Origin of the sequence: Paenibacillus curdlanolyticus YK9 (assembly GCF_000179615.1) — a bacterium.
Lineage (GTDB): Bacteria > Bacillota > Bacilli > Paenibacillales > Paenibacillaceae > Paenibacillus_T > Paenibacillus_T curdlanolyticus.
This window is the reverse complement of the sequence record NZ_AEDD01000003.1, coordinates 172,721-253,841: the sequence shown is the minus strand read 5'-3', so window position 1 is coordinate 253,841 and position 81,121 is coordinate 172,721. Positions and strand designations below refer to the sequence as shown.

At 53.2% G+C, this 81,121-nt stretch carries 84 protein-coding genes (1 of these 84 only partly in view); 61 read left to right on the top strand and 23 right to left on the bottom strand.

What is annotated here, in order from left to right; all coding sequences use genetic code 11:
* From PAECUDRAFT_RS26780 to PAECUDRAFT_RS06940, 9 genes are all read left to right on the top strand, one after another.
* The coding region (locus PAECUDRAFT_RS26780; protein WP_040711805.1) for an ABC transporter permease subunit at window positions 1-353 on the top strand (353 nt) is incomplete at its 5' end.
* Between the two features lie 41 nt (window positions 354-394).
* Window positions 395-1,315 (top strand): carbohydrate ABC transporter permease, encoded by a 921-nt coding sequence (locus PAECUDRAFT_RS06975; protein ID WP_006037425.1) that lies wholly within the window; start codon window positions 395-397, stop codon window positions 1,313-1,315.
* Window positions 1,316-1,384: 69 nt separating this feature from the next.
* Window positions 1,385-2,944, top strand: coding sequence for an ABC transporter substrate-binding protein (locus PAECUDRAFT_RS06970; RefSeq protein WP_006037424.1), 1,560 nt, complete (start codon window positions 1,385-1,387; stop codon window positions 2,942-2,944).
* A 267-nt stretch (window positions 2,945-3,211) separates the two neighbouring features.
* Window positions 3,212-3,499, top strand: coding sequence for a LiaF transmembrane domain-containing protein (locus PAECUDRAFT_RS06965; protein ID WP_006037423.1), 288 nt, complete (start codon window positions 3,212-3,214; stop codon window positions 3,497-3,499).
* A gap of 44 nt (window positions 3,500-3,543) precedes the next feature.
* Window positions 3,544-4,224 (top strand): PspA/IM30 family protein, encoded by a 681-nt coding sequence (locus PAECUDRAFT_RS06960; protein ID WP_006037422.1) that lies wholly within the window; start codon window positions 3,544-3,546, stop codon window positions 4,222-4,224.
* Window positions 4,221-4,718 carry a PspC domain-containing protein gene (locus PAECUDRAFT_RS06955; RefSeq protein ID WP_006037421.1) on the top strand — a complete coding sequence of 166 codons (498 nt, stop codon included), beginning with the start codon at window positions 4,221-4,223 and terminating at the stop codon, window positions 4,716-4,718. The genes PAECUDRAFT_RS06960 and PAECUDRAFT_RS06955 overlap by 4 nt, the downstream gene beginning before the upstream one ends.
* 2 nt (window positions 4,719-4,720) lie before the next feature.
* A complete protein-coding gene (locus PAECUDRAFT_RS06950; protein ID WP_006037420.1) occupies window positions 4,721-5,407 on the top strand; it encodes a PspA/IM30 family protein in 687 nt (228 codons plus the stop codon).
* Window positions 5,408-5,524: 117 nt separating this feature from the next.
* Window positions 5,525-6,511, top strand: coding sequence for a sensor histidine kinase (locus tag PAECUDRAFT_RS06945; protein WP_006037419.1), 987 nt, complete (start codon window positions 5,525-5,527; stop codon window positions 6,509-6,511).
* A gap of 14 nt (window positions 6,512-6,525) precedes the next feature.
* Complete coding sequence (locus PAECUDRAFT_RS06940) at window positions 6,526-7,209, top strand: response regulator (protein ID WP_006037418.1); 684 nt, start codon at window positions 6,526-6,528, stop codon at window positions 7,207-7,209.
* On the opposite strand, the gene mobB is transcribed toward PAECUDRAFT_RS06940, so the two are convergent.
* Window positions 7,206-7,751 carry a molybdopterin-guanine dinucleotide biosynthesis protein B gene (mobB, locus tag PAECUDRAFT_RS06935; protein ID WP_006037417.1) on the bottom strand — a complete coding sequence of 182 codons (546 nt, stop codon included), beginning with the start codon at window positions 7,749-7,751 and terminating at the stop codon, window positions 7,206-7,208. The genes PAECUDRAFT_RS06940 and mobB overlap by 4 nt on opposite strands.
* A 135-nt stretch (window positions 7,752-7,886) precedes the next feature.
* Between mobB and PAECUDRAFT_RS06930 the strand changes: the two genes are divergently transcribed.
* On the top strand, window positions 7,887-9,326 hold the full coding sequence (locus tag PAECUDRAFT_RS06930) for a molybdopterin molybdotransferase MoeA (protein WP_006037416.1): 1,440 nt from the start codon (window positions 7,887-7,889) through the stop codon (window positions 9,324-9,326).
* 8 nt (window positions 9,327-9,334) lie between these two features.
* Here the strand turns inward: PAECUDRAFT_RS06930 and PAECUDRAFT_RS06925 are convergent, their stop codons facing one another.
* Both PAECUDRAFT_RS06925 and PAECUDRAFT_RS06920 read right to left on the bottom strand, forming a co-directional pair.
* Window positions 9,335-10,009: a hypothetical protein gene (locus tag PAECUDRAFT_RS06925; protein WP_006037415.1), complete on the bottom strand. Its 675-nt coding sequence runs from the start codon at window positions 10,007-10,009 to the stop codon at window positions 9,335-9,337.
* A gap of 137 nt (window positions 10,010-10,146) precedes the next feature.
* Entirely contained in the window at window positions 10,147-10,536 is a 390-nt protein-coding gene (locus PAECUDRAFT_RS06920) for a hypothetical protein (RefSeq protein ID WP_006037414.1), read from the bottom strand.
* Window positions 10,537-10,647: 111 nt separating this feature from the next.
* On the opposite strand from PAECUDRAFT_RS06920, the gene PAECUDRAFT_RS06915 reads away from it, so the two are divergent.
* From PAECUDRAFT_RS06915 to PAECUDRAFT_RS06880, 8 genes are all read left to right on the top strand, one after another.
* Window positions 10,648-11,550 (top strand): YwmB family TATA-box binding protein, encoded by a 903-nt coding sequence (locus tag PAECUDRAFT_RS06915; RefSeq protein ID WP_006037413.1) that lies wholly within the window; start codon window positions 10,648-10,650, stop codon window positions 11,548-11,550.
* Between the two features lie 151 nt (window positions 11,551-11,701).
* A complete protein-coding gene (zwf, locus tag PAECUDRAFT_RS06910) occupies window positions 11,702-13,261 on the top strand; it encodes a glucose-6-phosphate dehydrogenase (protein ID WP_006037412.1) in 1,560 nt (519 codons plus the stop codon).
* Between the two features lie 174 nt (window positions 13,262-13,435).
* Window positions 13,436-14,068, top strand: coding sequence for a cyclase family protein (locus PAECUDRAFT_RS06905; protein WP_006037411.1), 633 nt, complete (start codon window positions 13,436-13,438; stop codon window positions 14,066-14,068).
* A 71-nt stretch (window positions 14,069-14,139) separates the two neighbouring features.
* On the top strand, window positions 14,140-15,723 hold the full coding sequence (locus PAECUDRAFT_RS06900; RefSeq protein WP_006037410.1) for a peptide chain release factor 3: 1,584 nt from the start codon (window positions 14,140-14,142) through the stop codon (window positions 15,721-15,723).
* A gap of 174 nt (window positions 15,724-15,897) precedes the next feature.
* On the top strand, window positions 15,898-16,932 hold the full coding sequence (locus PAECUDRAFT_RS06895) for a LacI family DNA-binding transcriptional regulator (RefSeq protein ID WP_006037409.1): 1,035 nt from the start codon (window positions 15,898-15,900) through the stop codon (window positions 16,930-16,932).
* A gap of 53 nt (window positions 16,933-16,985) precedes the next feature.
* The gene (locus tag PAECUDRAFT_RS06890) at window positions 16,986-18,149 is read left to right on the top strand and encodes a Gfo/Idh/MocA family protein (RefSeq protein ID WP_006037408.1); all 1,164 of its coding nucleotides are present in this window, start codon (window positions 16,986-16,988) and stop codon (window positions 18,147-18,149) included.
* A 43-nt stretch (window positions 18,150-18,192) separates the two neighbouring features.
* Window positions 18,193-18,819: a ThuA domain-containing protein gene (locus PAECUDRAFT_RS06885; protein ID WP_006037407.1), complete on the top strand. Its 627-nt coding sequence runs from the start codon at window positions 18,193-18,195 to the stop codon at window positions 18,817-18,819.
* Between the two features lie 39 nt (window positions 18,820-18,858).
* Entirely contained in the window at window positions 18,859-19,944 is a 1,086-nt protein-coding gene (locus PAECUDRAFT_RS06880) for a Gfo/Idh/MocA family protein (RefSeq protein ID WP_006037406.1), read from the top strand.
* 38 nt (window positions 19,945-19,982) lie between these two features.
* Here PAECUDRAFT_RS06880 and PAECUDRAFT_RS06875 read toward each other — a convergent pair whose 3' ends face one another.
* Window positions 19,983-20,168: a hypothetical protein gene (locus PAECUDRAFT_RS06875; protein ID WP_040711802.1), complete on the bottom strand. Its 186-nt coding sequence runs from the start codon at window positions 20,166-20,168 to the stop codon at window positions 19,983-19,985.
* Window positions 20,169-20,273: 105 nt separating this feature from the next.
* On the bottom strand, window positions 20,274-20,519 hold the full coding sequence (gene sspI, locus PAECUDRAFT_RS06870) for a small acid-soluble spore protein SspI (protein WP_006037404.1): 246 nt from the start codon (window positions 20,517-20,519) through the stop codon (window positions 20,274-20,276).
* Here sspI and PAECUDRAFT_RS06865 point away from each other — a divergent pair.
* Both PAECUDRAFT_RS06865 and PAECUDRAFT_RS06860 read left to right on the top strand, forming a co-directional pair.
* Window positions 20,443-21,342 (top strand): potassium channel family protein, encoded by a 900-nt coding sequence (locus PAECUDRAFT_RS06865; RefSeq protein ID WP_324603660.1) that lies wholly within the window; start codon window positions 20,443-20,445, stop codon window positions 21,340-21,342. The two genes, sspI and PAECUDRAFT_RS06865, sit on opposite strands and share 77 nt — an antisense overlap.
* Window positions 21,343-21,367: 25 nt before the next feature.
* A complete protein-coding gene (locus tag PAECUDRAFT_RS06860; protein WP_006037402.1) occupies window positions 21,368-22,162 on the top strand; it encodes a TrmH family RNA methyltransferase in 795 nt (264 codons plus the stop codon).
* 74 nt (window positions 22,163-22,236) lie between these two features.
* Here the strand turns inward: PAECUDRAFT_RS06860 and PAECUDRAFT_RS06855 are convergent, their stop codons facing one another.
* Entirely contained in the window at window positions 22,237-22,812 is a 576-nt protein-coding gene (locus PAECUDRAFT_RS06855; protein WP_006037401.1) for a dihydrofolate reductase family protein, read from the bottom strand.
* 603 nt (window positions 22,813-23,415) lie between these two features.
* Here PAECUDRAFT_RS06855 and PAECUDRAFT_RS26620 point away from each other — a divergent pair.
* The 5 genes from PAECUDRAFT_RS26620 to PAECUDRAFT_RS26085 all read left to right on the top strand — a co-directional run bounded on the left by PAECUDRAFT_RS26620 (window position 23,416) and on the right by PAECUDRAFT_RS26085 (window position 27,900).
* Window positions 23,416-25,539, top strand: coding sequence for a cellulase family glycosylhydrolase (locus PAECUDRAFT_RS26620; RefSeq protein ID WP_006037399.1), 2,124 nt, complete (start codon window positions 23,416-23,418; stop codon window positions 25,537-25,539).
* A 181-nt stretch (window positions 25,540-25,720) separates the two neighbouring features.
* On the top strand, window positions 25,721-26,533 hold the full coding sequence (locus tag PAECUDRAFT_RS06840; protein WP_040711800.1) for a DUF2262 domain-containing protein: 813 nt from the start codon (window positions 25,721-25,723) through the stop codon (window positions 26,531-26,533).
* Between the two features lie 62 nt (window positions 26,534-26,595).
* Window positions 26,596-26,952, top strand: coding sequence for a VOC family protein (locus tag PAECUDRAFT_RS06835; RefSeq protein ID WP_006037397.1), 357 nt, complete (start codon window positions 26,596-26,598; stop codon window positions 26,950-26,952).
* 5 nt (window positions 26,953-26,957) lie between these two features.
* On the top strand, window positions 26,958-27,662 hold the full coding sequence (locus PAECUDRAFT_RS06830; protein WP_006037396.1) for an AAA family ATPase: 705 nt from the start codon (window positions 26,958-26,960) through the stop codon (window positions 27,660-27,662).
* Window positions 27,663-27,729: 67 nt separating this feature from the next.
* Window positions 27,730-27,900, top strand: coding sequence for a hypothetical protein (locus PAECUDRAFT_RS26085; RefSeq protein ID WP_006037395.1), 171 nt, complete (start codon window positions 27,730-27,732; stop codon window positions 27,898-27,900).
* 141 nt (window positions 27,901-28,041) lie between these two features.
* Here the strand turns inward: PAECUDRAFT_RS26085 and PAECUDRAFT_RS06825 are convergent, their stop codons facing one another.
* Complete coding sequence (locus tag PAECUDRAFT_RS06825) at window positions 28,042-28,599, bottom strand: guanylate kinase (protein ID WP_006037394.1); 558 nt, start codon at window positions 28,597-28,599, stop codon at window positions 28,042-28,044.
* A gap of 211 nt (window positions 28,600-28,810) precedes the next feature.
* Here PAECUDRAFT_RS06825 and yunB point away from each other — a divergent pair, with 211 nt between their 5' ends.
* Complete coding sequence (yunB, locus tag PAECUDRAFT_RS06820; RefSeq protein WP_006037393.1) at window positions 28,811-29,830, top strand: sporulation protein YunB; 1,020 nt, start codon at window positions 28,811-28,813, stop codon at window positions 29,828-29,830.
* A gap of 173 nt (window positions 29,831-30,003) precedes the next feature.
* On the opposite strand, the gene PAECUDRAFT_RS06815 is transcribed toward yunB, so the two are convergent.
* Window positions 30,004-31,122 carry a M23 family metallopeptidase gene (locus PAECUDRAFT_RS06815; RefSeq protein ID WP_040711799.1) on the bottom strand — a complete coding sequence of 373 codons (1,119 nt, stop codon included), beginning with the start codon at window positions 31,120-31,122 and terminating at the stop codon, window positions 30,004-30,006.
* A 152-nt stretch (window positions 31,123-31,274) separates the two neighbouring features.
* Here PAECUDRAFT_RS06815 and lipA point away from each other — a divergent pair, with 152 nt between their 5' ends.
* Window positions 31,275-32,156 (top strand): lipoyl synthase, encoded by an 882-nt coding sequence (gene lipA / locus PAECUDRAFT_RS06810; RefSeq protein ID WP_006037391.1) that lies wholly within the window; start codon window positions 31,275-31,277, stop codon window positions 32,154-32,156.
* Window positions 32,157-32,183: 27 nt separating this feature from the next.
* Complete coding sequence (locus PAECUDRAFT_RS25200; RefSeq protein WP_006037390.1) at window positions 32,184-33,305, top strand: YutD-like domain-containing protein; 1,122 nt, start codon at window positions 32,184-32,186, stop codon at window positions 33,303-33,305.
* 95 nt (window positions 33,306-33,400) lie between these two features.
* Here PAECUDRAFT_RS25200 and PAECUDRAFT_RS06800 read toward each other — a convergent pair whose 3' ends face one another.
* Both PAECUDRAFT_RS06800 and ylbJ read right to left on the bottom strand, forming a co-directional pair.
* The gene (locus PAECUDRAFT_RS06800) at window positions 33,401-34,201 is read right to left on the bottom strand and encodes an NAD kinase (protein WP_040711865.1); all 801 of its coding nucleotides are present in this window, start codon (window positions 34,199-34,201) and stop codon (window positions 33,401-33,403) included.
* A 124-nt stretch (window positions 34,202-34,325) separates the two neighbouring features.
* Entirely contained in the window at window positions 34,326-35,384 is a 1,059-nt protein-coding gene (ylbJ, locus tag PAECUDRAFT_RS06795) for a sporulation integral membrane protein YlbJ (RefSeq protein ID WP_006037388.1), read from the bottom strand.
* A 528-nt stretch (window positions 35,385-35,912) separates the two neighbouring features.
* Here ylbJ and PAECUDRAFT_RS06790 point away from each other — a divergent pair.
* The gene (locus PAECUDRAFT_RS06790; protein ID WP_006037386.1) at window positions 35,913-36,296 is read left to right on the top strand and encodes a globin domain-containing protein; all 384 of its coding nucleotides are present in this window, start codon (window positions 35,913-35,915) and stop codon (window positions 36,294-36,296) included.
* Window positions 36,297-36,344: 48 nt separating this feature from the next.
* Entirely contained in the window at window positions 36,345-37,025 is a 681-nt protein-coding gene (locus PAECUDRAFT_RS06785) for a DUF2225 domain-containing protein (protein WP_006037385.1), read from the top strand.
* A 101-nt stretch (window positions 37,026-37,126) separates the two neighbouring features.
* Here PAECUDRAFT_RS06785 and PAECUDRAFT_RS06780 read toward each other — a convergent pair whose 3' ends face one another.
* Both PAECUDRAFT_RS06780 and PAECUDRAFT_RS25195 read right to left on the bottom strand, forming a co-directional pair.
* The gene (locus PAECUDRAFT_RS06780; RefSeq protein WP_006037384.1) at window positions 37,127-37,360 is read right to left on the bottom strand and encodes a hypothetical protein; all 234 of its coding nucleotides are present in this window, start codon (window positions 37,358-37,360) and stop codon (window positions 37,127-37,129) included.
* Window positions 37,357-37,530 carry a YycC family protein gene (locus PAECUDRAFT_RS25195; RefSeq protein ID WP_006037383.1) on the bottom strand — a complete coding sequence of 58 codons (174 nt, stop codon included), beginning with the start codon at window positions 37,528-37,530 and terminating at the stop codon, window positions 37,357-37,359. The genes PAECUDRAFT_RS06780 and PAECUDRAFT_RS25195 overlap by 4 nt, the downstream gene beginning before the upstream one ends.
* 187 nt (window positions 37,531-37,717) lie before the next feature.
* Here PAECUDRAFT_RS25195 and PAECUDRAFT_RS06775 point away from each other — a divergent pair, with 187 nt between their 5' ends.
* The 15 genes from PAECUDRAFT_RS06775 to PAECUDRAFT_RS06705 all read left to right on the top strand — a co-directional run bounded on the left by PAECUDRAFT_RS06775 (window position 37,718) and on the right by PAECUDRAFT_RS06705 (window position 53,906).
* Window positions 37,718-39,544 carry a M3 family oligoendopeptidase gene (locus tag PAECUDRAFT_RS06775; protein ID WP_006037382.1) on the top strand — a complete coding sequence of 609 codons (1,827 nt, stop codon included), beginning with the start codon at window positions 37,718-37,720 and terminating at the stop codon, window positions 39,542-39,544.
* A gap of 274 nt (window positions 39,545-39,818) precedes the next feature.
* Window positions 39,819-40,430: a helix-turn-helix transcriptional regulator gene (locus tag PAECUDRAFT_RS06770; RefSeq protein WP_006037381.1), complete on the top strand. Its 612-nt coding sequence runs from the start codon at window positions 39,819-39,821 to the stop codon at window positions 40,428-40,430.
* Between the two features lie 16 nt (window positions 40,431-40,446).
* On the top strand, window positions 40,447-41,271 hold the full coding sequence (locus PAECUDRAFT_RS06765; protein ID WP_006037380.1) for a pyruvate, water dikinase regulatory protein: 825 nt from the start codon (window positions 40,447-40,449) through the stop codon (window positions 41,269-41,271).
* Window positions 41,272-41,307: 36 nt separating this feature from the next.
* Window positions 41,308-42,270, top strand: a complete 963-nt coding sequence (glpX, locus tag PAECUDRAFT_RS06760) for a class II fructose-bisphosphatase (protein WP_006037379.1) — start codon at window positions 41,308-41,310, stop codon at window positions 42,268-42,270.
* A 60-nt stretch (window positions 42,271-42,330) separates the two neighbouring features.
* Complete coding sequence (ndk, locus tag PAECUDRAFT_RS06755) at window positions 42,331-42,735, top strand: nucleoside-diphosphate kinase (RefSeq protein WP_006037378.1); 405 nt, start codon at window positions 42,331-42,333, stop codon at window positions 42,733-42,735.
* 550 nt (window positions 42,736-43,285) lie between these two features.
* On the top strand, window positions 43,286-44,482 hold the full coding sequence (locus PAECUDRAFT_RS06750; RefSeq protein WP_006037377.1) for a P-loop NTPase family protein: 1,197 nt from the start codon (window positions 43,286-43,288) through the stop codon (window positions 44,480-44,482).
* A complete protein-coding gene (locus PAECUDRAFT_RS06745) occupies window positions 44,482-45,741 on the top strand; it encodes a CpaF family protein (protein WP_040711862.1) in 1,260 nt (419 codons plus the stop codon). Before PAECUDRAFT_RS06750 ends, PAECUDRAFT_RS06745 begins: the two co-directional genes overlap by 1 nt.
* Window positions 45,725-46,549, top strand: coding sequence for a type II secretion system F family protein (locus tag PAECUDRAFT_RS06740; RefSeq protein ID WP_006037375.1), 825 nt, complete (start codon window positions 45,725-45,727; stop codon window positions 46,547-46,549). Before PAECUDRAFT_RS06745 ends, PAECUDRAFT_RS06740 begins: the two co-directional genes overlap by 17 nt.
* Window positions 46,550-46,574: 25 nt before the next feature.
* Window positions 46,575-47,495 (top strand): type II secretion system F family protein, encoded by a 921-nt coding sequence (locus PAECUDRAFT_RS06735; RefSeq protein WP_040711798.1) that lies wholly within the window; start codon window positions 46,575-46,577, stop codon window positions 47,493-47,495.
* A gap of 24 nt (window positions 47,496-47,519) precedes the next feature.
* Window positions 47,520-47,729, top strand: a complete 210-nt coding sequence (locus PAECUDRAFT_RS06730) for a Flp1 family type IVb pilin (RefSeq protein WP_006037373.1) — start codon at window positions 47,520-47,522, stop codon at window positions 47,727-47,729.
* Entirely contained in the window at window positions 47,698-48,429 is a 732-nt protein-coding gene (locus PAECUDRAFT_RS06725) for a TadE/TadG family type IV pilus assembly protein (protein ID WP_006037372.1), read from the top strand. Before PAECUDRAFT_RS06730 ends, PAECUDRAFT_RS06725 begins: the two co-directional genes overlap by 32 nt.
* A 16-nt stretch (window positions 48,430-48,445) precedes the next feature.
* Window positions 48,446-50,797, top strand: coding sequence for a hypothetical protein (locus tag PAECUDRAFT_RS06720; RefSeq protein WP_006037371.1), 2,352 nt, complete (start codon window positions 48,446-48,448; stop codon window positions 50,795-50,797).
* A complete protein-coding gene (locus PAECUDRAFT_RS06715; RefSeq protein WP_006037370.1) occupies window positions 50,754-51,770 on the top strand; it encodes a TadE/TadG family type IV pilus assembly protein in 1,017 nt (338 codons plus the stop codon). Before PAECUDRAFT_RS06720 ends, PAECUDRAFT_RS06715 begins: the two co-directional genes overlap by 44 nt.
* A gap of 33 nt (window positions 51,771-51,803) precedes the next feature.
* Window positions 51,804-52,283, top strand: coding sequence for an A24 family peptidase (locus tag PAECUDRAFT_RS06710; protein ID WP_006037369.1), 480 nt, complete (start codon window positions 51,804-51,806; stop codon window positions 52,281-52,283).
* 33 nt (window positions 52,284-52,316) lie between these two features.
* Entirely contained in the window at window positions 52,317-53,906 is a 1,590-nt protein-coding gene (locus tag PAECUDRAFT_RS06705; protein WP_006037368.1) for a DUF6382 domain-containing protein, read from the top strand.
* 6 nt (window positions 53,907-53,912) lie between these two features.
* Here PAECUDRAFT_RS06705 and PAECUDRAFT_RS06700 read toward each other — a convergent pair whose 3' ends face one another.
* The 3 genes from PAECUDRAFT_RS06700 to PAECUDRAFT_RS06690 form a co-directional block, all read right to left on the bottom strand.
* On the bottom strand, window positions 53,913-54,809 hold the full coding sequence (locus tag PAECUDRAFT_RS06700; RefSeq protein ID WP_006037367.1) for a TIGR01777 family oxidoreductase: 897 nt from the start codon (window positions 54,807-54,809) through the stop codon (window positions 53,913-53,915).
* Window positions 54,810-54,856: 47 nt separating this feature from the next.
* Entirely contained in the window at window positions 54,857-55,432 is a 576-nt protein-coding gene (locus tag PAECUDRAFT_RS06695) for a hypothetical protein (protein ID WP_006037366.1), read from the bottom strand.
* Between the two features lie 63 nt (window positions 55,433-55,495).
* On the bottom strand, window positions 55,496-55,930 hold the full coding sequence (locus PAECUDRAFT_RS06690; protein WP_006037365.1) for a DUF2621 domain-containing protein: 435 nt from the start codon (window positions 55,928-55,930) through the stop codon (window positions 55,496-55,498).
* 99 nt (window positions 55,931-56,029) lie between these two features.
* Here PAECUDRAFT_RS06690 and PAECUDRAFT_RS06685 point away from each other — a divergent pair, with 99 nt between their 5' ends.
* Window positions 56,030-57,157: a deoxyribonuclease IV gene (locus PAECUDRAFT_RS06685; RefSeq protein WP_006037364.1), complete on the top strand. Its 1,128-nt coding sequence runs from the start codon at window positions 56,030-56,032 to the stop codon at window positions 57,155-57,157.
* Between the two features lie 35 nt (window positions 57,158-57,192).
* Window positions 57,193-58,092, top strand: a complete 900-nt coding sequence (purU, locus tag PAECUDRAFT_RS06680) for a formyltetrahydrofolate deformylase (RefSeq protein WP_006037363.1) — start codon at window positions 57,193-57,195, stop codon at window positions 58,090-58,092.
* 59 nt (window positions 58,093-58,151) lie between these two features.
* On the opposite strand, the gene PAECUDRAFT_RS06675 is transcribed toward purU, so the two are convergent.
* The 5 genes from PAECUDRAFT_RS06675 to bioA are packed head-to-tail and all read right to left on the bottom strand — an operon-like array spanning window position 58,152 to window position 63,158.
* Entirely contained in the window at window positions 58,152-59,051 is a 900-nt protein-coding gene (locus PAECUDRAFT_RS06675; protein WP_006037362.1) for a methyltransferase, read from the bottom strand.
* Window positions 59,038-59,799, bottom strand: a complete 762-nt coding sequence (locus tag PAECUDRAFT_RS06670) for an alpha/beta fold hydrolase (RefSeq protein WP_006037361.1) — start codon at window positions 59,797-59,799, stop codon at window positions 59,038-59,040. Before PAECUDRAFT_RS06670 ends, PAECUDRAFT_RS06675 begins: the two co-directional genes overlap by 14 nt.
* Window positions 59,792-60,982 carry an 8-amino-7-oxononanoate synthase gene (gene bioF, locus PAECUDRAFT_RS06665; RefSeq protein ID WP_006037360.1) on the bottom strand — a complete coding sequence of 397 codons (1,191 nt, stop codon included), beginning with the start codon at window positions 60,980-60,982 and terminating at the stop codon, window positions 59,792-59,794. Before bioF ends, PAECUDRAFT_RS06670 begins: the two co-directional genes overlap by 8 nt.
* Entirely contained in the window at window positions 60,979-61,788 is an 810-nt protein-coding gene (bioD, locus tag PAECUDRAFT_RS06660; RefSeq protein WP_407636289.1) for a dethiobiotin synthase, read from the bottom strand. The genes bioF and bioD overlap by 4 nt, the downstream gene beginning before the upstream one ends.
* Window positions 61,776-63,158 carry an adenosylmethionine--8-amino-7-oxononanoate transaminase gene (gene bioA / locus PAECUDRAFT_RS06655; RefSeq protein WP_006037358.1) on the bottom strand — a complete coding sequence of 461 codons (1,383 nt, stop codon included), beginning with the start codon at window positions 63,156-63,158 and terminating at the stop codon, window positions 61,776-61,778. Before bioA ends, bioD begins: the two co-directional genes overlap by 13 nt.
* 315 nt (window positions 63,159-63,473) lie before the next feature.
* On the opposite strand from bioA, the gene tkt reads away from it, so the two are divergent.
* Complete coding sequence (gene tkt, locus PAECUDRAFT_RS06650) at window positions 63,474-65,492, top strand: transketolase (RefSeq protein ID WP_006037357.1); 2,019 nt, start codon at window positions 63,474-63,476, stop codon at window positions 65,490-65,492.
* Between the two features lie 119 nt (window positions 65,493-65,611).
* Complete coding sequence (gene ppnP / locus PAECUDRAFT_RS06645) at window positions 65,612-65,929, top strand: pyrimidine/purine nucleoside phosphorylase (protein WP_006037356.1); 318 nt, start codon at window positions 65,612-65,614, stop codon at window positions 65,927-65,929.
* Between the two features lie 76 nt (window positions 65,930-66,005).
* On the opposite strand, the gene PAECUDRAFT_RS06640 is transcribed toward ppnP, so the two are convergent.
* Window positions 66,006-66,896 (bottom strand): NAD(P)-dependent oxidoreductase, encoded by an 891-nt coding sequence (locus tag PAECUDRAFT_RS06640; RefSeq protein ID WP_006037355.1) that lies wholly within the window; start codon window positions 66,894-66,896, stop codon window positions 66,006-66,008.
* 100 nt (window positions 66,897-66,996) lie between these two features.
* Here PAECUDRAFT_RS06640 and PAECUDRAFT_RS06635 point away from each other — a divergent pair, with 100 nt between their 5' ends.
* The 10 genes from PAECUDRAFT_RS06635 (at window position 66,997) to PAECUDRAFT_RS06590 (ending at window position 76,708) form a co-directional block, all read left to right on the top strand.
* Window positions 66,997-68,346: a glucose-6-phosphate isomerase gene (locus tag PAECUDRAFT_RS06635; protein ID WP_006037354.1), complete on the top strand. Its 1,350-nt coding sequence runs from the start codon at window positions 66,997-66,999 to the stop codon at window positions 68,344-68,346.
* Entirely contained in the window at window positions 68,346-68,978 is a 633-nt protein-coding gene (locus tag PAECUDRAFT_RS06630; RefSeq protein WP_006037353.1) for a YigZ family protein, read from the top strand. The genes PAECUDRAFT_RS06635 and PAECUDRAFT_RS06630 overlap by 1 nt, the downstream gene beginning before the upstream one ends.
* Window positions 68,979-69,266: 288 nt before the next feature.
* The gene (gene cysT / locus PAECUDRAFT_RS06625; protein ID WP_006037352.1) at window positions 69,267-70,079 is read left to right on the top strand and encodes a sulfate ABC transporter permease subunit CysT; all 813 of its coding nucleotides are present in this window, start codon (window positions 69,267-69,269) and stop codon (window positions 70,077-70,079) included.
* A complete protein-coding gene (locus PAECUDRAFT_RS06620) occupies window positions 70,079-70,876 on the top strand; it encodes a sulfate ABC transporter permease subunit (RefSeq protein ID WP_006037351.1) in 798 nt (265 codons plus the stop codon). Before cysT ends, PAECUDRAFT_RS06620 begins: the two co-directional genes overlap by 1 nt.
* A 3-nt stretch (window positions 70,877-70,879) precedes the next feature.
* On the top strand, window positions 70,880-71,944 hold the full coding sequence (locus PAECUDRAFT_RS06615) for a sulfate/molybdate ABC transporter ATP-binding protein (protein ID WP_006037350.1): 1,065 nt from the start codon (window positions 70,880-70,882) through the stop codon (window positions 71,942-71,944).
* A gap of 30 nt (window positions 71,945-71,974) precedes the next feature.
* Window positions 71,975-73,057, top strand: a complete 1,083-nt coding sequence (locus tag PAECUDRAFT_RS06610; RefSeq protein WP_006037349.1) for a sulfate ABC transporter substrate-binding protein — start codon at window positions 71,975-71,977, stop codon at window positions 73,055-73,057.
* Window positions 73,058-73,211: 154 nt separating this feature from the next.
* Window positions 73,212-73,724: a hypothetical protein gene (locus PAECUDRAFT_RS06605; protein ID WP_006037348.1), complete on the top strand. Its 513-nt coding sequence runs from the start codon at window positions 73,212-73,214 to the stop codon at window positions 73,722-73,724.
* Window positions 73,721-73,912 (top strand): hypothetical protein, encoded by a 192-nt coding sequence (locus PAECUDRAFT_RS06600; protein WP_006037347.1) that lies wholly within the window; start codon window positions 73,721-73,723, stop codon window positions 73,910-73,912. The genes PAECUDRAFT_RS06605 and PAECUDRAFT_RS06600 overlap by 4 nt, the downstream gene beginning before the upstream one ends.
* An 11-nt stretch (window positions 73,913-73,923) precedes the next feature.
* Window positions 73,924-74,151: a DUF2642 domain-containing protein gene (locus tag PAECUDRAFT_RS06595; protein ID WP_006037346.1), complete on the top strand. Its 228-nt coding sequence runs from the start codon at window positions 73,924-73,926 to the stop codon at window positions 74,149-74,151.
* Between the two features lie 88 nt (window positions 74,152-74,239).
* Window positions 74,240-76,708, top strand: coding sequence for an ATP-dependent DNA helicase (locus PAECUDRAFT_RS06590; protein ID WP_006037345.1), 2,469 nt, complete (start codon window positions 74,240-74,242; stop codon window positions 76,706-76,708).
* Between the two features lie 57 nt (window positions 76,709-76,765).
* Here PAECUDRAFT_RS06590 and PAECUDRAFT_RS06585 read toward each other — a convergent pair whose 3' ends face one another.
* Window positions 76,766-77,569 carry a Cof-type HAD-IIB family hydrolase gene (locus tag PAECUDRAFT_RS06585; RefSeq protein ID WP_006037344.1) on the bottom strand — a complete coding sequence of 268 codons (804 nt, stop codon included), beginning with the start codon at window positions 77,567-77,569 and terminating at the stop codon, window positions 76,766-76,768.
* A gap of 201 nt (window positions 77,570-77,770) precedes the next feature.
* On the opposite strand from PAECUDRAFT_RS06585, the gene PAECUDRAFT_RS06580 reads away from it, so the two are divergent.
* The gene (locus tag PAECUDRAFT_RS06580; RefSeq protein WP_199558734.1) at window positions 77,771-78,769 is read left to right on the top strand and encodes a Gfo/Idh/MocA family protein; all 999 of its coding nucleotides are present in this window, start codon (window positions 77,771-77,773) and stop codon (window positions 78,767-78,769) included.
* Complete coding sequence (locus tag PAECUDRAFT_RS06575; protein ID WP_006037342.1) at window positions 78,766-80,202, top strand: S41 family peptidase; 1,437 nt, start codon at window positions 78,766-78,768, stop codon at window positions 80,200-80,202. Before PAECUDRAFT_RS06580 ends, PAECUDRAFT_RS06575 begins: the two co-directional genes overlap by 4 nt.
* Window positions 80,203-80,649: 447 nt before the next feature.
* Here the strand turns inward: PAECUDRAFT_RS06575 and PAECUDRAFT_RS06570 are convergent, their stop codons facing one another.
* Window positions 80,650-81,121 carry the 3' end of an LTA synthase family protein gene (locus PAECUDRAFT_RS06570; protein WP_006037341.1) on the bottom strand. It continues 1,379 nt past the right edge of the window, so 472 of the gene's 1,851 nt are visible here — the last part of the coding sequence; the start codon falls outside the window, past its right edge; its stop codon occupies window positions 80,650-80,652.

Genomic DNA, 81,121 nt, shown 5'->3' with positions numbered 1-81,121 from the left:
TTGATGATGAGTACTACGAGGCTGCAACGATTGACGGGGCGAACAAATGGCAGCAGATTTTGAAAATTACCATTCCGCTGCTTATTCCGATCATGATCATCATGACGCTTCTGCAAATCGGCCGCATCTTCTATGCAGATTTCGGTTTGTTCTATCAGGTTCCCAAAGAATCGGGACCGCTGTTCCCCGTTACGAACGTTGTGGACACGTACGTCTACCGAACGTTCTTGGCGATGGGCGACTCAGGGTTATCGTCCGCAGCGGGGCTATATCAGTCAGTGGTCGGGTTTGTCCTCGTGTTTTTATCCAATTGGTTTGTACGGAAAGTAGATAAGGACAGCGCATTGTTCTAATGGGTAGACGATAGGAGCATTATTTCTTGGGAGGTAGCACCATGGAATCGTCAGTGGAAAGATCGCCATCGCGGCCAGTGAATTCTTTGAATCCAGTCGGTGACTGGACGATCAAAATCGTTTTCTTTCTTTATTCCGCACTTTGTATTTTCCCTTTGCTGCTCATTATTATGGTGTCGCTTTCCAACGAGCAGGACGTCATTCGGGACGGGTACAAATTCATTCCGATGCACTTTGACCTAAGCGCTTATAAGTTCGTGTTCGAGGATTGGCATAACATCGTGCGCTCCTATGGCGTGTCGCTGTTCGTGACCGTAGTCGGCACCGCATTGAGCTTGATTACGATGGCTCTGTATGCGTACCCGATCAGTCGTCCTGATTTTCCGCAGCGCAAGTTTTTCACCTTCTTCGTCTTCTTCACGATGCTGTTCAACGGCGGACTTGTGCCTTGGTACCTCGTGTATGTAAGAATGCTTCATTTGAAAGACAGTATTTGGGCGCTTATTCTGCCGCTGCTTGTATCCGCCTTCTTCGTCCTCATCATTCGCACCTTCTTCCAGACGACGATACCGGGGGCCATTATAGAATCTGCCAAAATCGATGGCGCGGGCGAATTGTACATCTTCTTCCGAATCGTCCTGCCGTTATCGATGCCGGTGCTCGCTACTGTCGCTCTGTTCAGTACCTTGAACTACTGGAATGATTGGTTCCTAAGCTTGGTGTTCATCACCAAAGAGGATAACGTCAGCCTGCAGTATCTCATGTATAAGACGTTAACGAACATCCAGTTCATGCTGAGCCACAGCGACGCTATAAGCACGATTGGCGGCGCCGCCAAATTCCCGAGCGAAACCGTCCGAATGGCGATGGCAGTTATCGGCGTCGGTCCGATCATTTTCGCTTATCCATTTTTCCAAAAGTACTTCGTTAAAGGTTTAACGGTCGGTGCAGTAAAAGGGTAGTGTGAGAGGGGCTGTTACCGGTTATCGCCGGTGTAGCATATAAAAAATGACTTTGGGAGGTCAATTGAAATGATGAAGGCGACAAAGAGTGCGTCAATGCTGCTCATGCTTGCGTTATCTTCAACGCTTGTCCTGTCAGCATGCGGCAATAGCGAGCCGGACAAAACAGAAGAGCCGGTTTCGACTACGGACAAGACGGAAACGACCGCAACCGATACGAACAAGGAATCAGAGCCTGCCAAGTCAGATTTGAAGGAATACAAACTTACAATGGTGTATCCCGGCGGCACCCAGCAGGATGAAGCGAAAATCGAGGACGAGATCAATAAATATTTGAAGGATAAAATCAATGCAACGATCGACCTTCAGCCAATTGATTGGACGGCTTGGGAGGATAAAGTGAATCTAATGATCGCTTCGCGCGATCCGGTCGACATTTATTTCACGGCACAATGGACCAAATATGCGGTAAACGTCGGCAAGGGCGCGTTTCTTGATCTAGGGCCATTATTGAAGGATTATGGGCAAGATATCGTAAAAACGCTTGATCCAGTCTTCTTGGAAGGCTCCAAAATCAATGGCGTGAATTATGGTGTCCCAACCAATAAAGAACTTGCTGCGCAAGGCGGTATCGTCTATCGCAAGGATATCGCAGATGAGCTAAGCATCGATATGAGCAAGGTGAAGTCGATTCAAGACCTGGATGCTGTATTCGCGACCGTGAAGGCTAAGAAGCCGGAGATGACGCCGCTGTATCTGTTGAAAGGCGAGAACTTCGACGCGCACTATTTCGGAAACTTTGACGCGCTTGGCGATACGTCAGTGCCGGGCATTTTGCTTAAGGATGCAACGGATACTACGATTAAAGCGAACTATGATACGCAGCGTTATGTGGATACGCTGAAGCTGACGCGCGACTTCTTCGTGAAGGGCTACATTAACAGCGACGCAGCAACGACGACGACAATGAACAAGGATGCGCTCAAAGCTGGCAATGTATTCGCCATGACAGCAGCACTGAAGCCTGGCAAGGCAAAGGAATTGGAAACAGAGCTCGGCTTGGTCGGCAAGCTTGGCCAAATCGAATTGAATGAGAAAACGGTATCGACAAGTGAGACCTCCGGGTCGATGCTTGCAATCTCGACCACATCGGGCGACCCTGCTCGCGCTATGATGTTTATTAATCTGCTTCATTCTGATAAATACCTGAACAACCTGATCAACTTCGGGATTGAAGGCCAGCATTATACGAAAAACGGTGAGATCATTACGCCTACCGACAACACGAAAAACTATGCGCCAGGCGCAGCGTGGATGTTTGGCAACCAGTTCTTGAACTATGTTTGGAATTCCGAGGACCCAGACAAATGGGAGCAGTTCCGCAAGTTTAACGAAGGACCTAAAGTATCCCCGGGGCTTGGCTTTGTATTCGATAGCGAGAAAGTGAAAGCAGAGGTAGGTGCGATCGTCAATATTGACCGCCAATACCAGACCGCTTTGGAAACAGGCTCCGTCGATGTCGATAAAGTGCTGCCCGAGTATAAGGACAAATTGCTTAAGGCAGGCGTGGACAAGATTTTGATTGAAAAACAAGCGCAATTTGATAAGTACATTTCGGAAAAGAAGTAACCGCTAGCCCGCTTACGATGTAGTCTTGCAATTCCCCTCACTCGATATTGCCCCTTCCACACCGGAAGGGGATTTTTTTGTCCAAAGCAAGGAGTCAAATGAAGCCTGACAGTGGTCGTAGCTGCGTTCCGTCCATGGGTTGGCTAGTGCCCCGACCTAGGTCCAGTCCGAAAAACGGCCGTGAGTCTGTTTTGGATAATCGCGATTCCACCTAGAATAAGGACATAAGGTTAACGCAGACAAATACGAAAGGCGGTGTTAAACGATATGAACATTCAATCCAAAAAAGGTCTTGTACTAATCGCGATCGGCGCGGTCATTGCGCTCCCGATTATCGGCTTCAGCATTGGCTGGGTACTCAAGCTTCTATTCCCGTTCATTCTCGTCGGTCTTGGGGTGGTTGGCTGGCGGAACGGCAATCGAATCTTCGGCGGCCTATTGATCGGCTTTGGTGGTCTGATGGTCCTCGGCAAGTTCCATACGCTGATCATGCTGATCATCGCGATCGCGCTTGTCGCTTATGGCGTGTCACTAGTAAAAGGCAGAAGATCTTAACCGTTAGAGTCATAGAATACAAAGTATGAGGAGGGCGGAAACCGATGAGTATTATCCGACGTGTTCGTGACATTACGGTCGCGACGCTAAACGAACGATTAGAGAAAGCAGAAGATCCTGTTCGACTCATTGATCAGTTTCTCTGGTCGACGCGAGAAGAAATCATTCAATGCGAGAAGCTTTACCAGCAATACGCGGAGCATGGGCAGCATTTGAAAGTACAATGGCTGCAAGCCGAGCAGTTGATGGAGAAGCGGGAACAGCAAGCGATGACGGCGCTTCGAGCAGGCGAAGAGCATCTGGCGCGCATCGCGCTGCAAGAGAAGCAATCAGCCGAAGAACGCGCAACACAATACCGAGAGCTCCATGAACAGTCAAGCCAGAGCGTGCTTGAGCTGGAAGAGCAGCTGCGCGAACTTAGAAGTGAGTATCAATCGGTTTATGACAAACGTGAATATTACGCAGCACGGATGGAATCCTTGCGACTCCAGCAGCGCATGAATGCGCGGTATGGCGGCCAAGGACAGGAACCAAGCAGCATGTTCCGCCGTTTGGAAGACCGCATTAATGATATGGAGCTCGAAGCCAAGAGTCTGCGCGATCTTCGCCGGATAGGGGGCGAGCTTCTGTCAGAAGCAGGACAGAAAGTGCAATCAGTAGTAGAGCGCGAGCTGGAGCAGCTTAAGCGCAAGCTTGAAAAAGAAGGGTGGTCGTCCTCGTCATGAGTAAGATGTACCGATCGTATCGGGACAAGAAGCTGTTTGGTCTCTGTGGAGGCCTCGCGGAATGGATGGGTGTCGACGCGACGCTAATTCGGATCTTGATGATCGTGTTGGCTGTTTTCTCAGGCGGGGTAGTCATTCCGATCTACATTCTTGCAGCCTTCGTTGTTCCAAGGGATCCGTATTACGGAAACCCTAACTATAATCCATATGGCGGTTATGGCAACAATTCAGGTCAAGGCAACCGTAATTACTATGGCAATGGCTTCGGCCAACAGCCAGGCAACAATGGCTTTAATGGCGCGCCATTCGGCGGTCCTCAAGGCCATCAAGCGGGTGGACAGTATTCGAATCCTCCGCAGCAGCCGCCATACGGCAGCGCACAACCGTCGTCTCAGCTGGATTCTATGATGGAAGATTTGGAGCGTAAAGCGCTCCGCAAGGAATTAGATGAACTGAAAGCCAAACTAGCGAAGTATGAGAAGGGAGAGTTTTAAATATGGGTATCTTTAAACGTATGAAGGATTTGACGAAGGCGTCGGTTAATGAGTTGTTGGATAAAGTGGAAGATCCGGTTATTATGCTGAATCAGTATTTGCGCGACATGGAAGAGGAAATTCGTCAAGCGGAGGTAACGGTAGCGAAGCAATTGACGAACGAACGCCGCATGAAGCAGCGTTTGGAGGAAGCGGTACGTACGGCTGCAGGACTCGAGCCAAAAGCAGAAGCAGCGCTTCGTGCAGGTTACGAGGACCAAGCCCGCAAGCTGCTGGAAGAGAAAATCGTATTCGAGCAGAAGGTGTCGGAATATACGGAGCTTCACGCTGGAGCGAAAGCGCAAGCTGACGAATTGATGCAGCAGCTGCACAGCATGAAGGAAGAGTTCTACCAGCTTCGCAACAAGCGTAATGAATTGGCGGCTCGTGCGCAGTTAGCTAAAGCGAAGAAGCAAATGGCTCAATTGAGCGTATCGCATCAATCGATTGACAGCAGCAGCGCAGCACGCGGCTTCAACCGGATGGAAGAGAAGATTATTCAACTGGAGGCCGAGGCTGACGTGCTCCGTACGCCTTACGCCTTCAGCAGCGCGCCTGTCGGTACGACAGTCGATCTGGAGAAGAAAATGAAGGTTGATGCTCAACTCGAAGCGTTGAAAAGCAAAATGAGCAACAGCGCAGCAGAGTAAGCTTTAAGAGAACATAAGGCAAGAGGGCGGACCGCGTGAAGCGGTACCGCTCTTCTCCTTGTTAACATTAGGAAGTGTCGGCTATGATAAGAGTAATTACTAAAGGAGCATATGATCATGTCCGAAAAGAAGCAGGATGACGCAGCGAAGTCGCGCAATAGAAAAAGCCAAATCGCCGAGACGGTCATCTGGCTCTTAATTGTATTCGGACTATTGCTCATTGTTCTTCAAGGCATCGGGTATCTTGAAGTATTTGCATTGCAAGGCCGCGCGGCGATTGTTGCCCTTGCGGTTATCGCCGCGGCCCTTGCAGCAGCAGCGCTGAATAGCTACTGGCAGGGCATTCGGCTGAAGGAGGCGCTGCAGCGATTGGCCGATCGGCAGCGGCGGCGTCCGACCAACGTGACCTTCGACAGAGTCGAGGATGGCGAGCGCGTGTCTGGCAGCGATGAAGAGGACGAGGTTTGGGAAGAGAAAGTAAAGTTTTCCGCGGTTATTGAAGAGCGCCAACGGCTTGCCCGCGAGCTCCACGACGCTGTGAGCCAGCAGTTGTTCGCGATTTCGATGACGGCTACGGCTGTTGGCCGTACGATCGAGAAGGACTGGGAGCGGGCGAAGCGGCAAGTGGAGCTGATTGAGGAAATGGCAGCCGTAGCTCAATCGGAGATGCGCGCGCTGCTGCTGCATTTGCGCCCCGTACATCTGGATGGCAAAAACCTAGGCGAAGCCTTGCAGGTGCTCGTTGGAGAGCTGCAGCAGAAGACTGCGATGGCGATAAATTTTGTTGTTGAAGGCGAGATGACGCTGGATACGCAATCGGAGGATCATTTGTTCCGCATTGCGCAGGAAGCGATCTCGAATACGTTACGACACTCCAAGGCACAGGCGATGACGATTCGGCTAGCGGGATTCGGAAGGCAAGTTAGGCTGACCTTCATCGATGATGGCGTCGGCTTCGAGGTCGAGGAACGCAAGCATTCCTCTTACGGGTTGTTGACAATGGAGGAACGTGTCCATGAGATGGGCGGCTCGCTCGAGATCGAGAGCAGCTTAGGCGGGGGCACGACAATCGATATTTGGATTCCGGCAAGAACGGTGGAATAAGGAGAGGAAGAGAGATGGAATCGTTGGAGCAAAGAGAACAGATGGACGTTGGGCAGTCGATCAAGGTGCTGTTGGTTGATGACCATGAGATGGTGAGAATTGGGCTGGCAGCCGTATTGGATACTGAGGATGGGATCGAGGTTGTAGGCGAAGCAAGCAACGGGATGGATGGCATCCGACTCGCGCAAGCTTATAAGCCGGATGTTGTGCTGATGGATCTCGTGATGGAAGGCATGGATGGTGTCGAGACGACGAGAAAAATATTAGAACTTTTCCCGGATTGCAAAGTAATCGTCCTTACAAGCTATCTCGACGACAGCAAGCTATATCCGGTTATCGAGGCAGGCGCATTTAGCTATTTGCTCAAAACGTCGCGTGCTAACGAGATTGCCGATGCAATTCGGGCAGCAGCGCGCGGTCAATCGGTGCTGGAATCGCAAGTAGCTGCGAAGATGATGAATCGCTTCCGTCAGCCTCAGCAGACGACGGCTAAAGCGCATGAGCAGCTGACGGAGCGGGAGATGGATGTATTAAAGCTGGTTGCGCAAGGGAAATCGAATCAGGAGATTGCAGACGACTTGTTCATCGGGATCAAGACGGTGAAATTCCATGTCACGAACATTTTTTCCAAATTAGGCGTGGATGATCGTACGCAAGCTGCGATTTATGCGCATAAACAAGGGCTGGCCGATACCTAGTCTAACGCTAGCCTTCGGCTGTGCGCTTGTTGAATCAGCCGATACATAGGTTCGATGTCATTGAGCGCAAAGACAGGCTGCTTAGCGCGGAACGATTGTTGTCGAGCGCTCACAGCGTCAAGCATGTCCGGCCAGGCGATGATGGCAATCGGCTTGTGAAGCGTTCGGACCAAATCGATGTCTTGCTCGCTTTTGACGAGAATGAATTTAGGGTAGTTAGCTGTCTTGAAGCCTTCAACGAGCACGAAGTCGACATGTCCCCAAGCTTGAATTAATTGCTCTAGCGGCGTTTCACGCTTCTGTAATATGGCGGTTTGATGCGGAGACGTAATGATCGTAAGATCGGCTCCGGCTTGCTGATGGCGCCAAGTGTCGGTTCCTTCTTTGTCCATCTCAAAATCGTGCGCGTCATGCTTCATTGTCGCAACGGTATATCCGCCTTGCTTCAGTAACTCCGTTAACCGGCAGACGACCGTCGTCTTGCCGGTATTTTTGTATCCGACAATCTGGATCACGGTAGGGTCATTAGTTGGTTCAGGCATCGATAGAATCCTCCTGTTCTACCCCAAATTGTAGCATTATGACCTGCTGCATGAAAGTGGAAGCTTCGGCGGTGGAGGGAGAAGGCGGCATTTGATACAATAGCAATAAGTGGATGAGGGAGCGGGGATACGAGGATGAAGGAAAGCGGGGAAAGCAAAATGCCGACGAAGAGCGAGGAACAACAGGGCGAGCGTATTGGACGATTTCGACGGAAAGCGATAAAGGTTACTGTGGCGCAGTCGGCTATTCTTGAAACAGCCCGGTCCTACCAGGCGGAAATGCCGGTGCAAGTGATCCCGCTGTATCGGTGCGGGGGCCGTTATGCAGCTGAGCGGCTGGCGGCGACTAGCGATTGGCCGCCTTTTGCGCGGTCGGGCGTGGACGGCTTCGCGGTCCGTTCGGCGGATGTGGAATTAGCGACCGCTGAAAAGCCCGTTTCCCTGCGGTTGATCGACTCCGTGGCAGCTGGGGATAGGGCAGTGAAGGCTGTGCTGCCGGGTACAGCTATTCGTATTATGACGGGAGCTATGGTTCCGCCTGAGGCGGATGCTGTCGTTATGCTGGAGCAGACAGAGGATGCGGAAGCAGGCGCGAGCCGCGGGCTGTGGAAAGGGAATAAGGCATCGAACGGCGGCGGCGCGCGTGAGACTGTGATAAGCGTGCAGGTGAAGCATGCGATTCAGCAGGGCCAGAATATAGCCCAGCCTGGCGAGGAGCTGCAGACAGGAGCCGCGTTGACGGAGCCGGGCATGCTGCTTCGTCCGGGACATATTGCGCTGTTGGGTACTTTCGGTTACAGCAGCGTGCCTGTTTTTGCTCGTCCGCGCGTTGGAATTTTCGCTACGGGAAGCGAGTTGCTCGCCGTAGATGAACGGTTAGAGCCCGGGCGCATTCGCGATAGCAATAGCGCAATGCTTGCGGCGATGGTGGAGCAAAGCGGCGGCGAAGCGGTGCTGATGGGGCGGCTGCCGGATGAGCTGGGAGCCGTGCGAAGCGCATTGGCGGAAGCAGCGGACAAAGTGGACATGATCGTAACGACAGGCGGCGTATCGGTAGGGGATTATGACGTTATGGCTATGCTGCTGCGCGGGCTGTCGCGGCGGAGCTTCGAGACGGGCGGAAAGCGCGAGTCGAGCCTTGATTGCATTGCGGCGCTTGGTCAAGATCAGCTATTGTTCGACCGCGTAGCGATGCGGCCTGGCAGCCCGACGTCTGCAGCTCGATTTGGAGGAAAGCTCCTTTTTGCATTATCGGGCAATCCGGGCGCATGTTTTGTCGGCTTTGAGCTGTTTGTCCGCCCTGCGATGCTGGCATTGCAAGGCGCAAGCCATGCGCTGCCAACCGTTGTGCAGGCGGAATTGGTGGCAGGCTTTGAGAAGGGGAGTCCGCATGATCGTTATGTAAGAGCGAGGTTGTTGGAGCGGGAAGGCCGCCGATTCGCCGAACCGCTTGGCTTTGTAAAGTCGAGCATGATGGCGTCCATTCCTGCTGCAGAAGGGCTTGTCCTGATTCCTTCCGGCTCTAAAGGCGCGCCAGCGGGCCAATTGGTGGATGTGTTATTGTTGCCGTCCTAATGGGAAGCTTACCCTTGCCATTGTAACAGCAGCCCGGTATTACGCCTCGGTCGGCTATAGGGTGTATAGGTATAGGCCACAGGATCGAAGATGTGACGCAATTTGCTCGTTTCAATAAGCGAGGCGGCAGGCGAACGCATGATACGAGTGATTACATCGCGTATTGCGACAGCGGCGCCATCAGGCTCGAACAGGAGACGTACAAGGTTCGACTGCATTTGCGAACGGGATCGAGTATGCTTGGTCCAAGCGGAGTCGAACGTTAACTGAGCGGGGGATCCTTCCAAAATAAGACTAAGCGGATTCTGCTCGATGAAGGCCGTCATCGGTTTCAAGAGGACGAGCCGCCAAGCTGCAAGCAGCGCTTCATGCTCGTCGAAAGCGAGCAAGCAATCGTTATAGCTTACTCTAAAAGCTGCAAGGAACCCGGCGGCATTCGGGTGATGATTGTGGAATGGAGCGCCGTTGTCGATCAATGCCCTAAGCTTTGCCAGACGTTGCATGAGGGCTGTAATGGCCTGTGCCGCATCATCCGCTGCTTCTCGTTGGCGGCTCTCATTGAGGTTCGTCAAAGCTTGCGGATCGTGCTCGTCACGGAGCGGGTAATCGACATACTTGCGGGAACGCTGTACAGGTTGAACGGGACGGGTTTTATCCGAGCGTTGCGGCGGTGAAATCCACATCTATATCGCCTCCTCGCGAATACAATACAGGAAATATCCCGCAGAAGGTGGCGATTGGTGTCGGCCAGCGCAAACGAAATCGTTGATTCTGTCAGGCCCGCGCTGCGCTGGCAAACGACCGATCGAGCAAGCCGTCATTACAGCAGCAAAAACAGGAACGCTATGAGCGAGAGATCGATTGCAAACGCTGTTCCCCAAGGATTGTAGCCGTAGCCGCCGCCGTATCCGTAATCGTCGTAGCCGTAGTCCTTCGTTTGAACTTGCTGCTGCTCCTCTTGCGCGTATGCTTTTTTGTTTTTCTTATGCTGTTTTCCTTTTTTGTTTTTGGCCAGCTCGGAAGAATCATGATGATCCAGATAAGCATTCGGGCCGGAGTGATGGCTCGGATCGCCGTTTAACATGACGCGGCCTCCGCGGCAGTTCGAGAGAACGCCGACATGGCGTTTGCCATCCTTCGTGACGATACACACCGGTAAACCGCAAAAACGCGACACATGATCTTCATGTAAAGGAAATATCGGTTCCATTCGTGACGCACCTCCTCGTTTCTAAGCCCATATTATGCAGGCGCAGGCAACTGTGCATGGTCAATAACCCAGAGATTCGGGTCAAATATCGGGAAAAAGGGGTTGAAGGCTGTGAACGAATCCGTGACGCATTCGCACCAGCGAAGGGGCGCTGGCACTAGCAGGAGAACCCCGCGAAAGCCTAAGCTGGTTCCAATCCTGTTGGCCGCTGCCGCGCTCCTTGCAGGAGCGATCGTGATTACGGCACAGCGGCCCTTCGAGGCGCATGATAAAGGCTCTGCCGTTCATGACCTTGTTTATATTTGGGGACTGACAGCCGTCTTTGCTTCTCAACAAGATAATGGCGAAGATTCTGCGGAAATCGATCAACGGCGGTGGAATATCCGATACGACGTTGAGCAGTTGGATGATGGACAAGCCTTGCGTGTGGCGAGTTTGCTAGGACTTCAAAAGTTGAGACATGGCGAGCAAGAGGAGGAGCAATCGGGACTGGTTGCTTTTGACGGCACGATGCTAGTGGATGATGATATTCCGTCTGCCCATGGGAGAAGCGTTACAGTGTCGATGACGGTTGATCCGGATAAGAGCCGGTTTAACGGCGCAATATTGGTCGTTAAGCCCGAGGCTGGAATGACGCAAGAGGGACTTGCTGACGCTGCACAGCGTGTCGAGAATGCGCTGCATGAAACAGGGCGGGCGTTTATGTATAGTTTTCGGGTAGCAGGTTCAGTTCCAATGAATACGATGCGAGTATCAGATGAGAACGAACTGCTGAAGGCGCAGTTTGTAGCGCTTACGGAGCAGGCAAAAGCTAAGCTTATCGAATCCTATATTGATGATACAGGGCGAACAATTAGCGAAACGTGGCGATCGCCATACCTAGCGGCCACCGTACTAACCAAGGACAAAAAAGCGAATTTACAGCTGTCCAGGCATCAGAATGATGCAGCTCAGACGATCGATTGGATCGTAGGCGTGCCGATCATTACGGGAGATTATGCGCAATCAGAGTAGACGGGCTAGGGGAATGATTACCTTTCCTTAGGGGGACCATCAGTTTTTTTTATGAGGCGTCGAATGGCGAATTACCCCTGAATATGCTACACTACAAGTACGTGATAGGTGTTGAGAATAGAGAAAAAAACCAAAGGGAAGAATGAGGACCATGACGACAACCACTGTAAATTTTGAGCAACAAGCCGCCGAAGGCGCGGTATACTACTTGTTTGGTGCGACTGGCGACCTTGCAAAACGCAAGCTGTTCCCAGCGTTGTTTAGCTTATATAAGGAAGGCAAACTGGCGGAAAACTTCGCCGTTGTCGGCCTTGCTCGCCGTCCGCGGACGAATGACCAATTCCGTTCGGACGTTTATGAGTCGATCGTAGAGTTTTGTCGTTACAAGGCAGATGACACGGCGCTTTGGAATAAATTTGCAGAGCACTTCGTCTACATGCCGCTTGATATTAACAACGTCGACGGATTCCGTGAACTGAACCAATTGTCCAGCGAATTGGACAAGAAATTCGACATCGCAGGCAACCGTCTGTTCTACTTGGCGCTTGCGCCTGATCTGTTTGGACCGGTTTCTTTCAACCTCCGCGATGGCGGTCTGCTCGGCTCCGATGGCTGGAAACGCCTCGTGATCGAGAAGCCATTCGGCTACGATCTGGAATCGGCTCGCAAGCTGAACGCGCAGCTTAGTCAAGTGTTCAAGGAAGAAGAAATCTATCGCATCGACCATTACCTCGGCAAAGAAATGGTTCAAAACATCGAGGTAGTTCGTTTCGCGAATGCATTCTTCGAGCCGCTGTGGAACAACAAACATATCGCTAACGTGCAAATCACGCTGTCGGAAACGGTTGGCGTTGAGGACCGCGGCGGCTATTATGATAAATCAGGCGCGCTTCGCGACATGATGCAAAACCACATGCTGCAAATGCTGACGATGATTGCGATGGAGCCGCCTAGCCGCCTTCAACCGGAAGACATCCGCGATGAGAAGGTCAAAGTCCTTCGTTCGCTTCGCCCTTACAGATCGAGCGAAGAAGTTCGCGCTAGCGTTGTACGCGCGCAATACTCGGAAGGAGCTGCAAGCACGAAATCGCTGCCAGGTTACCGCCAAGAGGACTCCGTTAACCCTGAGTCTGTTACGGAAACGTACTTCGGCGCACGCGTATACGTGGATAACTTCCGCTGGGCTGGCGTACCGTTCTATATCCGGACAGGCAAACGCATGCCGGTAAAAACGACGGAAGTCGTCATTGAATTTAAAAATGTGCCTGAAAACGTTCTGTTCGGCTCGCGCGAAGACGTAGGTCCTAACCTGCTCGTCATCCGCGTTAACCCGATGGAAGGCATGTACATCAAATTCAACGCGAAGCGTCCTGGCTCGGATCGCGAGATCCAACCGGTAGCTATGGAATTCTGCCAGTCTTGCCAAGTCGGCATCAACACGCCAGAAGCTTATGAGCGCCTCATCTATGATGCTGCTCGCGGCGATTCCACTCGTTTCACGCGTTGGGACGAAGTTGCACAAGCTTGGACGTTCGTCGACCCGATTGCAAAAGCATGGAAAGAAAGCGACAGCGATCTTGCTTTCTACCCAGCTGGCTCATGGGGACCAGAACCTATGGATCGCATCATCGAAGAGGATGGCTTCCACTGGTGGCCGGTTAACGGACAAGAGGAAGACAACGTGGTTTGGATTTCGGGCAGCCGTAAGTAACACGCAATGCAGGGCTTCTCATTCCGTAATCATTTGATTATTATAGGTTGAATTTTGGCCGGTCGACAGGATCATTTTGTCGGCCGGCCTTCGGACTGTTTTCAGAACAACATGCGCTGTCGAGACTAGAGGAAGCCATATATGTGAAAGCAAGACGGCCGAAAGGGAGACTGTATGTTCAAAATCTACGATATTTCGATGACCATTCAGCAGGATATGCAGGTGTGGAACAACGCGGACAACAATCGGCCAGTCTTCGAGAACGTATCCAACTATGAGACGGGCGAAGTTTATGATTCGAAGATGACGCTCGGCGTACACTGCGGTACGCATGTGGATGCGCCGCTGCATATGTTGGAGGATGGCGCTACGATCGAGTCGATTGGCTTAGAGGAGCTCGTAGGGCATGCGCGTGTATTGGATCTGACTGCGGTCGAGGATTCCATTACGAAAGCTGATCTTGAGAAATTTGGCATTCAGAAGGGCGAATGGATTTTATTAAAGACACGAAATTCGTTTAACGAAAGCAATACCTTCGATACCGGTTTTGTTTATGTGAACGAGGAAGCGGCCCGATATTTGGTCGAGCTAGGCATTTGGGGAGTTGGGGTCGACGGCCTTGGGATTGAACGCTCTCAGCGTGAATACCCGACCCATCGCCAGCTGTTCCGCAACAATATTATTATCGTAGAAGGACTGCGATTGAAAAATGTGCCGCCGGGCACGTATTTTCTTGTCGTCGCGCCATTGAAGCTTACAGGGCTCGAGGCTGCTCCGGCTCGGGCTATATTGATCGGCGGCGTGTAACGCGGCAGCTTCGGTCAGCAATAGAGCGTTACCCCTACGGAAACTAACAGGGAAAACGAAAGGACGTAGTTATGAGCGTATCTCTAAGGGACGAAATTCAAAAAGAGGTTGACAAGCGGCGTACGTTCGCTATTATTTCTCACCCGGATGCCGGGAAAACAACGCTGACCGAGAAGCTGCTGCTGTTCGGCGGCGCCATCCGCGAGGCTGGCTCGGTTAAAGCGCGTAAAGCTAGCCGCCACGCGACATCTGACTGGATGGAAATCGAGAAGCAGCGGGGGATTTCGGTTACGTCCTCTGTTATGCAATTTGACTATAACGGACATCGCGTTAACATATTGGACACGCCTGGTCACCAAGACTTCAGTGAGGATACGTACCGCACGCTGACTGCAGCGGACAGCGCGGTTATGCTCATCGACGTCGCGAAAGGCGTCGAGCCGCAAACGATCAAGCTGTTCCAGGTATGCAGCAAACGCGGCATTCCGATCTTCACCTTCATCAACAAGCTTGACCGTGAAGGTCAAAGCCCGTTCGATCTGATGGAAGAGATCGAGCGCGTGCTCGGCATTCGCTCGGTGCCAATGAACTGGCCGATCGGCATGGGACGCGACCTGTGCGGCGTGTATGACCGAATGAAGAATCAGGTCGAGCTGTTCAACGGTAAAGACCATTCTACGATTGAAGTTCGTAAAGTAGAGGACTATAACGACCCGATCATTCGCGAGATGGCGGGCGATTACATGACCGATCAGCTGATTGCAGATTTAGAGCTGCTTGACGTTGCAGGCGACCAGTTCGACTTTGAGAAAGTGAGCAGAGGCGAGCTGACTCCTGTATTTTTCGGCAGCGCGGTCAACAACTTCGGCGTGCAGACGTTCCTTGAGAACTTCTTGCAGCTTGCTCCTAAGCCAACTTCACGTGAAAGCTCGGTTGGCACGATTGAACCGACGAATGAGAAGTTCACGGGCTATGTGTTCAAAATCCAAGCGAACATGAATCCCGCGCACCGCGACCGGATCGCGTTCCTTCGCATCTGCTCGGGTCGATTCGACCGGGGAATGAGCGTTAAGCATGTGCGTGCAGGCAAAGATATTAAGCTGTCCCAGCCTCAGCAGTTTCTTGCACAGGACCGTGATATCGTGGAGTCCGCTTACCCGGGCGATATTATCGGTTTGTTCGATCCAGGCATTTTCCGCATCGGAGATTCGTTGGCGCAAGGCGGAAGCCTCGAATTCAACGAGCTGCCGACGTTCTCGCCGGAAATTTTCGCCAAAGTGACAGTTAAGAACGCGCTCAAGCATAAGCAGTATCAGAAGGGGATCGATCAGCTGACGGAGGAAGGCACCATTCAGGTGTTCCGGACGACCAGCTTTGAAGAGACGATTCTTGGGGTAGTCGGACAGCTGCAGTTCGAGGTGTTCGAGTATCGGATGCGTGCAGAGTACGGCGTAGAAATTCAGCTGCATCGGCAGACGTATCAGTTCGCTCGCTGGATTGTCGACGACAAGATCGATCCGTCCAAGTTCCGCATTAACTCGACGCTCGTGAAAGACAAGAAGGACAATTATGTCGTCTTATTCGAAAATGAATATGCGATGCGCACAGCGATGGAAAAAAATCCGACCGCAAAGTTTTTGGAGACGGCGCCCTAAGCGCGGTTGAGTCCGTTTGAAATAACAGAAAACAGCGAGCTTTCCCTTATCCATGAGTAGGGGAGCTCGCTGTTTTTGTGTTTATGGCGATGCGAGGGGTTGACATGAAACCGTTCTCGTGACAAAATGTACGCGTGTACATTAAACGAATGCCCATCAAGGGAGACGAATAAATTGAGACAACAAGTAGCTAAGCTGGCGGGGGTTTCAGAGGCGACGGTATCTCGCGTGCTGAATGGCGTTGGACCCGTGAAGGAGGAGACGAAGCAGCGCGTGCTGGCGGCTGCCGCTGAGCTTGGTTATGTGCCAAGCGCGTTAGCGCAGCGGTTCGCAAGGAAGAAGAGCGGTAATCTAGGCGTTGTCCTGCCGTATGTGCCGAAAGTTCCGCTGTTCTCGACTTATTATTTTTCCGAGATGCTTGGCGGAATTGGCGAAGAAGCGCAAGCGCAGGGGTATGATCTGCTCATGTTGTTCCGCAAGCCTGAGCAGCCTCGCGATTATACGGCGCTTTTCCAAGCGCATAAGGTAGATGCCCTGATTATACTCGGTGCTAGAGATACAGCGCTTGACCGAGGGGCGTTGGAGGAGCTTGAGCGCAGCGGCCACCCGTTCTGCGTGTTGAACCAGCGTTACGCTGCACGGGGCAATGAGCCGCCGTTCATGACGGTCGATGCCGATCACTGGTCAGGAAGTCGAGCTGCGGTGCGTCATTTGGTCGATATCGGCTGTTCGAGGATTGTGTTCATTAACGGACCCGCACAGTACTCGAATAGTCTTGATCGAAGAGCTGGCTATGATCGGGTTTTAGCGGAAAGCGGATTAGAGCTGCGCGAGGAGCTTGTGCTAGCAGGCAATTATAGCCGGACAAGCGGTTACGCTTTGACGGATCAGCTTGAAGCATTGATTCGAGCAGGCGATGCAGATGCCATATTCGCTGCGAATGACCGAATGGCAATCGGTGCGATGCAAGGGCTTCGCGAACGCGGCTTGGAGGCGGGACGCGACTATGCGCTATGCGGCTATGACGATGCAGATGCGGCCAGGATGGCTAGCCCGCAGCTGACGAGCGTAACCGTTCCTTTTCATGAAATGGGGCAAATCGCGGCTCGCAGACTGCTTCAGCAAGATGGGGAGCCGAAGATATCAGCAGCGTCGACGATTCTCCCTGTTCAATTGGTCATAAGGGAGTCCTCGCGTTCGCGCCAATGAGCAGGCCAAGCGGGATTGGAACGAACCATCATTTGATAGGAGTGGATCGTTGTATGGAACAGGTGCGAGTTGGGATGGTTGGCTACAAATTTATGGGGAAAGCGCATAGCAACGCATACCGCGCAACGCCGATGTTTTTCCCGAATACGGCTAAGCCGGTCATGCAAGCGATTTGCGGTCGCGACCCGCAGGGGCTGGAGCAGGCGAGAAGCCAGTTCGGATGGCTGTCGTCAGAGACGGACTGGCGGAATCTCGTCGCTCGCGATGATATCGATCTGATCGATATTAACGCGCCGAGCGACGCGCATAAAGAGATCGCGCTGGCTGCCGCAGCCGCTGGCAAGCACATTTTCTGCGAGAAGCCGCTTGCGCTGACGCTTGAGGATTCAAGAGAGATGCTGGCTGCTGCTGAAGAAGCAGGCATTACGCATATGGTCGGATTCAACTATCGGTTCGCTCCGGCTGTGAAGCTGGCGAAAAAGCTGATTGAGGAAGGCCGGTTGGGCAAAATTTATCACTTCCGAGCGTGGTTCCTTCAGGACTGGATCATCGATCCGTCGTTCCCGCTCGTATGGCGTTTGCAGAAGGAGATTGCCGGTTCCGGCTCGCATGGCGATTTAGGTGCCCATTTGATCGACCTTGGACGCCATCTCGTTGGCGAATTCGCCGAAGTGATCGGCATGAGCGAGACATTCGTTAAGCAGCGTCCTCTACCGTCCGCGATGACGGGATTAAGCGCCAAAGGCGATCTTAACGCACCGCTGGGCGACGTAACCGTAGACGATGCGACGCTGTTCATGACGCGATTCGCGAATGGCGCGCTAGGCAGCTTTGAAGCTACACGGTTCGCAACAGGACATCGCTGCACGAATGCCTTCGAAATTAACGGCAGCAAAGGCAGCGTGAAGTTCGACTTCGAGCGGCTGAACGAGCTGCAGGTGTATTTCACAGATGATGCGGAGGATGTACAGGGCTTCCGGCGCGTGCTGGCGACAGATGCGGCTCATGCTTATATGGATGCCTGGTGGCCGGCGGGCCATACGATCGGCTACGAGCATACGTTCACGCATGAAGTGGTTGAGCTTATGGATGCCATTAAGGAAGGCCGCCAGCCAGTTCCGAACTTCGTGGATGGCGTGAAGTGCCAAGAGGTGTTGGAGGCGGTCGAGCGTTCCGTTGCAGAACGACGTTGGGTATCCATCTCCGAGATGGCGTAAGATCGATTGGCTTGCTATTCAGGACAGAGGAGAGGGTTCAGCTATGAAGAAGGCATTAATCGTATGGGGCGGTTGGGACGGCCACCAGCCTCAGCAGGTTGCAGATCTTTTCGCGGATGTGCTGCGCAAAGAGCAGTTCGAAGTCATTGTATCCGATACGCTTGAAACGTTCGCGGATGAGGAGCTGGTGAAGTCGCTCGATCTGATCGTGCCGGTCTGGACGATGGGCAAGATTGAGAAAAACCAGCTTGATCCGGTGCTTCGCGCCGTTGAAGCAGGCTGCGGCATCGCTGGCTGCCATGGCGGCATGGGCGATTCCTTCCGCAACGAGGTCGAGTTTCAGCACATGGTGGGCGGCCAATGGGTGGCGCATCCGGGCAATGACGGCGTGAATTATATGGTGAACATGACGATTCCGGGCGACCCGCTTACGGAAGGAATCGGCGATTTTGAAGTATGCTCCGAGCAATATTATATGCATGTAGACCCGGCGATTAAAGTGCACGCGACGACGGATTTTGGCGCTGTGAAGATGCCGGTCGTATGGACGAAAAATTGGGGAGAAGGCAACGTCTATTACTGCTCTTTAGGCCATCAAGCGGACATCGTGGCGATGCCGCAGACGCTTGAGCTGATGCGACGCGGATTTTTGTGGGCAGCGCGCGGATAAGAACGAATCCATTATGGGAAGCTTAGGAGGATCATGAGCATGGCAAAAGCACGGATCGGCATTATTGGATGCGGTAATATTAGCAATATTTATTTGACGAATTTATGCCGTTCGGAGGATGTTGAAGTAGCGGCATGCGCGGATGCGGATCTGGAGCGGGCAAAGGAACGGGCAGCGCAGCATGGCGTCAGCAAAGCATGCTCGGTTGAGGAGCTTCTGGCGGATCCGAGCATCGACATTGTCGTGAACCTGACAATCCCGCAGGCGCATGCCGAGATTAGCCTTCGAGCATTGGAGGCGGGCAAGCATGTGTACGGCGAGAAGCCGCTTGCCGTTACGATGGAGGAAGGCGTTCACGTATTGGCGGCTGCCGCAGCGCGCGGGCTTCGCGTTGCTTGCGCTCCGGAGACGTTCCTCGGAGGAGGCATTCAAACTTGCCGTAAGATCATTGATGAAGGCGCAATCGGCCAGCCAGTCGCAGCTTCCGGCTTCATGATGTCCCGCGGCCACGAAAATTGGCATCCCGATCCGGCCTTCTATTATCAGGTGGGCGGCGGCCCGATGTTCGATATGGGCCCGTATTATTTGACCGCGTTGGTTACCTTGCTCGGACCGATCCGCCGTGTAACAGGCTCAGCTGTAATTACCCATCCCGAACGAACCATTACGAGCCAGCCGAAACATGGGCAAAAGATTGCCGTGGAGACGCCGACGCATATCGCGGGCGTTCTGGATTTTGCTTCTGGCGCGGTAGCTACGCTCGTTACCAGCTTCGATATCGCTGCGGACACTAAGTTGCCGAACATCGAAATTTATGGTACGGCGGGCTCGCTTCGCGTTCCGGATCCGAACGGCTTCGGGGGCGAGGTTCAGTTGCGAAAAGCGGGCTCATCCGAATGGACCAGCATTCCATTGACGCATGGCTTCACGGATAATAACCGCGGAATCGGCGTTATCGATATGGCGAAAGCAATCGCTGAGGATCGCCCGCATCGCGCCGAAGGCAAGATGGCTTACCATGTGCTGGAAGCGATGCACGGCTTCCACATTGCATCCAGCGAAGGTCAGCATTATACGATGAAAAGCGAATGCAACCGTCCGGAGCCAATGCCTACGCTTGATTAAATTGAAAAAGAACGGGAGGATGACCATTTTCGAATGGTTTATCCTCCCGTTCGTCTTTCCGATTGTCGTTTGCGTGAGACAGGCGGCGGCGGCTCTTCCTTCTCATTGCGTGCCTTAAGCAAAGCAACCAGAGCGAGAATGTCGCCGACGATCGTTGCTACAGCTGCCCATAAGGCAATATCGTCCGCAGACAAATTGTCGGGTATTTCCACTTGTTGTGCCATTATGCCGAACCCCTTCTCGGTGGCCATTATCGATGATAACAGCCTATGCGGAGAATAGGTATTTGGCATGGGCGAGTAGCCCTATCATTCGTTTCGTTTACACGTTTAAGAGTGGCCTAAGCCGGATTCCGGAGCTCCACTGTCGGTGTGCAGGTGCTGATGCAAGGAGTTGACCATACGCGATTGATCGCTTGCCGAGCTATCCTGCCAAATCATTTCGAACAGCACGCCAAGGCCTGGCAATGCCCGCTCGTCGCTTCCGATGGAGTCTTGAATGATGTCGGTCAGTTCTTCATTCGACTTATCTTTCACCCGGGTGATGATCGCTTGCCGCAAATCGATCGTATTCAAGCTGCATTCCTCCATTCCATTAGTTGCGTCAATTAATATGCGCAGTTTCGTGCTTTTTCACGCGAGGGGACTAGTGGCAGCGGGGCATCGAAGGGGAAGCTTGTGGTATAATACGGTCAAGTCAATTTCACGTACCAGCGTACTAGGGGGAACAGCCATGACCAAGAAGCAATATGCCGTGATCGGAATGGGGCGCTTTGGTTCAAGCGTAGCCCAAACACTGACGAAGCTCGGATACGATGTTCTAGCCATCGATGCCAGCGAGCAGCGTATACAGGAGGCGTGCAATGTCGTGACCCACGCGGTTTCCGCGGATTGTACGGATGAAGAGGCGGTTCGAGCGCTGGGCATTCGCAATTTTGACGTGGTCGTCGTGGCGATTGGCCAGGACATTCAAGCGAGCATTTTGACTACGCTTATTTTGAAAGATCTCGGCGTGCCCAAAATTATCGTCAAAGCGCAAAGCGAGCTCCACGGCAAAGTATTGAAAAAAATCGGAGCGGACAAAGTCGTATACCCTGAGCGCGATATGGGCATGCGGGTCGCGCATCATTTGATCTCGCCGAATATCGTCGATTTTATCGAGCTGTCGGATGATTATAGCATTCTTGAAATAAAAGCACCGGAGCAAATGGTCGGACAAACCTTAAAGCAGCTTGATGTCCGCGCAAAGTATCGATGTAATGTCATGGCGATCAAAACGAATGGACAGATGAATATCTCGCCATACGCAGATGATCGGATCGGTAGGGAAGATGTGCTCGTTATCGTAGGCAAAAACGAGGATTTGGCTGCGTTCGAGCTTGCATTCGCCGAAAACTAAAAACGGTTAAAAGGACGGATAAACGTTGTCGGATTTGGAAGTCACTTCAGTACAAAACGCTCGCGCCAAAGGGTGGGCGTCTCTGCTTGACAAAAAACACCGCGACCGCAGCGGGCAGTTTCTGGTGGAAGGCATTCATCTTGTGAAGGAAGCGCTCGAATGCGGCGCCCAAGTAGAAACGATCGTATACGACGGGGAGCGGGGCTTGCCGCTTGAGCTGCAGCAGCTTCCTGCGCTAATCGCGTTTCCAGAGCTGCTTGTTAGCGCTTCGACGGTAGTCATGGCGAAATGCACGGGCACGGATTCACCGCCTCCCGTATTCGCGGTTGTTGCGAAGCCCGTCGTGGAGGAAACCGCATTATTCCGCGAGCAGTCGCTCGTTGTCGTATTGGATGGCGTGCGTGATCCAGGCAATGTCGGCACGATTATTAGAAGCGCGGATGCAGTCGGTGCTGATGCGGTTGTTCTTGGACGCGGTTGCGTCGATCTATACAACCCGAAGACGGTTCGTTCGACAATGGGCTCGCTCTTCCATTTGCCAGTCATTGAGGCGGATCTTCTAGAGCTGCTGCCGAAGGCGCAGGAACGCGGGATTCGTTTGGCGGCAACGAGCTTGCAGTCTGCTGTTAGCTGCTATGACTGCGATTGGACGAGTGCGACTTGGCTGTTGATGGGCAGTGAGTCCGACGGGCTGTCCCCAGAGGTGTTGGAGCTTGCCGATCAATCGGTTATAATTCCGATTCGCGGGCGCGCGGAATCGCTGAACGTCGCGATGGCGGCGACGGTTATTTTGTATGAGGCGTTGCGGCAGCGGGGATAGAAGCGACACGCATCAAAACAGAAACTCCTTAGTTGATAAGGAGTTTCTGTTTTTTTATAGCTAGGAGAAAAAGGTCATCTAACCGTCTGGTAAACGAGGCCGATTGCTCCCGAATCAAATGTCTTGTTTTCGATAAGTTTGAGATTGATCTTCTCTTTGAGACCTTGGAACAACGGCAGCCCGCTGCCGAGTAGGACGGGAGAAACCGTCATTTTATACTCATCGATTAAATCAAGCTGCATAAGGTAGTGGGCGAGCCTAGGGCTGCCGAGGATGACGATATCCTTGCCTGACTGCTGTTTGAGATGCTTGATCTCTTCCTCGATATTTTCTTTCACCAGCCTGGAATTGTTCCATTCGACTTTTTCCAGCGTCGTTGAAAAAACGATTTTGGCTGTCTTTTCGATCCACTCCGCATGATCCCGTTCATGGTGCGAAGCTGCTGGGTCCGAAGGCACAGATGGCCAGTAGCTGTGCATCATTTGATAAGTTCCACGTCCCCAAACGACAGTATCGGCCGTACTCAAAATCTCCTTCGCGTGTTTCTCCAATTCCGCATTGTAGGCAACCCAGCCAATGTCCATTGCACCGTTCGGCCCTTCTACAAAACCGTCAAGCGAAGCGTGCAGAAATAAAACGAGTTTTCTCATATTCGTTTCTCCTCTAATTTCGAATTTATTTTGCTCGATTTGTTGGTTCGTAAACCCGCGTTTCATCCTGCTGTTACGGTCAGTATAAAACATTACGTAGCGTAAGGTTCAAGTGGTAATCCTTTGCCTTGTTAACCAGAGAATAATAACGATTCGAACTGGTTTGTTATCATAACAAACGTGATAATATTGGGTCTCGTCTTATATTTTTTGACATAGGATGGGGGTTGTTATCTATGGTCTAAGGAGGAGGGTAGTACTAGTTACCCACATGAATAAAAGTGAAAAGGAATATGGGCAATGAAAGATCTTGTTATCATATTTGTTATTTTGTTATATATTATGTTGACATTTAAACTAACAAAATGTAAATTTGGATTTAGCGATTCGAATAACCCTGCAGCTGACTTCAACGAGCTTTTTAACGGGGACTACGAATCCAATTTTATTAACTTAAACGCTTCTGAAAGCTGCGGGACAGCAGGGAACGTATTTTAAACTAAAAAGACAGCGCTTTCATTTGTGTTGGAGGAAAGGAGTGATGCTTACTTCCCGGTTTGATTCGAGAAAAGGAACGATTTTAATTAAAAATGGAGGTTGCGTATGAGAAAGATTTTAGCGTGCTTGATTATGTTTAGTATGTTGGTGAGCGGTATAGCAGTGCCAGCAAAAACAAGTGCAGCAGCAACCAATGCAGCACTGAACAAACCAGCATCTGCTAGCTCCATCGAGGACTCGGGCAAAACGGCAGCGATGGCTTTTGATGGGAACGCTTCAACGAGATGGTCCTCGACTTATGCCGATCCGCAATGGATTAGCGTCGACCTAGGCTCGGCAGTGGACATTACTGGCGTCATGCTGAACTGGGAAGTGGCTTACGGCAAAGCGTATCAAATCCAGACCTCGCTCGATAACAGCAGCTGGAGTACGGTATATTCCACCACAACCGGTGATGGCGGCATCGATAACATTTCCTTCAGCACGCAAAAAGCGAGATATGTAAAAATGTACGGTACGCAGAGGGGAACCAGTTACGGATATTCGCTGTGGGATTTTGAAGTTTATGCAGTAGGCAGCACGAATGAACCAGCGCCTATCACATCTGGCTCCGTCTATAAGCTGACAGCGCAGCATAGCGGCAAAGCGCTCGACGTTGCTGGCGGCGCAGTGAACGACGGCGCGAATGTACAGCAATGGAGCGACAACGGCAGCGACGAGCAAAAGTGGAAGGTCATTTCCGTTGGAGATGGCTATTATAAACTGATCTCGCAAAAATCCGGCAAAGCGCTGGAGGTAGCCGGCTTTGCTACGAATGACGGCGCTAACGTCCAACAGTGGACGGATACCGGCCAGTCCAATCAGAAATGGAAAATCGTCGATGCAGGCAGCGGTTATTATAAGCTGATTGCACAGCATAGCGGCAAAGCGCTCGACGTTGTTGGCGGCGCATCGAATGACGGCGCGAATGTGCAGCAATGGACGGATAACGGAAACAGCCAGCAAAAGTGGAAGTTCACTGAAGTAACAGTCGTGCAAGACACGACAGCGCCAACAGCGCCGACCAATCTTGCAAGCCCTTCCAAAACAGCTTCGACCGTAAACCTGACATGGTCGGCATCCACGGATAACGTAGCCGTAACGGGGTACGACGTATACCGGGGAGCGACGCTGGCAGGCACGACCACATCGACAAGTTATACGGCAACGGGCTTGACGGCAAACACGGCATACAGCTTCACGGTTAAAGCGAAGGATGCAGCAGGCAATGTGTCGTCAGCAAGCAGCGCGTTAAGCGTAACGACGAGCACGCAGCCAACGACGGCCGCAGGATTTTACATTAACGGAACGAAGCTCTATGACGCCAACGGCAATCCTTTCGTTATGCGAGGCATCAATCACGCTTATACGTGGTACAAAGGCCAAGAGGAAACGGCGTTCCCTGCCATTGCTAGAACAGGAGCGAACACGATCAGGATCGTGCTTTCGGACGGCCAACAATGGTCGAAGGACAGCCTAGCTACGATCCAGAAGCTAATCACGCTAGCAGAGCAAAATAAAATGGTTGCAATCGTGGAGGTTCACGACGGCACGGGCTCGGACAGCGCAGCTGTTTTGGACAATATCGCAAACTACTGGATCGAAATGAAGAGCGCGCTCATCGGCAAAGAGAGCACCGTCATTCTGAACATTGCCAATGAATGGTACGGCACATGGAATGGCGCAGGCTGGGCGGCGGGCTACAAATCCGTTATTCCGAAGCTGAGAAACGCAGGCATCAAAAACACGATTATGGTCGACGGCGCAGGCTGGGGCCAATACCCGCAATCGATCGTCGATTACGGTACGGAAGTGTTTAACGCGGACCCGCTGAAAAACACGATGTTCTCGATTCACATGTACGAATACGCTGGGGGCAATGCGGCTACTGTAAAATCGAATATCGACAACGTACTAGCTAAAAACTTGGCGCTTGTAATCGGCGAGTTCGGCATCAAGCATACGAACGGCGACGTCGATGAAGCAACGATTATGAGCTACAGCGAGCAGAAGGGCGTAGGCTACCTTGGCTGGTCGTGGAAGGGCAACGGCTCGGGGCTTGAATATCTCGATATGTCGAACGACTGGGCGGGAACGAGCTATACAGAGCAAGGCAATGCGATTATAAACGGAGCGAATGGCATAAAAGCAACGTCCAAAATCGCTACCGTATTTGGAAGCAGCAACTGAAGCGCCATCGGCGCCTGCCAACAAAACTGTTCGCGCAGGAAAGCTGAGCAATACGAACTTTATAGTTAATTTCTAATCGACATGAAGAAACTACTCTCTGTTAAAATGGAAGCTAGTTCATCCACTTTTGGCAGAAAGAGTAGTTTCTTTTTGTTTCGACAGAGTAACGGGGGGATAAGATGTGAGTAGGGAAAGTGAAAGGATCAGATTGGAAGAGAGATTTTTTGAAGAGAGATTTTCAGAAGAAGTTATCGAAATCGCCGCTATAACTGGAACGACAGGGACTAGGGCTGGCAGGGCAGAGGGGAATATTTTGATGCATGCCCATATTGATCTAATCGCGTGGAAAGGCTTATCGCCGACTGAACCCGTGAATCATAATAAAGTATTCCGGCTTGCATGGCTGGTCGATGATGAGCAATGGCAGATGTCCAAAGACATTCTTCAGCCGAATCGTGTTGTGCGATTGCATGTCCGTAAGGGTCAGATGGTTATGATGCTTATTAAGGTCCTCGATTCCGAATATAAGGATAACGAACTCGAAGCCATATTGGAAGCTTCTTCGAAACCTGCTTTTTATTATGACGAGGTGCTGGGTGAATTCAAACTCTATAGGGTAGTGAACTGGTTTGAAAAAACGATCGCGTGGGCTGGAGAAGAAGGGCAACTAAGTTTCTACAGGGACGAGGAAGAGAAAATGAAGTCTGCCTTGCAGGCTGCCTATATTCTTTTTGGAGATCAAGAGAAGTGGAGCCGTAAAATACGGGCGTTTGCAGCACAGGAGCTTGTATCTGCGGTTAACGATTTGTTTGAAGAAGGAGAAGAGATCACCGAAGAGACATTTATGAAGCTTATGGTTTTTAGTAGTATTCTTATTCAACCGGACGGCGGATTTGAAATGTACTTCTCGGATGGAGACATGTTTTACGGACATAGCATCATAGTATCTGGCAATGTAAACGGAACGATAGAATCGGCAGTGGTTGCAGGGTAGCTTAACTTAGCGGAACAAACACGCGCGAGGCGTACAATCCGCTTATGACTTGGAGGTTTGAAATGAAGGTCAAACGAATCGTCGCCAATGTAAATACGAAGGATATCACGGCAGCTAAACGCTTCTATCAGGATGTGCTCGGCCTTGATCTAGTGATGGATCACGGTTGGATTAGAACGTATGGCTTAAACGAGGAGATGAGCATTCAAATTAGTTTCGCCTCACAGGGCGGTTCAGAAACGCCTACGCCTGATCTATCGATAGAAGTCGATGATGTCGACGCTGCATTAGAGGGCATGAAGAGAGCTGGATTTTCGATTGAATACGGGCCTGTTGATGAGCCTTGGGGCGTTCGGCGATTCTATGTTCGCGACCCGTTTGGTAAGCTTATCAACATTCTTGCTCATGAATTGAGTTGAAAAACATGTTCTTGCGCAGCCTTGAAATCATAAACCGGCCGGATGCGAACAGCTACCCTTTTAATATTCCTGTCCTGCAGAGCCTGAAATCGCTAACGTTTACGAAGAACGTGACGTGCTTAGTAGGGGAGAATGGATCGGGGAAGTCGACGCTGCTGGAGGCAATTGCTTACCAATGCGGATTTAATACGGCAGGCGGCGGTCGAAATAATCACTATGAAGTGAACGCTTCGCGGTCAAGCTTGGGGGAGCATCTGCGCCTATCGTGGCTCCCTAAGGTTACGAACGGCTTCTTCTTACGTGCGGAAACGTTCTATGACTTCGCTTCTTATTTGGATACGATGCCGGAGAGCTTACCGCATTACGGAGGGCGATCCCTGCATGAACAGTCGCACGGGGAAGCCTTTCTTTCCTTATTCCAACATCGCTTCGGAAGAAAAGCGATTTACCTGCTGGATGAGCCGGAGGCCGCGCTCTCCCCAGCTAGACAGCTTGCACTTTTGCGGATCATCAAAGATTTGGAGCGCGACGCGCAATTTATTATCGTAACGCATTCGCCGATCATACTAGGCTTTCCTGACGCTCAGATCTTAAGCTTCGATGAAGAGCAGGTGCAGGAAATCCGATACGAAGAGACGCTGCACTATATCGTAACAAAGCGCTTTCTAGAAAATCGTACGAAAGTGCTGGACGAGTTATTTCGCGATTAACGTATAGAACCGCTTCGTGCAGTGAAAGATGGGAGGGATGCTAAAATTAGAAAGGAGCGAAACAAGAATGGATGCTACATTGGGAGCGGATGAGGTTCTGCAGCTCATTCGTAAACTCCAATCTAATGGAGGCGCAGTCAACAAGAAGCAAGTGAAGCAGCATCATCCCGAGCTGATGAGGAACGCTTTATTTTATTTTCCGAGCTGGGAGCATGCGTTGAAAAACGCGGAGATTTAAACAAACGAACAGGACAACGCTGAAGCACTCGCAACAAAAGATGCAGCCTTGTACCGACTACCTATATGCGGCAATGAACAAGGGCGAAGGAGGACCATCAGCGGTCCGAACCTTCGCCCTTTTTTCTTATGCCGCAGCAGACTACAAATGGGACTGTATCGCTTCGCGGATACGCGCCAGCGTACGAAGCAGATCGGTATTCTCGATCACATGCTCGCACTGCTTGCGGTATACGACTTCTTCGCTATACGTAACGAGATAACGATCGACGACCTCGAAGGACATGCCTTTCGCCTCCAGCCGCTCTCTTACCGTCATTTTGTCTACATAGATAAAAATTCGAATAGCGGAATTGCCGTAACGCTGCTTCAGTGCTTCTGCGCCTTCAGGATTGACGATGACATAGGCGTTCCGCTTTTCTTGAAGAGGACGCTCCAAATCGTTGCGCAGAATGCCGTATTGCTCGTGGCCGATAACGGCGGTTTCAATAAATTCGCCATTATGCTGCTTGGCTTCAAACGCTTCGCGCGAGAGGAACCGGTAGTCACGGTCGGGCGTTCCGCGTTCTGGCGCACGCGGCGGCCGTGTTGTGCAGGATTGAATGGAATACAGACCGAGCTCTTGGCCAATCCGATGGCCAATCGTTTTGCGCCCTGAGCCTCCTGTACCCGTGAAGATGAATAGAAACGGACCCGCCATAGTGATCTCTCCCTCCGCAAAGGCTCTGTCAATTCGGAATTTTCAGACCTATTGCATACAGAATATTTCGACAGAGCTTAACCGATTCCTTTTTTTCAGCTTGCGTTCGTAAATTCAAATCGGACAAAACGTCTTCTGATTTGCCGAGCTCGGGCATATGCTGATACGGAATGTGACGAGTATTGCGTGTCAAGCAGAGAGGGGGAGGACAATGGCGAGATGGGGACGCCGTTGGCTATGGAGCGGCCGAATTCGAACCGTTCGATTTCAGCCAAGCGGGAGGCTGCGTCCATCGAAGCCCGTCAGACCGTATCGGAGCAAAAGCACGTTGTTCGGGGGGGCGAGCCGGCCTGCCCCAAGACCGAAGCGCTGGACCAGCGGCGGTGCAAAGCGCGTGCCGACGCTCGGAAGCGGGCGGCCAACGGGCTTTCGGATGCGCAAAAGGACGGTCGCTCTTATCCTGCTTGTATTATTCATACTGTCAGGCACCCTAACAGCATCGTATGTCGATCGGCATTTGGGCCCTCCGCTCATGAATGTAGCGATGCTGCGCGTGAAGCAAGTGGCGACGCAGGCGATAAACAAGTCGATCTCCGAGCAGGTGGCGAGCAAGTCTGACTTCGATAAGCTGGTCGATTGGAAGATGAACAAGGACGGCAAAATTTCAGGCTTTATGCTCAATTATGCGGAGCATATGCGCATTACGAGCGAGACCATCAACACGGTGCAGAAGACATTGGATGAGATCGGCGCTATCCCTGAGCATGTGCCGCTCGGGCAAGCGCTGGGCAGTACGTTTATTTCCTCATATGGACCGCGCATTCCGGTAAAATTCGAGCCTGTCGGCAGTGTGAAGGTCGATCTGAATACGCGGCAGCAGGATGCGGGCATTAATATGATTTTGGTTGAGGTATATATTCGAATTGAGGCTGAGGTTGCGATCATTATCCCGTTTGATACAAAGCCTGAGGTCGTGACGACAGATATTCCCATCTCTTACTTGCTCGTCGTCGGCGATGTGCCGATGTACTACTACGACAACAAAGGCCGTCCTGTAGGCGATTCGGCCGCAGACGCGCCTAATATTGCGCTTCCGGGCGTAGGCACGGGCAACGGAGCCCAGATAGGAGCCGATGCATCGAAGCAAGAGGGCGCCGAAGCTCCTACGGACGATTCGTCGATCAGCACTGGCGGAGGCATAGAGGAGCAGGCAGAAGACGAAGCCCAATAAGAGGTTTGATTCGCAAATGAAGCACTTGTCCAGCCGCGCTGTACAGGTGCTTTTATTTATTGCTGCGGCGGTAGGGCAATCGGAATGGCTTTCATAGCATAACAATAAGCGGTAGAGTAAGGACCTTGCAGCAAATGCAACAAGATGTTCCGTTCTACCGCCGTTTATTTGCGCTACTGTTTGGATCGACCGGCTTTTTTTGCGGCACGCAGGCGATGGCGCTCGTCGATCTCCCATTTGCGAAGCAAGGGGTACGGGTCGAACGCCCACTCAAGCAAGCCGCGGTCGCGATATACGCCATAGTGCAGATGCGGAGGGAATTTGCCGGATGTGCCAGGCTTCCCGTAACCGGAGCTTCCGACCCACCCGATAACCTGCCCCGGTGTAACGATGTCCCCGCGCTGCAGCGTCTTGTCATAACCGGACAGATGTGCGTAATAGTGATAATAATTGTTAAGGTCCCGAATGCCTAAACGCCAGCCGCCATAAGGATTCCAGCCTTTGACCTCGACGATGCCGAAGCATGTGCTTCGTGCGGGAACGCCGTGATTGGCGAAAATGTCGGTTCCCTCATGAATGCGATAGCCGCCCCAGCTTCGCCCCGTTCCCCAAGTGCTGCGGTAGGAGAAATGGCTGCTGACCGGAACAGGGAAGGAGTGCTGGAACAGATCGAGCTTCCCGAATTTTTCGTAAATCGTCGAGAATTGCACGATTCGCTGTACCGCTCGAGAGCTGTGGTAATAGTCCCATAAGCCAATAGAGAAGTCCTCTTCGGAAGGGCCGTATTTCAACAAATGCGATGCGGCGGCATAAAGCAGGTCCGTATCATTCATTCGATCCGCAAGGCCATCGCCGTCGCCATCTTTCCCTTTACCGCCGAACCACCGGATCGATTCGGGCGACGTATCGAGCTTGTTCGGATTCAGCACGCCTGTCCATTCCTCTTCAGACAGATAGATGCCGACGAACTGCCCCAGCTGAGGGCGCGCTTTTGGCCTGGCCCGTGAAATCGTTCGCTCATATTGATCGATAGCGGCGATCCGGTACCAAGGAATCGTCGTAGCTAAGCTTAGTCGGTCATACAGTTCTTTTCGCGCTTTAAAAATTTCCGCGTCCGTTAACGTCTGTGTCTCTGGCGGCTTCTCGCCATTGGCGGGAAGGGAAGCGTTAGGCTTGTCGCTCCATCGCGCATCGACTGAAATAGCTGCCGCCGCATCGACACTTGGGGCCGCTGCAGCGACTGCAGTCACCAGGGCCGCCGCGCGCAGGACGTTGCGAATGGCGTATCGCATAGTGTGAGCTGCCACCTCCAACTCGTATTTAACCTCATAATGCAGCCGGTTCAAGCCCGGTAATCCTTGTCGATATCGTTTGCAAATCATTGGTTTTTATGCGAAACGTGCTATAATGTAACGGAGAAGACCGTAGAAAGCAGGGAATCTTCATGGCAAAAAGCAAATCTCCGGAGAAAAAGCCGGAATGGCTCAAAATAAAATTAGCAACAGATTGTAATTATGCTGAAATTAAGGATATGATGCGCTCGAAAACGCTGCATACCGTATGCGAAGAAGCGCGTTGTCCTAACATATATGAATGTTGGGCGAATCGCACAGCGACATTCATGATTCTTGGAGATATTTGCACGCGTGCATGCCGCTTCTGTGCAGTTAAGACAGGGCTTCCAACGGAGCTCGATCTGGCAGAGCCAGAACGCGTGGCGGATGCTGCGGAACAGATGGGGCTTCGCCACTGCGTGGTAACCTCTGTTGCGCGCGACGACCTTGCTGACGGCGGAGCGATGATTTTCGCCGAGACGATCAAGGCGATTCGCAAGCGTTTGCCGCTGTGCAGCATAGAGGTATTGATTCCAGACTTTTTAGGAAATCCGGATTCGCTGAAGATTGTAATGGACGCAAAGCCGGACATTCTAAACCATAACATCGAGACGGTAAAACGTTTATCGAACCGCGTGCGGGCACGGGCGAAGTACGACCGCTCGATCGAGCTCCTGCGGCGGGCGAAGGAAATGCAGCCAAGCATCCCAACCAAATCAAGCATCATGCTCGGCTTGGGCGAGACTTTGGAAGAAGTGGTGCAGGCGATGGACGATTTGCGTGCAGTCGATTGCAACATTTTAACGCTTGGGCAATACCTTCAACCTTCATCGGGCCATATCGCGATTGAACGTTATGTGCACCCGGACGAGTTTAAGCAGCTAAAAGAAGAAGGCATGAAGCGCGGCTTCAGCCACGTCGAATCAGGCCCGCTTGTACGCAGCTCCTATCATGCGCATGAGCAGGTGCAGTCTGCGCAGGCAGCGACGTAGGGCGAAGGTGACCTTCTAGTAGAAGGAGTGGGGACCATTCTTATCGGCGGCAAACGTTATGAACTAATCGTAGATCATAAGAACGGCTGGAATCCGGCTGCGTTCCGAGACCGCTATAGCGACGTGCTTGAGCGGTACGATTACATTATAGGGGACTGGGGCTACAACCAACTCCGGCTTAAAGGCTTTTTCAAAGACAATCATCCCAAGGGCAGCAAAGACAGCTACATCTCGGGACTGGTTGATTACATTAATGAGTATTGCAATTTTGGATGCGCTTATTTCGTCATCCATCGTCCCGAGAATGCCGAAGGCGCGCCAGAGGGATCGACCGAGCAGGATCTGCTGACCATGCCGATCGTTTCGCCGGAGCAAGGCAGTGAAGAAGGCGCGGTCGCAATGACGGCTGACGGAGAGCCGATTATTTTGCGAGAGCATATTCGTAAGCCCCATCCATCGCGGAACAAGGAGCAGGCTGGCCGCTCGGAGCAGCCTGGCGGCAAAGATGGCGGCCGAGGCGATAAAGCGAGCGCTCCGCGCAAGGAAGGGCGAAGCGGGGGCGGCAGCCGGCCTGAGCAGCGCGAGGGCGCTGACAAGCGCGGCAGTGAGCAAACGCGAAGCGGCGAGCGTCGCGGCGGCAGTGAGCAAGCGCGAGGCGGCGAGCGCCGCGGTGGCAGTGAGCAAGCGCGAGGCGGCGAGCGCCGCAGCCAAGGCGAGCAGCAAGCGCGCGGCAGCGGAGCAGAGCGCCGCGGAGCTGGCGAGCAGCCGCGCGATGGCGGCGCGGAGCGCAGAAGCGAGCAGCGCGGCGAGAGCCGTGGAGCTGGCGAGCAGCCGCGCGGAGCGAGCGAGCGACGCAGCGGCGGCGCAGGCGAGCCCCATGCGGGCAGTGGCGAGCGACGCGGCGGCGAGCAGCAGGCGCGCGTCAATAGCGCAGAGCGACGTGGCGCAAGCGAACAGCAGCGCGAGGGCGGCGATGAGAGCAGCGGCGAGAGCCGTCGCCCGAAATTTAAGCATCGCAAAGGGCAGAAGCGGTTGCCGATGCCTCCGCGCGAACAGACAGTTGCGGCAACTTCCGAAGCCGCGCTTGGCTTAAATGAGCGGAAGCCGACTCGGGAGCAGCCGAATCGCAACAATAAAGAGAACGAATAGCGCAGGCATTGTGCGCGCACCTATAACGAAAAGCCGTCCGGGCAGACACCGGACGGCTTTTTTGAGCTTTTATTTTAATCTATGGTCAGTCGTGGCTACTGCTGGTGATCGTAACCAATAAAGGCCTCGCGCACACGATTCCAGAAGGTGAACGGGCGATAACGCGCGAAGCTAATCTTATGGTCAGAGACGGCGCAGCGAATCGCACGGATGTCATCGCGCAGTATGCTGATATGGTCGATAGCTAGCGTGATCCGCTGTTTCTTGCTGGAGATGATATCAACATGGTGATGCTTCGGCAGCAGCACGGAAGAGCCGAGCGTACGGTATACGCGGTTGTTGATCGAAGCGATCTCTGCCATCTGGATCGATTCCATCGAAGGATGGACGATTGCGCCGCCTAAGCTTTTGTTATAAGCGGTACTGCCTGAAGGCGTAGAAATGACGATGCCGTCTCCGCGGAACATTTCGAACAGCTCGTCGTTTATGTTGATTTGGGCAACGAGCGTGCCGTCGACGCCTTTGAGCGTAAATTCATTCAAAGCCGTAAAGCAGGTTTTGTCGTTCGCGGTTTCCAATTCGATCTTGGCGAGCGGATAGCTGACGATTCTCGGTTCGTTCTCTGCCATAAGCGCGACCAGTTCTTCGAGCTCATCCGCTTTCCAGTCCGCATAAAACCCAAGATGACCGGTATGCACGCCGACGAATGAGATATCGTCAATCCGCTCCACGAACTTATGGTACGCCTGAAGCAGTGTTCCGTCGCCTCCGATAGAGATTACGAAATTAGGGCGAGCGTCGTTCCGAATCATGCCGCGTTCTCCTGCAAGCAGATGGAATTTGGCTGCCAGCGAACGGGACAACTCGTCTCCCCGATCAATTACCGTATAATTCAAATGCAACTAACTCCCTCCGTACAAATCCAATTCGTTGCTATGATCATATCGAAAAAAAGGCGCCATGACAACGGTCGGCTGCAAGTCAGCTGCCGATTAGGTTGCCATAACGCGAATGGAGCATTTAATGAGGCCCTAGCCAGTCCCATAGCGCGAATACGAGCGCTACGGCTAGCAGGCTGTGCAATGCTCTGGCGAGCAGGAAAGGACGATAGCGCATGTCGGATTGACTGAGTAAACTGGCGATTTGGGCATGGACGGATAGGCCGGCCCAAGAGAGCACCCAAACAGCGATTGCTGCCTGATAAAGCAGCCCTGTGCCCGCCTCGCCAGCAGCGCGCGCGCCGAGCGTTACCTCGAACAAGCCGAAGACGACCGCATCCGTGAGCTGCTTCGGCAAGCCTATGAGGTTGAACAAGCTGTTCAACATATTGGACAGCAGATGAAGCAGCGCCGATTGATTTAACATTTCCATAATCGTAGAGAAAAAGACGACCAATCCGCCAATGACAATCATTAGCCGGATTGACGATTGGATCGCATCCTGCAGCAGCTTCCCGAACGCTCGTCCATCCTGCTCTCGCGCAGCGTGCATAGCCAGGAAGGCCGATTTCATTCGGCTTTCCATTTGTGAAGGAAGGCCAGGGGAAGGCGTACCGGGATCGCTTCGATCATGAAAGCGCATGAGAATGCCCACGATAAGGCCGCTGCAATAATGGGCTGCGGCGAGCAGCGGAGCGATTGCAACGTTATGAAAAAATCCGACGGATACAGCTCCAATCAGAAAGATTGGATCCGACGTTGTCGTAAAGGCGACGAGCCGTTCACCCTCCGCTCGGGTGACCAGCTTCTGCTCTCGCAGCTGAGCGGTGAGCTTGGCCCCGACGGGATAGCCAGATATGTAGCCCATTGCGACGACAAAGCCGCCTGCCCCAGGTAAACGAAATAGAGGGCGCATCAGCGGATCCAGCAACTTTCCAAGAAAATGGACGATGCCAAAACCGAGCATGAGCTCGGATAGGACTAAGAAGGGGAACAAGGCGGGAAAAAGCACCTCCCACCAGACGATTAAGCCTCTTGAAGAGGCATGAAGCGCTTCTGATGGAAATAGCATTAACAATATGCATAGTCCAATCGTCGCCCAAGCGACGACGGCGTCTGGCCGCAGCAAAGCTTTTAGCATCGCAGCAAGCCCCCTCCTTTGCTTCCGCATGCAGATGGACGAATGTCTGGCAATGCCTGTCCTTTCCGCTTCCTGATCCATATGCGGAAGGGCGGGAAAATATGATTAAAATATTCCAAAATTTTCTTAGAAAACGCTTGCAAAAAACAGTGTTATTCTCCACCGGATGTGTTACAATGAGGGTAATCCAGAATGCTTGGAGGGATGAATATGATGAGTATTATCGCTGGAATCCTTGTATGCGCTTTCGTCTATGTCATCCGCGAGTCCTTGTTGGCTCCCGGGGAAGAGGATTACGAAAGCTAGGACACATTTCACACTTGCCAAATGCCCGCGGCTGCGGGCATTTTTTTGTGCATTCTGGAAGATCGGCATTCCATTTCTTCGGGCGTAGCGATACGTTATAATGAAAGGGATCTTGTGAATGCATAACTCTAGATATGTAGGACTATTGCATGGCAATAGATCTTCGAAAATAGTCATAAAGAAATAATGCTAAAGAACTAAACAATTGAGTGGAGGATGACGATGAATTCTTATATGACGATATATGAAGCAGTTGGCGAGGAGCAAGGGGTGCGCCGGATCGTAGAAGCATTTTATCCGAGAGTGCAAGCAAATCCGTTGATCGGCCCGCTGTTTCCGGCGAATATCGTACCCGTGATGGAAAGGCAGATTTTATTTTTGACCCAGTTTTTTGGCGGGCCGCAGCTATATTCTGATCAATACGGCCACCCTATGATGAGGGCGAGGCATTTGCCATTCCCAATTACGCCAGAGCGAGCGCAAGCTTGGTTAGGCTGCATGAATGAGGCGCTTGAGGAAATCGGAATGCCGGTGGAGCTGCGCAGCATCGTAATCGAGCGACTAAGCGGCCCTGCGCATCATTTTGTGAATACGCCTAGCGAATAAGCTAGGAATGAATAAGCGATAGAACTTTAGTCGAGGAGACGTGAGGCTATGGAGCCGTTGTATTTAACGAAATTGAGCTGCGTATGTTGCGACACGGAATTCAGCACTTCCCGTGTTCGATCAAGCTTCAAGCGCCAATGGAGAACGGACTCCGATTTTTGCGGGCATTACAAGGATGGGATCAACCCGGAATATTACGTCGTGCGGGTGTGCCCGGAATGCGGGTATGCGTTTACGGAGAATGGAATCGCTCGTTTGTCGGACAAGCAGCGGGCGTTATATTTCGAGAAGATCGGCCGGCATTGGGATGGGCGTAATTATGGCGGGGAGCGCACTACGGCTAAAGCGTTGGAAACGTACAAGCTGGCGCTGCTGTGCGCTCAAATCGTTGGCGAGAAGGATCGCGTCATGGCTTCCATCTTGCATCATATTGCATGGCTTTATCGCGAGCAGAACAACCAAGAGCAGGAAACGCGTTTTCTGCAGCATGCGCTGGACGCTTACGTGCGCGTGTATGAGCTCGAAGGCTCGCCGCTTAACAACGCGAAGCTGATGTATTTGATTGGCGAGCTGCATCGGCGTACGGGGCGCCCGAACGATGCGATCCGCTGGTTCTCTCGCGTTGTGAATGACAAGCGCATTGTCGATGCTGCGATGATCAAGGCTTGTCGCGAGCAATGGCAGCTCATCCGTACCGAGCATGCGGGCCTTTCTGACGAAACGGCTTGATGAGGCGTACAACAGCGTAATTTATACAGCTGGTTGCAAAAAGACGACTTTCCGTTTTCGTAAAACGAAATTCCACTTACGTGAAGTCGTCTTTCTGTTTTTTATCGACGGAGGCGCGTATCCGTCAGCAAGTAGTCCGCATCGGCATCTATGACGGAAACTCGACCGTAGCAGCAAGGAAAAACGAGCAGCTTTTTCTTGCCGTCCCGAATATCCGGCAGCTCCGATGGCTTAAGCGGAATCAGAACGTTGTCGGCATGGCAGAATGGGCATTCCGATACGTATACGTCGCCCATCATAATTTCGTAAGGCCAAGCGCGATCGAACGGAATCACGACTGTGGCTCCGCCTCGTTCGTCGGTTTGGCAGATGAGGTTGCGGCAAGCTCGGCCATCTTCTGAAGCAAAATATGACGCGGCATGTGCATCAAGTGCTCGATAGGTACTTTCAATTGCTCGGACAGCTTTATGGCGGTCTCTGCCGATATTTGCAAAGGCTGTGACATAGAAATTCCTCCTGACGGTAGTGCAGACAAGCAGATGTTGTCTGCTGAAGGCGGCGAGGCGCAGCAAATTGTGCAGTCCCCGCGGCTTCGATATAATAAAGTTATATCACCGACAGCTGGGATTGCGCAAACAAAAGCGCATTCCGGAATGTGAAATAACGATTCAGTGCGAGAGGCGGGAATGCAGATGAGCGGAAATTATCCGATCACATGGGAGCTGGATTCGATTTATCCTGGAGGCTCAAGCTCCGAAGCGTTCAAAAACGAGCTGAGCGGAACGGAGCGGGACATTGCAGCGTTGATTGCATCGTTGGAAGAAGCGGCCAAAGCTGGCTCTTGTGCCGAAGCTGCCGTTAGTGAGGATGCGAAATTTCAAGCCCATGCGCTGCTGACGGCGTGGACGGAGGCGGTTCAATCGATCACGCTTCGCCTTCGCGAGGCCGATTCGTTCGTTGCATGTCTGATGTCTCAGAATATGAAGGACACGGCAGCGAACGGGCTTAACGATCGGGTCAAAACGATTAGTGCACGCATGCTGGGCGCTTTAACCAAATTCGATGCGCAGCTTGTCGCCGTGCCGGATCAAATTTGGCAGTCATGGCTTGCAGAAGGCCCGGCGGGTCCTGCGGCTTTCGCCTTAGCCGAGCGTCGTGACGCAGCGAGGGAAAAGCTGTCGCCGGCATTGGAAGAGCTTGCAGGCGATCTGGCCGTTGACGGCTATCATGGCTGGGGAGAGCTGTACAATACGATCGTTTCGCGTGCGAAGTTCCAAGTGACGGAAGCGGATGGCACCTCGCGCGTGCTGTCAGCCGGGCAAATGCATAACCGTTTGTTCGATGCGGATCGGGCCGTGCGCGAAGCGGCAATGGCGGAGTGGGAGCGAGAGTGGAGCGATCTGGGAGAGCTGATCGCTGAGCCGCTTAACCGATTGGGGGGCTTTCGGCTGAAGCTGTACGGGCATCGCAATTGGACGAATGTGCTTAAGGAGCCGCTTGCGATCAACCGCATGTCAGAAGCGACATTGAACGCGATGTGGGCAGCAGTCGAGGAAAGCAAGCCGGATCTAGTGCGATACATGGAACGTAAAGCGAAGCTGCTTGGCATACCGAAGCTGGATTGGCATGATGTCGAGGCGCCGATCAGCAGTACGACGAAGACAGTACCCTTCGATGAGGCTGCTGCGTTCATCGTGGAACGATTCCGCCAGTTCAGCCCGGATATGGCGGAATTTTCGGAGATGGCGTTCCGTGATGGGTGGATTGAAGCGGAGGATCGGGCAGGCAAACGGCCTGGCGGCTTCTGTACATCGTTCCCGAAATCGGAACAGACACGGATTTTCATGACGTATTCAGGCACGGCTTCCAACGTCTCGACGCTGGCGCATGAGCTGGGCCATGCTTATCATCAGCATGTGATGAATGATTTGCCGCCGCTTGCGCAGGATTATGCGATGAACGTAGCGGAGACGGCGTCGACGTTCGCTGAGATGCTCGTGTCGGATGCAGCCGTCAAGCTGACTGACGATGATGGCGAGAAGCTGGCGCTGCTGGAGGACAAAGTTCAGCGTGCTGTTGCGTTCTTCATGAATATTCACGCACGCTTCTTGTTTGAAACGCGTTTCTACGCAAAGCGCAAAGAGGGTCTCGTCACAGCAGAGGAGCTGTCCGAGCTGATGGAGGAGGCGCAGCGCGAAGCCTTCTCGGGGCAATTAGGCAGCGTTCATCCGAGCTTCTGGGCATCCAAGCTGCATTTTTACTTGACCGATGTGCCATTCTACAACTTCCCATACACATTCGGATTTCTGTTCAGCAGCGGGATCTACGCGCGCGCGCAGCGTGAAGGCGAAGCATTCGCGGAACGTTACGTTGCACTGCTGCGGGATACGGGCCGCATGACGGTAGAGGAGCTTGCGAAGAAGCATCTCGGCGTCGATCTGGAACAGCCGGACTTCTGGCGTGAAGCAGTAGCATTGACGAAGGCGGATATCGAGCAGTTTTTGGCGATGACCGAATAGCCCGATCCAGAAGCAAGTAATGGCATCAGGATAGGGAGCTGCATATAGTGTAAAATGATTGACGGATAAGCAAGGGTCGCTTTCGTATTGACGAGAGCGGCTCTTGCTTTTTTATGGTTCCATTTGAACGATAAGTTCAATTATGACGTCTTATTAGTTTTATTTATTACACACTATTTAAACAATATGCTATATTAATCTCATCAAATGGCAAAAAGTAGAACACTTATATCGATAGAAGGAGGAGAGTTTCATCAATCTCACAGCTAGACAGATGGAGCTGGTACAGCTTGTAAAGCAGCATGCGCCGATTACCGGCGAGCAGCTGGCGGAGATGCTGGGCGTAAGCCGCCCGACGCTGCGCTCGGATTTATCGCTGCTGGTAATGCTTGGGATGCTGGATGCCAAGCCGAAAGTCGGCTATTCCATCGGAAATGCTTATCGTACAGATCATTCAGCCATTCGCCGCTTTCACGAGCTGACGGTTGGGCAAGTTCAGGGCGTGCCCGTTAGCGTGCCGGAGACGTACTCCGTCCATGATGCCGTCGTTACGCTGTATATGGCGAATGCGGATACGCTGTTGGTCGTGAATGAGCAGCAGAAATTCGTCGGCATTGTAACCCCGAAGGATCTGCTTAAGGTGACGCTGGGAAACCCGTCCGCCGGAACGATTCCCGTCAGCATGGTGATGACCCGTTATCCAAATATCGTAACAGCAAGCCCGGAGGATGCGGTCGCGGATGCGATAAGCAAGATGCTCGCCCATCAAGTAAACTGCTTGCCTGTGGTGATACCTGATGGGAACGGAGCGCCAGGCATTGCCGGATGGATTACGAAGTCCAACATCGTTCATCTCGTCGCTGAGCTGACGACGGATACGGAATAGGAGGATAGGTTCGGTAATGAATGAGTCACAACGGCAGTCGGACAGAACGATTATCGTATGCTCGGATGCAGTAGGCGAGACCGCGGAAGCGGTAGCCAAAGCGACGCTGCGCCAGTTTACGCAAGATGGAATCCGCATTAAACGCTACGGCCATTTGCGAACCGAGGATGAGATCGCAGCGATCGTCCGCGAGTCGGCAGAAGGCGATGGCTTTATCGCTTACACGCTGGTGCAGCCCGAGCTGCGCGAAATGATGCGCGAGGAGGCTAACAAGCACGGCGTACGAGCAGTCGATGTGATGGGGCCGATGATGCAGGCTTATATCGATACGTTTGGCACGTTTCCGAAGCGCCAGCCAGGATTGCTGCATTCGATGGACGAGAACTATTTTCGCCGGATGGAGGCGATTGAATTCGCCGTTCGCTATGATGATGGGAAGGATGCGCGCGGGCTTATAGAGGCACAAATCGTCTTGGTCGGCGTCTCCCGCACATCCAAAACGCCGCTGAGCATTTTCTTATCGCACAAAGGGTATAAGGTCGCTAACCTGCCGTTGATGCCGGAGGTGAAGCCGCCTGTAGAGCTTCGCATGGAGCCAGGCAAGCTGATCGTCGGCCTGCAGATGCAGCCCGAGCGGATGCTGGATGTGCGAACGGAACGATTGAAGTCGCTGGGCCTGCCGTCGTCAGCGGCTTATGCGACGAATGAGCGCATTCAAGCCGAGCTGGCATACGCCAGTGAGCTGATGCAAGAGCTTGGCTGCCCTGTTATCGATGTCACGAATCGGGCGATTGAAGAAACCGCAGGCATCATTATCGGGATGTTGAATGAAATGAATTAAGGATGGAAACAAATAGAAATCACCGGAGGGATTCGGATGGAGAGAGAGCTTGCACTGGAACTGGTTAGGGTTACGGAGCTGGCAGCGCTTGCTGCTGCGCCTTGGATGGGACGCGGGGATAAAAATTCTGCAGATGGCGCGGCTACCGAAGCGATGCGGGCGATGTTCGATACGGTTTCGATTCGCGGCACGGTCGTGATTGGAGAAGGCGAGATGGATGAAGCGCCGATGCTGTACATTGGCGAAGAAGTCGGCAGCATGCATGGGCGTGAGGTCGATGTGGCTGTCGATCCGCTCGAAGGAACAGAGATTGTCGCGAAGGGCCTTAACAATGCGATGTCCGTTCTGGCCGTAGCTGGCAAAGGGCAGCTCCTTCACGCCCCCGATATGTATATGGAGAAGCTGGCGGTCGGCCCTGCGCTTGCAGGCAAGCTGAGCTTGAACGATTCCGTCCGAGTTACAGTAGAGAAAGCGGCGCTGGCGCTTGGCAAGCCGATTTCAGACCTGACGGTCGTAATCCTCGATCGCGAGCGCCATGCGGACAAAATTCAGGAGCTGCGCAGCACTGGCGTTCGAATCAAGTTTTTGAGCGACGGGGATGTTGCCGGGGCGATTGCGCCAGCTTTCCCGGAAGCGGGCATCGATCTGTATCTCGGATCAGGCGGAGCGCCAGAGGGCGTGTTGGCGGCAGCTGCGCTTAAGTGCCTCGGGGGCGAAATTCAAGGGAAGCTCATGCCGGATGGCGACGAGCAGTATCAGCGTTGCATCTCCATGGGCTTGGACGATCCCTATAAGCTTCTTACGGTAGATGATATGGTCGGAACGGATGATGTCATTTTCGCCGCTACGGGCGTGACGCCTGGCGAGTTTCTGGGCGGTGTTCGTTATACGGAAGGGCAGCGTGCCGAAACCCATTCGATCGTCATGCGGGCCAAGACACGGACGATTCGGTTCGTGCGATCGCTGCATTATTTGCCGAACAAGCCGCTGCTCCGTTAGAAGATAGCTAATCCCTCCTGTTGAATCAAGAATGCGCATAAGTAGAAAGGGGCAGCAAGGATGGTAGAGCGTACATTTGTAATGGTGAAGCCCGACGGCGTGGCACGGAATTTGATCGGCGTCATTATGACCCGTTTTGAGCGTAAAGGATTAAAGCTGACGAATGCCAAAATGATGCATATTGATCGCGAATTGGCGGGCTTGCATTATGTGGAACATAAGGAGAAAGCTTTCTTCGGCGAGCTGGTCGATTTCATAACGTCAGGTCCGGTGTTCGCGATGATTTGGGAAGGGCAGGACGCAGTCAAAAACGCAAGGTCGCTGATCGGCCGGACGAACCCGTCAGAAGCAGCGCCAGGGACCATTCGTGCGGATTACGCGCTGGATGTGTCCAGCAACATCGTGCATGGCTCGGATTCCATCGAAAGCGCGCAAATCGAGATTCGAAACTTCTTCGGAGAGTAAGGGCAAAAAAAGCAGCGTCTGCATTGCCGTGTGAACGGCAAGCGCAAGCGCTGCTTTTATCGTATGCAAACATAGGCGATGAACGACCAGAACGGCAAAGCCAACAATAATCCCCACAAGCAGCCCTTAGGAAATGACGAGCGTTCAGGCTCCACGGGCATCTCCTCCTACCACAATGCTTAGCTCTCTCTACTGTTTTATTAGTATAAGCCAAACGAAGAGGATTGAAACCGGGCATCGCAAGAAGATAACGGTTACATGCGGTGGTTTAGTCAACTTATGCGAATAATTGTGTTGAAATGCATGGATTTCATTGATTTGGCAAGCTTTTTGATTTCTTCGTTGGCTAGTGCCGCGTACTTCGAGATAGAATCTTTGCATCCGAAGGTTGACGAAGTTTGTTGGATATGGTAAATTGAGGTCAAATCTTGTTATATGTGAACGTGACGGAAGCACCGTCAGATTACGCCACCAGGCGTCGTCTGACGGTGCTTTTTTTTTGTCTGGTGCTCCGTTGGGGCCGCGTTCAGCATGAGGAGGGGGAGAAAGAATGGAGGAACAGCGCATTCAGCTTGCGTTCGCATCGGCGGATGCTGGCTATGTAAGGAGAGTCGTCGATTATGTGCGAGACAGCCCGTTTGCGGATCGATGGCAGTTGACAGCTTTCACGAATGGTGCGGCGCTTCGCCATTATTTGCGCGGCGGCTTTCGAGTCGATATGGTCGCAGCCGATGCGGCGATGAGAGGAGAGCTTGAGGCGGCAGGCGAGTGGCCAGCGGTGCCTGTTGCGGCATTGTGCGAGACGTTAGGCGAAAACATGCCGGTTGAAGCAAGGGCTGTTAAGCGGCTTCAGCCGCTGCCGCAATTGTTTCATGCGTTGTATGGCTTGTATGCGGAGAAAAGTGTAATTCGGCGCCCGGCTGCAGGAGCGTCGGGACCGGTCGTCGCTGCCGTATACGCAGCAAGCGGCGGGGCTGGCAAGACGACGCTTGCGGTCCATCTTGCTTATCAATCCGCTCTAAGCGGAAGCCGGACGTTCTATTTGAACCTCGAAACATGGAATGCGTCGGATGTGTGGCTTGAAGGGGGGGATAGAGGGACTGATAGCCAAACGGATGGCTTTGCGCAGCTGCTGTATACGCTGCAGAGCATGCCTGAGCAGGCGTCGTCCCGGCTTGCGGCATTTTGCCGAACGGATGCTGTGATGCGGTTTGATTATTTTGAGCCATGTCGCAACCCGGAGGAGCGAATGGCGCTGCAGCCGCAGGCTGCGGCTCAGCTCATTGAAGCGATAGCAGGCAGCGGCCTGTATGATCTCATCGTCATTGATTTGGACGGGGGAGCAGATGTTTTGCATATGGCGGTGTTCGAGCGATGCAGCCATTTGTTCTACGTGGAAGAGGGGACCATGACCTCAATCAAGAAGGCTGAATGTTTTTTACGTTATGGAAGAGAGAGATGGGGAGAGGCGTTTCAAGCGATTGAACGCAAAATGGTTTCCATCCGGCGAATGCCGGCGCCAGCTGCTGCGTCGGAAGCAGTGTCGGGTGAAGCGCTGCGGATTGCGGGTCTAATCGATGGGAGGGGACGGGGGCATCTCCCTAAGCTGCCGGAGATTCCGTTTATTGAGAGCTGGCGTACGAGGGGGGACGGGCGAATGCTGCCTTCTACGCGATATCGGAGCATGGCGGAGCGACTGCTTCAAGCAGCCGGCATCGGACCGGGAGCGAAGGAGCACGTATCGTGATCAGTGAATCGATCGTGCTGGAGCTGCGCGAGGATGTGAGACGCCGGCTGGATATGAACGGTTCCTTGTCCGACGAGTCGCTTTGGGCGGCATCCGAGCGCATCGTTTTCGAGTGGTGCAGCGGCAAGCCGATGACGGCTTCTGATAAAGCGGCGCTCGTGAGGCGCCTGTTTCATTCCTTTCGAGGGCTGGATGTGCTGCAGCCTTTAATTGATGACCCAGATGTCACGGAAATTATGATTAACGGCCCAGCGCATATTTTTATTGAGAAAAAGGGGCAATTGTCGCGATGGCCGGCAGCGTTCGAGAACGAGGAGAGGCTCCATGACCTGATTCAATCGATCGTCTCCAGCGTCAATCGAACCGTGAATGAATCATCCCCGATTGTGGATGCCCGACTGAAAGACGGCTCTCGCGTCCATGTTGTGCTGCCGCCAGTGGCGCTGCATGGCCCATCGCTTACCATTCGCAGATTTCCCGAACGGCCGCTTGATATGACGTCCATGATTCGAATGGGAGCGACCTCTGCTGCTGCAGCCGAGTTATTGGAGCAGCTAGTGAAGGCGAAGTACAACATATTCGTCAGCGGCGGCACGGGCTCGGGCAAAACGACGCTTCTCAATGCGATGTCGCGGTTCATTCCGGCAGATGAGCGGGTCGTCACGATTGAGGACTCCGCAGAGCTGCAAATCCGGACGGTTCCGAATCTCGTGTCGCTGGAAACACGTAACGCGAACACGGAAGGGAAGGGCGAGATTGCGATTCGCGAGCTCATTCGGGCTTCGCTGCGCATGCGGCCTAACCGGATTATCGTTGGAGAGGTACGGGGCGCTGAGGCGCTCGATATGCTGCAAGCGCTGAATACCGGGCATGCCGGCTCGATGTCCACGGGGCATGCCAACAGCGCGAAGGATATGCTGTCCCGACTTGAGACGATGGCGCTCGGGGCGGCAGCGCTTCCGCTAGCTGTCATTCGGCAGCAGATCGCTTCGGGAATCGATATTATCGTGCACCTTGAAAGGCTTAGGGATCGGACGCGACGGATGACGGAAATTTGCGAGGTCATTGGAATGAAAGACGGGGAGGTAGAGCTGTCTCCGCTTTATCGGTTTGTCGAGAGCGGTGAGCATGAGGGGAGAGTGCTAGGAAAGCTGATGCCTACAGGCGAGACGTTAAGAAGGAGGCAGAAGTGGGAGATGGCGGGATTAGCCCCGCTGCCGAATATCTGGGGAGGCGGGGGCGTTGAAACGGCTAACTGATCAGATGGGCCGAGCGCTAGCTTGGCTATGCTGGAGCTCAATGGCAGAGTCGACTAAGCAGCAATTAGCTGAGTATTCGGAATATCGCATGACGCCTCGTGAATTTTTATTCTCGGCGGCGGCAGGATTGATCGGTGCTTTTGTTCTGTTCTATACGTTCTATCAGTCGCTGGTTGTGGCGTTTGGATTAGTATGGCTAGGCATTTTGATTCCTCGATTTCGGAATGCGGGTTTACTGGAGAAACGGCGAGTCCGGCTGCAGCTTCAATTTAAAGAGGCGCTATACAGCGTGACGTCATCGCTTGCTGCTGGACGATCGGTTGAGAATGCGTTTATAGCCGCTGAAGCCGATTTGCAGCTGCTGTATCCGGGAGGCACTGCGGATATCGTTCGAGAGTTTGCGATGATTCGGCATCGCATGGAAAACGGAGAGACGCTAGAGAGCGGGCTGAGCCAGTTTGCAAATCGCGCGCAGCTTGAAGAGATTACGCAATTCGTCGACGTATTCTCAACGTGCAAAAGGACAGGGGGCGATCTCGTGGATGTAATCAGGCGAACGTCCCAAGTCATCGGAGAAAAGCTGGATATCCAGCAGGAGATAGCGGTAATGCTTGCGCAGAAGCGGTTCGAGTCCCGGATTTTAACCGCCGTGCCGTTCGTGTTCATCGCAGGCTTGAATCTTGCGGCGCCCGATTATACGGGACCGCTGTACAGCAGCCCGCTTGGCTATGTGCTGCTTACGCTATTGCTGCTTGGCTTCGTTGGCTGCGGGGCATTGATTCGCAAGCTGATGATGATTCGGCTTTAATTCATGCCCGTGTTAGGGGGATTTTATGATCATCTGGGCATCTATATGCGCTATTGGCAGTTTGCTGCTATGGGGAGCTGCTGCCTTGTTCGCATGGCAGAGATTGCCGAGAACAATGAAGCAGAAGGAGCTTTCAGCAATGCTGAAGGAGCTGCTGCTCGTGTGTGCGCCGCTTGAAGCAGCGAGGAGAACGGGATTGCTCGAGCGATTGCAGCTGCCGCTTGCGGGCGTTCACGTGCGATTGAGCGTGCTGCGCGGGCAAAGTTGGGGATTCGCCGATACCGAGCGTTATGCCGCACAAGCTATCGGGTTAGGATGGATGGCTTGGACATGCAGTGCGATACTCGCCGCGTTGGCGCAGGAGGGGGCGCTTCTGGCGCTCGGAGCGATGATTGGCGTCATGCTGCCGCTTGCGAAGTACCGGGAAGTTGCGCAGCAGATGGAACGCCGCAGGCAGGATATGGTGCTTGCGCTGCCTGACGTGCTTGGCAAGCTGATGCTGCTTGTGGGAGCTGGCGAGACGGTGCAGCGGGCTATCATTCGATGTGCGGATGGGCGAGAGGACGTAACGGGCAGCTCGATCAATAAGGGGAAGAAGCGCAAAAAGGCGAAGCTTGAGCATCCGCTGCATGTTGAGTGGACACGGATGATTCGATCGCTTGAGAACGGCCAATCCTTCGCACAGTCGATCGAAGCGTTTAGCCGCCGTTGTGCCGTGCAGGAGGCATCGATGTTCGCAACGGTCGTGCTCCTGCATTACCGTAAGGGCGGCGATCGATTCGTGCTCGCGCTAAAAGAATTGTCGTTTTCGTTATGGGAGAAACGGAAAGCTACCGCGCGCATGCGCGGCGAGGAGGCTTCCTCCAAGCTTGTGTTTCCGCTCGCAGGAATTTTCTTTTTACTGTTGATTGCAGTCGCAGCGCCAGCTGTATTGATGATGCCTTAACGAAATCAGAGAGGGTGGATGGAAATGAATACGATCGCGAAATGGACGAACAGCTGGAATAAACGAATGATGAAATTGTGGAAATCGGAAGAAGGCTTGGGCACGCTCGAAATCATTTTAATTATCGCAGTCATTATTATTATTGCGCTGCTGTTTAAGGATTGGATTATTGAGCTCGTTAATCGGCTGATGGGACAAGCGGATGATCAAGCGGATCAAATCTTTAATAGCTGATGATTCCGGCTCTTATACGCTGGAGGCGACCGTCGTTTTTCCAGTATTATTCGCTATCATTGCGGCTTTGTTATTATTTATGGGCTATATGTATGAAAAAGCGGTGCTATACGGCGCAGCCTCCGTCACGTCTGAGCGAACCGCCTTCTTATGGGATAACAGCAAACGGGATCGGGTGACGGGACTGGCAGAGGACGGGGCGTTCGACGGTTTGTATTGGCGGCTGGGCGAGGATCATATGCTGGACGCCCTGTTCGGGCTGGCCACTGGCGAGGCTGATAGCGGTGCTTCCGTCGTCATTGGCAGGGGGCGGGGCGGCGGGCAATCGGAGCAGGCGGGAACGGAAGATGATTCGCTTGCGGAGCGCAAGCTGGCACGGGATTCGGTTTATTTACGTGAATCAGCAGGCGGCGAGAATCGGTATAAGCGGGGGGCGTTCGACCGTCAGATTGAAACGGCTTTACGATTGCCGGTGGACATCAATTTGCTGAATCAATGGCTAGGTCGATCGGAGCCGCAGGCGCTGTCGGGTTCTGTCATTGTAGAGCCAACCGAGTTTATACGGAGCGTTGACCTGCTTCGCTACTATACAAGTAAATTTGGCAACCGTTCTAGCGCTGGCGGTGCCGCCAAACGGAAGGAAGCGGGACAAGTGATTCAACTGACAGCGAAGAAAAAGACATCGTCTACCGCGCCTTAGAAGGAGGTGCTGGACAATGATGCTGTTGAAGAAAAAGAAGCAGTCGGGGCACGAGAGTCTGTTGCGACGACTGGCCGCTCCGTTGAAGGGAGGCACCGATGGAGCCGTTACGACGTTCCTTGCCATTGTGACCGCAGGCGTCGTTTTGTTCGGGACAGTGTTGATTGATTACGCGCGAATCGTATCACTAAACGCGTTAACCGAGCATGCGGTCAGGACGTCGATCCGTTCGGTGCTTTCCGCATATGATGCTGCGTTGTATGAGCGTTATGGGTTATTTGGCAGAGGCGGTACGCCGAATACGACGATTTTTGAGCATAGCTTGCGAGGTACGCTGGAATTCAACGGGAAGGATGAACGATTTCGTCCGGTTGCGCCGCGCGTGGATCGGTTTCAGGTCGAGGATGCGGCATATCTTGGGCGTTACGATGTGCTGGAAAGGCAGATTTTTGAGGAAATGAAAATCAAGGCGCCCGTCGATTTTATGATGGAGCTCGGTTCCAAATTTGCTTCATTGTCTAAAGTTATGAAAGAATCCGCTGCTACCTCGGACGCATTAACGCGTATGGGCGAGCTGTATGATGAGCGGCAAAAGCATTTGCTTCTAGCGTTAACCGATTTGCAGGAGGCCGCAAAGCTGGCGAATGGAATGTCAGGGAGTTCAGCTAGTACCCTTGCAGCGGGCTTTGACTCGTACCGGAGCGATCAGGAGCAAGCGCAGCGACTATCTGCTTCTATAGCAGCAGCTGAGGCAGCGGCAACTGCAACAGGAGCTGATGCGACGCCGAATGCGATGGGAACGAATGCGCCAGCGGCGCCCGAAGCAAGCGGCGATCAGGCTAAACAAGCCGATATTGATAAGCTTGCTGCCTTGCAGGCGAGCATTCGCCAGCATGAGCAAAGCGTGCGAGCAGAGGCGTCTGCCTTGAGCAATGCAGCCAGCAAAGCGAAGGAGAAGGGGCAAGTTTTGAAGCAATCCGCGCTAAGCCATCTAGCAGAAGCGCGACGGCTTAACGGCGAAATCCAACTGGCCGCTCAGCAAGCAGAGGCCGCTCTGCCGCAAGGCTATGACCGCGTTTCACACGCGGGCCAATCATTGGCTGCTTCCTCTACCACTTCTGTATGGTCAGGCTCGGACGGAACGAATACGGCGCTCCAGGATATTAGAAAAACGGCTGATCAGCTCGTATATCCCGACAGCTGGTTTATAGACTTCCAGAATGAGATCAATAGGCAAGCTTCTGATCTGTCAGCCCTATCGACTGCTGCGGAGCAGTTCGCTGCCGATGCAACAGCCGCGATAGCTGGGAACTCCAGCGCGGAGGGGAGATTGCGTTCTGGCGCAAATAGCTTAAAACTTCAATATGACGCGTTTGCGGATCGATATGCGGCTCCGGGGAGCGTTCTTGAGAAACGGGAAGCGATGATTCGAGTCAATGAGGCGGCAGACGAGCAGCGCAAAAAAAACGAAAATGAAGCGAATACGTTACTCGGTCAAGCGAAGCAGCTGATTGGTACGGCTAGCGTTGGGGATGAATCTGAACTGCTCGACCTTGTGCAGCAGCGCTATCGTCGCAATTTGCAGTTTAATCAGGCTGCTGATGAAACGATTGCGTCTGAGGCACTTTGGTCCGACGTTGCTCAAGCGCAAACGGAAGCTTCTAATTCGCTAATGGGCGGGATGTTCGGAGGTATCGCAGACATGATGGAGGGTACTCGAAATGCTTTATATGTTGGGGAATATGTCGTGAATCGGCTCCGTGCCTACGCGCCAACACTAACGAACACGTCTGTTGACGGAACTCATGCAGCAGCTGCTGCAATAGGAGGACGCGTCCTCACGTTTGCTGATCAGGAAGCAGAGTATGTGTTATATGGCTTGCGTAACCCATCATCCAATGTAACGGCTGCTTATGCGGAAATATTCAGCGTTCGATTTGCGATTCGTCTCATGGAAGGGCTCATTGAATGCCGATCGCTCGGTTATCCGCTGCTCGTCTTGTCCGCCGCTGTGGTCTATGCGATGAAAAATGCATTATCCGACATGTCGGAGCTGATGGAACGAGGCGCGACCAAGCTGTCTAAATATGCGAGTATTGATCTGCATTACAAAGATTATTTGCGGCTTTTCATGCTGCTGCACGGGAACGGAAAAGCTCGGCTTTCACGCATTGCTGCGGTCGTGGAGACGAATACGGGGACGGATTTGTCTCGGACGCCAGCAGCCATATCGGGAACGGTTGATGCATCGATGAAGCTGTTGTTCCTTTCCGGCGCAATGAAGCTGCTGGGTCAATTCGGCATGCTGCAAGGGAGGGTGGCGGGTGATCGATATGAGACGACGAAGCTCGCAGGATTGTCCTATTGAGCTGATGCCATGCGACCCTCTATCGTTAGTTGATTTGGATAGGCAACGCGAAAGAAGCTTTCATCGCAAGGATGATGGCGGCATTGTTTTGGAGGCTTCTATCGTCCTGCCTTTTTTTCTACTGCTTGCTATGGCGCTCGTCATTGTTATTCGGCTCACATCTGCTCAGATTGCGTTACAGTCCGCTTCCGTGCAGACGGCAAAGCAGACCGCTGCGCACTGGCATCCCATTTCATTGGCGGCACAATCGGTAAATGCGATGCCTGTCCACCTGCCGCTAAATCAAAATCAGCAGCTCTCACGCTGGTCGGAAATAGCGGCAGAGGCAGCGAAGTGGCTGCCTGATCCAGTTGGAAAGCTTTCTTCCGCTGCATTGCGCGGCGATTGGGGGACAATCGCTGATTATGGCGCTTCTGTTGCGGGCCGAGAGGCGCTTACGCCGCTGCTGCAGCGATATTCAGATCAATCGGTGCTGCAAGCCGAAGAGGTTTCACTCCATAAAGCAGTTCTCCCGGCACTTGCAAGCAGCGGTAGCGCGTTCGTGGAGCTTGAAGCGGAATACGTCTTTCCGCTGCGGGTCCCTCTTATCAATCGTTCCATTGTGCTTCGTGAACAAGCTGTCGAACGGGCTTGGCTGCCAGATTCAGCCCCTGCGCAGTTCGGCTCTGAATCCAATACCGGTACGTTCGTCCAAATCGTTGCGCTTGAGCCGGAACCTTTGCGGCCCGGCCGAAGGGCAACGGTAACGGCAAGAACGAAGCCAAACCTGGCGCTCACCTTGTCCATCCTATATAAAAGCGGTTATAGCGAGGCTCGAAACGTCGGTACAGCCGTGTCTGACTCCGATGGTTATGTGACGTGGACATGGCTGGTATCTGGAAATACAACGCCAGGGATATGGAGCTTAAATGTCGAAGCCGCAGATGGCGCATCTGCTGGGCGCAGCTTTATCGTAGAGAAATCCCCGAAGTAAACAGACTCAGGAATCGGATAGGGGGCGGGAATTGTGTTGGAACAATTAGGTGCTTGTGTGCTTGTAGTAATTGCTTTTGCTACAGATGTAAGAAGCATGCGAATACCGAACTGGCTTACGGGGGGATCTTTTGCGGCCGCGTTGCTCGCTCATGTGCTAGCGGCTGGAGTCGGCGGGCTGCAGTTCGCTTTGGTAGGGGCAGTAGCTGGCCTTGTGCCGCTGGTTACCATGTATGCGATAAAAGGCGTAGGCGCTGGCGACGTTAAGCTATTTGCTGCACTAGGGGCGTGGCTTGGCACGTCGGATATTATCCAGTTGTTCGTCTATTCGATATTGTATGCAGGAGCGCTGGGCGTTCTAATGCTTGTCATACGCAGATTGTTGGTCGTAGGTGCAGCCATGCGCGAAAGCTGGGGAGCTGTAGTAGCTGTGAGCGGCTTATTTGCCGGAGGCACTCGTTTCCCATTTATGCTGGCAGTTGCGCCTGCCGCTGTGACCTGCTGGTTGTTTTAGTCGTATCCATTTTCGATAGAGAGAAGGGGAAGCATGGATTCATTTCGAGTAGACTTTGCAATGGCTAGGGGGCATGAGCTTATTCTCGAACGAGAGTGTCCGATCAAGCGAGACGAGCTGGACGCTATGGAAATGCAAATGCTAAGAGGGAATCGGATTCCATTTCTGCTGCCCGTTGAATGGGCTGACATGGATGGGAATGTCTCTTTCCGATACGCGATCGAGGGAAGACGTATGCTTGCGCATCAGCTTCAGTTAAAACCGATGGGCATGAACGATTTTTATGTTTTTTTGCTCGCCGTTGCTGAAGCGTTGGATGAATGTAAATCGTATTTGCTGCGGCCGGAATGCTGTTTGCTTCGTGAGCCTTATTTATTCGTTGGGGACAAGTGGGAGGATGTTTCGCTGTTGTATGTACCGCTCATAGCATCTGCCGATCAAGAACGCCAGCCTGAAGGTGGAGCGGGAGGCTTTGCTTCGCTCGTCCTTCGACTAGCAGCGCATGTCCATAGCTTGGATGGGGACGGGCTCCAGTTGGTGCTGAAACAGCTTAACGACGGTCAGGGGGTTCGATCTGCTTTAAAGCGTACCTTGCTCTTGCTGCTAGGTGAAGGCGATCAGTCTGAAGAAGCAAGATCACCATTAACTGCTTCTCCAGTCATCCTAAACGATGAGCCAGCTGCGCGTGAGCTTTCCGTGCATCAGCCGCCGATTCAGCCAATTCCTCCATTACAGCAGAAATGGGAAAGCCCGATGGCATGGGGGAGTTCCGAACAGGATGCAGCGGGTGAGGGTGCGGAAGCAAGCGTGAACGCACCGGAATTGTCGCGATCACGATGGCTGTTGATTGCCGTTTGCTTTATTGTTGCTGCACTCTCTTGGAGGTATGGATATGCAGCAAACCCTTCGGAAGGAAGGTTACTGATGAGCGCCGGAGCAACGTTATGCATTGTGGCGGGAGGATGGGGTGTTTGGCGCCAGAAGCTGCGAAGGGTAAGCAGCGGGACAACAACGATTTTCGGAACTTCTTCGTTCGAACCGCATGAACAGAGTGTTCAGGAAGAACCGATGTACTGGCCGGATTCGCGCATGCTGGAAAATCGTTCGCTGTTCAACCAAGCTAGATCCGCTCCAATTCATGCTGGCAATCCTCCCGTCGATATGGATGTGCCCGTTGGTTCGGATGCTGCCGCGCCTCGGCAGAAGCGAAATCCACAACTTGCGAGCATCGTGCCAGATGCAACGGTATGGATGGGGAAAAGCGAAGGGAAAGCTGAAATGAGCCAGCAGGCTACTCCGCGATGGCAATTAGAAAGAAGTGCGGATGGCAGCAAGGATACGATCCATTTATCTTCGAAATTACAGCAACAATCAGCCGTGTTCCAAATTGGTCGGTTTGCGGAAAAGGTCGATTATGCAGATGCGCATTCAGGCATCTCTCGTGTGCATGTTGAGCTTGATGGAAATGTCGATGGGCTGATGGCCAAAGATATGGGCTCCCGCAACGGCACGACCTTAAACGGTAATCCAATGATCGCGTATAAAACATACAAGCTGCAGGACGGGGACGCCTTGCAGCTTGCGGGTAGCGGCGGGCCGGTTTACACGGTACGCCAGTTATGAGATTGATCATTGCTTCTGTGCAATAGCTGCCAGCGCTTCATGGATGGCAGGATAGCGGAATACGAAGCCAGCTTGTGTTGCTTGCTTCGGAAGCGCGCGTTGGCCTTCTAGCAGCAGCGATGACATTTCGCCGAATAGGATGCGAAAAGCAAATGCGGGTACAGGCAGCCAATGCGGACGATGGTAGGCTTTGCCCAGCGCTCTGCCGAACTCGTCATTCGTTACGGGCTGCGGCGCACAAGCGTTGATTGGCCCAGACAGCTGTTCATGATCAAGGCTGAACAGGATTAACCGGACCATGTCTTCGCGGTGGATCCATGATAACCACTGCTTGCCGCTGCCGACCTTTCCGCCGACGAACAGCTTATACGGCAGAGCCATAAGCGAGAACGCTTTGCCTGCCGCGTCCAGTACGACGCCCGTCCGGAGCTTAACGATCCGATCTGCAGGAATGCGGTCAGCGGCTGCCTCCCACTGCACAACAACATCGCTCAAAAAGTCTTGCCCGGGAGGACTAGATTCATCGACGATGCGCTCATCCGTTGAGCCATAGACGGATATCCCGGAAGCATTGACGACAACATGCGGCCGAACGGGCTGCGCAGCTGCAATAGCTGCAACATTCGAAGCCGCTTGCAGCCGCGAGTGTAAGATCTGCTGTTTGCCCTCGGTTGTCCAACGTCTGCTGATCGTCTCTCCAGCAAGATTCACGATTGCATCGAGCGTACCGAGGCGCACGGGATCGGCTGCCTCTTCCCATGTGAGGTAACTGACATGGTCCTGCTGCTTCGTCGCTTGCGGTATTGCCCGTGTAAGCACGATGACCTCGTCGCCGCGGGCGACTAATGCCTGGACGAGAGCTTGACCGATAAATCCAGTGCCTCCCGTAATCGCAATGCGCATCCTCTACACGCTCCTATGTTCCTTGCCCTCGTTAATTTGAGCTTTATTTAGTTGGAAGCCGCTACCTTGGTCAACCACAGCTGTTGGCCGCCATCGAGCGCTTTCTCCGTATACTCGAATTGAATTTTTGCGCCTTCTTCCAAATTCGACACTTGATCCGTGATGGATTCCTCGATCTGATAGACGACGGTTCCGTCCGCGGTAGTAATTTCTGCGGAATGCGAATCGGCTAATCCGTTGAAGGTGCCTGTTGCTTGCTTTACGGAAGCATCTCCCTGATCGGTAGATGCAGCATTCTGGCCTTCATCGGTGGAGGAGTCGGTCTTTTCCTCATTATTGGGCTCCTGCTCCGGCGTAGCCGTTCCTGTTTCCGTTGCTCCGGTGCCGCTTACTTCGTTATCGGAAGCTGTGCCAGCTGTATCGTTCGTTTCTGCTTTGTTGTCCGTCGTGTCCGTGCTCGAATCAGGGGTACCCGTGCCGGAAGTTTCAACCGAGCCATCGCTGAGCGGCTTGTTCGATGCGCCGCATGCGGCCGTTGTCATTAGTGCGGCGAGCAGAAGCGATGCGGCAATCGTTTTGACCGTTCGGCTTCGTCTGGACATATTGCGAATTGTAGCATTCATTATATTCCACCTCCTGGTGTATAACGTTTGTTTACCCCGCTGGGCTTTCGCCCAAACGGCATGCTATTTGTTCAATAGATGATTATAGGGGCTGTAGTCGATGCCTCGTTTATTCAAAAAGCTGATGAGACTTCGATAGTCGCGCTTCGGCGTTGCACGAATGTAGCCTTCGATGCAGTGGTCGCGTGAAACCTCTGACTGCCCATGCTCGATTGCAACCTGCGCGATACGCGCTGCGATCGTATGTCTGGCGATGTCGCGGAATGCGCTTGGAACAGGCGATACGAGCTCTTCCAGAAAAGCTTTGGAATCGTCGGTCCACATGCCGCGGCTACGCTCGACCCAATAATTTTGCCAATCGAGCTTCGATTTCCCGTCGCGCTTGGGTAACACTTTAAGAAATTTGCGGAACATGAAGAAGCCGCCGATCGCCATAAATCCGACCATGACGACAACCCAAAACATAATGAAATACATGAACCAGCTTTGTCCATTCATGGATTGTATTCACCTCGGTATGAATTATACCGTATTCCTAGATTTATTTCGATATTGCTTGTACAATAAGGGGTGATCAAAAGAAAGGGGCGTTTGCTCATGTTGAAAATAGGCTCCCACGTTTCATTTTCCGATAAAGGATTGCTGACGGCGGCGGAGGAAGCTGTATCTTATGGCTCCAGCACATTCATGATCTATACCGGCGCACCACAAAACACTCGCCGCAAACCAATCGAAACTTTATATATTGAAGAAGGGCGCGAAGCGATGCGTCAAGCCAACATTGGCGAGATCGTCGTTCACGCCCCTTATATCGTAAACCTAGGTTCGTATAAGGAAGACACTTTTGAGCTGGCTGTTCGATTCCTTCAGGAGGAGATCCGCAGGACGGACTATTTGGGCGTTCGAAACATTGTTCTTCACCCTGGCGCGTATACGGATAAAGATGCGGAGTACGGCATTAACCGCATCGCTGAAGGGCTGAACGAGGTTCTTGAAGGTACGAAGGAAACCAAGGTAAATATCGCGCTTGAAACGATGGCGGGCAAAGGCACGGAAATCGGCCGGAGCTTCGACGAGCTCGCGTCGATTATCGATAAAGTGCGTGACAATGAGCGCCTGACGGTTTGCATGGATACCTGCCATATTCATGATGCAGGCTATGACATCGTGAACGATCTGGACGGCGTGTTAGCGGAGTTCGATCGCATCGTCGGACTCGACCGTATCGCGGTTGTCCATCTGAACGATAGCAAGAATTCGCGTGGAGCAGGCAAAGACCGCCATGCGCCAGTCGGTGCAGGCTGGATTGGCTACGAGGGCATTCGCGGCGTCGTTCATCATGAAGCGCTTGCTGGTCGTCCATTCATTCTAGAGACGCCATGGATCGGCAAGAACGATAAGAAGGAACGTCCGATGTATGAAGCCGAGATCGCGCTCTTGCGCGGCGATGCTGCACAACGGTTCGGCGAATCGTACTTCGAGGACGTTGAGCGCCTGCATCGGTTCTTCGCGGAGCAATCGATCGAAGCGCGCCCGTACGTGTTGAACGTTTGGGATGTGCTCAAAAATGATGCGAAAGCGAAAAAAGCAGATCCGCGCGAGCCGATGGATCGCCTCTATGACCTCGTGCTTGAGCACGCGGTATTCCCGAATCATACCGAAGAGCAGATTAACCATCGCCTCATCGGCTGGTTTGCAGGTAAAGAAGCGCTCGTCAACGCTTAGTTGACATTAAGAGGACGGAAGGAAGTCGTAAAGTCATGCAACAACAATATCAACCTCAGCAATCGAAGCATCGTGGCGACAAAAGCAAACGGGCTCGCATGCTGATTTCATGCCCGGATCGTCCGGGCATTGTAGCCGCAGTATCTCATTTTCTGTATGAGCATGGGGCGAACATTGTTCAATCCGACCAATATACGATGGATCCGGAAGGCGGCATGTTCTTTATCCGCTTTGAATTCGATCTCAACGATCTCGAGCGGGAACTGCCAATCTTGCAAGAGGATTTCGTTCGCGTCGCGGATCGTTTTGATATGAAATGGCATACGTTCCGCGCAAGCCGCAAGAAGCGGATTGCGATCTTCGTTTCCAAAGAAGACCACTGTTTGCTGGAGCTGCTGTGGCAGTGGCAAGCGGGAGACCTCGATGCGGACATCGCGATGGTTGTGAGCAATCACAATGATATGCGTGAACTGGTGGAAGGCTTCGGCATTCCTTATCACCATATCCCGGTAACGCCGGAAACCAAGCCGGAAGCGGAGAAGAAGCAGATGGAGCTTGTTGCCGACAAGATTGATCTCATCGTGCTGGCACGGTACATGCAAATCATTCCGCAGAAGTTCATCGAGCAATTCCCGAACCGGATCATCAACATTCACCATTCGTTCTTGCCTGCATTCGTAGGCGGCAAGCCATACCAGCAAGCGTATAGCCGCGGTGTCAAAATCATTGGCGCTACTGCGCACTATGTGACCGAAGAGCTGGACGGCGGCCCGATCATCGAGCAGGACGTTCAACGCGTCAGCCATCGTGATAACGTCGATGATTTGAAGCGAATTGGCCGGACGATCGAGCGTGTCGTACTCGCGCGCGGCGTCAAATGGCATATCGAGGACCGGATGCTTGTTCACCAGAACAAGACGGTCGTGTTTAACTAGACGCAACAAAAAAAGAGGGTGAGCAAGGCATTATGCCGAAGCTCACCCTCTTTTGGCGTTTAATTCGAATGCTCATCTGGTTTGGCAATAAAAATCAGCACCTCGTAGGTAGCGGCAACGCCTTCACCTGAGGGAGCGGGGAAATGTTGTTCGTATGCTTTGAACATTTCACGGAACAAACGGCGCTGAATGCCTGCTGCAGGCGGCGAAGCGGCTTCGGCCTCCCCTGCCTCTGAAGCACCGGCTCCCACTGCCTTCACCGCATGCAAAAATGCAGCCGGCGTCGGGTGGAGCTCCGTTTCTTCATAAGAAGAGGCATGTACGACCTGCAGCCCAGCTTCCGCTAGCAGGGCAGTCCATTGCTCGATAGAGTGAAAGGTTAAACCATGATGCCGATAAGGCTGGTTTAACTTGGCATATGCCGCTTGAAAAGAAGCATGCAGCTCATGCATGGTTCGAGGGCCAAACGTAGCGAAGGCGAGAATGCCAGCCGGGGCAAGCAACTGCTGCAGGCTGCGAATCGTTTCAACAGGTCGATTGAACCATTGGAAGCAAGCATTGGAGGCGATTAGCGCATATGATGAATGCCATTCAGGCAGCAGGTCGCCTTGTTCGGCATTAGCCTCCACGAACCGGACGCGATCGAGCGTGTGCGGACAGCGCTTGTTGAGCTTGCCGCGGGCCGCCTCCAGCATGCCGGGGGCGAGATCCACCGCCGTTATGCGGCAGGAGGGAGGGAGCTGCTGGGCTAGTTGTAGGGTCAAGGCGCCGGTTCCGCACCCGATTTCTAAAATCTGAGGAGGCTGATTGCTCCCATCAGGCAATGTAAGCACAAAATGAGTTCGAAGCTCGGAGAGCAAGGCGTCGGCCATCCGAGGCTGGACCTTGGCGTTCGCATCATAACGGTGATCAGCGCTGCGATTAAACTGCGCCTTGATTTGCTTGTCAGAAGTTCGCATCAAGCCACCCCTCAATCCTCCGGGCAACTGCTTCAGGATCACTCAGAAACGGCGCATGGCCAGCCCCTTCGATCAAGAACAGTTCGGAATGCGGAACGTTGGCGTGGATGCCAAGGGATGCGGCGGCCGGACATATTGCATCGGCAGTTCCATGAATGAGCAGCACGGGGCACTGCAGCTTCGGCAGATCGGGCTCAAAATTTGTATGCAATAACAAGTCGAGTCCAGCATGAAGTGCATCGACAGACCAAGCTCCCACAGGCGAAAAGCCATCCGCAATGGCTAGTCCGCGGTCTGCGTCTGCTTCCGATAGAGCGAGCGCTCGAAATCCCGCCTCAACTTGCGGCCGATCGTGAACAAGCGCGGACTGCATACGCCGCAATTGGCGCGGGTCCCAGCCGCCAGATCGCTCGTGGTGGCTCAGGTTCCGATCGCGAACAAACCTCGCAGATGCAGACATGGAAACAACGGCATCCGCCAATCCTTCCATTGCAAGCCTCATCGCTAGCATGCCGCCAAGCGACCAGCCGATCGCGATCAGCTTCGTTCCAGATGTCAGCTCCGAACGAGCCTTCAACACAGCTTCCACTGCGCATGCATAGAGCTGTTCCTCCGTCGCAATTGAACAGAAATTAGCTTCATTATGTTTGGCTACAACAGACAAATGGGAGCGGAGCGGCGAGAATGCCTCGCAGGTAAAGCTCCAGCCCGGCAACCAAACCAAGGCGTATGGCATTTGATTATTCATCCGCAAACTCCGTTTCCATCGCGGTTCGTTTAATGACCCGAAGCGCCTCGTCCAGCTCCAGTTCGGAATGAGATGCCGACAGGGAAAATCGGATACGGGCGGTATGGTCGGGCACGGTAGGCGGCCGAATGGCAGACGCTAGAATGCGATGCTGTTCCAGCTGCTTGCTGAACCGCAGGGCAGAATCGCTGCTGCCGACGATGACAGGAATAATGGGGCAATCGGTCCGCCCGCTTGTGTTGATCCCGGCCTCGTCTAGCGAATGACGAAACTTTCGAGCGGCTGCACGGACGCGTTCCGCGCGCCAGCGTTCACGCTGGACAATGTGCAGCGAGCAAAGCGTTCCCGCAACGACAGAAGGCGGGAGCGCGGTAGAGTAGATGAGCGGCCGTGCTTTATTGACAAGCCATTTGCACAAAGCAGCTGAGCCGGCCACGTATGCGCCATAAACGCCGAACGATTTGCCGAATGTGCCGATATGGACATCGATGGCTGATGAAACGCCCAGCTCAGCAGCCAAGCCTTGGCCTCTCGGGCCATAAATGCCGCCGCTGTGCGCCTCGTCGACAATGAGGCCTGCGCCGTAGCGCTGCTTTAGCTCGACGAGCTCCGTCAAAGGCGCTGCATCGCCGTCCATGGAAAAAATCGCGTCCGTAACGATCCAAATCCGTCTTGCATCGCGATGTTTGACCAGCAGGCTTTCGAGATGCTCAAGATCAAGATGGCGGTAACGTACATGCTCCGCCCGGCTGAGCTGAATGCCGTCGACAATGCTGGCATGGTTCAGCCGATCGCTTAATACGACATCGCCACGCCCGGCTAAGGCGGCGATGGTACCGAGATTGCACATGTAGCCATTGCCGAAAACAAGGGCAGCTTCGCAGCCATGCCATCCAGCTAATGCAGCTTCAAGCCTTGCATAGGGAGCGCTGCTGCCGGTAATGAGCCTGGACGCGCCAGCTCCTACGCCATCGGCCTGAAGCGACTCTATCATAGCTGCCGCGATATCCGGATGCTGCGATAGCCCAAGATAGTCGTTGGCTGACATATTTAACAACGAATGGCCGTCGCGCATCAAATGTCCTGCCGCGCCGTTTGCGGCCTGCGTGGTCGTGATTTTTCGGAATTGCGATTGGTGTTTAAGCTGCTCCAGCTGCTCAGCCATCCACTGTTGATCCATCATGACCAATCGGCACCTCCAGCAGCGGGGGCCATAGGCAAGGCGGCTTTCAGCGCCGATAGATCGAGCGCCTTCCGCGTTCTTTCTGCCAGCTGCGCCGGAGAATGTTCAGGCAGTCCTCTCGGCAGCGTCCCCCACACGGGAATTCCGCTGTATTGTTCGATCAGCGCGGCATTGCCGTTTACGCTTGGATCATCACATGAGCTCGTTGCTGTCGCAGCGCCATCATTAAGCACGACGCCTGCAATAGTGACGCCCATGCTGCGCAGCTTATCGATCGTAAGCAGCGTATGGTTTACGGTGCCGAGGCCTGATCGAGCGACAATAAGAGCAGGCATACCTAATTTTACGATCAAATCGGCAACGAGCTCCTTCTCCGTAAGGGGAACAGCTGCGCCTCCAGCGCCTTCGACCAGCATGGTGCCATATCGTTGAAACAGCGGAATCGCTGAGGCGATGACCGCTTCTATTGTTAGCCGAACGCCGGCGAGGCGAGCCGCAACGGCCGGGGCCAGCGGGGCTTCGAACGTATAGGCGCAAAGCTCTTCTGGCGCGTCGGTTAATCCCGCAGCTTGGACAAGCCTCTCGGCATCGGTGCGTCCCGCACCCATACGTTCACCGGATTGGACGGGCTTCCAGACGCCGACTTCCTTTGACAGCCCCGGCCTCTCAGCACGCAGGACGGCAGCAAGCGCAGCGGTCACGATCGTTTTGCCAACGCCGGTATCCGTTCCCGTTATGAATAGGCCGTTTTGGTGGGGAAGGGGGGCATTGGACGTGCTGCCGCTATTACTGCTCAAGGACGCCACCCGCCTTCAGTAACATCGATGATCGCTTGGATCAAAATGCCGCACATGGCCTCCAGCTCTTCGTTTGTGCTGACAAGCGGAGGGATAAACACAACAACATTGCCAAGCGGCCTCGTCAGCATGCCTAAATCGCGTGCGCGGCGGCATACCAACATACCGATCCTCTCATTCCAATGATAAGCCGTTTTGGATTGTTTATCGGCCACGAGCTCAATACCGATCATGAGGCCTTGCTGGCGAATTTCGCCTACGTGAGGCCGGTCCAGCAATGGGGCAAGGCGATCAGCGACCAGCTGCCCTTTTTCTTCGACCGACTCCACGATGCGCCGCTCGCGCATTAGCCTCAAGCTCTCTAACGCGACCGCGCAGCCAAGCGGATTTCCTGTGAAGGAGTGCCCGTGGAAGAAAGTTTTCTGCTCCTCGTAATCCGCATAAAACGCGTTGTATACCTCATGGGTAGCAAGCGTTGCCGCAACGGGCAAATAGCCGCCGGTAAGTCCTTTGCCAACGACCATAATATCAGGAGAAACGCCCTCATGATCGCACGCGAACATGCGCCCCGTACGTCCAAAGCCCGTCGCGACTTCGTCTGCGATAAGCAGGACATCATACGCGCGGCATAGCTTTGCTATTGCGGTCAGGCAGCCGGGCGGCATAAGGATGATGCCGCTTGCCCCTTGCACGAGCGGCTCTACAATAAGAGCCGCAATCTCAGAAGCATGCTCTTTCAGCGTTTGCTCCAGCTGCGCCAGCGTCTCGGCAAGCGCCCCTTCGGCGCCGCCTTCATGGTGATAGCTGTTCGGATAAGGAACGGTAAACGAAGGGAATAAGAGCGGCCGAAACACCTCATGATAGAGCGGAATAGCGCCTACGCTGACAGCGCCGATTGTGTCGCCATGATAAGCTTCCCGCATCGTGACGAAAGAGGTTTTGCCGGCAATGCCGCGATTGCGCCAATATTGATAGGCCATTTTTAGCCCGATCTCAACGCCGGTCGAACCGGAATCAGAGTAAAATACTTTCGTTAAGCCGGCAGGCGAAATGTGTGCCAGCTCCGCGGCCAATTGAATGGAAGGGACATTGGCCATGCCAAGCAGCGTCGAATGCGCGACACGCCCCATTTGAGCTGCAATAGCAGCATTTAATTCCGGTACGTTGTGCCCATGAACGTTTAGCCATACGGAGGAGAAGCCGTCGTAATAGGAACGCCCTTGAAGATCGTATAGCATAATGCCCTCACCACGCTCAATGATGAGGGAAGGCTCTTCGTTGTATTGTTTCATTTGAGTAAACGGATGCCAGACATGGTTTTGGTCCAGCTCAACAAGCTGCTCGTATGTACCTGTCGGCACGGATGGAGATTGTTTCATTCCGATCATCTCCTTCAGTATTTGTTAACCTTAACTTTGTCGATAGTGGTTAACATATAAAATCGTTGCCATTGTAGCAAACAAGCGCATTTGTGTAAAGATGCCGGAACGTGGGTATCGTAAAGTGGAGCGCGAGAGGGCGAGTAAAAGTTTTTTTTATAGTTCATATCAGTTTTCGTAATCACTTTAGTTATGGTAATGACCCTTGGAGAGTGGTACAATATTTCAAAGCCATTGCGCACGCTATTTCTACGCGCATTATCCGATATAGAGAGATAACAGGCATTATATTTGGCAATTAGGAGGAATTACGCAATGACAGTTACGCAAAAGTCCATCGAACAGCTTTCGATCGATACGATTCGCACGCTGGCAATTGATGCGATCGAGAAAGCGAAATCGGGCCACCCAGGCATGCCGATGGGCGCCGCTCCAATGGGCTATCAATTGTTTGCAAAAACGATGGTTCACAATCCGTCCAACCCGGCTTGGATCAACCGGGACCGTTTTGTCCTGTCCGCAGGTCACGGTTCGATGCTGCTTTACAGCCTTCTTCACCTGTCCGGCTACGGTCTTACGATCGATGATCTGAAATCCTTCCGCCAATGGGGTTCCAAAACGCCAGGGCATCCAGAGTTCGGCCACACGGCAGGCGTAGACGCTACGACAGGACCGCTCGGCCAAGGTATTGCGATGGCTGTCGGTATGGCGATGGCTGAAGCGCAGCTCGGCGCGACGTACAATAAAGAAGGCTTCAAAGTTGTTGATCATTACACGTACTCGATCTGCGGCGACGGCGACCTCATGGAAGGCATCTCCCATGAAGCGGCTTCCCTTGCAGGCCACTTGCAGCTTGGCAAGCTCGTAGTCCTGTATGATTCCAACGACATCACGCTTGATGGTGAATTGAGCTTGTCCTACTCCGAGACGGTTCAAAAACGTTTCGAGGGCTACGGCTGGCAAGTTCTTCACGTAACGGACGGCAACGATCTCGAAGCGTTGACCAAAGCGATCGCAGAAGCGAAAGCCGACCTGTCCAAACCGACGCTGATCGAAGTGAAAACGGTTATCGGCTACGGCAGCCCGAACAAAGGCGGCAAAGGTGGACATGCAGGTCCTCACGGCTCCCCGCTGGGCGCTGACGAGACTGTGCTGACGAAGCAGTTCTACAACTGGGAGCATGAGCCGTTCACGGTTCCAGCTGAAGTTGCAGCTCACTTCGCAGACTTGAAGAAAACTGGCGAACAAGCGAACGCAGCTTGGGAAGCTAACTTTGCTGAGTACAAAAAAGCTTTCCCTGAGCTTGCAGCTCAATTCGAAACAGCAAGCTCCGGCAACCTGCCTGAGGGCTGGGATGCTGATCTTCCTGTCTACACGACGGAAGACAAGCCAGTATCGACGCGTGTTGCTTCCGGCAACGCACTGAACGGCTTGGCTAAAAACGTGCCAAACCTCGTGGGCGGTTCCGCTGACCTCGAAGGTTCGACAATGACGCATCTCAAAGGCCTTCCAATGTACAAAGCTGGACAATACGACGGCCGCAACATTTACTTCGGCGTTCGTGAGTTCGCTATGGCTGCAGCAATGAATGGTATCACGCTGCATAACGGCCTGAAAGTATACGGCGGTACGTTCTTCGTATTCACAGACTACCTGCGTCCAGCAGTTCGTCTGTCCGCACTGATGAAGCTGCCGGTTACTTACGTGCTGACGCATGACTCCATCGCTGTAGGCGAAGACGGCCCTACGCATGAACCGATCGAGCAGCTCGCTTCGCTGCGCATCATTCCGGACCTGACGGTTATCCGTCCAGCTGACGGCAATGAAACGTCTGCAGCATGGGCTTATGCGCTCGAAAACAAATCGAACCCGGTAGCGCTCGTTCTGACGCGTCAGAACCTGCCGATCCTCGCTGGCGCTGTCAACAACGCTCGCGAAGGCATCAAACGCGGTGCTTACGTTGTATCCGATGCAGCAAACGGCCAACCGGTTGCACAAATCCTTGCAACGGGTTCGGAAGTTCAACTGGCGGTAGCAGCTCAAGAAGCGCTGGCGGCAGAAGGCATCCAGGTTCGCGTTATCAGCATGCCAAGCTGGGATCTGTTCGACAAGCAATCGCAAGAGTACAAAGACTCCGTATTGCTTCCTAACGTTAAAGCTCGCCTCGCGGTTGAGATGGCTCATCCATTCGGTTGGGATCGTTTCGTTGGCGACCAAGGCGCAGTACTCGGCATCAACACGTTCGGTGCATCCGCACCTGGCGACCGCGTTATCGCGGAGTATGGCTTCACGGTTGAAAATGTGGTCAGCAAGGTTAAAGGCCTGCTGAAATAATAGTCTTACGGCTCTAGCATAAGGCGCTGCGCTTCCCGCGCCGCGCCTTTGCTATGCCTGATTATACGGCTGAATAGCCGCATTCTTTTTATTATTTTGCTTATGAGGAGCTGTCCATCATGTCCCAATTTCAAGGCGTATCGGTCGTAAAGAAAGCAAATGTTTATTTTGACGGTAAAGTAACGAGCCGTGCAGTTGTATTCGAAGACGGCACGACAAAAACGCTTGGCATCATGCTGCCAGGCGATTATGAGTTCGGCACGGATACGAAAGAAATTATGGAAATCCAAGCGGGCGACCTGAAAGTGCTGCTGCCAGGCGAAACGGAATGGGTTCATATTCAAGGCGAAGGCGAGTTCGTTGTGCCAGCAAACGCTAAATTCAAGCTTCAAGTGTCGGCAGTAACGGATTACATCTGCTCGTACATTAAAGAATAATTACATCTGCGCGCAACAATAAGCTGTCCGAAGGGGCAGCTTATTGTGCAGCATTTGTAGTTGTCGGAATAGCGGATTAACCGTTAATCGTACGGCCGATCCACTGCTCGTATACCTTTGCGACGGCTGATAAATCAAGCTCGCCGAGCCCGGAGGCTTGGCCTGCTTGATACAAGCTCTTGGATGCTTCCAGCAGCGGGGTAGGAACGCCAAGCTGGTCGGACAAGACGGACGATAGTCGCAAGTCCTTGAGCATCAAAGCGAGTGCAAATTGGACGCTGTAGTCCTGCTCCAACAGCTTCGCGCCTTTCAGTTCTGCTGCTTTGCTTGCGGCCCCGCCGGATTGGACGAGCTCGAGGAATGACTCGCCGTCGATGCCGCCCTTAGCGGCGATTGCGAAGCCTTCCATAAGGGCGGCGGTATTGATGCCGACAATCGTGTTATGGGCGAGCTTGGCTACCGCGCCGCTGCCGCTAGGTCCCATCGATATCACTTTGCGGCCCATGGCGAGCAGGACAGGCTCGATAGCTTGAGCGGCATGAGCATCGCCGCCGACCATGAAGACAAGCGAACCGGCTTCGGCGGCAGGCTTGCTGCCGGTGACCGGCGCATCCAGGAAGATCGCGCCGCGAGCTTCGGCATCCTTGGCTAGCCTGCGCGCTAATTCCGGTGAGATGGTGCTGCTGTCTACAATGACCGTGCCGGCGGCAACGCCTGCGAATACGCCATTCTCTCCATCATACACATCGCGGATGGAGTCATCATTGCTGACCATCGTAATGACAACTTCGCGTCCGCGCGATGCTTCGGCTGGGGAAGAGGCAGTACGGGCGCCCAAAGCGCGAAGCTCCTCCGATTTGGCGGACGTCCGGTTATAGACGGTTACGTCGAAGCCTTTGTTCAGAAGATTCGACGCCATCGCGAAGCCCATTGTTCCAAGGCCGATAAAGCCTACTGTTGTCGTCATCGATATTCCTGCTTTCGATTTGGATTTTGCATTATTGTATCACATTCGGCGCCTGTTGAAGGACAGCCGGGGATCAACTACATATTAGGGAGGCTTTATCATGAGCAAAACTGTTCAGTTTGACTATAGCAAAGCTTTGCAATTCGTTGGCCAGCACGAAGTGGAGTATTTCGCAAGCCAGGTTCAAGCCGCACATGACCAACTTCACAACGGCACAGGTGCCGGTTCTGACTATTTGGGTTGGATCAACCTTCCGACTGAGTATGACAAAGAAGAGTTCGCGCGCATCAAGCAAGCGGCTGCGAAAGTGCAATCCGATTCCGAAGTGCTGATCGTTATCGGCATCGGCGGCTCGTACCTCGGCGCTCGCGCTGCGATCGAAATGCTGTCCAACTCGTTCTATAACGTGCAGCCTGACGCACAGCGCAAAACGCCGCAAATTTTCTTCGCAGGCAACAATATCAGCTCGACGTATGTGACGCATTTGCTGCAATTGCTTGAAGGACGCAACTGGTCGATTAACGTCATTTCCAAATCCGGCACAACGACGGAGCCGGCAATCGCGTTCCGTATTTTCAAAGATGCATTGGAGAAAAAATACGGCAAAGCGGAAGCGCGCAAGCGTATTTATGCGACGACGGACAGCTCCAAAGGCGCTTTGAAAAAGCTCGCAACAGAAGAAGGCTATGAATCGTTCGTCATTCCAGACGACGTGGGCGGCCGTTATTCCGTTCTGACTGCTGTAGGCTTGCTGCCAATCGCTGTTGCAGGCATTGATGTTGACGCAATGATGAAAGGCGCAGCGGATGCTTCCGCAGCTTACAGCAACCCGAACCTTGCAGAAAACGAAGCTTACCAATACGCAGCTGTGCGCAATGCGCTGTACCGCAAAGGCAAAGTAACGGAAATTCTCGTGAACTACGAGCCGTCGCTTCACTTCGTATCGGAATGGTGGAAGCAGCTGTTCGGCGAGAGCGAAGGCAAAGACTACAAAGGCATCTACCCTGCATCCGTAGACTTCTCGACTGACCTGCACTCCATGGGCCAATTCATCCAAGAGGGCAACCGGAACATCTTCGAGACAGTTATCCAAGTGAAAGAAGTAGCGGAGCATATCACGATCCAGCAGGACGCTGACGACCTCGACGGCTTGAACTTCCTGACTGGCAAAACGTTGGACTTCGTGAACAAAAAAGCGTTCGAAGGCACGCTGCTTGCGCATACGGACGGCCAAGTGCCGAACTTGATCGTAAACATCGCCGACATGACGCCGTACACGTTTGGCTATCTGGTATACTTCTTCGAAAAAGCTTGCGGCATCAGCGGTTACCTGCTGGGCGTAAATCCATTTGACCAACCGGGCGTAGAAGCTTACAAGAAAAACATGTTCGCGTTGCTAGGCAAACCGGGCTACGAGAAAGAAAAAGCGGAGCTTGAAGCGCGCCTGTAATGCAGCATCGATATAAAACGTTACGCCGCGAAGGCGATAAGGAAATCGTTATTCGCAAGTCGCGGTTTATCGGATATGGAACGCCGGTCGCTTCCGAGGAGGAAGCGATCGCGTTCATCGAACGGATCAAGAAGCTGCATCGCCAAGCAACGCATAACTGCTCGGCTTATGTCATTGGCGAGCGCGACGAGATTCAGAAAGCGTCCGATGACGGCGAGCCAAGCGGCACCGCTGGCAAGCCGATTCTCGAGGTCATCAAAAACCAAGGGCTCAAAAACGTGGCAATCGTCGTAACGCGCTACTTCGGCGGCATTATGCTGGGGGCTGGCGGCCTGATCCGCGCTTATACCGATGGCGCAGTCGCCGCGACAGAGGCGGGCGAAGCGATCGTTAACGTCCTGCATCGGGAAGTGTTCGTTGATGTCGATTATACGTGGTATGGCAAGCTTGAGAATGAGCTGCATGCTCGGCAATATCGGGTTGAGGACACGTCGTTTACCGATCGGGTAACCGTCACCTGCCTGCCGCTGGAGGCAGAGGGCGACGCCTTCATCGATTGGATGACGGATTTGACCCAAGGCCAGGCGGTTATCGAGAAGGGCGAAGCGGTTTATCGCGTCGAAGGCGAGTAATGGTAAAATGGATAGACTCATTAACAATAGGTAATAATGATGAAACATAGAGTAAGGCTGTTCCAATTCGCATGATGCGACTTCTGGAACAGCCTTTATTTTTGTTATAATAGTTGGAATATGCCCAATTCTAATAATGGAGCGATAATTTCGTAATAAATGGATTGACGGAGCGACCATGCTTCTGCTACATTAGGAATACCAAGTACTTTAATAGGAATTATCTGCGCTTACTTGCTTTACAATGCCCTGCGGCTCGAGCCGATGGTCTGGAGGTCTATTACACAGATGAATTTTATGTTCCGCAACCGATGGTGGAGCTTTGGGTTCCGAAGCACAATTATGCTGTATTTTGTCGTATTGATCATCGTCCCCATTATCGGCATTTATTCGCAATCATTCTCGCTAGGCTGGAAGCCATTCTATGAGAGCATCTCCGATCCGTTGGCGTGGAAAGCCGTATTGCTAACCGTGAAGCTCGCATTCATAGCAGCCCTCATCAATGTCATTGTCGGCACGATGATCAGTTGGACCTTAAATAAGTACAAATTCCCTGGCAGAAGGCTTTTAAACAGCCTCGTGGATTTGCCTTTCGCGCTGCCAACAGCGGTAGGCGGGCTGATGATTTTACTGCTGCTAGGACCGAACAGCACGGTTGGCAGCATTGCGAATTGGTTCGGCTTTGAGATTGTATTCCACGAGCCGGCCATCGTTATCGCTATGGTGTTCGTGACGTTCCCATTCGTCATTCGAGCCATTCAGCCCTTGTTGGAGGAAATGGACAAATCCGAGGAGGAGGCAGCTTATACGCTAGGCGCCACCAAGTCGAGAACGTTCTTCCAGATTATTTTTCCATCGATGCTGCCAGGCGTTCTGAGCGGAAGCATGCTCGCATTCTCGCGGGCGCTTGCTGAATTCGGAGCCGTCGTTCTCGTAGCGGGCAACATCCCGGGCAAGACGCTTATTGCATCGGTCTACATCTACGGCGAGATCGAGAGCGATAATCCGCAAGGCGCTGCAGCCGTATCGATTATTCTGTTAACCTTCTCCTTCCTCATCCTATGGATTGTAAGCAGAGTCCAAGCGAGGAGGAACGGCTAATGAAGAAAGTATGGATACCACTCACTTATATCATTTTTACAATACTCATCATCATTCCGCTAGCACGCATCTTCACAGGCGCTTGGAGCGACGGATGGCAAGGTTTCTCCAATGCGCTTAGCAGACCGGAGGCGATCCATGCGCTGCTTATGACAGGGCTCATCACCGTCGTCGTCACGATCATTAATACGATATTCGGCGTTATGCTATCGCTTTATCTTGTCCGAGCGGGCTGGATTCCGAACAAGCTGAAGCAACTGCTGAACAGCCTTCTGGATTTGCCGTTCGCCGTATCGCCGATTATCGGCGGACTCATGATCGTCCTGCTGCTTGGCCCGAATACGGCGATCGGCTCTTTATTGGATGATGCGGGCATCAAAATCGTTTATGCTTTCCCAGGCATGGTTATCGCGACGCTGTTCGTCACATTCCCGATGATGGTTCGCGAGATTATGCCGGTTCTACAGGAAATTGGCACCTCCCAAGAGGAGGCCGCTTCGACGCTGGGCGCTTTTGCGTGGTATACGTTTTGGAAGGTGACCTGGCCAGCCATTCGTTGGGGCGTTATCTATGGCGTCGTTCTGACGGTTGCGCGATGTCTAGGCGAGTTCGGCGCAGTACTTGTTGTATCGGGCAACATCATTAACAAAACGCAAACGGCAACGACGCTCGTTTATCAAGATGTCGAAAACTTTAACGTAACTGCGGCGAACGGCGTTGCGCTCGTATTGGCGGCCGTATCCGTCGGATTGCTTCTGCTCATGGAATGGGCGAAGAAACGAAAGGAAGTGCATTAGGCCATGCATATTGAGGTTCGGAATTTAAATAAGCAGTTCGGCGATTTTCACGCGGTGCGCGACGTTAGCTTTACGATCGAAAAAGGGCATCTCATCGGCTTGCTCGGACCGAGCGGCGGCGGCAAAACGTCCATTCTTCGGATGCTTGCTGGCCTGGAGACGCCGACCTCTGGCGATATCGAGTTTCTCGGCAAGCGCGTAAACGAACTTCCGCCGCAAGAGCGGGGGATCGGGTTTGTATTCCAGAACTATGCGTTGTTCAAGCATATGACGGTATTCGATAACATTGCTTTCGGTCTGAAAATTAAAAAGCAATCCAAAGAGCAGATTCGCAATCGCGTAATGGAGCTCGTAGAGCTAACGGGGCTCAAAGGCTTTGAGCATCGTTATCCGCATCAGCTGTCGGGCGGTCAACGTCAGCGTGTGGCGTTCGCTCGGGCGCTTGCGCCGGAGCCGCAGCTGCTGCTGCTCGATGAGCCTTTCGCAGCAATCGATGCGAAAATTCGCGGCGAGCTTCGGACATGGCTCAAGGAGCTTATCGAGCGCGTAGGCATTACGTCGATCTTCGTTACGCATGACCAGGAGGAAGCAATCGAGGTTGCGGACGAAATCATGATCATTAATAAAGGGCAGCTCGAGCAAAAAGGGTCGCCGTGGGATATTTATAAAAGCCCGGAAACGCCATTCGTGGCAGGCTTTATCGGAGAGTCGACGATTATCGAGAACATTGGCGAGATTCGCGGCTTCGAGAATGCGAACGGCTGGTCAGGGACGAAAGCGCTGATCCGTCCGGAATATATCGAGATCGGCAAGCCAGGCGAGATTCGCCTTGCATCCGCGGCGATGAACGGCCGCGTGAAGCATTTGCATTTCCGCGGCAGCGAATGGATGGTAGAGATCGAGGTTGGCGCAGCCAAGCTGATCACGTATCGTTCGTTGGAGAAGGATGCGCTGCATCCTGGCGAGGAAGTGAACGTGCTTGTGCATCGTGCGTATATGTTCAACGATTCCGACAGCTGGATCATGGAGAACAAGCTGAAGGAAGATCCAATGCCGATTCATATTTAAACTACTTGAAAACGGTCAGGTGCTAATATCATGCTGAAATGGATAGTAACGCGAGCTACCCGGCATCGGGCGCGCGCGGCGTTCCTGTTGACTGGAGCCTTGCTCCTGATGCTGTCCGCCTGCGGCGATGCTGCCGAGAGCCAGAATGAAACGCAGCCCGTAAAAGCAAACAACGGAGAGGTCACGCTAGTCATTGGCGCCTATTCCGTTGTAAAGGATGCATTCGGGGACTTGCTGCCGGCATTCCAGAAGTATTGGTTGGAGAAGACAGGGCAGAAAGTCGTGTTCCAAGAATCGTACGAGGCGTCAGGCACGCAAGCGCGCGCAATCGTAGGCGGATTCGAAGCAGACGTAGCGGCGTTAGCGATGCAGAGCGATGTCGAGAAAATTCAGAAAGCCGGACTCATTACGTATGATTGGTCAAATACGGAAACGAAGGGCATGATGACGAACTCGCTCGTTGTGCTAGGTACGCGGGACGGCAACCCGAAAGGGATACACGGCTGGGAGGACTTGACCCGTAAAGGCGTGAAGGTGCTCTATCCGAATCCCAAAACATCGGGCGGCGCGCAATGGGATATTAACGCGATCTATGGCGCCGGCTTGAAAAAGTCGGAGCAAGAGACTGGCGCGAAGGACCCTGAATACGCAAAGCAATTTTTGAAGGATATTCATGCGAATATCGAGTCGCTGGACAAAAGCGGCCGTGCCTCGATGGCGGCGTTCGAATATGGCGTCGGCGATGTGATTGTCACCTACGAGAACGAGCTGCGTGCACGAATTAAGCAAGGCGTGCCTTACACGATCGTAGTGCCTGAAAGCACGATTCTGATTGAGAATCCGGTTGCGGTTGTCGATAAGAATGCAGCAAAGCATGGCGTGAAGGAAGTTGCGCAGGCATTCGTCGATTATTTGGTTACGGATGATGCACAGCGTACATTATCGGAATACGGCTTCCGCCCGGTGAATAAGAAGGTCGCGGAAGAGACGAAAGCGGAATTCATTCAACCGGCTCAATTGTTTGATATTCAATACTTGGGCGGATGGAAGCAAGTCCGCGAGACGCTTTACTCTAAGAAGGGCGTCTGGTATCAAGTGCTGGCAGGGATTTAGACGTAATTATTAATAAATGAATGAAAGCTCTAATACAGGCGATTTCGCCGGTATTAGAGCTTTTTTTGTTGGATATCTGCATTAACCTACGCTTGCTGCCAACGCGATTCATAAGATAAACAAAAAGCTTCGGCATACGAAGGAGAATCAGCATATGAGACTGTCCGGAGCAAAGCTGCGCAGAAGCGCAGTGTCCCGGAATCGTACGCCTCGTCTGAGCGGGTCATCGATAGCAAAATCAAAACGTGCGCGAATCAAACGGACATGTCGCCTCGTACCGCCTTGCAAACGCCGCCAGTTGAAGCAGCAGGTGAAGCATCGCGGTCATCGACAGTGCAAGCCGCAGCTCTTTCCAGTTGGAGGAGGGGCTGCTGGAGCGGCAGGATTAGCAGGAGCAGCAGGGGCGGCCGGACGGGATGGAGCTGTCGGATCAGCAGGACTGATGGGTCCGGCAGGAGTCGGCGGTACGTCAGGAACGGTAGGAGCCGCCGGACCAGCTGGGGTACAAGGACCGGCAGGAGCGCCGGGAGCAGCAGGAGCTGCTGGGCCAGCAGGCGTGCAAGGGCCGGCAGGACCGACAGGCCCGTCGGGCACGGGGGGAGACCGCGATTATTCGGAACTGATTGCCTTGCTGACCCAACTTTATCCGGAGAGCTCGTCGCATTGATTGGGGTTAACGTGACCGTAGTGACAACCGCTTACGGCCAGCTCGCCGTTATCGGTACGCTGACGCGCGTTGGAAGCGATTATGCGCTGATTGCGTTTGAGGAGAACCAAGCATTATACGAGCTCCGTATCCCGTTTGTAAACATCGCATATGTACACGCCAATCCATGCGGTTGGATAACATCGTAGGGGGCTAAAGGATGGGTATCGAGTCTAACAATATGGCGGCAGCGGCGAACACGGCGGTCTATAAATTGATGTTAAATCATATTGGCCAGACGACTACAGTCACAACGGCAGCTGATACGGTCATTACGGGGATTTTGGAAGGTGTGCAGCCGTCCTTCGTGACCGTTCGAACAACTGGCGGAGACGCAGCGTTTGTCGTGCTTGGCTATATCGTTTCGGTTACATTTCCCGGCATATAATCGGTTACATGCATTACCATATGCTCTGACGGCGTGGTATAATCGTAGAACAAATGTTCTGGAAGCAGCCGTTGGAGGTTAGAGTACAGTGGAGCAGCGAACGATTCAGCTATCTGTCCGTGAGCTTGTTGAATATGCATATCGAAGCGGCGATTTGACGTTCGGCTTTCGAGCGGCGTCCGCCTTAACGCAAGGTACGAAAATCCATCAAGCCGTACAGGCCGAATATGGCGAGATGGATGAGAAGGAGCTTTACTTAAGCGCGGAGATCCCGTTCGAGAGCTTTCTGTTCCTAATAGACGGGCGCTGCGATGGCTTGCTTCAGACGGATCAGGGCGTCATGATTGACGAAATCAAGTCGACGAGCGGCATGCTGCCGAATTCAGCGGAGGAGTCGCCAGAGGTGCATTGGGCCCAGGCGATATGCTATGGCTACATGTATGCCTTTAAGATGGAGCTGGACAGCATGCTTGTTCGCCTTACCTATGTCAGCGTTGCTACAGGAGAACGTCGTGCTTTTGTTCGCCGGTTAACGGTGGCTGAGCTGGCGGCCGAGATGCACGATGCGGTTAACGCTTATTTCCCATATGCCGAGCTTAGGTATGCTCATGCGCAGCGCAGGGCAGCGAGCGCTCAGGCGCTTTCTTTTCCTTTTGCGGCGTATCGGCCGGGCCAGCGCAAGCTCGCGGGAGCAGTTTATCAAGCGATATCAGATGGATCTAAGCTGTTCGCCAAGGCGCCAACGGGCATTGGCAAGACCGTTTCAACGCTTTTTCCCGCAGTTAAGGCGATGGGCGAAGGGCGTCTGGACCATCTTGTCTATTTGACGGCCAAGACGATTACGCGAACCGCGGCTGAGGATGCTTTTGCGCTCATGGAGAAGGGCGGCTTGCATTTGCACGTCGTTACGCTGACCGCGAAGGACAAAATATGTTTCCAAGAGGAAGTGCGCTGCACGAAGGAGCATTGCCCGTACGCGGACGGGTACTATGACCGCATTAACGGCGCTTTGCTCGATATGCTCCGGTCAGAGACAAGGATGACGCGAGCCGTCATCGAGCAATACGCCTATAAGCATCGCGTTTGCCCGTTTGAAATGTCACTGGATGCGGCATACGCGGCTGACGCAATGATTGGCGATTACAACTACATATTCGATCCGCGGATTAGCTTAAAGAGGCTGTTCGAGGAGCGTAAGCGACATACAGCTGTGCTCGTCGACGAGGCGCATAACCTTGTCGATCGGGGACGCGAAATGTATTCAGCTGAGCTGAATAAAGGCGATTATTTGCAGCTGATGCGTGGCTATAAGATGTTGAATCCTGCATTGTCATCCGCTGCGAAAGCCGTGAATGACTGGCTGCTGGCGCTTCGGAAGAAGGTGGAGCAGCGCACCCCTGCAGCTGGCAATGATGTTGACCGTGTTTCAGCAACAGAGCTAACGCTTTCGTTCGGTGTCCCGGAAGAAGCAGAGGCATCGGAGGGAGTACAGCAGGAAAAATGGGAGCCGTTCGGCAACGGACAGGCTGTCTCCCGAGAACTTCCGGACTCGCTGATCACGCTTTTGGAGCCATTCGTTTTCGAGGCTGAACGAGAGCTGGGGGCATTCGCAACGGGCAGAGGCGAGGATTCCGTTCACAAGCTGTTAACGGATGCCTATTATGGTACGCAGCATGTGCTTCGGATCGCCAAGCTTTATGATGAGCGTTTTATTACCATCGTAGAATGCTTCAAAAGCGAGGTGCGCGTTAAGCAGCTTTGCTTGGACCCGTCGCTGCTGCTTCGGCAGGCAGGCAAAGGATTCCGTGCACATATTTTTTTCTCTGCGACGTTATCGCCGCTGCCTTATTATGTTGAAATGCTGGGCGGGCTGCCCGTGGAGGATTTCACGTTAACGATTCCGAGCCCATTCAAGCGTGACCAGCTGGATGTACAGGTCATGCCGTTGTCTACCCGCTACCGGGACAGGGAGCAGAGCATACAGCCGATTGCGGCAATGCTGCTGGAAATATCGACTGCAGGACAAGGAAACATGCTCGTTTTTCTTCCTTCATATGATTATATGAATAAGGTGTTCGAACGGTTTGAAAGTTTACTGGGCGAGCATTCGGAAGCGGCTTCCCCACGGTTGCGAACGATCGTTCAAACAAGCGCCATGCCGGAAGAGGAGCGGGAGGCGTTTCTTCAAGCTTTTCAAGCAGACCAAGAGGGCTCCCTTATTGGCTTTGCCGTGATGGGCGGGATTTTCTCGGAAGGAATTGATTTGGTAGGGGAGCGATTGACAGGCGTCGTCGTTGTTGGCGTCGGGCTTCCGCAGATTGGCATGGAACGGGACGTAATGCGCGACTATTATGAGCAGTCTGGACGCAATGGCTTCCACTATGCCTATGTTTATCCCGGCATGAATAAGGTGCAGCAGGCCGGAGGACGGCTTATTCGATCGGAAAATGATAAAGGGACGCTAGTGCTCGTCGATGACCGCTACTTGCTCCAGCCTTATCATCGGCTGCTGCCAGAGGAGTGGCAGCATTTCACGGTGAGAAGGGACAGGCTATAACAAAAGCGCCCGCTCGCTTAACAGCAAGTGGACGCTTGATTGAATAAAAGCAGGAAGCTATTCGCTGGCGTTAAGCACGAATTTCTCGATGACGTGACGTACGCCTTCCTCATTGTTGGATAAGGTTACATAGTTGGCGATGTCCTTCAGTGCAGGCTGGGCATTGCCCATCGCTACGCCTAGGCCGGCTACCTCGATCATCTCGCGGTCGTTCCAGGCATCGCCGATCGCGATCGCTTGCTCGACTGAGTGGCCGTTATGCTCGGATAGAAACTGAAGCGCATGCCCTTTAGTCCCTTCCTTATGCGTGAATTCCAAATAATGCGGCTTCGATTTCGTCATATGCACGCGTTCGCCGATGAGCGGCTTCAGCTCTTCCATGACACGATCGAGACGTTCAGGCTCGTCGATGATGAGCATTTTCGTCTGCGGCTTATTGAGCAGCGTATCGAAGTCGGGATCGACCACATACGGGATGTTGGACAGGCGGGAGTAATTTTTCGCTTTCTCGTTATCCTCGCGAACGTAGAGCACGTCATCTACGTAAAGCTGGAGGTGCAGGCCGTGCTCGATGCAATAGGCGTCAAGCTGCTTGGCTTCATCCGTCGGCACGCTGCGCTCGTACAGCACCTTGCCGTCTAATAAGGTTTTGACAAGCGACCCTTGATACGTAATGAGCGGAACGTTCAGGTTGATTTGCTTGGCTATTTGATGAGCGGAAGCATACATGCGGCCTGTAGCGAGCGTAACGAGGACGCCCTTCTCTATAGCGGCTGCCAAAGCTTGCTTCGTGCCCTCGGTCACGATAAGGTCATCGTTAAGCAAAGTGTCGTCGACATCGATCGCAATTAGTTTGTACATAGAGGTTCAGCTTCTTCCTTTCTATCTATCGGCTATTGCAGTTAGGGAGATTGTAGCCTATACAGCGAGATAGGGCAATAGCTCTTCATTTTATTCTGGGACGAATGTCCACTATAATAAGAGGCAGGGAACAAGCTGGCATTATCATCATGCGACAATGGTTGATCGGCTTTAATTCAGAATGAAGGGTTTGTGAGCAGGATGAAGTTGCGTTGGGGCGTTATAGGCTGTGCGGGCATCGCCGTGCATTCCGTTATACCGGCGATTCAGCAATCGGAGCGTGGCGAGGTTGCAGCCATTGCGAGCCGCGGTATCGATAAAGCGAGGGAGACGGCGCAAAAGCTGAACATTGCGAAGGCGTACGGCGCCTATGAAGAGCTGCTGGCAGATCCGGACATCGATGCCGTCTATATTCCGTTGCCGAATCATTTACATAAGGAATGGACAATCAAAGCGGCGGAAGCCGGCAAGCACGTGCTTTGCGAGAAGCCTGCGGCGCTGGATGCTGCAGAGGCGGAGCAAATGATAGCAGCATGCCGCAATGCGGGCGTCCTTTTCGCAGAGGCGTTCATGTACCGGCTGCATCCGCGTGTTGAACGGGTGAAATCGATCATCGCCTCTGGCGAAATCGGAGAGCTGCGCGCAGTGAACGGCTGCTTTACGTTTAATAACGCAGAGGATGCGGGCAATGTGCGTTACCGGCAGGAATGGGGCGGCGGGTCGATTTATGATGTCGGGGTATACCCCCTGAGCGCTGCCCGCTGGATTATCGGGGCGGAGCCGGAAGCTGCGACGGTCCACGCGTTGTTCTCGGAGCAGCATGGGGGCGTTGATATGATGGCTTCAGGCTTGATTGAATTTGCTAACGGCGTAGGCATGACCTTTGATTGCGGCATGTGGGCGGCTTACCGCCAAGGCGTCGAGGTTCTTGGGACAGAAGGCCGAATTGAGCTGAAGGGCGCGTTCACGGATTCAGAGCCTTTCACCGTCTATACGAAGGAAGGGGAGCGCGTTGAGGGCCCATTCTCCGATATTAACAACTATGTGTCGCAGGCTGACCAATTCGCGCGTGCTGTTTTCGGTGAAGCGATCTATCCATTTCCAGCAGAGGATGCGATTGCGAATATGCGGCTAGTGGACGCTTGCTTGCTGTCGGCGCGAACGCGCAGCCGGGTACTCGTGAAGGGGACAAACGAATGAGAATATTTACATCTGAGATAGCCAAACAGCGTTTTGCCGTATTTTGCTTGCTTGGCGCGCTAGCATCCGCTGCCGTCGGGTTCGCAGGCGGACTGATGTGGATGAAGGAGCGTAACCCGATCCTGAAGGAGCCGACATTCCGCAATCTGTCCGCATCATACAACGAAATCATGAGCGACTACTTGAACGGGGCAGAGCCTAAAGCGCTTATCGATGGGGCGGCAGAAGGCATGGTTCAGTCGCTTAACGATAAATATTCGCACTATATGATCGGGGAGTCGGGCGAGGCTTACGTCCAAAATTACGAGAGCGAGGTTGTCGGCATCGGCATTCACCTTCGGGCCGAGAATGAAGCGTTCGTGATCGATTCGGTCATTAAGGATTCCCCGGCCGAGAAGGCAGGCTTGAAGGCAGAGGACATACTTGCTTCCATTGAAGGCAAGACGACCAAGGGAGTCAAAATGGATAAGATCGTCGAGCTGCTTCGCGGCGAGAAAGGCTCCAAGGTAACGGTAGCGGTCCAGCGTGCCGGTCGTGCCGAGCCGATTACAGTAACGATGACGCGTGCAGCGATCCCTGTACTGACGGTCACGTACGAGATGAAGCCTGATGGCATTGGTTCAGTCGTCATTTCAAGGTTTGCGCAGAAAACGGCGGAGCAGTTCGAGGACGCGATCGTTGATTTGACCAAACAAGGGATGAAAGGTCTGCTGATCGACGTTCGGAGCAACCCAGGCGGCTTGCTTGTGCCTACAATCGCCATTGCAGACCGTCTGGTGCCTAATGGCAAGACGATTTTACAAGTCGTCTCGAAGGATGAGAAGGATGTGCACACCTATCGCTCGGATCAGAAGGAGCCATGGAAGCTTCCGATCGTCGTCTTGACGAATCGCCACTCCGCAAGCGCGGCAGAGGTGCTGACGGCGGCGCTGAAGGAGTCGGCGGGCGCTACAGTTGTCGGAGAAACAACGTATGGCAAAGGGGTCGTTCAGCGGTTCAATCAATTTGCGGACCAATCGGTGCTTAGCCTGACGGAAGCGCAGTGGCGAACGCCAAAGGGAAGCTGGATTAATGGCAAGGGAGTCGAGCCGAATGTGAAAGTTGAGCTTCCTGCATACACAGAGCTGGCTGCATTGCCGACCGATTCCGTGCTGAAGAAGGGCGACTACGGCGATGCGGTCAAAACGCTGCAGCAAATGCTGCAAGCGCTTGGCTATTCAATAAAGGGTGCAACGGAAGGCGTATTCGATGGGGTCACTGATGCTGCCGTACGGCAGCTGCAGCAGGTCGAATCGATTCAACCGGCTGATGGACAAGTCCGCGAAAGCACGACCACGCGCATCATGGAGCTGCTGCGGGATAAGCTCGAGAAGGAAGACTATCAAGAGCAAAAAGGCGTGGAGCTGCTTAAGAAGCAGACTAGCGGCTCATAGCAAGCAAGAGCATGAAAAAGCGCCCCCAATTGGAGGCGCTAGAAGGCTGTCGAGAAAATCTCGACAGCTTTTTTTGTCTAAATCCAAGAAGCCGCAGAAAATCTTCGCTATTCAGTCGTCTAGCGCGCCGGAGCGCCGATAGGGAATAAAAACCTTCGCTATCCAGTCTTCTAGCGCGCCGGAGCACTGATAGGGAATAAAAATCTTCGCTATTCAGTCGCCTAGCGCGCCGGAGTGCGAATAGGGAATAACCCCCTGCGCTATTCAGTCGCCTAGCGCGCTGGAGTGCGAATAGGGAATAAAAATCTTCGCTATTCAGTCGCCTAGCGCGCTGGAGTGCGAATAGGGAATAAACCCCTTCGCTATTTGCACTCCATGTAAGCAAAAAGACGCCCCGTAGCGGGCCATAGCGGGGGGCGCCTTTTTACTGCTTAACGTTAGGATGCCTTATTTATCCGGCAGCTGTTTCACGTAACTGTCAGAAAGCTTCAGCAGCTCCATGCCGCGCGCGTATTGCTCTTCGGTCGTGCCGAAGGAGGTAATCGCGTTGTCCTGCAAAGAGTAGTTGGAGCCGTCTGCATAAGCGTTGCCCGTCAGGAAAATATGATTGTCTGTAATGACGGAGCCTGTCGGCAGGAAGTGCCGCATCGGCAGCAGGTTCGATGTCTCGTTCAGAATATCCTGGCCGAAGTGAATCTGGTGTTCCATTGAAACGCCTACTAGGTTGGCAATGGTCGGCATAATATCGATTTCTCCGCCCGTGCGCTCGATAAGAGCTGGCGATTCAACGCCTTTCGCATGAATGACGAGCGGGACGTTGAACATATCCGAATAGCCATATTCGTGTCCAATCATATCCTGCAGCAATTGTTTCTCCTTGCGGTCGAGCGAATAGAGCGACAGTCCCTGATGGTCGCCA

What these genes read in the sequence shown, in the direction of transcription:
- PAECUDRAFT_RS06670 (WP_006037361.1), bottom strand. Translation starts at nt 59,799, where the DNA reads ATGAATAATCAAATGCCATACGCCTTGGTTTGGTTGCCGGGCTGGAGC.
- purU (WP_006037363.1), top strand. Translation starts at nt 57,193, where the DNA reads ATGCAACAACAATATCAACCTCAGCAATCGAAGCATCGTGGCGACAAA.
- PAECUDRAFT_RS06825 (WP_006037394.1), bottom strand. Translation starts at nt 28,599, where the DNA reads ATGGCGGGTCCGTTTCTATTCATCTTCACGGGTACAGGAGGCTCAGGG.
- PAECUDRAFT_RS06610 (WP_006037349.1), top strand. Translation starts at nt 71,975, where the DNA reads ATGCTGAAATGGATAGTAACGCGAGCTACCCGGCATCGGGCGCGCGCG.
- PAECUDRAFT_RS06705 (WP_006037368.1), top strand. Translation starts at nt 52,317, where the DNA reads ATGGATTCATTTCGAGTAGACTTTGCAATGGCTAGGGGGCATGAGCTT.
- ppnP (WP_006037356.1), top strand. Translation starts at nt 65,612, where the DNA reads ATGTCCCAATTTCAAGGCGTATCGGTCGTAAAGAAAGCAAATGTTTAT.
- PAECUDRAFT_RS06580 (WP_199558734.1), top strand. Translation starts at nt 77,771, where the DNA reads ATGAAGTTGCGTTGGGGCGTTATAGGCTGTGCGGGCATCGCCGTGCAT.
- PAECUDRAFT_RS06575 (WP_006037342.1), top strand. Translation starts at nt 78,766, where the DNA reads ATGAGAATATTTACATCTGAGATAGCCAAACAGCGTTTTGCCGTATTT.
- PAECUDRAFT_RS25195 (WP_006037383.1), bottom strand. Translation starts at nt 37,530, where the DNA reads ATGTCACAGCCTTTGCAAATATCGGCAGAGACCGCCATAAAGCTGTCC.
- mobB (WP_006037417.1), bottom strand. Translation starts at nt 7,751, where the DNA reads ATGCCTGAACCAACTAATGACCCTACCGTGATCCAGATTGTCGGATAC.
- PAECUDRAFT_RS06815 (WP_040711799.1), bottom strand. Translation starts at nt 31,122, where the DNA reads ATGCGATACGCCATTCGCAACGTCCTGCGCGCGGCGGCCCTGGTGACT.
- PAECUDRAFT_RS06615 (WP_006037350.1), top strand. Translation starts at nt 70,880, where the DNA reads ATGCATATTGAGGTTCGGAATTTAAATAAGCAGTTCGGCGATTTTCAC.
- ylbJ (WP_006037388.1), bottom strand. Translation starts at nt 35,384, where the DNA reads ATGCTAAAAGCTTTGCTGCGGCCAGACGCCGTCGTCGCTTGGGCGACG.
- PAECUDRAFT_RS06690 (WP_006037365.1), bottom strand. Translation starts at nt 55,930, where the DNA reads ATGAATGGACAAAGCTGGTTCATGTATTTCATTATGTTTTGGGTTGTC.
- PAECUDRAFT_RS06955 (WP_006037421.1), top strand. Translation starts at nt 4,221, where the DNA reads ATGAGTAAGATGTACCGATCGTATCGGGACAAGAAGCTGTTTGGTCTC.
- PAECUDRAFT_RS06885 (WP_006037407.1), top strand. Translation starts at nt 18,193, where the DNA reads ATGAAGAAGGCATTAATCGTATGGGGCGGTTGGGACGGCCACCAGCCT.
- PAECUDRAFT_RS06775 (WP_006037382.1), top strand. Translation starts at nt 37,718, where the DNA reads ATGAGCGGAAATTATCCGATCACATGGGAGCTGGATTCGATTTATCCT.
- PAECUDRAFT_RS06675 (WP_006037362.1), bottom strand. Translation starts at nt 59,051, where the DNA reads ATGCGAACTTCTGACAAGCAAATCAAGGCGCAGTTTAATCGCAGCGCT.
- bioF (WP_006037360.1), bottom strand. Translation starts at nt 60,982, where the DNA reads ATGATGGATCAACAGTGGATGGCTGAGCAGCTGGAGCAGCTTAAACAC.
- PAECUDRAFT_RS06945 (WP_006037419.1), top strand. Translation starts at nt 5,525, where the DNA reads ATGTCCGAAAAGAAGCAGGATGACGCAGCGAAGTCGCGCAATAGAAAA.
- PAECUDRAFT_RS06605 (WP_006037348.1), top strand. Translation starts at nt 73,212, where the DNA reads ATGAGACTGTCCGGAGCAAAGCTGCGCAGAAGCGCAGTGTCCCGGAAT.
- PAECUDRAFT_RS06835 (WP_006037397.1), top strand. Translation starts at nt 26,596, where the DNA reads ATGAAGGTCAAACGAATCGTCGCCAATGTAAATACGAAGGATATCACG.
- PAECUDRAFT_RS06930 (WP_006037416.1), top strand. Translation starts at nt 7,887, where the DNA reads ATGAAGGAAAGCGGGGAAAGCAAAATGCCGACGAAGAGCGAGGAACAA.
- PAECUDRAFT_RS06725 (WP_006037372.1), top strand. Translation starts at nt 47,698, where the DNA reads ATGATCAAGCGGATCAAATCTTTAATAGCTGATGATTCCGGCTCTTAT.
- PAECUDRAFT_RS06635 (WP_006037354.1), top strand. Translation starts at nt 66,997, where the DNA reads ATGAGCAAAACTGTTCAGTTTGACTATAGCAAAGCTTTGCAATTCGTT.
- PAECUDRAFT_RS06585 (WP_006037344.1), bottom strand. Translation starts at nt 77,569, where the DNA reads ATGTACAAACTAATTGCGATCGATGTCGACGACACTTTGCTTAACGAT.
- cysT (WP_006037352.1), top strand. Translation starts at nt 69,267, where the DNA reads ATGAATTTTATGTTCCGCAACCGATGGTGGAGCTTTGGGTTCCGAAGC.
- PAECUDRAFT_RS06640 (WP_006037355.1), bottom strand. Translation starts at nt 66,896, where the DNA reads ATGACGACAACAGTAGGCTTTATCGGCCTTGGAACAATGGGCTTCGCG.
- PAECUDRAFT_RS06940 (WP_006037418.1), top strand. Translation starts at nt 6,526, where the DNA reads ATGGAATCGTTGGAGCAAAGAGAACAGATGGACGTTGGGCAGTCGATC.
- PAECUDRAFT_RS06855 (WP_006037401.1), bottom strand. Translation starts at nt 22,812, where the DNA reads ATGAGAAAACTCGTTTTATTTCTGCACGCTTCGCTTGACGGTTTTGTA.
- PAECUDRAFT_RS06595 (WP_006037346.1), top strand. Translation starts at nt 73,924, where the DNA reads ATGGGTATCGAGTCTAACAATATGGCGGCAGCGGCGAACACGGCGGTC.
- PAECUDRAFT_RS06865 (WP_324603660.1), top strand. Translation starts at nt 20,443, where the DNA reads ATGATGTCGGTCAGTTCTTCATTCGACTTATCTTTCACCCGGGTGATG.
- PAECUDRAFT_RS06975 (WP_006037425.1), top strand. Translation starts at nt 395, where the DNA reads ATGGAATCGTCAGTGGAAAGATCGCCATCGCGGCCAGTGAATTCTTTG.
- glpX (WP_006037379.1), top strand. Translation starts at nt 41,308, where the DNA reads ATGGAGAGAGAGCTTGCACTGGAACTGGTTAGGGTTACGGAGCTGGCA.
- ndk (WP_006037378.1), top strand. Translation starts at nt 42,331, where the DNA reads ATGGTAGAGCGTACATTTGTAATGGTGAAGCCCGACGGCGTGGCACGG.
- PAECUDRAFT_RS06750 (WP_006037377.1), top strand. Translation starts at nt 43,286, where the DNA reads ATGGAGGAACAGCGCATTCAGCTTGCGTTCGCATCGGCGGATGCTGGC.
- yunB (WP_006037393.1), top strand. Translation starts at nt 28,811, where the DNA reads ATGGCGAGATGGGGACGCCGTTGGCTATGGAGCGGCCGAATTCGAACC.
- PAECUDRAFT_RS26085 (WP_006037395.1), top strand. Translation starts at nt 27,730, where the DNA reads ATGGATGCTACATTGGGAGCGGATGAGGTTCTGCAGCTCATTCGTAAA.
- PAECUDRAFT_RS06790 (WP_006037386.1), top strand. Translation starts at nt 35,913, where the DNA reads ATGAATTCTTATATGACGATATATGAAGCAGTTGGCGAGGAGCAAGGG.
- PAECUDRAFT_RS06875 (WP_040711802.1), bottom strand. Translation starts at nt 20,168, where the DNA reads ATGGCACAACAAGTGGAAATACCCGACAATTTGTCTGCGGACGATATT.
- PAECUDRAFT_RS26620 (WP_006037399.1), top strand. Translation starts at nt 23,416, where the DNA reads ATGAGAAAGATTTTAGCGTGCTTGATTATGTTTAGTATGTTGGTGAGC.
- PAECUDRAFT_RS06785 (WP_006037385.1), top strand. Translation starts at nt 36,345, where the DNA reads ATGGAGCCGTTGTATTTAACGAAATTGAGCTGCGTATGTTGCGACACG.
- PAECUDRAFT_RS06695 (WP_006037366.1), bottom strand. Translation starts at nt 55,432, where the DNA reads ATGAATGCTACAATTCGCAATATGTCCAGACGAAGCCGAACGGTCAAA.
- PAECUDRAFT_RS06905 (WP_006037411.1), top strand. Translation starts at nt 13,436, where the DNA reads ATGTTCAAAATCTACGATATTTCGATGACCATTCAGCAGGATATGCAG.
- PAECUDRAFT_RS06970 (WP_006037424.1), top strand. Translation starts at nt 1,385, where the DNA reads ATGATGAAGGCGACAAAGAGTGCGTCAATGCTGCTCATGCTTGCGTTA.
- PAECUDRAFT_RS06620 (WP_006037351.1), top strand. Translation starts at nt 70,079, where the DNA reads ATGAAGAAAGTATGGATACCACTCACTTATATCATTTTTACAATACTC.
- PAECUDRAFT_RS06630 (WP_006037353.1), top strand. Translation starts at nt 68,346, where the DNA reads ATGCAGCATCGATATAAAACGTTACGCCGCGAAGGCGATAAGGAAATC.
- PAECUDRAFT_RS06900 (WP_006037410.1), top strand. Translation starts at nt 14,140, where the DNA reads ATGAGCGTATCTCTAAGGGACGAAATTCAAAAAGAGGTTGACAAGCGG.
- PAECUDRAFT_RS06770 (WP_006037381.1), top strand. Translation starts at nt 39,819, where the DNA reads ATGGAGCTGGTACAGCTTGTAAAGCAGCATGCGCCGATTACCGGCGAG.
- lipA (WP_006037391.1), top strand. Translation starts at nt 31,275, where the DNA reads ATGGCAAAAAGCAAATCTCCGGAGAAAAAGCCGGAATGGCTCAAAATA.
- PAECUDRAFT_RS06730 (WP_006037373.1), top strand. Translation starts at nt 47,520, where the DNA reads ATGAATACGATCGCGAAATGGACGAACAGCTGGAATAAACGAATGATG.
- PAECUDRAFT_RS06960 (WP_006037422.1), top strand. Translation starts at nt 3,544, where the DNA reads ATGAGTATTATCCGACGTGTTCGTGACATTACGGTCGCGACGCTAAAC.
- PAECUDRAFT_RS06720 (WP_006037371.1), top strand. Translation starts at nt 48,446, where the DNA reads ATGATGCTGTTGAAGAAAAAGAAGCAGTCGGGGCACGAGAGTCTGTTG.
- PAECUDRAFT_RS06920 (WP_006037414.1), bottom strand. Translation starts at nt 10,536, where the DNA reads ATGGAACCGATATTTCCTTTACATGAAGATCATGTGTCGCGTTTTTGC.
- PAECUDRAFT_RS06965 (WP_006037423.1), top strand. Translation starts at nt 3,212, where the DNA reads ATGAACATTCAATCCAAAAAAGGTCTTGTACTAATCGCGATCGGCGCG.
- tkt (WP_006037357.1), top strand. Translation starts at nt 63,474, where the DNA reads ATGACAGTTACGCAAAAGTCCATCGAACAGCTTTCGATCGATACGATT.
- PAECUDRAFT_RS06830 (WP_006037396.1), top strand. Translation starts at nt 26,958, where the DNA reads ATGTTCTTGCGCAGCCTTGAAATCATAAACCGGCCGGATGCGAACAGC.
- PAECUDRAFT_RS06685 (WP_006037364.1), top strand. Translation starts at nt 56,030, where the DNA reads ATGTTGAAAATAGGCTCCCACGTTTCATTTTCCGATAAAGGATTGCTG.
- PAECUDRAFT_RS06890 (WP_006037408.1), top strand. Translation starts at nt 16,986, where the DNA reads ATGGAACAGGTGCGAGTTGGGATGGTTGGCTACAAATTTATGGGGAAA.
- PAECUDRAFT_RS06880 (WP_006037406.1), top strand. Translation starts at nt 18,859, where the DNA reads ATGGCAAAAGCACGGATCGGCATTATTGGATGCGGTAATATTAGCAAT.
- PAECUDRAFT_RS06765 (WP_006037380.1), top strand. Translation starts at nt 40,447, where the DNA reads ATGAATGAGTCACAACGGCAGTCGGACAGAACGATTATCGTATGCTCG.
- bioA (WP_006037358.1), bottom strand. Translation starts at nt 63,158, where the DNA reads ATGAAACAATCTCCATCCGTGCCGACAGGTACATACGAGCAGCTTGTT.
- PAECUDRAFT_RS06950 (WP_006037420.1), top strand. Translation starts at nt 4,721, where the DNA reads ATGGGTATCTTTAAACGTATGAAGGATTTGACGAAGGCGTCGGTTAAT.
- zwf (WP_006037412.1), top strand. Translation starts at nt 11,702, where the DNA reads ATGACGACAACCACTGTAAATTTTGAGCAACAAGCCGCCGAAGGCGCG.
- PAECUDRAFT_RS06700 (WP_006037367.1), bottom strand. Translation starts at nt 54,809, where the DNA reads ATGCGCATTGCGATTACGGGAGGCACTGGATTTATCGGTCAAGCTCTC.
- PAECUDRAFT_RS06735 (WP_040711798.1), top strand. Translation starts at nt 46,575, where the DNA reads ATGATCATCTGGGCATCTATATGCGCTATTGGCAGTTTGCTGCTATGG.
- PAECUDRAFT_RS06925 (WP_006037415.1), bottom strand. Translation starts at nt 10,009, where the DNA reads ATGTGGATTTCACCGCCGCAACGCTCGGATAAAACCCGTCCCGTTCAA.